This window comes from Acidovorax sp. BL-A-41-H1, from assembly GCF_051942715.1.
Genome location: NZ_JBPVJQ010000003.1, coordinates 1,424,942 through 1,539,434, shown reverse-complemented (window position 1 = coordinate 1,539,434; position 114,493 = coordinate 1,424,942). Strand labels below are relative to the sequence as shown.

Genomic DNA, 114,493 nt, shown 5'->3' with positions numbered 1-114,493 from the left:
CCGCCCGGGTGCATGTCCTGCACGACACTGCCATCGATGCACCGGTGCAGTACCGCCGCACCAACGACGAAGGTACGCTGCGGCTGGCGGAACAGGCTTCGGCGGCGGGGGTCAAACGTCTGGTTTTTCTGAGCACCATCGGCATCCATGGCTTGGGCCAAGACCTTCCGTACCAGGAAACCGACACTCCAGCCCCAAACGGTCCCTACGCCCAGTCCAAGCTGGACGCCGAGCGCGGACTTCAGGCACTGGCGGTGCGCACAGGGCTGGAGGTGGTGGTGATTCGCCCACCACTGGTGTACGGCCCGGATGCGCCCGGCAACTTCGCTCGGCTGGCGGCCGTCGTACGCAGAGGCATTCCTTTGCCGCTGGGCAGCGTGCGCAATCTGCGTAGTTTGGTAGGCGTGTCCAACCTGGTCAGCCTCATTGACACCTGCATGACCCACCCCGCTGCTGCTCAGCAGACGTTTTTGGTGAGCGATGGGCAAGATCTTTCCACCCCCGACCTGATCCGGCGCATGGGGGTGGCTCTGCACCGGCCTGCGCGGCTGCTACCTATGCCTTTGCCACTGCTGCGCTGGGGCGCGGCCTGCGTAGGCAAACAATCTACGCTGCAGCAACTGACCAGCACGCTCCGAGCCGACATCCGTAAGGCGCGCGCCGTGCTGAACTGGACGCCACCGCTGACAGTCGATGCCGCCCTGGCCGAAGCGCTCTCACCTCAGCGAAGGCCATGAAGCGATTGATCGACCTGTCGCTTGCCTTGTTGGCTAGCCTTTTGTTGGCCTTGCCCCTCGTGCTGATTGCACTCTGGGTCAAAGTCACATCACCCGGTCCGGTGCTCTACTGGTCAGACCGCGTTGGGCGTAACAATGCCCTCTTTCGCATGCCCAAGTTCCGAAGCATGCGCATCGATACGCCCGAGGTTGCCACCCATTTGCTGGAGCACCCCGAACAATGGCTTACCCCCATAGGCAGCTTTTTACGCCGCAGCAGTCTGGATGAACTGCCTCAGCTATGGAACGTTCTGCGTGGCGATATGAGCCTGGTGGGGCCTCGCCCGGCGCTGCACAACCAGCATGACCTGATCGCACTCCGTACTCGCGCAGGAGTTCACGTCCTGCGCCCAGGCCTTACGGGCTGGGCCCAAATCAATGGCCGGGACGAGCTGCCAGTCGAGCAGAAAGTCGCCCTGGATACGTGGTACCTGCACCACCGCTCGCTTAAGCGAGATGCAATGATTCTGCTGAGCACTGTTTCGGCTGTGCTGCGACGCGATGGAGTAAGCCATTGAGCCTCAACCAGGCCGATCCTTCAAACAGCCACCCAACACATGCACATCGCGAGCCAAGACGGGGTACGCAGCCCGGACAACTTCAACCACAGCACTTTGAGCCACCACGTTTTCGATCGACAAGGGATTAAGACCCTCTTGTTGTGCGCAGGGTTGGATGCGCGCGAAACCACAGAGACACATATCGATTTTTCGGATTTGCAATAAAACCGACGTAACCCAGTGGGCGGCAATTCACACCCATCCGCCCGCGCTACACGCGAAAACTTAAAATTGCCGATTTTGGTTCAAACCACTGCCCCCTTACGGGCGGCCTCCCATGTCTGACAACAATACATCCCCCACCACAGCCCCTCCCCAAGACGACAACCAGCTCATCGCCGAGCGCCGCGAGAAGCTGCGCGCCCTGCGCGAAGCACAGGCTGGCGGAGGCGCCGTGGCGTTTCCCAACAACTTCAAGCCCGCGCACAAGGCGGCGCAGCTGCACCTGGAACACGCGCAGGCCGACAGCGAGTCATTAGAAACCACGCCGGTCACAGTCTCGGTGGCCGGCCGCATGATGCTCAAGCGCGTGATGGGCAAGGCCAGCTTTGCCACGGTGCAAGACGGGTCCCTGGGTGACGTGGGCGGGCGCATCCAGCTCTACGTGACGCGTGATGCGCTGGGCGAAGACCTGTACGCGGCCTTCAAGCACTGGGATCTGGGTGACATCGTGGGCGCCGAGGGCACCTTGATGAAGACCAAGACGGGCGAGCTGTCCATCAAGGTCACCAGCCTGCGCCTCTTGACCAAGAGCCTGCGCCCCCTGCCCGACAAGTTCCACGGCATGGCCGACCAGGAGCAGAAATACCGCCAGCGCTATGTGGACTTGATCACTGACGAGCACGCGCGCAAACGGTTCATGGCGCGCAGCAAGGCCGTGAGCAGCCTGCGCGAGTTCATGGTGAGCCATGGGTTCCTGGAGGTCGAGACGCCCATGCTGCACCCCATCCCGGGCGGTGCCAATGCCAAGCCGTTCGTCACGCACCACAACGCGCTCGAGCAGGAGATGTTCCTGCGCATCGCGCCAGAGCTGTACCTGAAGCGCCTGATCGTGGGCGGGTTCGAGCGCGTGTTCGAGATCAACCGCAGCTACCGCAACGAAGGTATCTCGGTGCGCCACAACCCCGAGTTCACCATGATGGAGTTCTACGCGGCGTACTGGAACTACCTGGACCTGATGGACTTTACCGAGACGCTGATCCGCGAGGTGGCGCTGAAGGCCACAGGCTCGCTGCAGATGACCTACCAGGGCCGTGCGGTGGACCTGACACAGCCATTTGCCCGCCTGACCATCCGCGAAGCCATCTTCCAGTACACCGAGGCCGGTGCCCATGTGGACGATGCGGCCTGGCTCATCAGTGCCCTCAAGAAGCTGGGCATGACGGAAGAGAAAGACAAGCTCTCCACCCGGTCGCTCGCCAGCCTGCAGGTGTTCTACTTTGAAGAAACGGTGGAAGACAAGCTGTGGCAGCCCACCTTCATCATGGAGCACCCGACCGAAATCAGCCCGCTGGCCCGCGCCAACGACACGCGCCCCGAGGTGACCGAGCGCTTTGAGCTGTACATCACGGGCCGCGAATTCGGCAATGGTTTCAGCGAGCTCAACGACGCCGAAGACCAGGCCGCGCGCTTCCACGCCCAAGTCGCCGCAAAAGACAGCGGCGACGACGAAGCGATGTTCTACGACCACGACTTTGTGCGTGCACTGGAATACGGAATGCCGCCCACCGGCGGCTGCGGCATCGGCATTGACCGCCTGATGATGCTGCTGACCGACAGCCCCAGCATCCGCGATGTGATCCTGTTCCCGGCCCTGCGCCGCGAGAGCTGATCCGAACCCGCTCTGGCCTACCCTACCCTGCCCCACGTTACCCCGTAACGTGGCGGCGGCGCGGCATGCCCCCGCTTCAACACCATGACGACCTCAAAAGTGCAGATGCTGACCACCCGGCTGCCCGCCTGGATGCAGGAGTGGCTAGAAGTCATCGTGCCCGGCACGCAGATCCTGCTGATCGTGCTGGGAGCCTGGCTCATCCAGCGCACGCTGCGGCGTCTGATGCGCCGTGCGGCAGCGCACTACCAGTTGCCCGACGAACTGGTCGTGCCCATCAACGGGCTGATCCGCTGGCTGACCATTGCTACGGCGGCGCTCATGGTGCTCGAACGCATGGGGGTCTCAGCCACCGTGCTCTGGACCGCGTTCACCGGCTTTGCCACGGTGGGCGCGGTGGCGTTCTTTGCGGCGTGGAGCGTGCTGTCGAACCTGTTTTGCGCGCTGCTGATCTTCACGGTGCGACCATTTAGGGTGGGCGACTACATCGAGGTGCTCGATACGGCCGAAAAACCCGGGGCCAAGGGTCGTGTGGTGGACATCAACCTGCTGTACGTCACGCTGGAAGACCAAACACCGGGCCAGGGCGAGGCGTGGCTGCAGATTCCGAACGCGCTGATCTTCCAGCGCGTGGTACGGCGGTTCCAGGGCGTTCCGCCAACGCCCGCAACGCCACCCGCAGGCGCGCCGGACGCAAGCCCGGCGGCACCCGCGCCCGTGGTGCCCAGCCCCTTCAACAATCCCTGAACGCGCCTGCAGGGCGCAGGACCTGAAGCCGTTGGACTGGCCAGCGCATCGGCTCTCAAGCGCCCGGCTGCGTCACGGATGCGGCATCAGGGCAGCACGTCCAGCGCCTGCAGGTACGCGGGCTGGTACATCAGCTCATCCCACGGCTGGGGCAAGGTTTCAGGCAGCAGTGCAAGGCGGCGCGCCTCGCTGTCCACACTGGGCTGCCATGCGCCCTTGTCGCGGGCAGCCAGCAGACCGTCCAGCAGCTCGTCGACGGGCTCGCCAGTGCCCACGCTCTGGTTGCACAGCAGCACCAGGTCGCAACCAGCATCCAGGGCGGCCACGGCGGCGTCGGTGTAGCTGACCAGCTGGCCGTCGAGGCGGCGCGCGCCTTCCATGCTCAGGTCGTCGCTAAAGATCGCGCCGTCAAAGCGCATCTGGCGGCGCAGGATGTCCTGCAGCCAGCGTTTTGAAAAGCCTGCGGGGCGGCTGTCCACTTTCGGGTAGATGACATGCGCGGGCATCACGCTGGTGAGCGTGCTGCTCAGCCACGGGTACGGCGCTGCGTCGTCGGCGAGGATGGCCTTGAGGCTGCGCTTGTCCACCGGCACTTCGGTGTGCGAATCGGCCTTGACGAAACCATGCCCCGGAAAGTGCTTGCCGCAGTTGGCCATGCCCGCCTGCAGCAGGCCATGCATCAGGCTCTTGGCCAGCATCGCCACCACGCGCGCGTCGCGGTGGAAGGCGCGGTCGCCGATCACGCCGCTCTCGCCATGATCCAGGTCCAGCACGGGGGTAAAGGAGAAATCCACACCGCAGGCCCGCAGCTCGGCGCCCAGCACATAGCCCGCCGCAGTGGCGGCATTGGTGGCGCGCATCGCACCACTGCCAGGCAAGGCGGTGGCGCCCTTGCCGTCGTCCATCCACATCTCGCCCAGTGCGCGCATGGGCGGCAGGTGGGTGAAGCCGTCCGTGCGAAAGCGCTGCACGCGACCGCCTTCGTGGTCCACGCAGATCAGCAGGTCGTCCCGTACGGCCTTGATGGCGCTGGTGAGCTCCAGCAGCTGTGCGCGGTTGTCCCAGTTGCGGGCAAACAGGATGACGCCGCCGGTGAGGGGGTGCGCCAGGCGGCGGCGGTCGTCTGCAGAGAGCGACGTGCCTGCCACGTCGAGGATGATGGGTGCGTGTTCGGTCATGGTCATGCAGCGAAAATGCTATATTTAGAATAGCTGTCAGCGCTTATAAAACAAGCGCTACAGGCCGATTTCGTTCAAATTTTTTCGACCACGCAGAAGCTGGCGGCGTAGTCGGTTTCGTCGGTGACGCTCAGGTGCGCTTTCAGGCCCCTGGCGTCAAACCATTCCTTGAGCGCGCCGTGCAACACCACCACCGGCTGGCCCGAGGGCAGCTTGGCGATCTCGCAGTGGCGCCAGGTCATGGGCATGCGCATGCCCAAGCCAATGGCCTTGCTGAACGCCTCCTTGGCAGAGAACCGCGTGGCGAGGTAGCGCAGGCCGCGGTCGGGCCAGCGGGCGCTGCGCTCGCGCCAGGTGCGCAGCTCGCCTTCGGCAAGCACCTTGGTCGCAAAGCGCTCGCCATGGCGGTCCAGGCTGGCCTGGATGCGGCGGACATCGCAGATGTCCGTTCCTATGCCGTAGATCATGGATTCAGACTCAAACCGGGTTGTAGCGCTTGATTTATGTGCCTTGAAAGCTATTAAATCAGGAGCATTACGCTGGACGGCCAGGCTGGCTGCCTTCGGCAATGCAAGCCAGGTACGCCTGCACGGTGGCGGCGTAGCCCATCTCCAGCGCGTCGGCGATGAGTGCGTGGCCGATCGACACTTCGTGCAGCCCCGGCACCTCGCGCACAAAGGCTGCCAGGTTGTCTCGGTTCAGGTCGTGGCCCGCATTGACGAGCAACCCGGCATCGAGCGCAGCCTGGGCGGCTGCACGGTAGCGGGCCAGCTCGGCGTTCTGTTGTGGCGTGCCCCAGGCCGCAGCATAGGGCTCGGTGTACAGCTCGACGCGGTCCGCGCCCACCGCGCGTGCGGCCGCCATCTGGGCGGGCGCCGGGTCCATGAAGAGGCTGACGCGCACGCCCAAGGCCTTGCACTCGGCAACGAGCGGGCGCAGGCGCTCGGCATCCTGCGGAAAGCTCCAGCCGTGGTCACTGGTGAACTGGTCCTCGCTGTCGGGCACGAAGGTGACCTGGTGCGGTGGCATGCCCTGCGCCGCCAGCTGGCGGATGAAGTCCATCAGGTTCTGCGACGGGTTGCCTTCGATGTTGTATTCACGGCCCGGCCAGGCTTTCATCAACATGGCGAGGTCGAACACGTCCTGGGGGCGGATGTGGCGCTGATCGGGCCGGGGGTGCACGGTGATGCCCTGGGCACCCGCTTGCAGACACAGCTCGGCCGCACGCGTGACGCTGGGTATGCCCAGATGGCGCGTGTTGCGCACCAGTGCGACCTTGTTGACGTTGACGGACAGGGCTGTGGCGCGCGCGGGCTGCGAAGAAAGGCTGGAGGGCTGGGTCATAGGGCCTGGAGATCGATCATCAGCTGGCGGGTGCGCAGCGTGGGGCTGCCGCAATGGTATTGCAGCAGCGTGCGCAACTGCGGCTTGAGTTCGGCGGCAAAGGGCGCGCAGGCGCGCAGCGTGGCGGTGTAGCTGGCAACATCGTCCAGGCCACGCTGCAGCGCCATCCACTGGCTGCCTTGCAGGCCGGCCCGGTCGCTTGGCGACGCGGCACGCAGCCCGCCTTCGGGCACGAGGGTGTAGCGCGTATCGGGCTGAAGGGGCGCGAAGGTCATGGTCTGCACATCGAGCGCTGGCAACAGGCCGATCTCGCGCAGCAGCAGCAGCTCGAAGCTGCGCAGCACGGGCTCCAGCGCGTCGCCATGCTCGCTGGCAAGCACGCGCACCACGCCGGCATAGGCATCAAAAAGCGCTGCGTGCGGGTCAGCACGGGCCAGCAGACGGAGCAACAGTTCGTTGAGGTACAGGCCCGACATCAAGGCGTCGCCCGTGGGCATCACATGCCCGCCCACCCATTCGGCGCCCTTGAGGGTGTGGATGTCGCCTTCGCCATTGCCCGCGAGGCTGTAGGTCAGCGCCAGGGGCTGCAGAGGCAGCAGCACGGGCCGGAAGTTGGAGCTGGGCTTCTTAGCGCCCTTGGCGACCAGTGCCACGCGGCCATGGTGGCGGCAGAACACTTCGAGAATCAAACTGGATTCGCTCCAGTCATAGCTATGGAGGACGAAAGCGGGTTCGTCTGAAATGCGCTTGGCGGCGGCCACGTGAAGTCAGCAGTGGGCGTGCGGGTCAGGCAGCAGGCGCAGGGCAACGCATCACTCGTAGCCGAATGAGCGCACGCGGGCTTCGTCGTCCGCCCAGCCGGAACGCACCTTCACCCACAGCTCCAGGAACACCTTGGCGTCCATGAGCTTTTCCAGCTCCTGGCGGGCTTCGGTGCCGATGCGCTTCAAGCGCTCGCCCTTGTCGCCGATGACCATCATCTTGTGGTTGTCGCGCTCGACCACGATGGTCGCGGCGATCTTCACCATGCGCTTGTGCTGCTTGCTGGTTTCTTCGTCGAACTTGTCGATCACCACGGTGGAGGTGTAGGGCAGTTCGTCACCGGTGAAGCGGAATAGTTTTTCGCGCACGGTTTCGGACGCGAGAAACTTCTCGCTGCGGTCGGTCAGCTCGTCCTCGGCATACCACCAGCCCTGCTCGGGCAGGTACTTGGCGCAGATACCGAACAGGCGCTCGATGTCGCCCTTGTTCTTGGCCGACATGGGCACGAACTCGGCAAACGGGTGGCGCTCCTGCATGCTCTTGAGCCAGGGGGCCAGCTCGGCACGGCGGTGGACCATGTCAAGCTTGTTGGCCACCAGCAGGGTCGGGATGCCGGGCTTGAACAGCGACAGCACCTTGGCATCGGCCAGCGTGAAGTTGCCGGCCTCGACCACAAAGAGGATCAGGTCCACGTCGCCAATCGCGCCCATCACGGTCTTGTTGAGCGACTTGTTGAGGGCGGTGGCGTGGCGCGTCTGGAAGCCTGGCGTGTCCACAAAGATGAACTGCGTCTGCTCCCGGGTGCGGATGCCGGTGATGCGGTGGCGCGTGGTCTGAGCCTTGCGCGAGGTGATGCTGATCTTTTGCCCCACCAGTGCATTGAGCAGGGTGGACTTGCCCACGTTGGGCTTGCCGACGATGGCGATCACGCCGCAGCGCTGGCCCGGCACCGCAGCCGGCGCACCGGCCGCAGCCAGCATGCTTTCGAGGTCATTTTGCACGCTAGCGCCCGTATCATCTGCACCGCCAGCTACATTTTTAGTAGCATCATTCATAGTTTCCTTGTTTTCAAAGTGGCCAGCATGGCCGCGGCCGCCGCCTGTTCGCCCGCACGGCGCGAGCCGCCGATGCCGCGCTCGGTCAGGCCGAGTTCCGGGATGTCGCACTCCACGTCAAATGTCTGGCGGTGTGCGGCGCCGGTGGTGCCCACCACCTGGTACTGTGGCAGTTTCATTTTGCGGCCCTGCAGCCACTCCTGCAACGCGGTCTTTGCGTCCTTGGACGCTGCCTGCATCTGCGGGTTGATCTCGACGCCCTCAAACAACCGGTGCACCAGCGCCTCGGCGGGCGCATAGCCCGCGTCAAGGTACACGGCGCCGATCAGGGCTTCCAGCGCATCCGCCAGGATCGATGGCCGTTGCTGCCCGCCTGATTTGGCCTCGCCTTCACCCAGGCGAAGCACTTCAGAAACCTTGAGCCGAAGAGCGAGCTGGTGCAGCGTGTCCTGCTTGACCAGGTTGGCCCGCACCCGGGACAGGTCGCCCTCGGGCAGGTCTGCCAGGCGGCGGTACAGAAGGCTGGCGACCGCCAGGTTCAGCACCGAATCGCCCAGGAACTCAAGCCGCTCGTTGTGGTCGGCGGAAAAGCTGCGGTGGGTGGTGGCCCGCTGCAGCAGGGAAGCGTCTGCAAATACATGCTGCAGGCGGGCCTGCAGCGCTTGGAGTCCGGGTTGCACTAGTTGGTCTGCGCTTCGAAACGGTACACGAGGTAGGCAGGGCCTGCCAGGGCGATCTCGCGCGAGTACTTGAAGCTGACCACGACCTTATCGCCGCGCTTGGTGACTTCGAGGTCCTTGCCCTGGATGGACCGGATGTCGTCGATGGAGGCAGCCCGGTCGAAAGCAGCGCGCACGCCAGGCACGGTTCCCTCAACTCTGGCTTTCTCTATGGCTTTTTTCGCGGCGAAGTATTCGATGAACATCGGCAGCGACTGCCCGCCGATTGCGAACACCGACACGGCAAACACCCCAGCGATGACCAGCCCGAAGAAAGACAACCCGCGTTGACGCGAACGCAGTGCTGCCCGGTGCGATGTACTCATTGCCGCTCCCTCGATGATTGTTGATACAGGGCCATGTCAGTTGAATGGGCCGATGCGCTTGAAATTGCCAAAGTTCATCCAGACGAAGAACGCCTTGCCAACGACATTGCGCTCGGGCACAAAACCCCAATAGCGCGAATCGAGGGAGTTGTCGCGGTTGTCGCCCATCATGAAGTAATGCCCCTCAGGCACCTTGCACACCACCCCTTCCACACTGTAGCGGCAGTTTTCGCGGTAAGCAAAGTTGCTTGCACCTTGCACAAATGCCGGTACATCGGCGTTGTTGAGCAGGCGATGGCGGTGCTCGCCCAGCTGTTCCTCAAACTGCTTGAAGTAGCGCATTGAGTCTTCTTCAAGGAAGTCTGGCAAAGCCGCCGTGTCCACCGGTTGGCCGTTGATGCTCAGACGCTTGTTGATGTAGGCGACCTCATCGCCCGGTACGCCCACCACGCGCTTGATGTAGTCAAGGCTGGGCTGGGGGGGATAGCGGAACACCATGACATCACCCCGCGCAGGGCGGTTGCCTTCAGTGATCCGGGTGTGGATCACAGGCAGCCGGATTCCATAGGTGAATTTGTTCACCAGGATCAGGTCGCCCACCAGCAGCGTGGGAATCATCGAACCGGAAGGAATCTTGAACGGTTCGAACAGGAAGGATCGAAGTACGAACACCGCAGCAATCACGGGGAACAACCCGGCGGTCCAGTCCAGCCACCATGGCTGCATGAGGATGCGCCCCTTGGCCTCGGTGGTGTCCACATCCACCTTCTGAATGCCCATGCGGTCAAGCTCAGCCCGGCGCGCAATCGCAGCATCTTCGATGGCTTGCGCAGCTTGGCGGCGGCGCGGGAGAAAATAAAACCGCTCAGCGAGCCAGTACACGCCTGTCACGAACGTGGCCAGAAAAAGGAGCAACGCGAAGTTGCCCTCGATGGCCCCGAGGTACCACGCGCCCACGTAGCCTGCCGCCGCGGCAAGGATCGCGGCCGTAAGGATCTGCATGAACTGCATCAGTCTTCCACCTGCAAGATGGCCAGGAACGCCTCCTGTGGCACTTCGACGGAGCCAATCTGTTTCATGCGCTTCTTGCCTGCTTTCTGCTTCTCGAGAAGCTTGCGTTTGCGGGATATGTCGCCCCCGTAGCATTTTGCCAGCACGTTCTTGCGCAGGGCCTTGATGGTCTCGCGCGCAATGATGTTGGCGCCAATCGCAGCCTGAATGGCCACGTCGTACATCTGTCGGCTGATGATCTCGCGCATCTTTGCGACCACCGCACGGCCGCGGTACTGCGATTGAGACCGGTGCACGATGATGGACAGTGCATCGACCTTCTCGCCGTTGAGCAGGATGTCTACCTTGACCACGTCGGAGGCCCGGTATTCCTTGAACTCATAGTCCATTGACGCATAGCCGCGCGACACGGACTTGAGCTTGTCAAAGAAGTCCAGCACGATCTCGCCGAGCGGCATCTCGTAGGTCAGCATGACCTGGCGCCCGTGGTAGGCCATGTTGATCTGCACGCCGCGCTTCTGGTTGGCCAGTGTCATCACCGGGCCAACGTAGTCCTGCGGCATGTACAGATGCACGGTCACGATGGGCTCGCGGATTTCCTCCAGACGGCCCTGGTCGGGCATCTTGGAGGGGTTCTCGACCATGACCACTTCGCCATCGGCCTTGACCACCTGATAGACCACGCTCGGCGCTGTCGTGATGAGGTCCTGGTCGAACTCGCGCTCGAGACGCTCCTGAACGATTTCCATGTGCAAAAGCCCAAGGAAACCGCATCGGAAACCAAAGCCCAGCGCCTGGCTGACTTCGGGCTCGTAATGCAACGAGGCGTCGTTGAGCTTGAGCTTTTCCAGCGCATCGCGCAGCGAGTCGTACTCGCTGGCTTCCGTGGGGTACAGGCCCGCAAACACCTGCGGCTGGATTTCCTTGAAACCTGGCAGGGCTTCAGTAGCAGGCCCGGCATTGTTCGGTAGCTTTTTTTCCAGTGTGATGGTGTCACCCACCTTGGCCGCCTGCAGTTCCTTGATGCCTGCAATGATGTAGCCCACCTGCCCGGCATCTAGCGAATTGCGCGGTTCGTTGGCAGGCGTAAAAACACCGAGGTTGTCGGCGTTGTACACAGCCTCGCTGGCCATCATCTTGATGCGCTCACCCTTGAGCAGGCGCCCGTCTACCACGCGCACCAGCATGACCACGCCCACGTAGCTGTCGAACCAGCTGTCGATGATCATCGCGCGAAGCGGGCCGTCTGCCTTGCCACGCGGCGCAGGCACCTTGGCCACGATGGCTTCAAGGATTTCGTCGATCCCCATGCCGGTCTTGGCAGAACACGGAATGGCGTCGGTGGCGTCAATGCCAATCACGTCCTCGATTTCAGACTTGGCGTTCTCCGGGTCTGCGTTGGGCAGGTCCATCTTGTTGAGGACGGGCACCACCTCCACACCCAGGTCAAGAGCCGTATAGCAGTTGGCTACGGTCTGGGCCTCAACCCCCTGCGATGCATCCACCACCAGGAGCGCACCTTCGCATGCAGACAGCGAGCGGCTCACCTCGTACGAGAAGTCGACATGCCCTGGTGTATCGATGAGGTTGAGGTTGTAGACCTGTCCATCCAGGGCCTTGTACTGCAGCGCAGCGGTCTGCGCCTTGATGGTTATCCCACGCTCCTTTTCGATGTCCATCGAATCGAGGACCTGGGCTTCCATCTCACGGTCTGCAAGCCCGCCACAACGCTGTATCAGGCGGTCGGCCAGTGTCGACTTGCCATGGTCGATGTGCGCAATGATGGAAAAATTTCTGATGTGGTTCATCAACGGGACACGTCAAGTGATTGAATTGAAATGGGGCGCACAAGAAAAAAGGGCGCGTCGAATGGCGACGCGCCCTGAACCAACAATCATTGGCAACTGCGAAAGTTGGAGCTTCATTGTAGGCAAAAAGGGCGAAAGCGGCAGCCAGTCGAGGACCATTTCAGCGAAGTTGCCGCACTGCAACAGCGATTTTATGCACAGGTTATACACAGTCTGCAAACTTGCAACGCTGGACAACTTGTGGGTGAGCACCGAAATCGCCGAAGATCGCGGCACGAATCCCGTATGGTGAAGACCGCCGCACTCGATATACCAAGGCGCGCTAACGAAGGCCTCCATTCTATCGAAACTCATCCATGGGGCTTCTAGACCCGCGAACGCCGGGTGCCTTGTCAAAGGCACGTCAGCGCGCGCAGGATCGCCATGGCACGCGCCGGACGGATTCAGCCCCGGCTACTTTGCTGGACGAATGAGCGCGTACTGAGCCCACTCCCCACGGCGGTAGAGCACATTGATGGGCTTGCTTTTATCTGCCTTGGCCAACACGGCCTCGAACTCCTTCACGCCAGCAACTTCCGTATTGGCAATCGCCAGGATCACGTCGCCTTCGCGCAAGCCTGCCCGTGCCGCCGCGTCCGTGGCAGCAGCAACGACCACACCGCCCTGCAGCTTGAGCTCCTTCTTTTGCGCATCCGGCAACTCTGCAACGGCCAGCCCAATCTGTTGCGCAGCAGGAGATGCCTTTGGCTTTTCCTCGCGCTCCGGCGCACGCGCCACCACTGGCTTTTCAGCCTCGATCTCGGCGACCGTCACCGCGAGGTCACGCGAAGAGCCGCGCCGAAACACCGTGACGGTGGCCTTGCTGCCTGGCTTGGTGTTGCCCACAAAGCGCGGCAAGTCCGCCACTTTCTCGATCGGCTTGCCATCGAAGCGCGTGATGATATCGCCCGCCTCGACGCCCGCCTTGTCCGCTGGCGAACCTGGCTCTACGCCGGTCACCAGCGCACCTGTGGCCTTGCCGAGGCCGATGGATTCCGCCACGTCACGGCTGACCTGCCCAATCTGCACGCCAATGCGCCCGCGCGTCACGCGGCCTGTTGCCTTGAGCTGGTCGCTCACCCGGATCGCCTCATCCATGGGGATGGCAAAGGAGATTCCCATGAATCCACCCGAGCGCGAATAGATCTGGCTGTTGATGCCAACCACCTCGCCGCGCATGTTGATCAGCGGCCCACCCGAGTTTCCAGGGTTGATGGCAACGTCGGTCTGGATGAAGGGGAGGTAATCACCGGTGTCACGCTGCTTGGCGCTCACGATGCCCGCAGTGACCGTGTTCTCCAGTCCGAAGGGAGAGCCGATCGCCATCACCCACTCTCCCACACGCAGGCGGCTCAGATCACCGACCTTCACGGCAGGAAGCCCGGTGGCTTCAATTTTTACCAGCGCGACATCCGTGCGCTTGTCGGCGCCCACGATCTTGGCCCGGAACTCACGTTTGTCCGTCAACGTCACGATGACCTGATCAGCTCCATCGACCACATGGGCGTTGGTCATCACGAATCCGTCTGATGTGAGGATGAAGCCGGAGCCAACACCGCGAGGCTGATTTTCTTCTTCCTGCTGGGGTCGCTGGGGCCTCTCTTGGCGCGGCACATTCGGAATCGGAACCCCGAACCGTTTGAAAAACTCGAGCATCTCTTCATTCATGCCGTTGGCGCCACCCGCGCGGCTGGATGCCTTTTCAACGGTTCGGATATTGACCACCGAAGGTCCCACCTGGTCCACGAGTTCGGTGAAGTCTGGCAGACCTCGCACCGCAGCAGCAGGCTGGGCAACGGCCAATTGCGGCGCAACCATTGCACCCGCCAGCCCGGTGAACATGCAAGCCAACGCCACAGAGCGGAGGGTATCGAGTTTGGGCATCGTCAACCTTTCGTAGAAGAAAACACAGCAGTCCAACAACTTATGTAACTCAGAAGGCTCCGGATACGATTGGTTCCCGTCGGCCTGTACCACGCGCCACCGTTCGGATCACCTGGCCTCGTAGCATTGACAGCCTCGCGATCGCACAAGGCTTCTACGGACGCAGCCTTCGACCGTATGCGGAAAATCGAGGTATGCGGGTGGAGCGCTGGGCCCTACCAGAGCGACCCTCAGCGAATGCGCTGGAACTGCGTGGTGAAAACCTTCAAGGTTTGCAAAGGTACTTCCCCCACGGCCGTGACCCAGGTATCCGCATTCAGGCGCTGTGCCAGAAGATGCGTGGCTCCCATGCTGGTCGCCTGCGGCTGGGCCGGGTGGCGCGTGGCATCGAAGGGCTCCAGAAACAGCGAAACGGACGCAAGCCCGTCCGAGTAGAGGCACTGCAGCACCTGACCGGCCCCATCGGCGGCCGCCATGGAGCGCTGGTGACAACTCACGGGAACAAACCCTGGCACCGGCTGGCGCATCGCCCACCCCTCGGCCTGGGCCGAGGTTCTGGTGGCAGGAGCCGAGACCTCCTTGAAGCCTGCAGTGGTATCCATCAAGCGGGAGATCTGTTCGGGCTGGAGGGAGGCTCGCAAGTCCAGTTCAGAAAAGGCAGCGTTCTCGAGAACCTTGCCGTCGGCAGTAATGGTCTGGAGCTTGATCACCAGACCGGTATCGCGCTCGCTCCACAAACGGTACCCAAACCGCAATGTGTCCTGCGGCTTGAACCAGACGACATCAGCCAGATAACCGGCTACCCGGTCCTGGCCCAGACGGGTTGCAGCGTAAAACTGGGAGATGGCTGTGCCAGGCACGACCGCAACACGGGGGAACGTGGTACCGGTGTCGCGGCGGTCTGTGCGCACGGTACGACTCTCAGGCGAAAAGGTGCGCACCTCATCGTTGCGCCGAAACACCGTGCGAGGGTTGCCACTCAGGGATTCCACCCGCTCAAGCCGGTTACGCTCGTCACACGCGTGCCAGATGCGGGAGGTGGACATGGCACCAGATGCCGACAGGACAACAAAAGTGCCGGTGTACGAGCGCTGACACGGCGCAGCATGCATGCGCTCGACCCATTGCAACACGCTGCGGTCCGCCGTGGGGACTCCCTCAGCGGAAGCCGATGAGGCGGCGCCGGCAATCAGCCCAGATCCTGACAGAGCACCGGGCTGAGCAAGCCCGTCGCTGGAGGCTCCAAAGACGCAAAGCAAAAGGGTTGCTGCAGCCAACATCCCACTCCGCATCGCGCCCTCCGCAGTGCCCGCGTCTTCCCGTGTTCGGCTGTTCATAGGGGCACAGTTACAGAACCAGAAACCACGCCCACCACGTTATCGACCGGGCGACTCGAAGGTGGCGTTGCGCAGAAAACCGGCAGGCATCTGCAGGGCCGAAGTGCTGCCAAACTGCTTGTGGGCGGCCAAGAGCTCATCGAGACGAGGATCGCGGATCATGACCTGCTGGCCGTCGGCATCAGCCACAGCGACAACAGCCGGATTGGCGGTCGTTGCGACTACTGCGGGTGCGGCAGCCAGCTGCTGGCTCATGCTGGCCGGTCCCCGGGTGCCCGCCTGGATGCCCGCCAGCGATGTCCAACCGACTGCTGCCACTGCGGCAAGCGAAGCAAAGCCAGCCACCATCTTCCATCGAAACACAGAGGCATTCGAAGCCTCATCCACCCTACCTACACGCACGATGGAAGGCTGTTCGACCTCCATTTGGACGTTTGCAGGGGATGGCTCCTGACCCAGTTGTTCGCGCAACCGGGACATGAACGCGCTGTTGACCGGCCGCGCAAGATCAGGAGAGCGAAGCACATCGCCAGCGAGGTGGTACAGCTCCCAAGTGGCCTGGCTCTGATCGCGCCCGCACAGATCCAGCGCCGCCTGGAGTTCGTCGCCTTGCAGTTCGCCGTCCGCCAGCGCAGAAAGAAGCTCGCGCTCGCTTTGCCCACAATCAACCGCCGAACTGTCCTTGCCTGCAAATGCACTGTTGTTCATTCCGTTACCTACCATCTTTTGCCTGTCTGGTTTTCCAGCAAAGGGCGCACCTTGGCCGAAATGGCCTCGCGCGCCCTGAAAATCCGGGACCTGACCGTTCCGATGGGGCATTCCATGGCGGTCGCGATTTCCTCGTAACTCAACCCCTCGATTTCACGCAACGTGACCGCCTGCTTCAGATCATCCGGCAAAGCTTCCATGGCGGCGTTCACAGCCTCAGCGATCTCGCGCGCTGCGAGTACCGTTTCGGGGGTTTCGTCGGTGGTTAGTTCCTGTCCGATGCGGGAAGTTTCATCGTCGTCATCATTGCCGCGAAGCGCATTCTCGGAAATGACAGGATTGCGCTTCATGTCCATCAGCGCCTTCTTGGCGGTATTGACGGCGATACGGTAGAGCCAGGTGTAGAACTGCGCCTCTCCGCGAAACTGATGGAGCGCACGGTAGGCACGGATGAATGTTTCCTGGGCAATGTCCTGGACCAGGTCGGTGTCGCGCACCATGCGGCCGATGAGCCGTTCTATGCGCCGCTGGTACTTGATCACCAGCAGCTCGTAAGCGCGCTGGTCGCCCGCAACAGTGCGCTCCACAAGCTGGAGGTCGCTGTCGTCTGGGCGTAAGGGAGGAATTGCGGTCATGGGTACTCAGGAATCGCGGTCCACGGCAGCCGGCCGGGACAGGTTGTCTGCCGGGCCAGCACCCGAGGGGGCGCGCGAATATACCGCACGGCGCAAGTCGAGCCATCGCTGTGGGTGATGCGCACGCTCCAACCAGAGCCACACGCGCCTGCCGTCAGCAGCCCTGAGGACCAGCCAGAGGTGCGTCTGCAAGTCGAGCAGCGCCTGAGGGCGCTCTTTCAGGGCTCCGCTGCGCGAGTCGGCTTGACCAGCTTCGCCGACACTCAGCAGCCAGCCAGAGCCGTCCCAACGAAGCTCGCCACGGGGCTGGGTGAACCAGAAGTGCCCCGCTCCCAGTGCTGCCAGCATCCACGCCACTATTGCAGCGCACAACCAGACCCACGGGCGGGGATGTGCCGTACCGCCGGTACCGGCCCAGGCCGCGATGGCGCCCACGGCAACAACAAGGATGGTACCTATGACCCAAGCCAAAGCAGCGCTTCGCTTCACCGGGAACACGACGGGAGGTGCGCTCTTGCGGGAGGATGCTTTCACAGGGGAACGGCCGGAGCGAACAACGGACCAGCGCTGCGGTTGTTGTTACTGGATCCGTATCGTCCATGCTGCCAAACGCAGCTTGGACTTTTCGTCTCGCACCCTGCCAGACCGCCCCGCCACCTGTATCAGACGCGTTTGAAAACGAGCGTACCGTTGGTGCCGCCGAAACCAAAGTTGTTCTTCACAGCCACGTCCATCTTCATATCGCGGGCCGTGTTGGCGCAATAGTCCAGGTCGCACTCCGGGTCCTGATTGAACAGGTTGATGGTGGGAGGCACCTTTTGCTCGTGCAAGGCCAGGATGGTGAACACGCTCTCGATACCGCCGGCACCGCCAAGCAGGTGGCCCGTCATCGATTTGGTAGAGCTGACCACGGTCTTGTACGCGTGATCGCCCAAAGCCGCCTTGATGGCATTGGTTTCGTTCAGGTCACCCAGGGGGGTGGAGGTGCCGTGGGCGTTCAGGTAATCGACCTGATCGACGTTGACGCCCGCATTGCGCAGCGCGCTCAGCATGGCGCGACGCGGTCCGTCCATGTTGGGTGCCGTCATATGGCCAGCGTCCGCGCTCATGCCAAAACCGGCAAGCTCCGCATAAATCTTGGCGCCGCGCGCCTTGGCGTGCTCGTACTCTTCAAGCACTACCACACCAGCGCCCTCGCCCAACACAAAGCCGTCGCGGTCCTTGTCCCAAGGGCGCGAAGCGGTCTTGGGATCATCGTTACGCGTGGACAGCGCGCGCATGGCCGCAAAGCCTCCAATGCCCAGAGGCGACACCGTGGATTCCGTACCGCCCGCGATGACCACATCTGCGTCGCCGTACTCGATCATGCGACCGCCTTCGCCAATGCAGTGCAAACCTGTGGTACAGGCTGTCACGACCGACAGGTTGGGGCCTTTGAAGCCAAACCGCATCGACACGTGGCCGGCCACCATGTTGATGATGGAGGCAGGTACAAAAAATGGGGTGATGCGGCGAGGGCCACGGCTGACCAGTTCCGCATGGGTGTTTTCAATCAGCGGAAGACCGCCGATTCCAGAGCCGATCACGCAGGCTATGCGGGTCGCGAACTCATCGTCCAGGGCTTCGCCTGTAGGCAGCCCTGCGTCCTGTACGGCCTGGGCCGCCGCTGCAATGCCAAAGTGGATGAAGCTGTCCATCGCACGCGCGTCCTTGGCGCTGATGTACGACTCAAGATCCAGCCCTTTGACCTCTCCTGCAATCCTGCAGGCGAAGTTGGTCGCATCGAACTTGGTGATGAGATCAATGCCGGACTCGCCGGCGAGGATATTGGCCCAGGCGTCGGTCACCGTGTTACCCACGGGGCTGACGCAACCCAGGCCGGTCACGACAACGCGACGACGGCTCATGCGTGAAAACCTTCTGCTGATCGGCTTGAGTCAGGCGCAGAACGCCTATCAGGCCTTCTGGTGGGTGTTGGCGTAGTCGATCGCGTTTTGCACCGTGGTGATCTTTTCCGCGTCTTCGTCGGGGATCTCGATGCCGAACTCGTCTTCCAGAGCCATCACCAGTTCCACCGTGTCAAGGGAGTCTGCGCCGAGGTCAGCAACAAAAGCCTTTTCGTTCGTGACCTGGGACTCTTCCACGCCGAGTTGTTCGGCAATGATTTTTTTGACGCGTGCTTCGATATCGCTCATGGTTTCCCTCTGGGGGTTGTGAATGAATCCGCGATTCTAGCTGGTTAAGGAGCGCACCCTAAACAGCCCGCCGTCCGGATGAACCGGCGTTATCTTTCAACAATTACATATACATGCCGCCATTGACATGCAACTCCTGACCGGTCACGTAACCTGCTTCGCGCGAAGCGAGGTATGCAACGGCATGCGCGATGTCTTGCGGCTTGCCCATGTGTCCCAGGGGGATCTGGGCATTGAGCGCTTTTTGCTGTTCTTCGGGCAGCGCCGAGGTCATGTCGGTCTCAATAAAGCCGGGTGCCACGCAATTGACGGTGATGCTGCGACTGCCCAGCTCGCGGGCCAGGGCGCGCGTCATGCCAGCCACGCCGGCCTTCGCGGCCGCGTAGTTGGCCTGCCCCGGATTACCGGATGCACCGACCACGCTGGTGATGCTGATGATGCGGCCAAAGCGCTGCTTCATCATGGGACGAATGGCGGCGCGGCTGGCGCGGAACACGGCCTTGAGGTTCGTGTCGATGACGGCATCCCAGTCGTCGTCCTTCATGCGCATGGCCAGGGTGTCACGCGTGATGCCTGCGTTGTTGACCAGAACATGCAGGCCGCCCTGGTGCTTGACAATGGCGTCGATCAGCGCTTCGAGGGCGGCACCATCGTTGACGTTGAGGTTCGCACCGCGACATCCGGGGTACGAGGCAAGCGCCTCGGTAATGCGCTGCGCGCCATCGTCCGTGGTGGCGGTACCGATGACCTGGTAGCCGCGCGAGGCCAGCTCCAGCGCGATGGCCGCACCAATGCCGCGCGAAGCGCCCGTGACCAGCGCAACCTGCGTTGAAGATGAAGTTTCGGTCATGCCAGCAGCTCCCGGGTTTCGGCCAGCGTGGCCGTGTCGTACAGGGCTACGCCCACCAGTTCAGGATCAATGCGCTTCGTGAGGCCGGCAAGCACCTTGCCCGGACCACTCTCCACGATGTGTGTCACGCCGCGGGCCTTGAGTGCGTGCACGCATTCCACCCAGCGCACGGCACCAAAGGCCTGCCGGTAGAGCGCATCACGAATGGCAGCTGCATCAGACACCACGGCCACATCCACGTTGTTCACCACCGGAATCTGGGGGGCCGCCAGGGCGACATCCGCCAGTGCGGCACGCAGCTTCTCGGCCGCCGGCTTCATCAGGCTGGAATGGAAAGGAGCCGACACGGGCAACGGCAACGCGCGCTTGGCCCCCGCGGCTTTCAGCACCTCGCAGGCCTTTTCAATACCCGCCTTGGTTCCGGCGATCACTGTCTGGGAAGGATCGTTGAAATTGACAGCTTCGGCCACCTCGGACGAGCCCTCGCCGAACGAGGCCACAGCCTGAGCGCATCCGGCGATCACGCCCGCGGCATCCATGCCCAGGATGGCGGCCATCGCACCAGCACCCACGGGCACGGCTTCCTGCATGGCTGCGGCACGGAGCCGAACCAGCGGCGCAGCCTGCGACAGGCTCAGCACGCCAGCGGCGACCAACGCCGAATACTCGCCCAACGAATGACCAGCCACTGCCGCGGGGACAGCCCCGCCTTCAGCACGCCACACCCGCCAGGCAGCCACACCTGCCACCAACATCACCGGCTGGGTGTTGGTGGTCATCGCCAGGGACTCCTTAGGCCCCTGGGCGATCAACGCGCCGATGTCTTCGCCCAGCGCGTCAGACGCTTCGCGAACGGTATCCAGAACCGCAGGATGACCCGCCCAGCCATCCAGCATGCCGACGGACTGCGAGCCCTGGCCCGGAAAGACAAATGCAAATGACTTCATGTGAATGAAAAAAAATGATCAAAACAGCGTCGAGTCCAGGCATTCACTGCCCGGGCAGCTACATTTTCAGTAGCACAGCACCCCAGGTGAAACCGCCGCCCACCCCTTCGAGCAATACGGTGTCACCCTTCTTGACCTGGCCAGAGCGGACGGCATGGTCCAGCGCGAGGGGGATGGAGGCCGCAGACGTGTTGCCGTGCTGGTCCACCGTGACCACAACCTTGTCCATCGACATCTTCAGCTTGCGGGCCGTGCCCTGCATGATGCGGATGTTGGCCTGGTGCGGAATGAGCCAGTCGATATCTGCCTCGGTGAGGCCTGCCTTGGCAAGTGCCGCATGGGCCGCTTTTTCCAGCACGCCGACCGCCAGCTTGAACACCGCCTGACCATCCATCTTGAGCACCGGATCACCCAGCACAGAGCCGCCCGACACATTTCCGGGGACACACAGAATGTCTACATATTTGCCGTCGGCATGGAGGTCACTGGAAAGAATGCCTGGCGTCTCGGAAGCCTCGAGCACCACAGCCCCGGCACCGTCGCCAAACAGCACACAGGTGGTGCGGTCGTTGAAGTCCAGGATGCGACTGAACACCTCGGCACCCACGACGAGCGCACGGTTGGCGGCGCCCGTCTGGATCATCGAATCAGCCACCGCGAGCGCATAGACGAAGCCACTGCAGACCGCCTGCACATCGAACGCAGGGCAGCCGTTAGCCCCCAGCTTGTGCTGGAGAATGCACGCGGCCGAGGGGAAGACCATGTCCGGCGTTGACGTGGCCACGATGATGAGATCGATGTCCGATGGCTGAAGGCCTGCGGCTGCAATGGCGTTGCGCGCAGCCTCCAGGCCCAGATCACTGCTGGCCACATCGGGGGCCGCAAAGTGGCGCGCACGGATACCGGTGCGCTCCACGATCCATTCATCAGAGGTTTCGACGCCGCGTTCGGCCAGCTCGGCCACGAGATCGGCGTTGGTCAGGCGGCGCGGCGGCAGGTAGCTGCCGGTGCCGGTAATGCGGGAGTAACGTCTCATCAATGTGTCGCCGCCGCAAGGCCAGGCTGGGGCTGGGCATCGGCGGGAGCCAGGAGGGGCGCCGCATGCGCAATCCGGGTCCGGACACGGTCGAGCAGGTTGTTGCGGGCTGCATCATACGCCCGGTTCAAAGCTTGCTCGAAGGCCATCGCGTCCGCCGAACCGTGGCTCTTGAAGACCAGCCCGCGCAGCCCCAGCAGGGCCGCGCCGTTGTAACGGCGGTAGTCCATGCGCTTCATTAGCGCTTTTAGGATGGGATACGCGGCAATAGCAGCGATTTTGGTGAAGATATTGCGCGAGAACTCCGCTTTCAGGCCACCGATGATCATGGTGGCCACGCCCTCGCTGGCCTTGAGCGCCACATTACCCACAAAACCGTCACAGACGACGATATCGACCACGCCCTTGAAAATGTCGTTGCCTTCAACGTTGCCAACAAAGTTCAAATCTCCGGCGTTACCGGCAGATCGAAGCAGTTCGCCCGCTTTTTTGATGACTTCGCTGCCCTTGATGGCTTCTTCGCCAATATTGAGCAGCCCCACGGTAGGCTCGCCACCGTCATTGAGTACCGATACCAGCGCCGAGCCCATCACGGCAAACTGGAGCAAGTGTTCGGCGGAACAATCCACGTTGGCACCCAGATCAAGCACGGTGGTGGCCCCGCCCTTGGCATTGGGCATCTGCGTGGCGATGGCCGGGCGGTCAATGCCGTCCAGCGTCTTGAGGATGTAGCGCGCAATTGCCATGAGCGCACCGGTGTTGCCGGCAGAAACGGCAGCAGCAGCCGTGCCGTCCTTGACCTGCTGGATGGCGACCCGCATGGAAGAATCCTTCTTCTTGCGGAGGGCGACTTCCACCGGATCGTCCATGGCCACGACCTCGGAGGCCGCAACCAGTGTGGCCCGGTCGTGGGAGAACGCTTTAAGACTGTCCGTCAGACCGACCAGCAGCAGGTGGGCATCAGGATGGTGGTCTAGGAACTGGCGGCACGCCGCGAGCGTGACGCGGGGGCCATGGTCGCCCCCCATGCAGTCAACAGCCAGTGTGATCATGGGCGACTTGTCCGGCTGGCCGTGGTGGCCAGGAGATGAATGCAACGGTCAAAACAAAGGCCCGCGCTACCTTTGAAGTAGCCACGGGCCTCTGGATGGGGCGAAAGTCAGGCTTCAGACTTGTTCTTCAGCACTTGGCGGCCACGGTAGAAACCGTTGGGGCTGATGTGGTGACGCAGGTGCGTTTCGCCAGTGGTAGGTTCCACAGCAATGCCGGGCACATTCAGGGCGTTGTGCGAACGGTGCATGCCGCGCTTGGAAGGGGACTTTTTGTTTTGCTGAACGGCCATGATGGCTCCTGGTCTTGAATAGGTTGGTAAAAACGCGATCAGCCCATTAAGACACGAGGGGATTCGCGCGAAGCCCTCGATTATAACCCAAATGATTTTGGGCCCGATCAGACCGGAAAGGCTTCAGGACTTACCGTCCTTGCGCAGGCTTGCCAATGCGGCAAAGGGGTTGGGTTTGACCGCGCTGGCTTCCTCGAAATCGTCATCCGACGACGCCAGCGGGACCGCTGTGGGGCACTCGTCATGCTTGGGCACTACGGGCAGCGCCATCAGCAACTCATCTTCAATCAACTCGCGCAGGTCAAACTCACGACTCATGGCCAAGAGGTCTTCCTCGCTCTCGTCATCGAGCGCCTCTGCCGTCGCTTCGTCGGCAACGAAGCGGAACGCGCGGTCCACCTCCAGCGGGATGTCCACGGGCGTCAGGCAGCGCTGGCATTCCATGGGAAAACTGGCCCGCACCTTCAGGTGCAACCAGACTTGGCTCATCCCGCCCAATGCGGTGCGCAGTTCGCCTTCCGCCTGCCAGTCGACCAGCAGATCGGGGTGCAGGCCTTTGGCTTCCAGCGCCAGACGCTCGTACTTCAGCAAGGAGTCGTGCCCAGCCAGCTTGGCGCCCGCCTGTGCGAAGGCCTTGACATCGAGTCGCTGTGCGGAGAATTCCTTGGTCATGGTTGCAGTGTAAGAGAATCGGCGCATGCATCCATCCTCCCCCCTGCAACGATCCCTGGTATTGGGCTCCACCTCCCGTTACAGGCGCGAATTGCTCCAGCGGCTTGACGTCCCGTTCTCGGTGGCAGCCCCTGATGTCGATGAGACCCCGGCCCCCGGCGAGGCCCCGGGCGCCCTGGCCCTGCGACTTGCACTGGCGAAGGCCCGCGCCGTGTCGGCCCAGCATCCCGAGGCAGTCGTCATCGGGTCGGATCAGGTCGCTGACCTGCATGGTGCCCCGCTGGGCAAGCCCGGCCACCACGAGCGCGCTGTGGAACAGCTGCGGCAGATGCGCGGGCAGACCGTGGTGTTCCATACCGCGCTCGCCGTGGTGTGCACTGCCACGGGTTTCGAGCAGGTCGATACGGCCCCTGTACGCGTCAAGTTCCGCGACCTGAATGATGACGAGATAGAGCGCTACCTGCGCGCCGAGCAGCCCTACGACTGCGCAGGAAGCGCCAAGAGCGAGGGGCTTGGCATCGCACTGCTCGATGCCATCGAGAGCGACGACCCGACCGCGCTCATCGGCCTGCCCCTGATCCGCACCTGCAGAATGCTCCGAGCCGCGGGGCTCGTGCTGCCATGAACAGCAGCCCGACGCGATTGGGCACGCTGTACCTGGTGCCCGCACCGCTGGATTTTGGCTGTGACACGCAGGCCCCTCTGGAAGACGCCCTGCCCTCGGGCACGCTGCAGGCTGCCTCGCGCCTGACCCACTGGATCTGCGAGAACGCCAAAAGCACACGCGCCTACCTCAAGCGCATTGATGCCGTGCATCCGCTGGCCGCACCGCTGCAGCAGCAGGTGATCACCGAACTGCCGCGTGAGGTCCACAAGAAAGGTGACCACGGCGACAAAGGGTCTGCCCCGTTCGACGCCCGCCCGCTGCTGGCGGCTGCGCTGGGTGGTCAGGACATGGGACTGGTGAGCGAGGCCGGCATGCCCGCCGTGGCCGATCCCGGGTCATCGGTGGTGCGCGCCGCCCATGACCTGGGCATTGCCGTGGTGCCCCTGGTGGGCCCGGTTTCGTTGCTGCTGGCCCTGGCCGCCAGCGGGCTCAACGGTCAGAATTTTGCGTTTGTGGGCTACCTGCCGCAAGACAGCCAGGATCGGCAGCACCGCATCAAGGAACTCGAAGCCCTGGCTCACAAGACGGGCCAGACGCAGCTGTTCATCGAAACTCCCTACCGGAACGCTGCCATTTGGCAAGCGCTGGTGCAGGGGTTGCAGCCCCACACCCGTCTGGCGCTGGCCAGTGGGCTCACCCTTGCGCAGGCCCGGGTCCAGAGCCAGCCGGTTCACCAGTGGCGCCAGCAGTCTTTCACACCCGACAACCGGACCCCGGTAGTGTTCGCGCTGGGCCGCTAGTCATCAGATACGGTAAAGCGCCACGCCGACAGGCGGTGTCGAGCGCCGCTCAAAAGATAAACCCCGGTAGCGCAAGCCATCGGGGTTTTTGTTGGGCCGCTTGCCCGACGCAGGCAACGCAGGCAGTCGGCGCACCTCGCTTTAAAACCCGCTTACCGGAGCTGAGGCCCCGACAGTGCCAGCGATTTCGCTACGCCCACGCCCATCGCGGCGCCAAAGCGCTTGACCAGGCGCTCGGCCACGTTGTCGCGGCGGGTGTAGTCGATGATGTCCTCGGCCTTCACCACCTCGCGCGCCACGTAGTCCAGGTTGCCCAGCTTGTCCGCCAGGCCCATCTCCACGGCCTGCTGACCGGTCCAGAACAGGCCGCTGAAGGTTTCGGGCGTGGGCTTGAGGCGGTCGCCACGGCCGGCCTTGACCACGGCGATGAACTGCTGGTGGATCTGGTCGAGCATGGTCTGTGCATAGGCACGCTGCTTTTCAGTCTGCGGGCTGAATGGGTCCAGAAAACCCTTGTTTTCACCCGCGGTCAGCAAGCGGCGCTCCACGCCGAGCTTCTCCATGGTGCCGGTAAATCCAAAACCATCCATCAGCACGCCAATACTGCCCACGATGCTGGCCTTGTCCACAAAGATGTCGTCCGCGGCGGCCGCAATGTAGTACGCAGCCGAGGCGCAGGTCTCTTCCACCACGGCATAGATTGGCTTGTTGTGCTTGGCTTTCAGGCGCACGATCTCATCGTTGATGATGCCCGCCTGCACCGGGCTGCCGCCCGGCGAATTGATCAGCAGCACCAGTGCCATGGAGCCTTCGTCCTCCAGGGCGCTGCGCATGGCAGCCACCACAAACTCGGCACTGGCCTCGGCCCCCGAGGCGATTTCACCCTTGATGTCGACAACCGCCGTGTGCGGGCCTGTCTTGGCAGCGCTCGGGGCCGTCTGTCGCAGCGCGGCGAACAGCACTGCGGCAATCACGGCAAGCCACGCCAGCCGAAAGAAAATCTTCCAGCGACGCGCGCTGCGCTGCTCGTTCAGGGCGGCGAAGGCCAGCTTTTCCAGCGTAGCACGTTCCCAGCCGGGTTCACGCGATGATTCGCTCACAGGTGCTCCTGATTGTGTAGCTGCAGGCGCCCACAGGTCGGGCGCTGGATTGGTTTTTGGATCAAAACCGGACGAACTGGGGTTTTGGGGATCGGTCATATCAGTGAGCTTCGGACTTGCCGCTGCAAATGGCTGCCGTCCATGCCAGTGGCGTCCACTGCTGCAAGCGCTTGCGCATCAGGGTTAATCATCTGGCGTTTACTGGAACTCGACAGGCTGCAACGGGTGGTCAGTATGCCAGTGCACCACACCATCACTTTCCGTCAGGGCAATTTTCACCAGCCCACCCCGGCACGGTCCGCCTGCACACGCGCCTGTGGCTGGCTGGTAGGCCGCTCCGTGGGTGGCGCACAGCAGCCAGTTGCCGGTGTCGTCAAAAAACCGGTTGGGTTGGTAGTCCATTTCCATGGCAACGTGCGTGCAGCGGTTCAGATACGCATGCGGCACCCCGCGAAAGCGGATGGCAAAAGCCCGGCAGGTTTGCCCCGCGTAGACCACATCGAAGGGCACCGCATCGCCACCATCCTGCAGATCGGCGCTGTTGCACAGGGCGACTTTCAGTCCGTTTGAAGTCATGTCACAACCCTGGTAGTTTGAAAACGCGAGAAGACTCAGGCGTTTTCCAGAAGCCAGTCATGCATCTCGCGCACCGAATGCGCGATAAACAACGGCTGGAGTGCATGGAAAGCATCAGGCTCATGTGCACCGTAGCTCACACCCAGGCTCGCACAACCGGCATTCACGGCCATCTGCAGATCATGGGTGGTGTCGCCGATCATCAAAACGCGGTCGGGTGGCACGTCAAACTCGGCCATCAGTTCCTTGAGCATCAGTGGATGTGGCTTGCCCGCCGTCTGGTCGGCCGTGCGCGAGCCATCGAAAACACCGCGCAGGTCGACCGAATGCAGGGCCTCGTCGAGCCCGCGGCGGCTTTTGCCGGTGGCTACAGCCAGCAGATGTCCACGGTCACGCAGGTCGGCCAGCAGCGGAAGCACCCCATCAAACAGGCTCAGGTCATCCTGGTGCTGGATGTAGTGGAAACGGTAGCGGTTGCCCAGCTCGGTGTACTTCTCGGGTGGCACGTCGGGCGCGGCGTAGGCCAGTGCCTGCATCAGGCCCATGCCGATCACATACGAGGCTTCCTTGTCGGTGGGCACCGTTCCGCCCACATCCCGTACCGCTGACTGGATGCAGCGCACGATGATGGCGGTGGAGTCGAACAGGGTGCCATCCCAGTCGAAGGCAATCAGGTCAAAACGGCGCGAACGGGATTGGGTGGCTGGCATGGCAGAGCGGGTTACGCCTTGTCAGGCGGGGGCAGAAAATCGGACAGTTCGGGCGGAAGTTCGGCATTGAGCGCCACGCGTTCGCCGGTGGCAGGGTGGTTGAACTGTAACCGCCAGGCATGCAGGAACATGCGCTTCATCCCCAGCTTCTGCAGGCGCTTGTTGAGGTCGAAATCGCCATATTTGTCGTCGCCCACGATGCCGTGGCCCTGGCTGGCCAAATGCACCCGGATCTGGTGCGTGCGGCCTGTCTTGATCGTGACTTCAAGCAACGACATGGCTGGCAACCCCTGCGCCTGGCGAGCGGCTATCGTGCTGCGCATCTTGACCAAGGTGATCGAGCGCATCCCGTCGGGATCGTCGGCCGTGGTGACACGCACGCGGCGCTCCCCGTCGGCCTGCAGGTACTTGTGCAGCGGCAGGTCGACCACCTTCTTGTTGGCCGGCCAGGTCCCGGTCACCAGCGCGAGATACGTCTTGCCGGTCTCGCGCTCGCGGAACTGGTCCTGCAGGTGCGTGAGGGCCGAGCGCTTCTTGGCCACCAGCAGGATGCCGGACGTTTCGCGGTCCAGCCGATGCACCAGTTCCAAAAACCGCGCCGCCGGGCGCGCCTGGCGCAGCTGCTCGATCACGCCAAAGCTCACCCCGCTGCCGCCATGCACGGCCACGCCCGCAGGTTTGTCCAGCGCGATCAGGTGCTCGTCTTCCAGCAGGATCGGGAACTCGCGCGCAGGCGCCGGGCGCTCGGCCTTCTCGGCCACCTTGTCGGAGATGCGCACGGGCGGCAGACGCACCACGTCACCGAGCTCCACCCGGGTGTCGGCGCTGGCGCGGCCCTTGTTGATGCGCACCTCGCCACTGCGGATGATGCGATAGACGTGGGTCTTGGGCACGCCCTTGAGGTGCCGTATCAGAAAGTTGTCCAGCCGCTGCCCGGCCGAGTCTTCATCCACCTCGACCATCCGTGCCGCCGGCGCCGGGGCTGCCCCGGTACGGTCCGATGGGGGTTTGGCCCCTATAATGTGTTTCACCTGCGCGTTGCTTTGTAAGTGGTTGATTTGTCTGGAGTTTAGTCCACGCAACCCTTGCACTGGCGCAGGAAGGTCGATGCCAGCGGGCGTCGTGCTCGCAGATTGCAGGCCAGATGCCTGCGGTGGCCAGCGCGTCGTGCGGCGGGCTGACAGATTGAAACACTGATACGGAATCCCCCAAGCTGGCAGATGCGCCCTACCCGGATGCAGCCTGTCAGCGGATCAAAGCGAGCATGTGGCTGTTGATGAGCTGGATGGTGACCTTGTGGCGTTGGCTGATGCCACCGGCTGCACGCCCATATCTGGCTCCAGCGCCTGCACACCAAGCACAGTGCGCTACGTTTTTCGTAGCAAAACTGCGCCTCTCCCACTCGCCCCCATCCACGCGCCCCTGCCTTTCCCTGCTGCGCTAGTGCGCCGCAGGGTTCTGGCATTCCCGGCAATTCCCTTCGTTTCGATGCGTCAGTCCAGGCATTCACAGCTCCGGTAGAGCTTGTTGTATTGGTTTGGAACTGTGGGCGGCAGCCCGCGCAGCCTTTCCCCATGCTTGGGGTGGCCGCACCGCTGCTGTCCGCGAAACACTGAAGGAATCGCATCATGAAGCGGATGCTCATCAACGCCACGCAGCCCGAAGAACGGCGCCTGGCCATCGTCGACGGACAAAAGCTCCTCGACTACGAGATCGAGATTGAAGGGCGCGAACAGCGCAAGGGCAATATCTACAAGGCCGTCGTCACGCGCGTCGAGCCTTCGCTGGAAGCCTGCTTTGTCGATTATGGCGAAGACCGCCACGGTTTCCTGCCGTTCAAGGAAATCTCGCGCCAGTACTTTGCCCCGGGCGTGTCGCCCAGCCAGGCGCGCATCAACGAAGTGATCAAGGAAGGCCAGGAACTGCTGGTCCAGGTCGAAAAGGAAGAGCGCGGCAACAAGGGCGCTGCCCTGACCACGTTCGTCTCGCTGGCCGGCCGCTACGTGGTGCTGATGCCCAACAACCCCCGTGGTGGTGGCGTGTCCCGCCGTATCGAGGGCGAGGACCGTGCCGAGCTCAAGGAGGCGATGGACCAGCTGGAATACCCCAACGGCATGTCCATCATCGCGCGCACTGCCGGCATCGGCCGCAGCGCGCCCGAGTTGCAGTGGGACCTCAACTACCTGCTCAAGCTCTGGAACGCCATTGATGGCGCCGCCAAGGGCGGCAAGGGCGCTTTCCTGATCTATCAGGAATCCTCGCTGGTGATCCGCGCGATCCGCGACTATTTCAACAACGACATCGGTGACATCCTCATCGATACCGACGACATCTACGAACAGGCGCAGCAGTTCATGGCGCACGTCATGCCCGAGCATGCCGCCCGCGTGAAGCGCTACCGCGACGACGCCGCCCTGTTCAGCCGCTTCCAGATCGAGCACCAGATCGAGTCGGCCTACGCCCGTACCGTGCAGCTGCCCTCGGGCGGCGCCATCGTGATCGACCACACCGAAGCGCTGGTCAGCGTGGACGTGAACTCGGCCCGCGCCATCAAGGGCGGCGACATCGAGGAAACCGCCACCCGCACCAACCTGGAAGCTGCCGACGAAGTGGCGCGCCAGATGCGCCTGCGCGACCTGGGCGGCCTGATCGTGATCGACTTCATCGACATGGAGGAGAGCAAGAACCGCCGCGAAGTGGAAAACCGCCTGCGCGACGCGCTGCGCCAGGACCGCGCACGCGTGCAGTTCGGCACCATCAGCAAGTTCGGCCTGATGGAAATGAGCCGCCAGCGCCTCAAGCCCGCTTTGAGCGAAGGCTCGTCCATCCCCTGCCCCCGCTGCGGCGGCGCAGGCCATATCCGCGACACGGAATCGTCGGCCCTGCAGATCCTGCGGATCATCCAGGAAGAGTCGATGAAGGACAACACGGCCGCCGTGCACTGCCAGGTGCCGGTGGAAGTGGCTTCGTTCCTGCTCAACGAAAAGCGCACCGAGATCGCCAAGATCGAACTCAAGCAGCGCGTGGCCGTGCTGATGGTTCCCAACAAGACGCTGGAAACCCCCAACTACCGCCTGGAACGCCTGAAGCACGACGACCCGCGCCTGGACCACATTGAAGCCAGCTACAAGCTCGCCGAAGACGTGGAAGACCCCACCGCCGTGACACGCCGCTCGCAGGAGCCCACCAACAAGCAGACGCCCGTGATCAAGGGCGTGCTGCCGGACGCACCGGCCCCCGTGGCAGAGCCCCGCCCCGAAGGCGCGGCCCGCCCACCGCGTGCTGGCCAGCGCCCTGCGCCAGCCGCCGCAGCACCTGCACCCGTGGCAGCACCCGCACCGACTCCGGTGGCTGCGCCACAAGAGCAAGGCTTCTTCGGCTGGATCAAGAGCCTGTTCGGTGGCGGCAGCGCACCCGCTGCGGCACCGGCACCGGTGGCTGCACCCGCACCCGCCGCCACACCCGAAACCACCGGCCGGGGCGAACCCCGCCGTGATGGCCGTAGCAGCGAAGGCCGCGGCCGCCGCGGTGGCCGTGATGGCACCCGTGATGGCGCCCCACGCGATGGCCAGCGCGAAGGTGGCCGTGAAGGCGGCGCACCGTCTGAAGGCCGCGGCCGCCGTGGCGAACGCTCGGCCGAAGGCCGCGCACCCCGCGATGGCGAACGCCGCCCCGAGGGCAGCGAAGCGCGCGAACCCCGCGAGCCGCGTGAACCCCGCGAAGGCCGCAATGGCCGCGAGGGCGGCCGCGAAGGTGGCCGTGGTCGCCGGGATTCCGAGCCCCGCAGCAACCAGGCTGCATCGCTGAACGGCGAAACCGGCACGCAGGGCCAGGTCGAAATGCCCGGCGGCAACGGCGCTGCCACCGATGCTGGCGCTCCACAGCAGCCCCGCGGCGAGCGCGGCCCCCGCCGTGAACGCGGCGAACGCGGCGGCCGTGGCGAGCGCACAGAGCGCGGCGACCGGGCACCCCGCTCGGCCGAAGGCCAGGACGCCGCCAATGCGGCACCCGCCAACGGCGCCGCCGACTTTGTGGACACCGCCCCGCTGGCCAGCCTGCCCGACCTGGACCTCTCCGGCAACGAAGTGACCACCGGGAGCGCCGCCACCGAAGAGCAGCGCCGCGAGCGCCGCTCACGCGACCGCTACGGCCGCGACCGCCGCGAACGTGGTCCGCGCGATACCGCTGGCTCGGCTGCACCTGCAATGATGGACTTTGACCCGACCGTGGCCGCCAGCGCAGACAGCGCAGCGGAACCGGCGCAGGAAGAAGCCCCACGCCGGAGCTACTTCAACACTGCTGCGGCTGCGCAGGGTGATGCGGCTGATGCGCCTGTTCAGCCTCCTGTACAGGCGCCATCGGCCGCCCATGCGCCCTTGGCTGCGCCAGCTCAGGTGGCATCTGCCGCCGCAGCGGCAGCGCCTGTGGCGGCGGCCCCCGCTCCGGTAGCACCCGTGCAGGCTCCTGTGCAGGCGCCCGCACAGGCTGCTGCCCCGGTGGCAGCGCGTGCGCCCGCACCGGTCGCTCCCCCGGCAACGCCAGCCACTTCGGCAACTGCAAGCGCAGCCAGCAACGGCATGCCCAAGGTCCAGGGCTTTGAACTGCCCCTCGATGCGCTGCACCAGGTGGCATCGTCGTCGGGCCTGCAGTGGGTGAACTCTGACGCGGCCAAGGTGGCAGCGGTGCAGGCCTCCATCGCCGCCGAGCCACAGCCCGTGCGCGTGCCCCGCGAGCGTCCTCCCGCGGTCGTCATCGACGAAGGCCCGCTGGTGCTGGTGGAAACCCGCCGCGACCTGTCGGCCATGAAGCTGCCGTTCGAGCAGCCACCGGCCGCCTGATCGAGGCAGCCTCGCGCCCTGGTGCTCTGGCACCGTGCGCAGCGCAAAAAGGCGGCTTCGGCCGCCTTTTTGCTTGTACAACCAAGGCACCCATAACCCCGCGGTCCGGTCGCCATACTGCAGCCGGTACCATTTCGGCGGCCCGCAACCAGGCACTCGGCCTGGCGCACTGCAATGCGGTGATCGGCCACCCAGGCCCTTTGCCTGACCGGTTGCCGGTTTGTCCGTTTCCCCTTTCTCACGCGTCGTCATCGCCATGCTTTTCCTGCTGTCTCCCGCCAAGTCGCTCGACTACGACACGCCGCTGCCCGATGACCTGCCGCACACCACGCCGCAGTTCGTGCCGCAGTCCAAGGCGCTGATTGAAGTGCTGCGCCAGAAGTCGCCCCAGGAAATTGCCTCGCTGATGGATCTGAGCGACAAGCTCGCTGCCCTGAACGTGGCACGTTATGCCGCCTGGACGCCGCGGTTCACGGTTCGCAATTCGCGGCAAGCCCTGCTGGCGTTCGATGGCGATGTGTACGACGGCCTGCAGGCGCGGTCGCTGGATGTACAGGACCTAGCCTGGGCCCAGCAGCATGTCGCGGTGCTCAGCGGGCTTTATGGCGTGCTGCGGCCACTTGACCGCATGCAACCCTACCGGCTTGAAATGGGCACGCGACTGGGCACCGATGCGGGCAGCAACCTCTACCAGTTCTGGGGTCGCCAGATTGCCGACCACCTCAATGCGCGGCTGCGGGCCGACACCACGCCGGTCGTGGTCAACCTTGCGTCGCAGGAATACTTCAAGGCGGTCGATCTGTCGGTGCTCAAGGCGCGGGTGATCGAATGCGTGTTTGAGGACTGGAAGGGCGGCACGTACAAGATCATCAGCTTTTACGCGAAGCGGGCCCGCGGGCTGATGGCGCGCTACGCCATCACCCACCGCGTGGCCACGCCGCACCAGCTGGAGGCGTTTGGCCTGGACGGCTATGGTTTTGCACCGGGCGTCTCCACCGCAGAACGGCTCGTGTTTCGCCGCAAGACACCGTAGACGACCCGAGGTCATCATGGCAGACGCGGCGCATGCCTACGGCTGCACCGGGCCGTCTATTGCAGGCTCGGCAGCGTCCGGCACCGCGAAACCCTCACAATGCGCCCCTGATACTTTTCTGCCTGGAACCGCACACACACTGCCATGTCTTCAAGCATCCAAGCCAACCGCACCACCGCCCAGTCCGTCACGCCCGAGTTGCGGCGCTGGATCATCGAACAGGCCCAGGCCGGCTTTGCCGCGCCGGTGGTGCTGCAATCGATGCGCGATGCCGGGTGGGACGAGGACGTGGCCGCGCAGGCGCTGGAAGTCACGCTGCAGGACCACCTCAACGAGCTGGCGGTGCAGCAGGGGCTGCCCGCCGCCGTGCCGGTGCCGGAGCCTGCTCTGGACGAATCCCCTGCCCTGCTCGATGCGGACGATCGCCAGGTGAGCGTGCTGCTGGCCATGGCGCAGCCGCGCATCGTGGTGCTGGGCAACCTGCTGTCTGACGAGGAATGCGAGGCGCTGATCGCCGCGGCCGAGCCCCGCATGGCGCGCTCGCTCACGGTGGCGACCAAGACCGGCGGCGAGGAGGTCAACGACGACCGCACCAGCGACGGCATGTTCTTCCAGCGGGGCGAGTCACCGCTGCTGCAGCGCATAGAGCAGCGCATTGCGCAACTGCTGCAGTGGCCCGTCGAAAATGGCGAAGGCCTGCAGGTGCTGCACTACCGCCCCGGCGCCGAGTACAAGCCGCACTACGACTATTTCGACCCCGCCGAGCCGGGCACGCCCACCATCGTCAAGCGCGGCGGGCAGCGCGTGGGCACCCTGGTGATGTACCTGAACACGCCTGAAAAGGGCGGCGGCACCGTCTTTCCCGATGTGCATCTGGAGGTGGCTCCGCAGCGGGGCAACGCGGTGTTCTTCAGCTACGAACGCGCCCACCCCAGCACACGCACGCTGCATGGCGGTGCTCCGGTGATCGCCGGGCACAAGTGGATCGCCACCAAGTGGCTGCGCGAACGCGAATTCGTCTGATTCGGCATGATTTCAAGCCAAATCGGGCTATAGCCCAGGCAAATCAATGGCCAATAGCTATACTTTTAATAGCAAATCAAGAGATAGACAATGAACACGCCAGAACAATCACAACTGGGCAAGGCGTCGGCATACGTCGACCAGTACGACGCATCCCTGCTGTTTCCCATTCCGCGCGCCGGCAAGCGTGCCGAGATCGGCATCACCGGCGCGGCGCCCTTTTTCGGGGCCGACCTGTGGACGGCGTTCGAGCTCTCGTGGCTGAACCTGCGCGGCAAGCCGCAGGTGGCGCTGGCCCACATCACCGTGCCCTGCGAAACACCGAACATTGTCGAGAGCAAGTCGTTCAAGCTGTACCTCAACAGTTTCAATAACACCCGCTTTGCCGACGCGGCCGAGGTGCAGGCCCGAATCCGTGCCGACATCAGCGAAGCCGTGTGGCGCGGTGCCGAGCACCCGGCCACGGTGGGCGTCAAGCTCATCGGTGCTGACCTGTTTGACCAGGAGCCCGTGCACGAACTCGACGGCCTGAGCCTGGACCGGCTGGACGTGGAATGCACACGCTACGAGCCTGCGCCTGACCTGCTGACCGCCGAGTTCAACGAGACACCGGTGACGGAAGTGCTGACCAGCAACCTGCTCAAGAGCAATTGCCTCGTGACAGGTCAGCCTGACTGGGGCAGCGTACAGATCAGCTACAGCGGCCCGCAGATCAACCAGGAAGGCCTGCTGCAGTACCTGGTGAGCTTTCGCAACCACAACGAATTCCACGAGCAGTGCGTCGAGCGCATCTTCATGGACGTGTGGACGCGATGCCGCCCCATCAAGCTCACGGTATATGCCCGCTATACGCGCCGCGGCGGGCTCGACATCAACCCGCTGCGCACCAGCCACCCGCAGGGTCTGCCGCGCAACGTGCGCACGGCACGCCAGTGAAAGGCGGCAGGACGCGGGGAACTGCCCGGTCCGCGGCAGGGCCTCTGCAGGCGCTTCAGAAAAGCTCGCCGTTTTCCATGGCTTCGATCTGCTTGCGCTGGCGGCGAGCCGCCGTGCCGGTGGTTGCCCGCAGAGGCAGACCCTCGGACCCGGCCGCAACCTTTGGGGCGGACTCGTCGCCCACACGCACCAGCCCGCTGGCCCGCACGCCCAGCAACCGCAAGCGCCTGTCCAGCGGCACGCGCTTGAGGCACTGCCCCGCCAGCTGCCGGATGGTGGCCGCGTCTGCGGTGTACGCCTCGGCCGTCTGGTCGCGCGTGGCAATTTTGAAGTCGTCGTAGCGCAGCTTGATGCCGATGGTGCGCGCCACATAGCCCTTGCGCTCCAGGTCCTGGGCCACGCGCACGCACAGGTCGGTGAAGATGCGGGACAGCTCGGCCCGGTCGCGTACGGCGTGCAGGTCGCGGTCAAACGTGGTCTCGCGGCTCATGCTCACCGGCTCGCTTTCGGTCACCACCGGGCTGTCGTCCTGGCCCCAGGCCACGCGGTGCATCCACGCGCCGGTCGATTTGCCGAACTTTGCGATCAGCCACTGCGGGTCTTGCGAGGCCAGCTCGCCGATGGTGTGGATGGCCAGCCCCGCCAGCTTCTCGCCCGCCTTGGGGCCGATGCCATTGATCTTGCGCACATGCAGCGGCCAGATGCGGGTCTGCAGGTCCTCCTCATACACGATGGAGATGCCATTGGGCTTGTTGAACTCGCTGGCCATCTTGGCCAGCAGGCGGTTGGGCGCCACGCCGATCGAGCAGGTCAGCCCCGTCTTCTCGAAGATGCTTTTCTGGATGAGCCGCGCCAGCACGCGCCCGCCCTCGCGCTGGCCGCCGGGCACGTCGGTGAAGTCGATGTAGACCTCGTCCACACCCCGGTCCTGCATCACCGGCGCGATGTCCAGGATGGCGGCCTTGAAGGCGCGCGAATACTTGCGCACCTCGTCAAAATCCACCGGCAGCACGATGGCCTGCGGGCACAGCTTGGCCGCCTTCATCATGCCCATGGCCGAGCCCACGCCAAACTGCCGCGCAGGGTAGGTGGCAGTGGTGATCACGCCGCGGCCGACGTAGTCCTTGAGCAGCGGAAAGTCCTCGACCGGGATGAAGCACGGCTCACGCGGCCCCGTTCCGTCGGGGCCTTGCAGCAGCAGGTCATCCACCTTGCGGCGGCCCCCGCCAATCACCACCGGCAGTCCTTTGAGCTGCGGGTAGCGCAGCAGCTCGACGGAGGCGAAAAACGCATCCATGTCGAGGTGCGCGATGCGGCGCAACCGGCCGCCTGCGGCAGAGGCCTGCTGGGCGCGGGGGTCGTCCTTGTCGATAGCGGGTTCGGTCACGCCCACCATTTTGCGCGGCAGCCAGACAGGCTGCTGACAGGCCAGCAGTTCATTGCCGCGCCATGGCCGCGCTGCGAATGCCCTGCAGCGTGCCCGTGGGCGTGATGGCCTCGGGATCGATCAGGCAGTGCAGCACAGAGGGCAGGCCACTGGCGCGCGCGCGGGTCAGGGCCGGCGCGAAGTCTTCGGTGCATTCGACCCGCTCGCCATGGCCGCCAAAGGCCTGGGCGTAGGCCTTGAAGTCGGGGTTCTTCAGCTGCGTGGCGCTGATGCGGCCGGGGTACTCGCGCTCCTGGTGCATGCGGATGGTGCCGTACATGGCGTTGTCCAGCAGCACCACGATGAGGGGCAAGCCGTACTGCACGGCGGTGGCAAATTCCTGCCCGTGCATCAGAAAGTCGCCATCGCCGGCAAACACCACCACCTCGCGCTCGGGCCACAGGCGCTTGGCACCTACACCCGCCGGCAGGCCGTAGCCCATGGAACCACTGGTGGGTGCCAGCTGGCTGGCGTAGGTGGTAAAGGGCCAGAAGCGGTGCACCCAGGTGGCAAAGTTGCCCGCACCGTTGCAGAAGATGGTGTTGGCCGGCAGCGTGGACTTGAGGTGCTGCATGACCTGGCCCATCTGCAGGTTGCCGGGGATCTGGATGGGGGTGGGGTCACTCCACAGCACGTATTCAGACCGTGCCATCTCGGCGTGGGCGTGCCACGCCACGGGCTCCTCGGGCCGGACCTGCGCCAGCGCTGCTGTAAATGCTTGTGGGGTAGCGTGGATGGCCTGTGCGGGCCGGTACAGCTTGCCCAGTTCATCCGCATCGGCATGCACATGCACCAGCGGCTGGGCGGGGTTCGGAATGGCAAACAGCTCGTAGCCCTGCGACGGGATTTCGGACAGCCGCCCGCCCACCACCAGCACCAGGTCCGACTCGCGGATGCGCGCCAGCAGGCGCGGGTTCACGCCCAGGCCGAGGTCGCCGCTGTAGCACGCATGGTTGGCCGGGAACAGCATCTGCCGCCGGAACGAGCAGTACACCGGCAGAGACCACGCTTCGGCAAAGGCTACGAACTCGCGCACGGCCTGCTTGGACCAGCGGCTGCCGCCCAGGATGGCCACCGGCTGGTGCGCGGCTTTGAGGCGCTGGGCCAGCTCAGCCATTTGCGCGCCACCGGCGTGCGTTTCCGTCACCTGGTAGGGCAACGCATCGGCCACGGTGGCGGCTTCGGTCAGCATGTCTTCGGGCAGCGCCACCACCACGGGGCCGGGGCGGCCCGAGGTGGCCACATGGAAGGCGCGGGAAATCAGCTCGGGCACCCGGGCCGCATCGTCAATCTGCACCACCCACTTGGCCATGGTGCCAAACACGGCGCTGTAGTCCAGCTCCTGGAACGCCTCGCGCCCCATGGCGCCACGCGCTACCTGGCCCACGAAGAGGATCATGGGAGTCGAGTCCTGGTGGGCGATGTGCACACCGGCCGACGCGTTGGTGGCACCCGGGCCACGCGTCACAAAGCAGATGCCGGGCTGGCCGGTGAGCTTGCCCTGCGCCTCGGCCATCATGGCGGCGCCACCTTCCTGGCGGCACACCGTCACGGCAATGCTGGCGTCGTGCAGGGCATCGAGCACGGCCAGATAGCTCTCGCCCGGCACGCAAAAGAGTTGCTTCACGCCGTGGGTGATGAGCTGCTGCACCAGAATCTGGCCGCCGGTACGAGGTGCATTGCTGTCAGGCAGGGAGGGCTTGGTCATGTCAGGCGTCCACAACAGATAAACAGAAAAACAAGGGCTCAAAGGTGGGGTGAAGTATGCGTCCGCCTGCGCCTTGCACGGTACCCCAGCACAGGCAAAGCGCAGGTCCGCTGGCCGTTCGGCAGCGGCACTCCCACATCGTCGCCCGGAGTGCGAGTCCGTCGATCAGATCACGTTCTTTTCACGCAGCGGCGCATTGCGGCCAATGCGCTCAATGGACAGCGGCGACAGGTCCAGCGTCTGGTACTGCCCGGTCAGCATCAGCTCTGCCAGCCCGCGCCCCACGGCCGGGCATTGCTGCAGGCCATGGCCCGAAAAGCCGTTGGCAAACACCAGGTTGTCGCACGCCGAATGCAGGCCCACGATGGCGTTGTGGTCAAAGGTGTTCATCTCGTAGTAGCCCGCCCAAGCGCCCTGCATGCGCAGCGCCTCGAAGCCCGGGATGCGCTCGGCGAGCGTGGGCCAGATGCGTTCCTCGAAGGCCGCGTATTCGGGTTCCAGCGGTGCAAAGTCGGCATCGTTACCGGCATCGGGCGCAAACCCGCAGATGAAGCCCCGCCCTTCGGGCCGCAGCCAGATACCGCTGGTGTCGATCAGCAGCGGGCAACCGGGCAGCGTTGCCGGGCTGGCCAGGTGGAACACCGTACGCCGCTTGCCGACCACGGGCAGGCCAATGCCCGCCCAGGCCGCGACGGTAGCAGCCCAGGGCCCGCCGGCGTTCACGGCGTAGCGGCAGGGCAGCACAGCACCGCTTTGCAAGCGCACCGCATTCACATGCTGCACGCCATCGCTGGCGACCATGTCAAACCCCACGGCCTCGTCGGCCACGTAGCGCACGCCCTGGCTCTGCGCCTTCTTGCGCAGGGCCGTGAGCAACAGGTAGCCGTCAAACCAGCCCTCGCCCGACAGGCCCAGCGAGCCCAGGGCCACGTCCTGCAGCGCCAGCCAGGGAAACCGCTCGGCCAGTTGCGCCGGGCCCAGCAGCGCCACATCGGCGCCGTGCTGCCTTTGCAGCGCGTGGTTCTCGCACAGCGTGGCTTCGCCTGTGGGCGTGGCCAGGTACAGGTAGCCGCCTTCGTGCAGGCCGATGTCGGGCACATCACCGTCGCAGGCCAGCAGCGTGCCCACGTTGCGTAAGAAGCCGATGCCGTAGGCCGAAATCTCGATATTGATATCCGTCGAAAACTGCTGCCGGATCGAGCTGGCCGACAGCGCCGACGAAGCGCGCGCATAGCTCGGGTCACGCTCAACCACGGTCACGTTGGAGCCGGGCTGCTGCATCGTGAGGAAGTAGGCAATGGCGCTGCCGATGACGCCACCGCCGATGATGACGATGGATTGGTAGGGAGAACTCATCCAGACATTTTCCACACGAAACCGGCGCTCTGCGTCGGGCATGACGGCCACGCACGCTGCGAGGGAGAGCATCATCACCGTACGACCGGCCTGGCCCACAGCCTCGCTGGAGCCACGCCCCCTCCGGCATCGCTATCCACTGACTGTCAGATCAGCCGTGTCGGCCGTGCGTCGCGGGCAGGCACGCATCCACCAACGCCGCAGCGCGGGCGAATTCCAGCGAATCAAGGTAACCTTGCAGCTCGGCCACGCGGGCCGGGCCCCACCAGCGTTCCACGGGGCCCGACAGCTCGGTCCAGGCATCCAGTGCGGCGAGATCGCGGCCTGCCAGTGCCTGGCGAAACCGCCCGATCCGCGCTGCCAATGCCGGGTCTTCAACCACCTGCTCAACGGCGGGACCGTCTGGTATCACGGCCCCGGGGGCCGGTGCGGCCAATGCCGCGCTGAGCACTGCCCTCCATTCCTTCACCGCGTGGCGCAGACGGGGCAGCAGCGACGCAACCGTGGCGCCGTCGCCCTCCCGGGCTGCTTTTTCGGCACTCGTCACCATGTCGTACAGTTCCAGGGCTCCCATCGATCCGGCCATGCCCTTGAGATCATGCAGCGCGGGCACAAGGGCTGTCAGGTCGTCGGCCAGGAACACCCCCGTTGATTCGGGCAACGCATCTACAAGGCCAAGGATCCGCCGCGCCAACTGGAAGAACAGCGGCGGGTGGACCTTAAGCCGGGCGTGAGAGACAGCCGCAGATACGCCCGCAAGGCGCGGCCAGTCATCGGGGACCACCTGCGCCGGCATCTGCGCTTGCGAAACAGGCGCGGCCAGCCCGCCGGGCGACGCCACATCGGCATCGGCGTTGGCATCGGCATCGGCATCGGCATCGGCGTTGGCGTTGGCGTTGGCGTTGGCGTTGGCGTTGGCGTTGGCGTTGGCGTTGGCGTTGGCGTTGGCGTTGGCTTCAGCTGCGGCTGACAGACAGCGCCGGATCGTGCGCACCAGTGCGGGGGGATCGAATGGCTTGCCCACCACCGCATTCATGCCGGCTGCCAGCGCTTGTGCCTGCTCGGAGAACGACACTCCCGCGGTAAGGCCGATCACAGGCAGGTGCGCAATCGCAGGGGTGGCGCGCATCTGGTGGGTTGCATCCAGCCCGTTGAGTACCGGCATGTGCACATCCATCAGCACTGCGTCATAGGCGCCGGAACGGGCCTGCAGCTTTTCCAGCGCGGCCTTGCCGTTTTCGGCCACATCGACCACCGCACCTTCGGCCTGGAGCACCCGCGTTGCGACTTCCTGATTGATGTCGTTGTCATCCACCACCAGCAGCCGCACCCCCGCCAGGCCCTGTGCACCCTGCAGCAAGAGGTCCGCATCCGTGGCCACCGGCATGGCGCTCCTGCGCATGGGCAGCGTCACGACAAACTGACTGCCTTCGCCCGGAGTGCTGTGTACTTGCACAGACCCACGCATCATCTCGGCCAGCTGCTTGACGATGGACAGGCCCAGCCCGGTACCACCATAGCGACGCGTGGTAGACAGATCTGCCTGCACGAAGGGCGAAAAGAGGCGCTTGCAGGACTCTTGGTCTATGCCGATACCGGTATCTGCCACGCTGATGCGCACATCCACAAGATCGGCATCACCCGTTTCGTCCGCTGCATTGCCCGAAAGGCGTTCGACCGCCAGGCGCACCTCGCCCTGCTCGGTGAACTTGATGGCGTTGCTCAGCAGGTTGATCAGGATCTGATGCAGACGGGTACTGTCGCCCTCCAGTGGCGCCGGCAGGCCTTCATCGAGCTGCACGACGAGCGACAGCCCCTTGGCGGTGGCCTGCAGCTCGACAACGGCAGCGGCTTCGCGCGCGATCTGGTTCAGGTTCAGCGGCATCTGCTCCAAGGCCATCTCGCCTGCCTCGATCTTGGACAGGTCCAGGATATCGTTGATCACCGCGAGCAGTGCCTTTCCAGCCACCTGCAACCGCGTGAGCATGCCCTGCTGCTCACGATTGAGCGCGGTGCGGGCCAGCAGGTAAGACAGGCCCAGCACCGCATTCATGGGCGTGCGGATTTCATGGCTCATGTTGGCCAGGAACCGGCTCTTGGCCTCGCTGGCCGCGTTCGCCTGCTGCATGGCGACGCGCAGCGACTGCTCCTGGACCAGCTGCTGCCGAATGTCGGAGGCAATCGCCAGGTAACCCGTGAACTGCCCTTCCACGTCCTCCATGCGCGTGACCGCGAGCGACACGGGAATCCTCTTGCCATCCGAGCGCACCAGGTACCACTGGCCTTGCGCCTGCCGGGTAGCGCGCTGCACCCATTCGGCAGAGGATGGCCCGCCGGGCTGGGGCACGCTGCCAGTGTCATGCGCTTCAGCATCCGATTCGGCTGGCTCCTGTTCGAGCAATATCCCGGCGTCCAAGCTCCCGATGGCGGCCTCGGCCTTTATGCCCAGGAGTAGTTCCGCTCCGCGGTTGAGCAGCGACACCACGCCACGGGCATCGGTCGCCACGATGGCGACCTGGGTGGAAGCCTCCAGCACCGCGCGCAGCAAGGACAGGGTGCGCTGAAGCTCTATTTCCGTGCGCTTGCGGTCCGTGATGTCAGCGCGTATGGACACGAACTTCTCGACCTGACCCTTTGCGTCGATGAAGGGCGCCACCACGCTGTCCACCCAGTAAAGGGAGCCGTCCTTGGCACGGTTGCACACCTCCTTGCGCCAGCTCTCGCCGCCGCGCACGGTCTGCCACATCTGCCCCCAGAACTCCGGGCCATGCACGCCCGAGTTCACGATGCGGTGATCCTGGCCCAGCAGTTCATCGCGGGTGTAGCCCGAAAGACGGCAGAAGGCCGCGTTCACATCCACGATGCGCCCCAGCGGGTCCGCCACCGACACCACCATGTGGTGGTTCAGCGTTTCCAGCATGGCCGCGTTGTCCCGCTGGGCTGCAGCCAGCTGCATGCGACTCTCCGTCAGCTCGGTGACATCGTGCACAAACGCGTAGAACCCCATCACGGCACCATCCTGCAAGTCAGGCAGGTAATGCACCAGGGTGTGGCGGGCGGCGCCGGTTCCTGAAGCCGGATGTGTCTGCTCGAACCTGCGGGCCTCGCCAGCCAGCGCCGCCTGCGCGTGGTGCAGCGAGGCGTCGAACAACTGTGGCCCGATCAGGTCGCGCATGTGCATTCCGTCAACCTGGCGGGGGTCGATATGGAACCAGTCCCCGTAGGCCCGGTTGGCCACTCGGTTGCGAAGGTCGGGGCCCCAGTAGCCGATCTGGGACGGCATGGCATCCAGCACGGTCTGGAGCGCATGGCGTGCCAGTTCCAGGTCAGCCGTGCGTTCACGCACCTGGTCTTCGAGGGTGGCATTGAGCTCGGCCACCTGGCGTGCAGCGGCACGAACCTCCCGCACGTCACGCACGGTCTTCGCCAGCCCTACTACCCGCCCCCCGCTGTCCGTAATGGGGCCTGCCGATATGGAGACCTCGATCAGGCTCCCGTCGCGGTGGCTGCGCACGGTGTCGTAGGCCTTCACGCGACTGCCCGCCGACACCAGTGCCAGCATCGATGCATCTTCCTTCTGCAGATCCGGGGGCACCAGCAGTTCCTGGGCCGTGAATCCCAGGACCTCGTCCGCGCTGTAGCCGAACAGCCGGCGGGCGCCATCGTTCCAGTCGGTGATAACGCCCTGCAGCGTCTGGACGATGATGGCGTCTTCGGAGCCCTCCACGATGGCGGCGCGGCGGGCCCGCTCCAGCCGCTGTACGCGCCCGCGGTGCACAAGATGAAGCATGGCAACCACCAGTGCCATCATCAGCAGTCCAACGACTCCCACTTCGGCAGCCTTGCGCTCTGGCGTGGTCTGTCGCAACGAATCCACAAACTCGCGCGTGGGCTGGAGGTCGGCTTCCCACTGGCGCCCGACCATGTACAGGGACACCGTGCGTTCGCGCGCTCCGGGCAGCGCAGGGGCGGGCGCAGGGCCGTACAGCCAGACACCTGGCGGCGACGCCTGGTCGCGCAAGGCCATCGTGAAGTGGTCGAATTCTTCGTCGATGTCGCGAAGCACCTCGGCAACGTCAAGTGGCGTGTAAACCCAGCCCACCAGGGCCCGTTCGCGCGATGTCGGGGTATTGGTGGGCATGCCGTGGCGATAGACGGGCAGCAGAAGCAGCAATCCGGAGGTGCTCCCCCTGTCGCTTTGCAGCAGCGAGATCGGGCCTGTCAACGCGGGTTCGCCAGTCTGCATGGACGCCATGGCCGCGGCGTAACGCGCTGGCTCCGACGCAATATCCAGCCCAAGCGCCTTCAGGTTGCGCTGCAGCGGCTCTATGTACTGGATCACGAAGCTATCCCCGTCGTTGGGCTGAATCCGGCGTACCTCAAAGCCGGCCCCAGCTTCCTCGCGGGCCTTTGCCAGAAAGGCGGGCATGGCGTCGGGTGTCACCCTGCGAATCCAGCCAAACCCGAGAGCTCCCGGAAACTCCGACTTGAAGTCACGGCTTTCTGCATAGCGTGCAAAGGCAGACCAGTTCAGCCCATCGCCCACTGCGGCTACTGCGCCTCGTGTGCCACGCAATCCGTATTCGTACTGCTGCATGCGCAGCACCACCTCGCTGAGCACCCGGGTTCTGACGACCTCAAAACGCTCGGTGATCTCTGTCAGGTTCTGATGCCGCTGCACAACAAACGCTGTGCCCATGGCCACCAGCGTGATCAGCCCCGCAAGCGCCGCAACAACGCGCGGCCTGGCGATCCACTGCAAGCGCGCGTCGCTGCCGGGCCGGGCACGCGGCTCCATGGCTCAACCTTCATCCAGCGTGCACCAGCGGTTCCTGCCTGCGGTTTTTGCGGCGTAGAGGGCTTCGTCGGCCGCACGCATCAGGGTGGCCGTTGCGCTGCCCTCAAACCCGGCGGCGGAACACGCCGACACCCCAATGCTGGCCGTCACATGCGGGGCGGTGGGCGAATCGTCATGCGGTACCGCCAGCGCGTGGACGGCTTCGATGGCCTCCTGGGCCACCCTGCGGGCGCCTGCCAGGTCGGTGGCTGGCAGCAGCACCGCAAACTCCTCTCCGCCCACGCGTCCCACCAGGTCCGCCGGGCGCCTGGCCACGGAAGCGAGCGCGCGGGCCACAGCCTGAAGGCAAACATCCCCCGCCGGATGCCCGTGACAATCGTTGAAGCGCTTGAAGTGATCGACATCGACCATGAGCAGCGCCAGCGGGGTTCCCTCACGCGCGTTGCGCTCCCATTCGAGCCTGAGCATGTCGTCGAAATGCCGGCGATTGGCCACACCGGTCAGCCCGTCCGTGCACGCCATCAGGCGCAGATCGTCCGAGAGCGTCTTGATGCGCAGCTGGGTACGCACGCGCGCCAGCAGCAGCGCCTCGTTCACCGGTTTGGTGATGAAGTCCACCGCACCGGCTTCGAGCCCGCGCACTTCGGCAGCCGTGTCACCATTTCCCGTGAGGAAGACTACGGGCACCGTGTTGAGCGACGCATCAGCCCGAATGGTTTCGCACACCTCATAGCCACTCATCCCCGGCATTTCCGCATCCAGCAGGACAAGATCCGGACGCTCCTCGCGCATCAGCTGCAAGGCCTCAGCCCCGCCGGTGGCGAAGCGCAGCCGGGCAACGCCCTTGAGCATCCGGGCCACGAGCTGAATCAGGGTGGCGTTGTCGTCAACGATAAGAATGTTTGTCTTCATGGGAGACAGCGGCATAAAGACGCTCAGCTAAATATATTTATCATCTTAATTTCGTGTTTTTATCACATTTTATGAAATGGCGCGCAGAGACCGTCGTCGCGCGGAAAAATCGACGCCGCGTTGTGGACTTTTACGGACTGGCTTGAAACGCCTTGCGGCGCGGCCGAAGGCCACCCCGCTCACGGACGGGGCTGGCCCTGCCAGAGGCAGCTAGTGGAGGTGCACGGCAGCAGCGGGCGCCTGGCTGTACGAGCCCATGGGCCCGCCAGCTGGCGCGGCCGGCGGGGCACGGCGCACGCGGGGCACCACGCTCAGCTGCACGGTGTCGAGCACCGGGCCGGGCACGACCGCAAGTGACTTGCGGGGCAGGTCGACCAATTGCTCGGCGTGCCACACGCGCACCTGGGCCGTGCCATCTGGTACGGCGGGGAAACGTGCGATGCCGTCGTTGTCGGTCTTGAGGGTCCAGGCCGAGTCGGTCACAAAGATGTGACCGCGCATGGAGCCGTGCAGGTGGCAGCCCAGCAGCACGACGCCTGCGCTGTCGAGCTTCACGTCGGCATGGTTAGCGGGTTTTCCATCGGCCTTGCCAGACAGACGCAGCTCGAAGTTGGGGATCGCGGCTGCACCGCCGACAGCGGCCTGCGCGCCGCCCGCCGGGGTGCTGGCTGAGCCGCCCGAGGGATTGCCGCGCACATGGTGGTCCCAGCGGTCCTGGTTGGTAAAGCGCACGGTCGAGCCCGGCGCCACTACCGTTACGGCCGGGACAAAGCGCATTTTTTCCTGGTCGATGGTGGGGCTTGCCTGCAGCAGGCTGGGCGGGCTGCCTGCTGCACTGCCGGGGTACAGCACCACCACGGCGTCCGGTACGGGCTTGCCGTCGCGGTCCAGCACCTGAATTTGCACATTTCCGGCGCTGGCGCTTGCAACATAAGCCGCAGCAGCTACTAAAAAGATAGCGTTTTTCATGATGTGCTGCGTTACCGTACGGTGATCACGTCACGGTGCATGGGGGCCAGCAACGCCAGCAGGCGGTTTTGCTGCGCAAACGGAATGCCCTGGGCGTCCATCGAGACCTGCAGCACCTCGACCAGCGCGTTGAAGTGTCCCTTGTTGATGTCCATGTCGGCATGGGCCGATTTCATGTCGGCGCCTTCGTACTTGCAGGGGCCGCCGCTGAGCTGGCAGACCTGGTCGGTCAGGCTTTCCTTGAGCGCTGCGGGCTTGGTGTCCTTGAAGTGGTTGCCGATGCGCGGGTCTTTCACCACGCGGTTGACGAAGTCGTCCATCAGGCGGGTGATGCCAGCCTTTTCGCCCAGCGCCTGGTACAGGCCGGCAGGGGCAGCGGTGGCGGCCGCTGCCGCCGCAGCAGGCTCTGAAAACGCGGGGGCGGCCAGCAAGCTGCTCAGGGCCACGGCAAGAGCTACGAATGTTTTGGGGTGCGTCATGAAATGTTCCTCAGAAGGCGACTTGGGCCGACAGGTAGTAGCCGGTCTGCCGGCGGTCGTTGGTGATGCCGGGCACGATGCGGCCCAGGTCCACATACGCCAGCGTGAACGACAGGTTCTTGCTGGGCGCCCAGGCGATGAAAATGTCTTTCCAGTCGTCTTCGCGCAGCGCCGTACCCAGGCCGGCCGCGGCACCCAAGGCCTGCAGGTTGTTGGGCTTGAAGCGGTATTCGGCGCCCACGGCCAGGTTCTTGTTGATGAGATAGGCCACCGAAAACTCAGGCTGCAGGCTGCGGCTGTTCTTGCCGGGCGCGGCCGAGCCAAACCCCAGCAGCCCGTTCTGGTTGGCGTTGGTGTAGCGCAGCGTGCCGTTGAGCAGCAGGCTCTTGTCGAGCAGCAGCTTGGTGGCGCTCACATACACGTCGGTGCCACTCCTTTTGGTGCCGAGAAAGTCCAGCACCGATCCGATGCTGCCCGGACGGGTGCGTTTGTGCTCGATGCCCACGGCCACCTGCGGCACCCAGGTGTCGGCGTCCAGCACGGCATCGCCCAGCACCTTCACCTTGATACCTACCACGTCCATCTTGATGTGCTGGCCGGGCGTGACGCCGAACGGCGCAATGCCGTTGAGCGCAATGGCGGGGGATGCATCGAAATCCTGGCGGGCCAGCGAGAGCTCCACCCGGTCGTACAGGCCCACGGCCACACCGTAGCCGTTCAGGCTGTAGTCCTGCGTGGCGGCACGGGTGGCGTAGCCGCTGAAGCCCACCTCGCCTTCGGTGGCGTTGGTGCCGATGACGGCCCAGGGAGTCAGCCCGCCACCGGCAGATCCGGCAATGGTGTTCACCCCGCCGGTGAGCAGTAGTTTGCCGGTATCGGCCTGAACAGTGCTGGCAGCCAGTGCGAGGCATGCCACCCATGCCAGTGACGGGATCGTTTTCATCTTCATAGGGGCTCCTGTATTTGTTAGCAATTGCTTCAGCCGTACAGACTACGATGACCGGCACTGGCTGGATTCAACAATTTCAAAAGCCGGAGCGCAACCGAAGGTTTTTGGCGTGGGCCCTGCCCCATCAGCCCGCAAACGCCACGCGCTGTACGGTCCAGTACAACGACAGCGCCACCAGCGCGGCCGAGCCGCCGCGAACCACCACGGTGTTGTATAGGCGCCAGCGCATCAGCACCATCGACACCACGCACCACAGCGCCACCAGTGCCAGCTGCCCGGCCTCGACCCCCAAGTTGAATCCGGCCAGCGCCCATAGCAGCAGGCCGCCGGACACCCCCGCCTCGACCAGCACGCCTGAAAACCCGAGCCCGTGCACCAGGCCGAAGCCCAGTGCCAGCCAGCTGCCGCGCAGCCCGCGCACGGGGTACAGGTTGAGCAAGGCCGAGATGCCGATGCTGACCGCAATGGCGGGCTCCACCCAGTTGCCAGACACCTGCACGATGCCCAGGCCGGCAAGCGCCAGCGTGACGGAATGCCCCAGGGTAAAGCAGGTGACCGTGACAAACAGTGCCCGCAGGCCTGCCCAGCGCCCGCTGTTGGCGTGGCCGTCAGGCACCTGCTGCCAGCCCCATGGCGCCGATGCTGCGCCTTGCCCTGCCTGGCGCTGCCAGAGGGTGATGGGGAGCAGCAGTGCCAGCAGAAAGGCCAGGTGGTCATAGCCTTCCAGAATGTGGTGCACGCCTTCGCCCACAAAGTGCAGCAGCGTGGCAAGGCCGCCGCGCGGCGCTGCCGATTCGTCGCCAGTGGCCAGGCCCTGTGCTTCGCCAATGTCACCGGCAGCCGACCGCAGGTCTGTGGTGGAACGGCCGTCGGGCACCAGCACGGCAGCCAGCGGCCGGCCATCCAGGCTGCCGGCCACCAGCAGGCGGTGCGTGGGGTCCACACCCTGCATCAGGCTGTAGCCTAGCGCCAGAGGCTGGCCCGGGGCGCAGTCCAGCGTGGCCTGCAGGCGGGCGTAGCGACCATCGCTGCGCTGCTCTAAAGCCGCCAGGCGCCAGGCAGGTGGGGCCACGGCGGCACCCGCGCACGTCCACCGCACGCCCGAGCCCACCCACTGAGCGATGACCCCAGCAGCCTGGCGCACTTCGCCCCAGGTGAGCAGGCGGTCGGCATCGGCATCGAGCTGGTCTACGGCCGCGTCCACGTCCTTGAGCGCAATGGAAAGGGACAGCGACAGTGCACCGGCTGCCGATGCAGAAGCTGTGCCGGGTGATGCTGTGGCGGTGGACAGTTCGTTGCCACCAAGGCCGGCACCCGCGTCCGTTGCCACAGCGTTATCGGAAATACGCAGGTAGGCGTCGCTGGCCTTGTGGGCGTGGGCCGGTATAGCCAGGGCCAGGCCAAGGGCAGTCAGCGCGGCCAGGCGCGTGAATGGGAAGCTGGGGAACATCATTGGCCTCCCTGCACGTTGGTCCTCGCAACCCCCTGCGGCTGCCAGCGGGCCAGGCGCGCGTCCTGCAGGCCCGTCTGGGCCAGCGCCTGGACCACGGCGCGGTGGGCAGCCGTATCGCGCGCCTGCTCGGATGCCTGCAGTGCCAGCCACCAGTCGAGCGGCTCTTTTTGCAGGCTGAGGTTGGTGCGGGCGGCCTGCCAGGCAGCGCCCGGCTGGGCATCAAGCCACAGGGCCAGCAGCGCGCGCTCGCGGGCATGGGCGTCCAGCCCTTCGCCGCGCTGCGCAATGGCGGCAAACCGGGCCTTCACCTCGGCGGCCAGCGGCTTCCACCCATCGTCACCCAGCAGCCGCAGGGCGTAGGCCCGGCGCAGCAGCACGGCATCGCTGGCGGGCTGCGCGCGCAGCACGTCCAGCACGGCGCTCGCGCGCCCGCGGCGCAGCAGCTGGTCGGCAAACGCCAGTGCGGTGTAGCCATCGGCCATATCGGCCAGACTGCGGCGGTAGGCGGCCTCGGCGGCGTCATCGCGGCCGGCGCGCTCCTCACTTTCGGCCAGCAGCGACAGCACCCAGGCGCGCTGCGCGGGCGCGGCAGCGAGCTGCTGGGCCAGGGCGGTGAATCCGCTGCGTGCGGCATCGTGCTCACCTTGCAGGGACCGGGTTTCCAGCGTACAGGCGGCCGCATACAGCGCAGCACCGTGGCGGGCCACGTTGCGGCAGGCGGTTTCGGCAGCGGCGTAGCGGGCCGCCACGCGCTCCAGCGTGGCCAGCGTGAGCCAGCCCTGCACCTGGGCCGGGTTGGCCTGCAAGGCGCGCTCCAGCGTGGCGCGGGCGGCGGCGAATTCGTGACGGGCCTGCTCCACCGTAGCCTGCAGCACCAGCTGGTCCGCGGGTGCATCGGGCCGGCCCCACCATGGCGCCAGGGCTGCCTGGGCACGGCCCAGGTAGCGCGGGTCGGCCGTGTCGCGCGACAGCGTGATCCACCGGCGCGCAGCAATGGCCGCGGCCTGCGGTGTGACGGGGGCCACGCTCACGCGCTCGGGCAGGCGCTCCACCACTTCGGCATCAGCGCCAGCGCGCAGGTCCTGCGGGGCGGCAGCATGTGCGGCCAACGCCGCAGCAGTCAGTCCGAATGCAGCCAGCACAAGCTGTGCGCGGCGGGCAAGCGTGGCGGGGCGTGCGAGGTGGGAAAAGGGGTACACGGCGACTCCGGCGTGAGCATCAGGGAATGCATGTTCAAGGAGGCGGAACGCTGCGCGCCATGCAGCGCAGCGTTGCCGCGGGCCCGGACTGGCGCGATCGTGGCGCGTCCACCCGGGCCTTCGAAGCGCGTCAGCGCAGGGTCAAAGCCTTGTATCGGGCTCTTCAGTCTCGGTGGTCGACAGCACGATGCGGCTCACGTCCTGCGGCTCCGCCATGTCTGCCATGCCAGTGGCCACGATGGGGGCAACGTAGCCAAACGCATCGACCATCACCGGACCGGTCTCAGGGCCAGGGCCGGCAACGCCGTCGCTGCCACCGCCACCGCACCCTGCCAGGCTCAGCAGCGCAGCGCAGGCCAGCACCACCGGCACGCGGACAAAAGAAACGTGTTTTTTCATGTTCATCTCCCCGGTCAGAAGTTGCGGGCGCCGGGCAGTGGCGGGTTCACGTACGGGAAGGCCGTGCGGTAGTCGGTGGCCTTGGTACGCGAGCCGTCCACAAAGGGCACGGTGCCTGCAGGCGCGTCCGACGGCTTGCAGCCGACCTTGAGCGCATCGGTGGTGCCGGTAACGCTGCACAGCGCACCCATGGCCACGCGCAGCGACACATCCACCACGTCGTCGCCCAGGCGGCGGCCGTTGGGGAAGCCGGCGGCATCGCCACCCACCACACCCAGCGAGCTTTGTGCGCTGGCGGCCGTAGCGGCAATTCCGGTGTTCAGCCGCAGCATTTCGGCCAGCGGGCCGCCTGCGCCCAGGCCGGTGATGTTGCCAGGGCGGTTCACCGTGGGCAGGCCCGTGAGGAACGCTGTCATCAGGTCGGTGCGCGGGAAGTTGGTGGGCGCCTTGGCGCCGAACAGCACCTCGATGAGTGCGGGCAGCGTGGGGTGCGTCACGTAGTCGGCAAAATTGGCTGCGTCGTCCTTGGGCCTGGAAGCGTTGAACTTGTCCTTGTCCTTGAGGCCGATGACGACTTCATTGACCAGGGGCATGCCCAGGCGCGAGACCTGAGTCCATGCGCCGCCGGCCTTTTCGCTGGCCTGCAGGCCTGAATCGGGCTTGCCGTTCAGCACCCGCGCCTGGCGCAGGCTGGCCGTGGTCCAGCCGCCAATCACCTTCTCGCCCGAGGCTGCCGTCAAGCAGTTGGTGGGCACCTCGACCGCCAGCGAGGTCACGTTTTTATCGGCAATCTGCCCGGCGCCAAACGCGGCTGCATTGGCTTCACTGGTAATGACGGCAGCAGGCGCGTTGACCAGGTCGAAGATGGTGCCCAGCGACACAGGGAACGGGTCCTGCCGCTGGCCCACAAACACCTTGCCCGGCGTGCTGCAACCCGGGATGTTGATGCCGTAGACGTAGCGACCGGCATAGGCGTCGTACGCGGCGGCGTTGCCCAGCGATTTTTCGCCGATGTAGTCGATGGGCTTGGTGAACGTGGTGCCACCGCTGGTCAGCGTGACCTGCTCACGCTTGCCGGTGCGGCGATCACCGCGCACGATGAACATTTCATATTCTTCACGGTAGGCCAGCGGGTCGGCCGCCGCGCCGGTGATGCCGCCGGCGTTGCGCAGCGGGATCGCCACCTTCTTGCGCGCGCCATCGGGACCGATGTCCAGCGTGATCCCGGCGCCGCCGTTGTTCAGGGTGTTCTTGAAGCGGAACTGGAAGGTGATGTCTTCGGCCGCGTCACCGTTGTTGTCGATGTGGATCTCGTAGAGCGCGTTGGGGTCCAGGCTGAAGTAGTTGGGGCCGCCATATGCGTCCTGCAGCGGCAGGTAGTTGGCGATCATGGTGACAAAACCCGAGCGGCCCGCCTCGTAGCTGTTGAACATATAGAAGTCTGCGCCATCCACTTTGGGCTGCGTCGTGATGAACGGCGCTTCGCGGTGGCTGGACGCCAGGCTGACGCCAGCAGTGCCGGCAGCCAGCAGGGCCAGAACGGCCAGGCTGAGTTTCTTCAGTTGCATGGAAATCTCCTCGTAGTTGGACAGCAGGGAGCCAAGCGCCCCTTCCTGAATACGCCGAGGCGGCGCCACTGGATTCAACCCCCCGGAAATCATTTTTACGCAGCAAAAATAGAAGTGCAATAGCATTTGCATCATAAATATTATTTTTTGCCACCCGTTAGCGGACGAGCACCCCCGGGTGTGCCAGCAGCAGCGTCGAACATGGGTCCATGGAGCAGGACGTGGAGGGCGCGCAAATGTCGGCAGACCGTGAAAGCCCTGTACGCCAACGCAGCCCGGTCAGAGCGCCACCCTCGGCGCACGCCCTGCCAGCTCCAAAAGGGCAGCACCATCAAAAAAAAAGCCCCGTACGGCCAGCGAACGGCACGGGGCATGGGACACGGCGCAGCGCAGCGCTGCAACAGCGCAGGCGATCAGGTCGCCTTGCGAATGAGTGCACCCTTAAACAGCACAGGGCCTGTGGGGCCGGTGGCACTGGGCACGCCGCCGCGCGGCTCCAGGCTGATGGCCAGAGTGGGCACCTCTTTTACGTCGCCCTCCTGCGCGGTCAGCTTGAGCAGCTTGTCGCCGCCCAGCACGCCCAGCGAACGCGGGCCACCGGCGGGCGGCAGCGCCCAGAGCTGCAGGGATTTGTCGTCGCCCTCCTGGAAGCCACCCACCCGCTGCAGTACCAGCTGGTTGTTCTTGGGGTCGAAGGTGACGAGCATCGACGCGTCGGCCTTGGCATCGGCCAGCACCGCCACGTACTGGATCTGCGGCGTAGCCTGCAGCTGCTGCTGCAGCGACGCGATCTGTGCGCCCGTGGTGGCCTTGAGGCCACCGTTGACCTGCACGCCTACCACCACTGCAGCCAGCGTGGCCACTGCACCGGCGGCCGCCGCACCACGCCACACCAGCAGGTTGCGCCACCAGCCGCCTGCAGATGGCTCGCGGGCTGCAGCCTCGGCCGCATCGGCGCGGGCGGCCTGCATGGCGGCCTGCGATTTGCCGGCCTGCACCAGGTTGTCGATGCGCGTCCATACGGCGGGCGCGGGCTCCACTGCGGGCTGCAACTCGGTCAGGCCTGACCAGCGGGTCTGCCACACGAGGGCGGCTGCACGCACGGTGGCGTGTTCGCGGGCCAGGGTTTCAAAGCGGCGGCGTGCGCCACCGCGCAGGGTGCCCAAGGCATAGCTCGCCGCCAGGCGGTCGAGCAGTTCGGGGTGTTGGGTGATGTTCATGATGGCGTGTTCCTCGGGCCTTGTTCAGGCATAACGCGCCATGCAGGTGCGCAGCTGTTCCAGACCCCTTCGGATCCATGTCTTGACGGTGCCCAGCGGCAGCTTGAGCTGCTCGGCCAGTTCGCCATGACTCATGTCGCGCAGGTAGGCCAGGCTGACCACCTCGCGCTGCTTGTTCTCGAGCCGGCCCAGGCAATGGTGCAGCGCAAACGCCTGCTCGCTGGCATCGGCCGTGTCCATGGGGTTGGGCGAATCGCCCTCCAGCACCTGCGCCATGTCGTCGTCCAGCTCGTTCATCAGATCGGCCCGGTCAGATGTGCGCTTGCGCAGCGCGTCCAGCGCCCGGCTGCGCACGATCAGGCCCAGCCAGGCCATCGGGGGGCTCAGCGCACCCCGGTAGCTGCCTGCGCCGCGCCATACGCTTAAAAAAGCTTCCTGCAGCACATCCTCGGCCGTATCGCGGTGCCGCACGATGCGCAGCGCCAGGCCAAAGAGCTGTGCAGACGTCCGTCTGTACAGTTCCTTGAGCGCGGAATCATCCTGCTCGGCGATGCGGTCAATGAGGTTCATCAGTTCGCTGTCGGGGTGAAGGGTGCTGCTCATGCACCGATTGTCTGGGATACATCCACTCACGTGAAAGTGAGGGACTTGCTGTAGTGGAATACGCCACAAACACTGTGATGGATGCAAAACCTATACAAACAGCTCCCGAAAGATGCCGGCAGGATGGACGGACCAGCCCAGGTGCCCTGCCGAGCGGGCAAGGACACACCCAAAGAATCAGCCACGTTGCGCAATCAGCCCTTGGCATCCGCGGGCCCCACTGCCAGACTGCGTGCAACGACTTGAATCCGGCGGGCAGTTTGGCGCGTACCCTTGAGCGACAACCCCGGCCGACTGATCGCATCGCCGCATTGGCCTCCCGCTCACTGCCCTTGTCTGCCCTTGTCTGCCTTTTATTCGCGCATGTACCGCCCCGCACTACCCGCTACTTCGCCCAACCCTGCTCTGGCAACGCTGACCCGGGGCCCTGCACAGCGCCGTACCGGCATCGCGGGCACCGCGCGTGTTGCAGCTGTGGCCATGACCGTGGCTTTGCTGGCAGCCTGCACACCGGGCACCACTGCCGCGCAGTCGGTGGAGCGTGGGCGCGCGGTGTACCAGGCGCATTGCGCCAGCTGTCACAGCCCTGATGTGCACGGCGACGGCCCCGCGCACCGCGGCGTGGTGGGCCGCCGTGCCGGGGCGCTGGCCGACTTCGACTATTCACCCGCACTGCGCCGAAGCAAGATCCTGTGGACGCGCGCCACGCTCAAGGCATGGCTGACCGACCCCGAGGCGCTGATCCCCGGGCAGGGTATGGACTACATGCTGGAAGACGAACGCGAACGCGAAGACGTGGTGGCGTATCTCGCCACGCTCAAACGCATGCGCTGAGAGAGCGCACGGCCCACATCCATCGGCGGCACATCACATTTGATAGCTGCTGCCGCTTTATGGACAAGCGCCGAGGGCCAGTTACTCCGTGCAGAGCAAAAAAAACGGTCCCGGCATATGCTCGCAAGCTCTCTCTCTGGTCTAAAGGAATCCACCGATGTTCGAAACCTCCATCGCCGGCAGCTTGCCCAAGCCCGCCTGGCTGGCTGAAACCAACAAGCTCTGGCCCCAGTGGATGGCCGAAGGCGATGCGCTGCGCCAGGCCAAGGCCGACGCAACGCTGCTGTGGATCAAGGCCCAGGAAGACGCAGGCCTGGACATCGTGGGTGACGGCGAGCAATCGCGACAGCACTTCGTGCACGGCTTCCTGGAGCAGGTCGAGGGCATTGACTTCGAGCACAAGGTCAAGATGGGCATCCGCGACAACCGCTACGACGCCATGGTCCCGCAGGTGGTTTCTGCCCTGCGCCTGAAAGGCCGGGTCCACGCCTTCGAGGCGCAGCTGGCGCGCGCGCATACCAAGAAAAAGCTGAAGTTCACCCTGCCCGGCCCCATGACCATCGTCGACACCGTGGCCGACCGCTTCTACGGCGACAAGATCAAGATGGCCTTCGCGTTTGCGGAGCTGCTCAACCAGGAAGCGCTCGCGCTGCAGGCCGACGGCGTGGACATCATCCAGTTCGACGAACCCGCCTTCAACGTCTACATGAAGGATGCCGCCGACTGGGGCGTGCAGGCGCTGGAGCGTGCGGCCCAGGGCCTTACGTGCACGACGGCCGTGCACATTTGCTACGGCTACGGCATCAAGGCCAACACCGACTGGAAGAGCACCCTGGGCGACGAATGGCGCCAGTACGAAGCGGTGTTCCCGGCCCTGGCCAAGAGCAGCATCGACCAGGTGAGCCTGGAATGCATCCACTCCCACGTGCCGCCCGACCTGATGAAGCTGCTGGCCGGCAAAGACGTGATGGTCGGCGTGATCGATGTGGCCAGCGACGTGATCGAGACACCCGAGGAAGTGGCCGACACGATTGGCCGGGCACTGGAGTTTGTGCCGAAGGACCGGCTGTTCCCGTGCACGAACTGCGGCCTGGCGCCCATGGGTCGGGACGTGGCCTGGGGCAAGCTGAAGGCCTTGGCAGAGGGCACGAGGCTGGCGAAGGAGCGGTACGCTACGGCGTGACGTCGAGCGGGCGCCGCGCCATCGGTGGCGCTGCATTGGTGACAGGCTGCGAGCAGCCAGAAGCTGCCGTTCACCTACATGGTCTAGAGTCAGCATCATGACGAGCCAACCAGATTCAAACCGTCCACTATCCGCCGCTGAATATCCACTGGCTCAATGGATGCTTGCAAACGGGACACATGAGGCGACGCCATACCTTGAGCAACTCGAAAGTGCTGAAGTGACGCCTTGGCGCTGTCCATGTGGCTGCGGCAGCATCAATTTCCAAATCAAGGGTCATCTCCCTGCACCACCCGGCGTGCACATACTTGGCGACTTCTTGTGTGGCCAACCTGAAGCACCTTTCGGAGTTTTTATCTTCGAAAGCGGCGGTCTTCTCAGCGGAATCGAGGTCTACTCGCTTGCGAGCGAGGCCCCTTCTAAGTTACCCGCGCCGCCATTGCGTGTGTTCGAGTAGGTTATGACTGTCGCTATGTTGGGGCGCTGAGAGTCTGCAAAGGGCCCAAAACAGTCGGTCACGAGTCACATCGACAACCCTGCACAAACCGGAACCAGATCGAGTCTCGCAATTCAATCTGGCTCCTCGAATCACACCGGATAGGTCCCAGGCAACAGGATCGACGCATCCACCGTGTTGATGTTGGTGTGCCCGCAGAACGCCATGGTGATGTCCAGCTCCTTCTGGATGATCTGCAGCGCACGCGTCACCCCTGCCTCGCCATAGGCACCGAGCCCGTACAGAAAACTGCGGCCGATCAGTGTGCCTTGCGCACCGAGCGCGCGGGCCTTGAGCACGTCTTGCCCGCTGCGGATGCCGCCGTCCATCCACACCTCGATGCCGCCGCCCATCTGGTCCACCGCCTGCCGGATGCCGGGCAGCGCCGCGATGGACGACGGTGCGCCATCGAGCTGCCGGCCGCCGTGGTTGCTGACGATGAGTGCGTCGGCCCCGCTGTTGACGGCGAGGCGCGCGTCTTCGGCGTCCATGATGCCCTTCAGGATCAGCTTGCCGCCCCAGCGCTTCTTGATCCACTCCACATCGCCCCAGTTGAGCTGCGGGTCAAACTGCTCGGCCGTCCACGATGACAGTGAAGACAGATCGCCCACACCTTTGGCATGGCCCACGATGTTGCCGAAGCTGCGGCGTGGTGTGCCGAGCATGCCCAGGCACCAGCGCGGCTTGGTGGCCAGGTTGATGAGGTTGGCGATGGTGGGCTTGGGTGGCGCCGACAGGCCGTTCTTGATGTCCTTGTGACGCTGGCCCAGGATCTGCAGGTCCAGCGTGAGCTGCAGCGCCGAGCAGTTGGCGGCCTTGGCGCGGTCGATCAGGCGTTCGATGAAGTCGCGGTCGCGCATCACGTAAACCTGGAACCAGAACGGGTGGTTGCCCGTGTGCTCGGCCACGTCTTCGATGGAGCAGATGCTCATGGTCGAGAGCGTGAACGGGATGCCAAACGCCTTGGCGGCCTTCGCGCCCAGGATCTCGCCGTCGGCGTGCTGCATGCCGGTAAGGCCAGTGGGCGCAATGGCCACGGGCATGGCCACGTCCTGACCGACCATGGTGGTGCGGGTGGTGCGGCCTTCCATGTTGACGGCCACGCGCTGGCGCAGCTTGATGGACTGGAAGTCCTGCGTGTTGGCGCGGTACGTGCCTTCGGTGTACGAACCCGAGTCGGCATAGTCGTAGAACATGCGCGGCACGCGGCGCTTGGCGATGACACGCAGGTCTTCGATGCAGGTGATTTTGGACAGGTTGGGCACGCGAGGCTCCGAAATTGAAATCAACACACGGGCGCTGCAGGCCAGGAGCCGGCGCTGCAAGAGCAAGTCAGAGTGATGGTAGGCGCTGGTCGCTGCGAGGGCCATCAAATTTATTTGCGCGGTGCTGCAACAAATTTCCAGCCTGCACCACCCTGCTGACAGCGCCGCTGCAGCGCGGCACATGCCTACCATGGCGGGCAGCAGGCGCACGTTACGCCAAAGGTGTGCACACCCCACCACATGCACAGGCAATGCCGGAGCCCACTACCGGCTCTTCAAGGCCTTCAGAAGCAAAAATCACGCGAAAACCGCGTCAAGCCTTTGTTTTGATTTGCCTGATAGCTATACATTTAATAGCAATCCGCCTTCACGCGCTATCGGCTCTCCGCCGGTGTGCGTCTGCGGCTTCGTTCACGGGCAGCACCGTTTGCGGTTCGGCGCCAGGCCCTGTGTACAGCATGAAGCGCCAGCGGCCGCCGCGCTTGGCCGCGTACATGGCCTCGTCGGCGTGGCGCGAAAGCACATCAAACGTGTCGCCATGCTGCGGGTATAGCGCGATACCGCCACTGAGGCACACGCGCGATGTCTCGGTGCCCAGGTCAAACGGCGCGTCGCACGCCGCCAGGATCTTGCGCGCCACGGCGCAGGCTGCGTCGGCGCCATCAAGCCCCGGCAGCAGCACCACAAACTCGTCGCCACCCTGTCGGCACACGGTGTCGGTGGCGCGTACGGCGGCCTTCAGGCGCTGTGCAAACTGCACCAGCAGCGCGTCGCCGGTATCGTGGCCAAGGCGGTCGTTCACCTGCTTGAAGCCGTCCAGGTCCACATACATCACGGCCAGGGTACGGCCGTCGCGGCGGGCCTGGGCAATGCCCAGCTCGGCCCGGTCGTGCAGCAGCACGCGGTTGGGCAGGTCGGTCAGCGCGTCGTACTGGGCCAGGTGCGCCATGCGCTCGGCCATGGCCACGGCGTCGGTCACATCGCGCAGCACGGCCACGGCGCCGGTGATGCGGCCATGCCGGTCGGTGATGGGGTTGACCGTCTTGGCCACCTGAAAACGCTGCCCGGAGGTACGGTGCACGACCACACCGCTCACCGGCTCCGCACCGGTGCTGGTGCCGTCGCGTATGGCGGCCAGCAGGGCACTGGCCATGGGGCTGTCGTTGTGGGGGCTGCGCAGGCACAGCACTTCGTCGATGGCGTGGCCGGCGGCATCAAACGCCTGCCAGCCCGTCAGGCGCTCGGCAACCGGGTTGAGGTACGTGACGGTGCCCTGCGCGTCAGAGCACACCACCGCATCGCCAATGGACTGCAGCGTCAGGCGCACACGCTCCTTCTCGTCAAAAAGCTCGTCTTCCATGCGCTTGCGCTCGGAGATGTCGGTAGCCTGCGCAAAGATACCCCGCACCACGCCCGTGGCATCGTCGCGGTCGGGGTGGTAGGAGATCATGGTGTGGCGCGTATGCCCCTGCGTGTCGACGATGGCGCGCTCGAACAGCTGGGGCTCGCCCTGCAGCGCGCGTTCCAGGAACGGGCGGTTGCGCTCGTACAGCTCGGGGCCCAGCAGCTCGCTCACATGCAGGCCACGCAGGCGCTCTGGCGTCATGCCGAACCATTCCACATAGGCCTGATTGGCAAAGCGGTTGCGCAGGTCGGCATCCCAGTAGCCAATCATGGATGGCATGTTGTTGAGGATGGTGCGCACGTCGTGCTCAGCCGCGTGCAGCCGGGCCGACACCTGCTGGCGTAACGTGAGTTCACGCACGAACAGCAGGGCCAGGCCCACACAGGAGGCCATCAGCACGCCGGCAAAGATGCCCAGCAGCCACGCGCTGCGGTACCACTGCGCCAGGATGGTGTGCGTGGACTGCGCCACGTTGATGATCAGCGGGTAGTTACCCACCGGGCGAAACGAGTACAGGCGCTCCACCCCGTCGATGGCGGCCCTGCCCACAAAGGTGCCGGAGCCTTCCTTTTGCAGCCGGTCAAAGCTGGGCGTGCCGGCAATGCTCTTGCCGACATCGGCATCGCCATACGGAAAGCGCGAGACGATGACGCCGTCTTGCCGCAGCAGGTTGACGCCGCTTTGCTCGCCCAGGTTGAGCGAGCCGAAAACCTCGTTGAAGAAACTCAGCCGGATGGCTGCTACCACCACGCCTGCAAACTTGCCATCGAGCGTGTAATAGCCGCGCGCCAGCGGCAGCACCTTGAGACCAGAGGGAGCAAAGACCACCGGCGCACCAATGAACAGTTCCTTGTGGCCGCCCTCGGCAAATGCCCGGAAGTAATCCCGGTCCGCAAAGTTGCCCCGGCCCTGCTGCGCAATCTGGGGGTTGCCGGAATCCAGTACGACGTTGCCTTTGGCGTCCAGCACGAACACGTCGCCCGTGACGCCTGCCCGCAGGGAGTTGTCGAAGATGAGGCGGTTTCGCAGGTCTGGGGCAAGGTTCCACACCTCGCTGAGCGCTGCCTCGCGCGCCACGCCCTCCAGCGACTTGTCGATGGAGCCCAGAGACCAGCTCAGGCCCTGCTCCAGCGTGCGCGCCAGATTGTTGTTGTTCTGGACGGCATAGTTCCACTCGTCGTTGCGGATGGTCCAGATGGCACGGGCGAAGAGCGCGCCGATGCCCAGGGAAACCAGCAGCGCCAGCCAGATCAGGCGGTGTGAGAAGAACTGGCGCAAAGACGGCATACGGTGGAGATGATTTGTAACGATTTTATGCGCCCCCCTTCGCCTGGACGGCACGGCGCCACCCCGGGGTTTACGCCACTTTCAGGACCGTCCGGGCTTTTGTATGGGCACCGCAATCCCCGCCCCCCGCACCTCGATACGGATTTCGTCCAGCACCCGTCCCCGACCATCGGTAAGCAGCACCACATGCCGCCCCGGCCACGGCAGCCAGGCCACCCGCGCGCCCCGGCCCAGCGGCTTGCCGCCGATACGCCAGCGCAGGTCTGCACCGGCAGCAGCAGGCCCCGCCACAAACTGCAGGCGCTGGCTGGCCGGCGGGATGTCCGGGTCAAGGGCGATCACGCTGCCCGGCGCAGGGGCGGTGATGCGCGCGCCGGACGCATCCGGGGCGGCAGAGGTGGCCGTGGCAACCTTTTTAAGGCGTTTTGGGGCTGTAGCGCTTGTTGAATCTTCCCTTGCAGCTATTGAATCAATAGCAAAAAGTGCCTGCTGCGTGCCAGGCACAAACCATTCGTCCCGCGCCGCCTCCAGCGGCTGGGGGCTGTCGGCCCCGCTGCCAAAGCGCACCGGTGCGCGCACCAGCCCGGCGGGCGGCCGCGGCGCGAGGCTGGGCTCACGGGCATGCAGGAAACCCATCACCGCCGCCCAGATGGGCGCCGCACCGCTGGTGCCGCTCACATCGTGCATGGCGGCGCCGCTGGCATTGCCTACCCACACGCCCACCGTGTAGCGGGCCGACCAGCCCACCGCCCAGTTGTCGCGCATGTCCTTGCTGGTGCCAGTCTTCACGGCAGACCAGAAGCGCGTGGCCAGCACGCTGTCGGTACCAAAGGTGCGGGCGCGGGCGTTGCCGTCGGCCAGGATGTCGCCCACGATGAACGCCGCATGAGCGCCAAGCGCCCGGTTGAATGGGGGCGCTTTGGTAGCGGTGGCATCTGCGCGCGCAACCTTGGACGCAGTGGGTAACACGGCCACCGGACTGGCACGCCCGCCGTTGGCGAGCGTGCGGTAGGCATTGGTCAGGTGCAGCAGCGGCACCTCGGGGCTGCCCAGCGCCAGGCTGTAGCCAAAGTAGTCACCCGTTTCGCGCAGCGGCATGCCCGCGGCAGCCAGCTGGCGGTGGAACGCGTCGGGCGTGACCATGACCAGCGTGCGCACCGCCGGCACATTGAGCGACGCCGCAAGCGCCGTGCGCACCGACACCCAGCCCTTGAACTGGCGGTCGTAGTTCTGCGGGATGTAAAGCCCGCTGGCCGTGCTGATCTGCGCGGGCGAATCATCGACCAGTGATGCAGCAGTGAGGCGCCGCTCGGCAATGGCCTGCGCATACAAAAATGGCTTGAGCGTGGAGCCCGGCTGGCGCGCAGCCAGCACGCCGTCAACTTCGCTGGCCTGGCTGAGCTGGCCGGACGACCCCACCCAGGCCAGCACCTCCCCGGTGGCGTTGTCGAGCACCAGCACCGCACCGTCCTCCACATTGCGGCCGCGCAGCTCGCGCAGGTGCTGCTGCAGGCTTTGCACGGCAAAGCGCTGCAACGGGGCGCGCACCGTGGTGCTCACGCGCTCCGGCACTGGCGCGGTGGCCTGGCCCGCAGCGATGCTGGCACTGCCAGCACGCTGGCGCAGTGCGTAGCGCGCCAGGTGTGGCGCCACGCCCTCGCTGGCATCGAACGCGCGGCGCTGCAGGGCGGCAGTGGCAAACACATCCAGTGCATCGCAGTCCACCCGCGCAGTCGGCATGCCCGGCTGCGCCTGCATGTCGCGCAACACCCCGCAGGCACGCTGCGCCACCAGCGCCGGGCGTGCATTGGGCGCGCGCACCAGGGCGGCGGCCACGGCGGCCTCGCGGTCATCCAGCGCATGGGCGGCCTTGCCAAACAGTGTGCGGGCCAGCGCATCAATGCCCACCAGCTCGCCGCGAAACGGCACCAGGTTGAGGTACGCCTCCAGGATCTGGTCCTTGCGCCAGCGCCGGTCCAGCACCTGCGCGGCCACCGTCTGCCCCAGCTTTTGCGGCACGGTGCGCCCCCCGGGGCCCTGGCGCCAGTCGCCATCGAGCAGACCGGCCAACTGCATGGTGATGGTGCTGGCACCGCGCGTACGCTGGTTCCACAGGTTGCCCCACGCGGCGGCCGTGGCCGCGCGCCAGTCCACACCGCTGTGCTCAAAAAACCGCTTGTCCTCGCTGAGCACCAGCGCCTGGCGCAGCGCGGGCGACACGTCTGCCAGCGGCACCCATTGGCCGCGGCGCACGGTGGCATCGGTGCGCAGGCGCTGCAGCACCTCGCCTTCGCGCGAGAGGATGAGGGTGTCGGACGGACGGAAGTCCGCGCGCACTTCGTCGAAGGCGGGTAGCGCTGCTGCGGGTGTCGCACAGACAGCTATCCACATCGCAGCAAACCAGTGGCACGCAGGCCACGGCGCACGCAAGCCCTTGCCACCACGCGCAGTGCGTTCCATCAGCGTGCCGCGTCCACCTTCACCCGCGCATTGGGCACCTCGCCAAACATCTCGGGCGCGTACATGGCCTCCACCCGGCTGGGCGGCAATGCGAAGTCGCCCACGTTGTTCAGCCGCACGGTGTACTCCATCTTCACGGTGCCCTTGGGCAGGTATTCGTAGTAGCTGCGGAACGACTCGAAACTGCGCTCCTCGAACGCGGGCCAGCCGGCGCCGCTGCGCTTTTCGCCCTGCGTGGCAATCTCTGAATCGCGGCCCAGGCCGCTGCCCAGGATGGTGGCGCCGCCCGGGATCGGGTCGGTGATGGCCACCCAGGTCATGTCGGCACTGGCGTTGACCTCCAGGGTGATGCGCAGCACATCGCCGCGGGTGTACTGGCCAGCGGGCAGGCTTTTGTTGGCCTGCTCCACGGGCGTGATGGTCTTCTTGATGGCGTAACCCGCTGCAAACGGCGCCTTGAGCTGGACGGCGGCCACCGACTGCAGCGTGAGCCACGGCTTGCCCGGGCCCTGGTGAGTGACGGCCAGCGACTCTTTGCCGCCCGCCTTGCCCGTGCCGGAACCCCAGGGCAGGAACATGGTGTTGTTCCTGAAATTGCCGGGTGATGCCGGTGCGCCAAACCACGAGGTCTGGTGTGCGACGCCCGCCAGGTCGCTCGCCTTGATGCGCTCGACCTTGCTCCAGTCCACGCTGGCGGTGTTGCCGGACATTGCTGCGCGCGTGGTGCCCGCGACGGGCGTGGCCTCAAATTTGGCGCTGAACTTCTCCAGCGCCAGCGCGCCCCACAGGTTGGCGGTGGTGGTGTGCCAGGCGCCGCCCTGCTGGCGGGCAATGAAGCCGTTGGCCAGGCGACCCATGTCGTCCTTCCAGGTGGGGTCGTCCATCACGGCCAGCATCAGGCGCGCGGTGTTCACGTCGCCGCTTTGCATCAGCCACCACCAGTAGTCGTCCTGCTCGGTGCTGAAGATGAGCTTGGTGCCCTGGTACGACAGGCGCGCCCGCAGGATCTGCAGGGCCTCGGCCAGGCGCTGCTCGCGCTGCGGCACATCGGCCACGCGCTTCAGTACGTTGAGCCAGTCGATCACCGTGTGCGTGGGCCACTGGTTGGGCGCGATGGTGATGCTGCTGACCATGCGGCCCTGGGCCTTGCCGTAGCGCGACAGCGCTTCCAGCGCGGCCACCTTGCGCATGTCCAGATCCTTGCGGGGGCTCCAGAAGCTGCGCTCGATGCGGCCTTCCACAAACCCGATCAGCCCGCGCTCCATGGCGGCGCGGGCCGCGTCGGGCACCGCAAAGGCAGGGTTGAGGCCCGATGCCTCGTGCGCCACCGCCAGCAGGTAGGCCGTCAGCGTGTCGCTGCCCCGGTTGGCATCGCCATCGCGCGGCGGGAAGTAGCTGGCAAGCCCGTCTGCATCCAGGTAGGTAGGCAGCTGCGCCATCACGGTCTGCCATAGCGCGGGGTCGCGCAGGCCGATGGCCTTGCTCGATTGCTGCTCCAGGCAGGCAAACGGGTAGCGCGCCCACCAGTCACGCACGCCTGGCAGGCCCTCGGCCAGCTTGGGCTGCAGCGACAGCTTGAGGCCGCCACGGCCTGGCAAGGCGTCGGCCGGCGGGTTCACGTCGAGGCTGTAGCTGCCATCCACCTGCACCAGCGTGGCCTGCTGCACCGTCAGCGGCACGGCCGGGATCAGCCGCTGGCTGGCCTTGAGCGCATCGCGCGCGCCGCTCACCGTGTCCTTGGCTTCAATCTCCCACAGGATGGCCTGGGCGCGGGTCTGCGCCAGCTGGGCCGGTGCGGTCACGTTCCACGCCACCTCGCGCGATTCGCCCGTAGGTATGTCGATCGTCTGCGGTTTCAGGTCCAGCAGCGTTGCGCGCGGAGCCACCTCGACCTTCATCGCCGCCTTGGTGGTGTTGCGCAGCGTGATCTGGGCGCGGAACTGGTCGTCCTCGCGCACCAGGGGCGGCAGGCCGCTGATGATCTGCAGATCCTGCGTCGCGCGGATGCTGGCGCTGCCGGTGCCAAACAGCCCGGTCGATGCATCGGCCACCGCCACGATCTTGAACGTGGTCAGCGCATCGTTCAGGGGCACCGTCACCTTGGCCTGGCCATTGGCATCGAGCTTGAGCGCCGGCTCCCACAGCAGCAGCGTGTCGAGCAGTTCGCGCGTCTGCGCCCGGCCCCCGCCGCCGCCCGCAGGCACGGCCTTTTTACCGTAGTGCCGGCGGCCGATGATCTCCATCTGCGCAGTCGATGTCTCCACGCCCCAGCTGCGGCGCTGCAGCATGGCATCGAGCAGGTTCCAGCTGGTATTAGGCATCAGCTCCAGCAGGGCCTGGTCTACTGCGGCCACGGCCACCTCGGCGTTGGCAGCGGGCTTGCCGCCGGGCAGGGTGGCGGTGATGGTGACCTGCGCCTTGCCGCGCACTGCGTAGCTTTCCTTGTCGGTGGCCACCTTCACGTCGATGCGGTGGGCCTCGGTACCCACGCGGATCTCGGCCACGCCCAGGCGGAAGGCGGGCTTGGACAAATCCACCAGCGCAGTGGGCGCCTTGTATTCCCTGCCCTCGTACCAGAACGAGGTCCACCACTCGCGCGGGGCCTTGAAGCCCCAGGTGAAGAAGCTGTACCACGGCACCTCGCGCAGGCGGCCGCGCAAGGCCAGCACACTCACGTACACGTTGGGGCCCCAGTCGGGCTGCACTTTCAGGCTCACGGTCGGGTCTTGCCCGTTGAGCTGTACCACCTGCGTGTCAATGATGCCTTCGCGCTCCACCGCCACCAGGGCCGTGGCGTAGCGAAACGGCATGCGCACCTGAAACTTGGCAGTTTCGCCAGCCTGGTAGCTCTTCTTTTCAGCCAGCAGATCCATGCGGTCGTGGTCTTCGCCACCAAACCACAGCTCGCCCTGGCGCGTGACCCACACCGACGACGCCGCCACGCTGGTGTTGCCGTCCTTGTCGGTAGCGGTCACCACCAGTTCCACCTCGCCGGGCTGGTCGAGTTTGGCCTCGCACAGCAGAAGGCCGCGCGCGTCGCTCTTGCCGGTGCACAGCGTGCCCAGGTCCTTGGTTTCGGTCTGGTTGTCGTAGCTGTAGAAGCCGCCCACCATGCGCTTGCGCGTGCTGGTGGTGGTGCGGGCGACGGCCTGCACCTGCAGTGATGTGTCGGCCGCGGGCTTGCCGCTGTGCTGTAGCGCCAGCGCCTGGAAACGGATCTTCTGCCGCGCCGATACCCAGCCCTCGGTCTTGATGCCTGCCACCACGCCGGCCGGCCACAGCGTCTGCGTGCTGCGGATGGTTTGCACCTCGCCGTTGGGGTCGGCGTAGGTGGCCTCCAGCAGCAGCTCCTGGGGCTGGCGGGCCGATGGCACGTTGTCGATGGTGACCTTGCCTGCACCTTCCTTGTTCAGCGTCAGCGGCAGCTTGTCGGCGATCACGCGCGCATCCTGGCTGGCGGTGGCTTCTTCATCGTCGCTGCCGTTGCTTGCCTGGTCGCGATTGCGGGGCGGGTTGAAGCTGAAGGTCTCGTAGTCGCCGTACTGCAGGTATTTGCCCCGCACCAGCGCCGACACGCGCACCGGCAGGTTGGCCGCGCCGCCGCCCGACACGTAGTTGATCTGCACATCGGTCGGCACCGAGCGCACCTTTACCAGCGCCTTCTTGTCGGCGGGCGCAATACGCCCTTCCAGCACCGGCAGGCGGAACTCCTCCACGCGGAACATGCCCGACGAGAAGCTGCCGTTCACCGTGCCATTGCCCGCCAGTTCGACCTGGTACACCCCCAGCTTGGCAGCGGGCGGAATGGCAAACGTGCTCTGCGCGCTGAGCCCGCCTGTGGCCGTGCCGCGCCAGGCCAGCGGCTGCGTGAACTGCTGGCCGCTGCCCAGATGGGTGATGACCAGCTGATCCGGGCGCGAGCGCGGCAGTGCAAAGCCCTGGCGCGTTTCGGCGCGCAGCAGGTGCTTCATCGACACAGTTTCGCCCGCGCGAAACAGCGTGCGGTCAAAGATGGTGTGGGCGCGTTCATCCGGTACGGGCATGCGGCTGGTGGGCACGTTGAAGCGCCAGGGCTCGATGCCGCGCTGCCAGTCGCTCCAGGTGAAGGCCATGTCCTCCACGCCATCCATGCCCTTGTGGCGGGCACTCACAAAATAGGCCTGGCCGCCATCCTCGGCGGTGGTGTTGTTGCAGCCGGGCGGCTCGGGCGAGAGGCCTTCCACCCGGGCCACGCCCTGTGCATCCGTCAGCGCCTGGGCCAGTTCCTTGCCGCGGCAGTCTGATACCCGCACCATGGCGCCCTGCACGGGCAGGCCCTTGTCGAGCGAGGTCACCCACACCAGCGCGTTCTCGCGGCCCAGCTTGAAATGCACGCCCAGGTTGGTCACCAGGGCCGAGGTGCGCACGACCATCGTGCGGGCATCGCCATGGCGCTCGTCCAGCAGCGACTGGCCCAACCGCTGCGAGGCAATCTCCACCACATGGAAGCCGGGCGACAGCGGAATGCCCACCACCTCGAAAGGCCGCGGATCGTTACTGGCAGGCTTGGGCAGGTCCAGCGTGCTGACGCCAGGCTTGCCGGCCAGCAGCGAGACCATGCGCGTCTGCACATGGTCCCGGTGGGTGTCCAGGGGCTTGGGCAGCGGGCCCGTTACGTCCCGGCGCGCCTGGCCGCGGTCCACCAGATAGTTGTCATAGCGCTGCACCTTGCGAAACCACGCAATGATGTCCGCGTCGGACTGCGGCTTGAGGGTGCTCACCTTCCCCTGCTGGGCGGCGGCGGCAGAGGGCACTCCGGCCTGCAGGCCCTGCACGCGGAGGGCGGCTTCCACATTGCGCAGGGTCACGGGCAGCAGCGCGGGCGGGTTGTCGGTGGCAGGCCCCTCGGCAAAACGCTCGACGATGCCAAACGGCGCGGCGGCAAACTTGGCCAGCGGCGGCATACCCCCGGTAGCCACCTTGAGCGGGAAGCTGCCGGCGTTGCGCAAGGTGCGGCCTGCGGCGTCTTTCAGGTCACGCGGCAGCTCCAGCGTGAAGGCGGTGTTCTCATCCAGCGGTGCAGCAAACTGCACGCTGCTGACCAGCGCATCGGCTTGCGCGCCATCGGCGCCGCCCGCGATCACGGGTTTGATGGTTTCCTTGGCCGACTTCAGCCGGATGCCCGCCGCCAGCTTGCGCGGCACCGGTGCGTTGAAGCTCAGCTGCATGGGGCGGATGGGCAGGCACGCGGCCTGCGCATTTTCCCGCTCGCAGCTGAACTCGGCCGCAAACGGCTCGCGGACGGTGAAGTCAAAGCGCCGCTCTATGGCATTCGGCACCCCACTGGGCGTGGCCACGCCCTTGCCAAAGACCAGCTGCATGCGCGAACCCGAGGCCAGGCGGCGGTTGCAGGCCAGCGTAGCGAACTGCAAAGGCGCCTGCGCCGCGCGCTTGTCCAAGCCTTGCGATTTGAGGATGTCTGCGCGCTGCGCGCCCTCGATCAGGCGCACGGGCACGCGCTCACCCAGGCCGTCGGCCACGCACCACACGTTGGCGCGCACACTCTCCAGCGTGGCCGGCCCGTTGAGCTCCAGCACAAAGAACTGCTCTTCGTCGATACGCTCGTACGTGCCCGGACGGAGGTTCTGTACAAAGGGGCCACCGCTGTTGAACTGAAAGCTTTTGGCCCCGGCCACATCTGCCCCTGCAGGCGACTTGAACCCGGGCCTCGGCACCGCGGTGCACCGCACGCCCGGTGGCAGATCGTTTTCAAAGTCGAACACCCATTCGCGCTCGCTGGTCCAGCGGCCCGTGCCCTTGCTGGCGCTGGCATCGCTGCAGCTCACCGAAAGCGGCGCTGGCGCTTTGGGGTCGCCAAAGTTGACCGCTGCGGTATCGAATTTGGCCACTACCTGCCGCACCCGTGCAACTTCGCCCTGCGGCGAAAAGCCCGTGATCTGCAGCGCGTGTGCCCCCGTCGCCAGCAACACCAGGGCGCTGGTCCACATCCATTTTTTTATGTTCACGGCTTCCCCTCCACAGGAAGCGGCAAGCGTAACAAAACGCCCCATAGCCGGGGCATGCGTTGCACGCGCTTACGTCTGCCCCCGCCGCGAATCCATCCGGAGCGCAGACGAAGCCATTGCCGCGCGGCGACGACGGCGCATTGCGCCAGCGTCCTACCCGTGTACCGGCCACCGCGCTCAACCATGGAGGCTTCGTCGATTTCACGGCCGCACCCGGCCGGACTGCCAGGACCGCGACCCCCATGCCACGCTCCCCCGCCCCGCGCAACCCCGCCCACCGGTCTACAGGGGCCGGTGCCTCCCTCGTTCCATCCGACACCTACCGCGGCTACGCGGGCGAGCTGCAGCAGCAGGCCGGCGGCAAGCACCCCGTGCTGACCACGGCACAGGGCATTCCCGTGGCGGACAACCAGAACTCCCTGCGCGGCCCGGGCGCGCCGGGGCCGACGTTGCTCGAAGACTTTGTGCTGCGCGAAAAGCTCGCGCACTTCAACCGGGAGCGCATTGCAGAACGCGCGGTGTTTGCCCGCGGCTCGGGTGCCCACGGCTTTTTTGAGCTGACACGCTCGCTGCGCGAGCACACCACGGCGCGGGTACTGACCGAATCCGGCGCGCAAACGCCGGTGTTCGCGCGCTTTTCCACCATGGCAGGCGGCGCAGGCTCGGTGGACACCCCGCGCGACACGCGCGGCTTTGCGGTGAAGTTCTATACCCGCGAGGGCAACTGGGACCTGGTGGGCAGCAATGTTCCCGTGGCGCTGGTGCAGGACGCCATGAAGTTCCCTGACCTGGCCCATGCGCTCAAGATGGAGCCCGACCGCGGCTTTCCGCAGGCGGCCAGCGCCCACGACACCTTCTGGGATTTCGTGTCGCTGATGCCCGAGGCCCTGCACGGGGTGATGTGGCTCATGAGCGACCGCGCCCTGCCCCGCAGCCTGCGCATGATGGAAGGCTTTGGCGTGCATAGCTTTCGGCTGGTGAACGCGCAGGGCGAAAGCACGTTTGCACGCTTTCACTGGCGGCCCCGGCTGGGCCTGCAATGCACGCTGTGGGACGAAGCCCTGAAGCTGCAGGCCGCAGACAACGACTTCCACCGCCGCGACCTGTTCGAGGCGATCGAGGCCGGTGACTTCCCCGAATGGACGCTTTCCGTGCAGCTTTTTTCGCAAGAGCAAGCTGCCGGGTTTCCGTTCGATCACCTCGATGCAACCAAGCTCATCCCGGAAGAGCTCGTGCCCCTGCAGCCCATCGGCCGCATGGTGCTCAACCGCTGGCCCGACAACTTCTTTGCCGACACCGAACAGGTTGCCTTCAGCCCCGCCAACGTCCCGCCAGGCATCGACTTCAGCAACGACCCGCTGCTGCAGGGCCGCCTGTTTGCCTACATGGACGCGCACCTGGCCCGGCTGGGCGGGCCCAACCATGTACAGCTGCCCATCAACGCGCCGCAATGCCCGTACCACCATGCGTTGCAAGGCGGATCGATGCTGGTGAACGCACCCCGGGGCCGCGTGAGCTACGAGCCCAGCAGCCTGCAGCCGGATTCGCCGCGCGCCGCACGGTCTGCCGGCACGCGTCCAGCACGCCCTGCAGCGGAAGCTGCAACGGAACAGGCCGGCGGCCGTACGCGCCCCGAGAGCTTTGCCGACCACTACAGCCAGGCGCGCATGTTCTACCGCAGTCAGAGCACTACCGAGCAGGCGCATACCGTGCAGGCGCTGGTGCACCAACTGTCGTGCGTGGGCAGCCCGCATGTGCGCGACGCGGTGGTGGCCCACCTGCAACTGGTGGATGAAGGACTGGCAACGCAGGTGGCCGAAGGCCTTGGACTGCCTGGGCTGCCCGAACCTCCGGTACCGGCCGTGCCGGTGCAGGACTTGGCGCTATCGCCCGCGCTGCGCACCATCGACCGCATGCTGCCCACGCTGCAGGGTCGGTGCGTGGCCATTCTGGTGGCAGACGGCAGCAATGGCGTGGCGGTGGCTAACCTGCGCAAGGCGCTGGACAAGGCCGGTGCGGCGGTGAAGGTGCTGGCACCCCGCGTGTCGGGCGCGGTGCTGCGCGACGGCAGCCGCTTGGCGGCAGACGGCACCTGCCGCACCATGCCATCCGTGCTGTTTGATGCTGTGGCAGCAGTGATGACCACCGAGATGGGCGAAGCGCTGGCACGCGACAGCACCGTGGTGGACTGGTTTCGCGATGCCTTCCTGCACCTGAAGGCGATTGCCGCCAGTCGCGGCTCGCACGCGATCCTCAAGGCGGGAGGCATCGAGCCGGATGCAGGGGTGCTCGACCCGGCCGATACCCTGGGGTTTGTGGCCGCGGCGCAAACGCGGCAGTGGGAGCGCGAGGCTGCGCTGCGGCCCGCGCCCTGATCCCGTTCAGGACCCGCTGTTTACTGCGCGACGAAGCCGCTGGTCTTGATGATGCGCGACCAGGCCTCGGTGTAGGCAGCCTGGCGCGTGCCCAGCTGCTCGGGCGTCATGTAGCCCACCGTGAGGCCCATGCCGGTGAGCTGGTCGCGCACTTCAGGGATGGCCACCACGCGGGAAAGCGCTGCAGAGAAGTCCGTCACGAACTTCTGCGGCGTTCCGGCAGGTGCGTAGATGCCGTAGTAAGGCAAGTCGTCAAACCCCTTGAGGCCCAACTCGTCGAACGTGGGCACATCGGGCATGGCGCCCTGGCGCTTGTTGCCCAGCACGGCCACCACGCGCACCTTGCCGGCCTTGTGGTTCTCGATGAAGTCGGGCACAGAACCCACGCCCGCCGCAATCTGGTTGCCCAGCATGTCGGCCATCATGGGCGCGCTGCCGCGGTACGGGGCCGCCACCAGGTCCAGCTGGTACTTCTGACCCACCAGCTTGACCAGGAACTCCGGGGTAGAGGCCGGTGCCGGCACACCCACTGCGCCCTTGCCGCTGCCCGACGTGCGCACCCAGCCCACGTATTCATTGAAGGACTTGGCCGGCGTGCCGCCCGACACGGCAAACGCATTCACAAAGGTGGCAAAGCCGCCCACGGGCACGAAGTCGTGCGCCGGATCAAAGCCCGGGTTCTTCACCACCTGGGGCAGGATGGAAATGGTGTGGTCGTGCGACAGGAACAGCGTGGTGCCATCGGGCGCTGCAACCTTCAGGGCCTGGGCTGCAATCTGGCCGCCGGCACCAGGGCGGTTTTCCACCACCACCGACACGCCCAGTTCGTTCTTGAGCTTTTCAGACAGCACGCGCGCAATCGCGTCGGTGCCGCCACCGGGCGGAAAGCCCACCAGCACGCGAATGGGCTTGCCGGACTGCGCAAAGGCAGTGCCCAGGGTGAGCGCGGTGGCCAGCACGGCCGTGCTGCGCAACAGGGTGGACAAAAGACTGCGGCGAGAATTTTTCATGGGTGGGCTCCGGGGCGTTGGGACAGGGACACGTGGTGATCAGGCAAGGCGGGCACGGTGGCGCGCCAGCTGCACACGCACCTGGGCCGGCGCAGTGCCGCCCAGCGTGTTGCGGGCGTTGAGCGAGCCGCGCAGGCTCAGGCATTCGTACACGTCTTTTTCGATCTGCGGGTGAAAGCCTTGCAGCACGGCCAGCGGCAGCTCGGACAGGTCGCACGCGTGCGTGGTGGCGGCCTTCACGGCATGGGCCACGGTTTCGTGGGCATCGCGGAACGGCAGGCCCTTTTTCACCAGGTAGTCGGCCAGGTCGGTGGCGGTGGCGTAGCCCTTGAGTGCGGCCTGCTCCATGGCAGGCGCATTCACGGTGATGCCGCCTTCCTTATTGCCGGTAGCGGGGTTCAGCTGGCCGCCCACCATCTCGGCAAAGATGCGCAGCGTGTCCTTGAGCGTATCGACCGTGTCGAACAGCGGCTCCTTGTCTTCCTGGTTGTCCTTGTTGTAGGCCAGGGGCTGGCCCTTCATCAGGGTGATCAGGCCCATCAGGTGGCCGACCACGCGGCCGGTCTTGCCGCGCGCGAGTTCAGGCACGTCGGGGTTCTTCTTCTGCGGCATGATCGACGAGCCCGTGGTGAAGCGGTCGGCAATCTTGATGAAGCCGAAGTTCTGGCTCATCCAGATGATGAGTTCTTCAGAGAGGCGGCTCACATGCACCATGCACAGGCTGGCGGCTGCGGTGAATTCGATGGCAAAGTCGCGGTCGCTCACGGCGTCCAGGCTGTTCTGGCACACGCCGTCCATGCCCAGCGTGCGCGCCACGCGCTCGCGGTCCAGCGGGTAGGTGGTGCCGGCCAGCGCCGCGCTGCCCAGAGGCAGCACGTTCACGCGGCGGCGCACATCCGCCATGCGCTCGGCATCGCGGGCAAACATTTCCACATAGGCCAGCATGTGGTGCGCAAAGCTCACCGGCTGCGCAACCTGCAGGTGGGTAAAGCCGGGCAGGATGACTTCGACGTTCTGCTCGGCCACATCCACCAGCGAACCCTGCAGCTCCTTGAGCAGGTCGGCAATCAGGTCGATCTCGCCGCGCAGCCACAGGCGCACGTCGGTGGCAACCTGGTCATTGCGGCTGCGGCCGGTGTGCAGGCGCTTGCCGGCATCGCCGACCAGCTGGGTCAGGCGCGCCTCGATGTTCAGGTGCACGTCTTCCAGGTCCAGCTTCCATTCAAAGCTGCCGGCTTCGATCTCGGACGTGATCTGCGCCATGCCGCGCTGGATGGAGGCGTGGTCTTCGGTGCTGATGATGCCCTGCGCGGCCAGCATGTCGGCGTGGGCCAGGCTGCCGGCAATGTCGGCCTGCCAAAGGCGCTTGTCGAAAAACACGCTGGAGGTATAGCGCTTGACCAGGTCGCTCATGGGCTCGGAGAACAGCGCCGACCAGGCCTGGGCCTTGGTGTCGAGCTGGTTGTGGGACGGCGCAGGCGCGTTGCCGGTGGCTTGGGCTTTGGACATAAGGAGGGCAATAATCCGGAGGTTCAGACACCCGGACTGCCCGGATGCCGCAATGCATAACAGCCAAATTTTATCGACCCAACCCCTGCCGCCCGATTTGCCCCCCCCGGGCAGGCCATACCGACACGTCGGCCCGCCCCGTGGCCAGGCCCTGGTGTTCGATGCCTGCCATGTGGGCGTGGTGCTGCGGGCCGTGCTTTTTGTCGAGGCCGTCCTGGGGGTGGGTGCCTTGTATGTGTCGCCCAGCCCGATGGAATGGCTGTCGACGCTGGCGCTGCTGACGGGCGGTGCGCTGCCTGCCACGCTGGTCTGGCTGATCACGGCCTGCAGCCTCAAGACCTGGCTGCAGCGCCTGGGCACGGCGCAGCAGTACGCCGCGGGCGTGGTGCTGGGCGCACTGGCCGGGGCGTACGCCTGCGGCATGCTGGCCTTGGTGGGCGCCACCACATCACCGCCATGGGTGGCCAGCGGGGCCACGGGCGCCCTGCTGGCGGCCCTGCTGGTGGCCGCACTCGTGCTGCGCGCCCGCGGGCGCACGCCAGCGGCCACCACCGCGCGGCTGACCGAGCTGCAGTCGCGCATCCGCCCGCACTTTTTGTTCAACACCCTCAACAGCGCCATTGCCCTGGTGCGCGAAGAGCCAGCCAAGGCCGAGTCGCTGCTGGAAGACCTGTCGGACCTGTTTCGCCACGCGCTGGTGGAGCAGGGCGAATACGTCACGCTGGCCGAAGAGATCACGCTGGCGCGGCGCTACCTGGCCATTGAGGAAGTGCGCTTTGGCAAGCGCCTGCAGGTGCAGTGGAACCTGGACGCCCGCACCGACAACGCCCGCCTGCCCCCGCTGCTGCTGCAGCCCCTGGTGGAAAACGCCGTGAAGCACGGCGTGGAGCCCAGCGATCGCGGCGGGCGGCTGCGCGTGCTGACCGAGCTGCGCGGCAGCCGCGTGGTGGTGCGCATCACCAACACGCTGCCCACGCGCGATGGCAAGCCGGGCGCGGGTGATGATGCGGCCCCGCGTGGCCACGGCATTGCGCTGGCCAACGTGCGTGCGCGGCTGGCGCTGCTGCACGACGTGCAGGGCGAGTTCAGCGCGGGCGTGCGCGACGGCCTGTACGAAGTGCGCATCACCCTGCCAGCACCCGAGACCCGGGCCGCCGGGCGCGAGCCCCGCAGCCGCCCCGCCGGCCAGCGTGACAGCACCGCCATGGGCAACCGCCGCAAGGCCTTGCGCCCCGACACACAAGCACCCGCCGAAGATCAACCATGAACATCCTGATCGTTGACGACGAGGCCCTGGCCCGCAGCCGCCTGCGCACCCTGCTGGCCGACTGCCGTGATGCACTCCCCGCGCCGCAACAGCGCACCACCGTGGCCGAGGCCTCGAACGCAGCCGAAGCCCTGGCGCTGCTCGGTACCACCGGGGGCAAGGGGTTCGATCTGGTGCTGCTCGACATCCACATGCCCGGCCAGGACGGCCTGGCGATGGCCCATGCATTGCAGGCGCTGCCCCAGCCCCCCGCCATCGTGTTCGTCACGGCCCACGCAGACCACGCCGTGAGCGCATTCGAGCTGGACGCGGTGGATTACCTCACCAAGCCCGTGCGCCGCGAGCGGCTGCTGCAAGCCATTGCCAAGGTGCAGCGCACAACACGCACCCCGGCCCCTGCGCCCGGCATTGATCTGCCCGAGGGCGAAACTCTGCTGATCCAGGACCGCGGCCGCACCGAGCGCCTGCCCGTGGCCGAGATCCTGTACTTCAAGGCCGAGCAGAAGTACGTGACCGTGCGCACCGCCACGCGCAGCTACATCGTCGATGGTGCGCTGAGCGACCTGGAGGCGCGTTTTGCGCCGCGCTTTCTGCGCATTCACCGTAACGCACTGGTGGCCCGCCGGGCCGTGCGGGCGCTGGAAAAGCACTACGACGCCGAAGAAGGCGAAGGCTGGGCCGTGCGGCTACAGGGCTCGACCGAGCTGCTGGCCGTTTCGCGCCGGCAGGTGGCAGCCGTGCGGGAAGAGCTGGCACGCTGAACGGCGGCGCCCCCCACCTCACCCGTTTCGGGGCGCGCCAGGGGCTGTTGGGCGGCGATTTAAAGCATTTTTGGCCTCAAGCCCAGGTATCAATTGCCCCTATAGCTATCAAAAACATAGCAATCAGGCTATGGATCGCCCGCCATCACCCGGCGACTCCGCCACCAGCCGCCCCAGCGCATCCACCCCCACAGGCGGCGTCGCCAGCCACGGCAGCACGTAGGTGCGCTGCGCGAGGCCATTGGCAATGCGCGCCGCCTGCTGGTGCTCGCCCGCCAGGCGGGCCTGCAGCAGCGGGTCGGTGGTGCCGGTAGCGGCCACGCTCTTGTTGATGACCCACGCCCAGGGCTCGATGCGGGCGCGGCGCAGGTCGTCCTGCAGCGCGGCGGCCTGACTGACGGGCGTGACCTCGGGCAGCGTGACGATGACGACGTGCGTCATGTCGGCATCCTGCAGGCGCATCAGCGGGGTGATGATGTGTCTGGCGTTGGCGTTGCCTTCGTATTGCTGCGTCATCTGCCGGTGGTAGGCGCCGGTAGCGTCCATCAGCAGCAGGCTGTGGCCGGTTGGCGCGGTGTCCAGCACCACAAAGGCGCTGCGGGCCTCGTTCACCACGCGGCTGAAGGCGTGGAACACGGCCACCTCTTCGGTGCAGGGCGACTGCAGGTCTTCCAGCAGCAGGGCGCGGCCCGCGTCGTCCAGCGCCTTGCCGCGCGTGGCCATGATCTTGTCGATGTACGCCCGGGTTTCGGCCTGTGGGTCGATGCGGCCGACCTTCAGGCCGGGCAGGCTGCCGCCCAGCTGGCTTTGCACATGGGCGGCCGGGTCGGTGGTGGTGAGGTGCACGCTGTGCCCGCGCTGCACCAGGCCCACGGCCAGCGCGGCGGCCACGGTGGTCTTGCCCACGCCGCCCTTGCCCATCACCATGATCAGGCCGTGGCCCTTGGCGGCCAGGGCGTCGGCCAGGGCTGCGAGGGGATCTGCCTGCAAAGACACAGCCGCCGCGGCAGCGGGCGCTTGCAACGGCACAGCGCCGCCGCCTAGTAGCGCACGCAGCGCGGGCAGGCCCACCGTGTCAAACGCGCGCAGCGGAACCTCGTCGCGCGGGAGCTGTGCCAGCGCGTCGGGCATGGAACCCAGTGCCTCGCGGCCCAGGGCTTCGATGGCGTCCGCCACGGCATCGTGCCCCGGCTGGCTGGCGTGGAACACGCCATTGATGGCCAGGCGCTGGTTGGCCAGGCCCAGGGCGCGCAGCTCCAGCGCCGTGCGCGCGGCCTCCTGCATGGGGCGTGGGTCGGGGCGGGTGACCAGCACCACGGTGGTCAGTGCCGGGTCGCTGAGCGCGGCCAGCGCCGCATTGAAACGGGCCTCTTGCATCTTGAGCCCCGAGTGCGGGCCCAGGCACGAGGCTCCGCGGTCGTTACCCGCCAGAAACCCCGTCCAGGCCTTGGGCAGGCTCAGCAGCCGCAGGGTGTGGCCGGTGGGCGCGGTGTCAAACACCACATGGTCAAACGCGTGTCCCTGTGCATCGCCCTCGCTGGCGAGCAGCGCGGCAAATTCGTCAAACGCCGCGATTTCGGTGGTGCATGCGCCCGAAAGCTGCTCGCGCACGTTGTTGCGCTCGGCCGGCGTGGCGCTGGCTTCCAGCTGCGCAATCACCCGCTGGCGGTACGCCTCTGCGGCGGTGTCGGGGTCGATGTTGAGCATGTTCAGCCCGGGCACGCCCGGCACGGCCACCGGGTGGTTGGACAGCGGCACGCCCAGCATTTCATCGAGGTTGGACGCCGCATCGGTGCTGACCAGCAGCACCTTGCGCCCGGTATCGGCCAGCGCAATGGCGGCGGCGGTGGACAGCGAGGTCTTGCCCACGCCGCCCTTGCCGGTAAAAAAGAGAAAGCGCGTGGGGTGGGCCAGCAGGCCCAGCGATGCGGGGGCGGTGCGCAGGGTGTTCATGCCTCCAGCATGGCACGCTGCCGCCGCGCCGCCTTGAGCCACGTCAAGCCTGGGCGATCAGTGCGCGTGGGCCACTCCGCTCACCATGGTGACCACGGCCATGCCGGCAATGAGCCAGGCAATCTGCGCCACCGTATCGCGCGCCGTGAGGCGCTTTTGCAGCTGCGGAATCAGGTCGGCCAGCGCTACGTACACAAAGCTGCTGGATGCCACCACCAGGAAGTACGGCAGGAAGTCCTGCAGCTGGCCCACCAGGTAGTAGCCCGCCACACCGCCCAGCGCGGTCACGGCACCGGCCAGCGACACCTTGATGAGCGCCATGCGCCGGTTGGGACTGGTTTGGCGCAGCACCACCAGGTCGCCCATGTGGTGCGGCACCTCGTGCGCCAGCACCGATACGGCGGCGATCACGCCCAGCCGCATGTCGGCCAGAAAGGCCGAGGCGATGAGGATGCCGTCGCCAAAGCAGTGCACGCTGTCGCCGGTCAGCACCGACCAGCCACCACCGCGCGGGGCATGGGAATGGCCGTGCGAATGGCCGTGACTGTGGTCGTGGCCGTGGTCATGTCCATGCGCATGGGGCTCCGGCACCGGGTAGCTGTGCTCATGCCCGTGGTGCCACAGCTCGGCCTTGTCGAGCAGGAAGAAAAACACCACTCCCACCAGCAGGGTGGCAAACAGGTCATGCGCCCCCGCCGCGCTCTCGAATGCCTCGGGCAGCAGGTGCATGAAGGCCGTGGCCAGCAGCGCCCCGGCCGCCAGGCTCAGCAGGTGCTGCGGGCCCACGGCACTGTCGTCGCGCCCTCCCAGCCCCAGGCGCATAAGCAGTGCCGCCAGCCACACGCTGCCAATGCCCGCGGCCAGCGTGGCCAAAATAATTGCTACTAAAGTCATAGCTATAAGCGCTTATAGATAGTGCGGCAGAGGCCGTTTTTATTGTTGATCTTGTATCTCGGCTTGCGGGTGTGTTCCATGGTGGCTGGCGCGCCACCTGGCCTTCACCGCACCGCACCTGGCCAGAGGGCCCCTACGGCCCAAAGCCCATGCCAGCAACCCGCAGCGCCTGCCGCCGGGCCGCGCTGCGTCAGGCCACGCCGTGCGTCTTGAACCAGGCCAGCGCGCGCTTCCAGCCGTCTTCTGCGGCTTCTTTGCGGAAGCTGGCGCGGTAGTCGGCATGGAACGCATGGGGCGCATCCGGGTACACCACAAACTCCGAAATCTTGGCCTGCGGCGAACCGCTGGCCAAGGCTGTTTTCATCTTATCAACCGTGTCAAGGGGGATGCCGGTGTCTTTTTCACCGTACAGGCCCAGCACCGGCGCCTTCAGGATCAGGGGAATGTCCACAGGGTGCTTGGGTGTGAGGTCAGTGGACTGGCCGACCAGGCGGCCGTACCAGGCCACCCCCGCCTTCACCGGCCCGTGGGCGGCGTACAGCCAGGTGATGCGGCCGCCCCAGCAAAAGCCGGTCACGCCCACGCGGGCAGCGTCACCACCGTTGGCCACGGCCCACTGCACGGTGGCGTCCAGGTCGGCCATCACCTGCGCATCGGGCACCTTCGAGACGATCTCGGCCATGAGCTTGGCCACCTCGGTGTACTGGGCGGGGTCGCCCTGGCGGGCGTACAGCTGCGGCGCGATGGCCAGGTAGCCGGCCTTGGCAAAACGGCGGCAGGTGTCGGCAATGTATTCGTGAACGCCAAAGATTTCCTGGATGACCAGCACCACGGGCAGGCCCGTCTTGCCCGCAGGCGCGGCGCGGTAGGCCGGCACCTTGAAGCCGTTGACCATGAAATTCACCTCGCCCGCCGTCAGGCCGTCGGCCGGCGTGGCAATGGCGGTTTGCGCCATCACGGGTGCGGCCGCTGCCGCGTAGCCCACCCCCAGCGCCACCTGCAGCGCGGTGCGCCGCGTGGGGCCCGCTTCGGTGGTGCTGCCCGGCAGGAGCGCGCGGGCGTCGGAATGAAGATCGTGGTCGAGCATGGCAGTTCTCCGAAAGAGTGGGTGGGCAGGCAGGGGAAGCATCCGGCGGGCGCGGGGCAGGCGTGTGCGCACGCCGCCCCGCCCGGCATTCTCGCGCAGCTGCGGCCACATCGCAGGCTACACAGGCTGCACAGGCCACACAGGTCACGCGGGCCCACTAGCCACGGTGCCCGGCTGCGTCACGCGGCACTGCGGGGGTATTGCAACTTGCGCAACGCTGCGGCGGCAGCGCTCTGGCACACTGATTTGCACTGCGCGTACCGGCGCACCACCGCCCGTGCGGGCACGCGGCCGCCCCACTGGGCCGGTACCAAACCGCCCTGCCGCGGCACACTGAACGAGGCTTTTCACATGCGTGTATTTCTTACTGGCCCCGCCGGCTTCATCGGCAAGACCGTCACCCAGGCACTGGAGCAGGCCGGGCATACCGTGGTGGCAGGGGTGTCGCCCCGCCATGGCGCGAGTGGCAACCGCGTGCCGGTGGACTTTGCCCGCGATACCACCGCCGCCGTCTGGCTGCCCCGGCTGCACGGCATTGACGCAGTGGTCAACACCGTGGGCGTGCTGCGCGACACGCGCGCCCGCCCCATCGACGCGGTGCACCGGCACACGCCCATTGCCCTGTTTGACGCCTGCGTGCAGGCCGGCGTGCGCCGCGTGGTGCATGTGTCGGCCCTGGGCATTGTGGGCAGCGGCACGCGCTACGCCCGCACCAAGCTCGCGGCCGACGAGCACCTGCTGGCGCTGCGCCAGCAGGGCGCAGCCATCAGCCCGGCCGTGCTGCGCCCCAGCGTTGTGTTTGGCAAGGGCGGGGACAGCAGCGCGCTGTTCATGAACCTGGCGCGCCTGCCGCTGGCGCTGTTCCCCGGGCCCATGCTCACGGCCCGCGTGCAGCCCGTGTCGGTGCACGACCTGGCGGCCGCCATCGCCGCCCTGCTGGGCCCCCACCTGGCGACCGAAGGTGTCATCGAATGCACGGGGCCTGAGGCACTGCCCATGGGCGCCTTCATTGCCAGCCTGCGCCAGCAACAGGGCAGCAGCCCGGCCACCGTGTTCCGCCTGCCCGACCCGCTGACCCAGCTGAGTGCCCGCATGGGCGACCTGGTTCCCAGCGTGCCCTGGTGCACCGAGACGCTGACCATGCTGGGCAGCGACAACGTGGGCAACCCGGCCGCGTTCGAGCAACTGCTGGGGCGCAAGGGCGTGCACTACAGCCAGTTGGTGGCCACGGCCTGGCGGTGAACTGGAGCGTTGCCCTGCGCGGCGCTTAACCCGCCCGGGGGCTTGAAGACACAACCCCAACCTGTCCAGCTGTACTTGTCGAGGTAATCGCTGCAGTCACTAGTAATTTCTTTGTTGACAGAAACTACAGAATTGGCAATACTCCCGTCCATGCAACTTACTCCCATTTCCCAACAATTCGTCGTCCACTGGGGTGAGATGGGAAGCGCATGGGGCGTCAACCGCACCGTCGCGCAAATCCATGCGCTGCTGTTCTTTCATGGGCGCCCGCTCAACGCCGAAGAGATTGCCGATACCCTTGTGGTGGCACGGTCGAACGTGAGCAACAGTCTCAAGGAATTGATGAACTGGCAGCTGATCCGCGTGACCCACGTGCTGGGCGACCGGCGCGATTATTACGAGACCAGCAGCGACGTATGGGAGCTCTTTCGCACCGTGGTGCGCGAGCGCAAGACACGCGAATTTGACCCCACCACCCGCATGCTCAGGGAGCTGGTGCGCAAACCCGAATTTGCCCAGGAGAGCCCCGACGCCCAAGACCGCGTGCGCGAGACCCTGCACCTGATGGAGTCGCTGGGCACCTGGGCGGACGAGATGCTGCGCCTGTCACCCAGCACGCTGGAGAAAGTGCTGCGCATGGGCGCCACGGTGCAAAAGTTTGTGCGCGGGGGCGACGCACCGGCACCAGCGCCTGCGCCGGCCCTTCGGGCGGCGCCTGCCTCTACACCTGGCACCGCGCAGTCTGAGCACACTCCCCCTGTGCCCTGACTTTTTTTACCCATAAATTTCTCTTTTGACAGAAATTTCAGAAAGGAACACGACCATGAGCACCGGTACCTACCCCGTGACCCTGTATTACGACAGTGCCTGCCCCTTGTGCGACACCGAGATGCACAACCTGATGCTGCGCAACCAGGCCGTACAGCTGCACTTTGAAGACGTGCAGGCCCCCGGCTTCACCTGCCCCGAGGGGGTGACGCGCGAGGCGCTACTAACCCTGATGCACGCCCGCACCGCAAGCGGGCAGTGGCTCAGCGGCGTGGCCGCCTTTGAAGTGGCCTACACCGCCGCGGGCCTGGGCTGGGTGATGGCCCCCGCCCGCATTCCGCTGCTGCGCAAGGGCATGAACGCGCTGTACCCCGTGATCGCACGCAACCGCTACCGCGCACCGGCCTGGGTGATACGCATGTTTTTTGGCAAGACCTTGCGCCGCGCGGCAGAGCGGGCTGCGGCCCAGCAATGCACGGACCAGTGCATGCTGGACAGACTGCAAGAAGGGCACGAAGGGCAACACGGGCGCGACGGTGGAGCCAGCACAGCCCCTGCAAACCCCGTTCAGGCTGAGCGTGTCGAAGCCTCGCGCCGCGCTTCGACAGGCTCAGCGTGAACGGTTCTGTGAGGTCACCATCACTCCCCATCGGAGCCCCGCCATGCACATGCCCTCCACGACATCGCCCGCCACATCCCTCTCTTTTGACCCCCTGCAGGTGCTGCTGACCGGGGCCACCGGTTTCATCGGCCAGGCCATTGCAGCCGCGCTGCGCCGGGCCGGGCACACCGTGCACATGGGCCATTCGCCAAATTCACCACGGCAGCAACACGCTGGCGGCGTGCCCATGGACTTTGCCCGTGACACCGACGCCGCCACCTGGCTGCCGCGCCTGCAGGGCATCGACGCCGTGGTCAACGCCGTGGGTGTGCTGCGCAACACCGCCACCCGTCCCATCGACGCCGTGCACCACCGCACGCCCGTGGCGCTGTTTGACGCCTGCCTGCAGGCCGGTGTGCGCCATGTGGTGCAAATATCGGCCCTGGGCGTGCAGACTGGCACCACCCGCTACGCCCGCACCAAGCGCGCGGCTGACGACCACCTGCTGGGCATGACCGCCGCCCCTGGCTGCCCCCTGCGCAGCGTGGTGCTGCGCCCCAGCGTGGTGTTTGGCCACGGCGGCGCCAGCGCTGCCTTGTTCATGCAATTGGCACGGCTGCCCGTGCTGGTGCTGCCCGGCCCGGTGCTGACCGCCCGGGTACAACCCGTGGCCGTGCACGACCTGGCCGATGCCGTGGTGGCGCTGCTGGGCCCGCACCAGCAACAGCGCGGCGTGGTGCCCTGCGTGGGGCCCGAGGCACTGCCCATGGCCGAGCTGATTGCCAGCCTGCGCGCGCAGTGCGGTCGCCCCGCAGCCCAGGTGCTGCGCCTGCCCCTGCCGCTGACCCAGCTCTCGGCCCGCATGGGCGACTGGATCGCCGTGTCGCCCTGGTGCAGCGAAACCCTTGCCATGCTGGCCACCGACAACGTGGCCGACCCAGCCCCGCTGCGCGCCCTGCTGGGGCACGACGCCACCCACTACAGCCAACTGGTGGCACGCGCCTGGAGCGCCCCCGCCAGCGCCCCCCAACGCACTGGAGCCCCCACATGACTCAGCAGAGCCTTACCCCCCTGCCCGCCCGCACCACAGCCCTGCTGCGCGCCAGCCTGGTGGCCGTGTGGCTGGGCACCGCCGCAGTCAGCGCCATCACCCACCGCACCCAGGGCGACGCGCTGCTGCGCCAAGCCGGGCTGAGCGATGACTGGTGGATTCAAGCCCTGATCTGGGGCGGCGCTGCCGCCGACCTGGCGATGGGCCTGGCACTGTGGCGCTGGCCCGGCCGCCACAGCGCTTGGGCCGCCCTGGCGCTGATGGGCGTGATGACCGCCACCGCCACCGTGCTGCTGCCCCACCTGTGGCTGGACCCGCTGGGCTCGCTGCTCAAGAACCTGCCCATCGCCGCCATCCTGGTGGTTTTAGGAACCAGCTCGGCGCATACCGAGGAAACCGCACCATGAACACCTACCTCCTCCTCAAGACCATCCACATCATCTCCAGCGTGCTGCTGGTGGGCACCGGGCTAGGCTCGGCCTTTTACCTGTTCTTTGCCAACCGCAGCGGCACCGTGGCCGCCCAGGCCGTGGTGGGCCGCCTGGTGGTGCGGGCAGACTGGTGGTTTACCACCCCCGCCGTGGTGGTGCAGCCGCTCAGCGGCATTGCCATGGCGCACATGGCGGGCTGGCCGCTGACCACACCGTGGCTAGCCCTGTCCATCGCCCTTTACCTGCTGGCCGGTACCTGCTGGCTGCCCGTGGTGGCGCTGCAGATCCGCATGTCCCGCATGGCACAGGCCGCGCATGCGGCAGGCACCCCCTTGCCCGCCCAGTACGCACGCATGCAGCGCTGGTGGGAAGGCCTGGGCTACCCCGCCTTCATCGCCATGGCCGTGGTTTTTGCCCTGATGGTGAACAAGCCCGCGCTGTGGGGTGGATGAACGCAGCATGCGCGCGTGTCCGTGTTGGACGTTGAGCGCGGCCTCGGCCAGTCACGCCCCAGCTCTAACTGAGGCTGCCGTCGGCGCTGAGCACCTGCTGAGACTACCCGGGGGCGGCGCCAAGATGTCCACTACAGCCGATCGCTGGTGCATAAGGTGGCCGTGACAGAGCCTCCCCCAAAAAAGCCGCCACAGAGGCAGCAGCGCTTGCCGTGGCTATTGCGGCACGTAGTCCGACGGGTACTTGAGCGAATCCACCAGCAGGTGCGGCATGCGCATGCTCAGGTTGATGCCCCGCGGCGGGATCGGCTGCGTAAACCACTTGTCATACAGGCGATGCAGCTCGCGCGTCTGGATCAGGCGGCGCAGCTCGGCATCCACCACTGCCTTCAGCTCCGCATTGTTGCGCTCGAACGCCACCGCGTAGGGCTCGATGGTCATGGGCTTGCCGATGACCTTCAGGTCCTCAGGCCGCGAATGGCTGGCGCGCAGGCCGAACAGCAGCACATCGTCCATCGCAAAGCCGTCCACCTTGCCGCTTACCACCCAGCCAAAGCCTTCGGCATGGTCCTTGGCGGGTTCGATGCGCACCCGCACCGACTTGTTGGTGGCCTCGCGCGCCAGCGAATCGATGTTCGTGGTGCCGGTGGTGGACGCCAGCACCTTTCCCTCCAGGTCTTCGATGCGGTCATACGGCTTGGCGCTAAGCACCACAATGCGTGATGACGCAATGAAGTGCGGGATGGTGAACGCCACGCGCTGGCGGCGCGCCGCCGTGTTGGTGGTGGAGCCGCACTCTAGGTCCACCTCGCCTTTTTCAATAGCGTCGAAGCGAGTGCTGGACGTGACCATGCGGTAGGTGGTGCGCACTTCGCGCAGCTTGAGGTGCCGGCCCAGAGCCTGGGCGATGTGCTGGCACACGTCCACGCTGTAGCCCATCGGCGTGCCATTGGCCACATACGACATGGGCAGCGATGATTCGCGGTGGCCGATGACCACGACGCCGCTGGACTGGATGCGCTGCAGTGTGGTGCCCCCGCCCGCAGGCGATGGCGTTACAGGCGGCGCGCTCTGGCCCCAGGCGGGGGGCAGAGCGCTGCCCAGGGCACACAACAACAGCCCGACCGCCCATGCGCCCGCGCGCAACTCCATCCGGTTCACTGCGAATGTCATGGTTTTCACCTTCATTGAAACGTCGCCATCCGGGCTACCCGGGTGTTCAGGGCTACCTGCGGTCTACCTGCACTGCAGGCCTCAGCCAGCCGGCACCGTGCTCCGGTAGGCGTGGCGCGCCAGGGCCGATGCCAGCACCACCGACGGGTTCACCAGCGCCAGGCCCTGCAGCCGTGGCTGCGCTGACAGGGCCAGCGGGATCTCGGTGCAGCCCATGATCAGCGTGGTCACGCCATAGCGCTCCCTGAGCGCAACCGCCACCGCCTCGAAGCGCTCCCGTGCCAGCGGGTAGTTGCCCGCCTTCACCCCGTCGTAGATGCCCTGCATCAGCTGCTCCTGCTCGTGGTCCTGCGGGACAAAGCAGTCGATGCGCGCGTGCTCCAGCTCGCGCTGGTACAGGCCTGCGTCGTACGCGCCGCGTGTGGCCAGCAGGCCCACACCGCGCACCTGGCGGGCTGCCAGATCCGCCACCACCTCCTGCACGCCGTGCAGCACCAGCATCTGCGGAAACCGCTGCTGCAGGATGCCGTGCCAGGCGTGCGCCGTGTTGCACGCAATGGCCACCACACGTGCGCCCAACGCTGCCAGCCGGCCCGTGGCCTGCAGCATGGGGTCTGCGGGCTGGTGCGCGCCGGGGCGCGTATCGTGCAGCGCGGCGGTGCGGTCGGGTATGGGCACCTGGGCCAGCCAGTGCTCGGGGTAGGCCTGGTCGTGCACCGGAATGCCCAGCGACTCCATGCGCGCCGTGCAGGCCTGCACGAACAGCCGTACAAAGTCAGCCCCGGCTGCCGGGCCCATGCCGCCCAGGATTCCCACCACCTGCGGGGTGGGCAGATGGCTTGCGGTCGCAACAGACATGTGTTGCCCGGCCTACTGTGCAGGCTTGTCGCTCTGCGCCACCAGGTTCTCGCGAAGCTCCTTGCTCATGGCCAGGTTCAGGTTCTGGCCGCGCGGCGCAATCGGCGACATGAACCACTTGTTGTAAAGCTTCTCGAAGTCGCCCGACTTCATCATCCCGCCGATCACGCCATTGACCAGCGCCTGGAACTGCTGGTCGTCCTTGCGCATCATGCAGGCGTAGGGCTCCACCTGCAGCGAATCGCCCACCACCACCCAGTCAGCCGGGTTGCGGGCGTTGCCCATCAGGCCAAACAGCAGGATGTCGTCCATCGCAAACGCCTCGGCGCGGCCGCTGTCCACCAGCAGCAGGGAGTCGTCGTGGTCCTTGCCCAGGATGATGTCCATGTCCAGGTTGTTGTCGCGGTTGTACTTGCGGATCACCTGCGCGTTGGTGGTGCCCGTGGTGCTGGCCACCTTCTTCTTGGCCAGGTCGGCGTAGTTCTTTACGCCCGAGGACTTCTTGGTGAGCAGACGCGTGCCGGTGTAGAAGTGGTTGATGGCGAACTGCACGTCTTTGCCGCGCACGCTGTTGTTGGTGGTGGAGCCGCACTCCAGATCAATGGTGCCGTTGGTCAGCAGGGGGATGCGGTTTGCCGACGTGACGGCCTGCAGCTCGACCTTGAGGGCCGGATTGTTCAGGCGCTTTTTCACGGCATCCACCACCGCGTTGGAGATATCGACTGAAAAGCCCACCGGCGCACCGGGGCCCGACAGATAACTGAACGGCACCGAAGACTCGCGGTAGGCCAGCGTGATCTTGCCGGACTCAGCAATCTTCTTGAGGGTGTCGGCACTGGCCAGGGTGCTGGCAAGCAGGCCGGTGGCAACGATGGCGGCGGAGGTGATGGCGGAGAGCTTCATGCGAATCCCTTTGCGAAAAAATGCAGGTGGATGATCTGAAAAACCGGAACGCAAGGGCACTGTAGGAATTCGCGCCGCACTTGAACAATTCATTTGCACAGGGTGTCCATGACGAAAAGTTATGCCGCCAATCTGGTGCACACCGTCGCACCAGCAGGGTGCTCTTTTTCCAATGTCCGGCCGCACAGCCTTTAGCTTCCCGCACACCTCGCCCACATTGCCATGGCTCGGCGCCCGGGCATAACCTGGCGGCATGGGTGCGCACTGCATTGGCATTGTTCAAGGCCCTGCCCGCACCCTACATTGGGTGTCACCCCAACCACAACACACCATCACAACATGCAGGTATGTGTCCTCGGCGCAGGCATCGTGGGCCTGGCCACCGCGTATGCCCTGGCGCAGCGCGGCATGCAGGTCACCGTGATCGACCAGGCCCAGCCCGGCGCTGGCGCCAGCGGCGGCAACGGCGCACAGCTGAGCTACAGCTACGTGCAGCCCCTGGCGGATGCCAGCATTTGGCGGCAGCTGCCCAAGCTGCTGCTGTCGCCCAGCTCGCCCCTCAAGCTGCGCCCGCAGTGGGACACCCACCAGTGGCGCTGGGGCATGGAGTTTCTGCAGGCCTGCAACCAGAGCACGTCGGAGCACAGCACCCAGCGCCTGCTGGCACTGGCAGCGCTCAGCCGCCACGGCTTTGAGGCCATGCTGCAGGCCGAGCAGATCGACTGCGACTTCTCGCGCACCGGCAAGCTGGTGCTGTACGACACACGCGCGGGCCTGGATGCCGCCCGCCGGCAGATGGAGCTGCAGCGGCCCTGGGGCAGCGCGCAAGAGGCGGTTTCGGCCCAGCAGTGCGCAGACATCGAACCGGCACTCGCCCACTACCAGCCGCAGATTGCAGGCGCGATCTACACCCCGAGCGAGTGCGCAGCCGACTGCCTGGCGGTATGCCAGGGCCTGCAAAAGCTGCTGGCGGCGCGCGGTGTGCGCTTTGTGCTGGGCGCGCGCGTGCTGGGCTTTGCACAGGGCTTGGTGGGCACAGCGCAGCGGATCACCGCCGTCAAAACCACGGCGGGCGACATCGAGGCGCAGCAGTTTGTGCTCGCCCTGGGCAGCGCCAGCCATGCGGTGGCGCAGACGCTGGGCTTCCGGCTGCCGATCTACCCGCTCAAGGGCTACAGCATCACGCTGGACACCACCGGCGCGCGCGGCGCAGTGCCGCGCGTCAACGTGACCGATGCCGCGCGCAAGGTGGTGTTTGCACGCATCGGCCAGCGGCTGCGCGTGGCGGGCATGGCCGAGCTGGTGGGGCACGACGATCGCATTCCGCCCGCACGCATCCACAGCTTGCGCGAGGCCACCGAAGCGCTGTTTCCGGGCTGCAGCACGTTCACCGAGCTGCACCCCTGGACGGGTATGCGCCCCGCCACACCCACGGGCGTGCCGCTGGTGGGGAGGCACCCTGGTGCACCAGCCAACCTGCTGCTGAACACCGGCCACGGCGCGCTGGGCTTTACGCTGGCCTTCGGCACGGCCGCGCAGGTGGCGGAGCTGCTGGCACCCGACGCCTGAGCTCTCGCAACGGCTGCACGGGCTGCAAAACCAGACAGTTCTCCAGCCGGCGGCATTGCACACAACGCGCTACTCGGCGTCGCGCAGGCCTACCGATTCCATCGTCTCCACCACTGCGCGGCGCATGCACTGCGTCATGGCGCTGGCCAGCAGCGAGCTGGGGCGGTTGACGGTGCGCAAGGACTTGATGGGCACCGCAATGTGCGGCGCCAGGGCCAGCACATCGACCTTGCTGCGGTCGGCCGACGCAGCCGTGCAGGTATCCACCACGGCCACCGCATGGCCGTGGTGCGCCAGCGCCAGCGCGGCGTGGTACGTCTGCACGGTGATGGCCGTCTGCAGGCCAACGCCAGCCTCGCGGCAGGCGTGGCTGACCACCGTGCCGATGGGGTCGCGCACATCCAGGTGCACCACCGGGGTATCGCCAAGGTCCGCCAGGTGCAGCACGCCCGCGTTGACCAGCGCCGCAGCCAGCATGCCCTTGGGCGCCACGCACACCATGCGGCCATCGGCCAGGTGCTCCTGCGTGAGCGCGGGGTGCGCAATGGCACTGAACACAAAGCCCACGTCGGCCTCCTGCAGCACCAGGGCCGACACGATCTGCGGCGAATGTAATGCGTCGATGGTGATCTTCACATCGGGATGATTCTGGCGAAAGAAGCGCAGCGCGCGCGGCAGTACCTCATAGCTCAGTGCCAGCACGCTCAGGATGTGCAGCTCGCCCTCGCGCTGGTCGCCCTTGAGGCTTTTGGCCAGGCGCTGCACGTCGTCAAGCTGGGTGAACAGGCGCTCGATGTGCGGGTACAGGGTTTGCGCCTCGGTGGTGGGCACGAGCTTGCCCTTGAGCCGGTGGAACAGCGGGAACCCCAGCTGCAGCTCGGCATGCGCCAGGATGCGGCTGACCGCCGGCTGCGTGACGTTGATGAGGCGGGCCGCCGCGCTCACGCTGCCGGTGAGCATGACGGCGTTGAAAACTTCTATGTGGCGAAGACGCATGGGCTAAGAACCTGTTCAATGTCTTTTTTGGGTCGCACAAGTGCCTTGCCGGGATGGGATGCTAGGCGCGGCGCGCGGCCAATAGCTCGGCTATTGGCAAGCGCCGCAACGCCGCAGACCGCCCGACAAGGCACTTGCCCGAAGGGTTGGAGTGAAATCGGGTGATTGAACGCCCCGGCTGCTTGCATGGGCACGAGCCCATGCGGCGCATCCGAAGCATCCACTCCTCCCGATTGCACTCCAATGCGATCCCCAAAAAGACATTGAACAGGTTCTAAAGATGCAAGGAATGGGCCGACGGCGCAATTGCTGAATCTGCCCATTGCATCGCCGGGCCGTGTCGACCCTGCGCAGGCTCAGCCCGGACAAGTCTTTGGTGCGCGCATCAGTGCACCGGGCCGCTGGACCACGGCAGACAGCCCAAACAGCCCCGAAATGCACGATTTTGAGCAAAACAGGCCGCAAGCCCAAGTGAAATAATGCCTGATAGCTATTATTTTAATAGCAAACCATCAGCCATCAGCCATCAGCCATCAGTCTGCACTCTCAACGCTACAACGCCATCGACGGCCGCTGTGCCATGGCCGCGCGCCAGCGCCGCAGGTGCGGGTGCTGCTCACCCGGCTTGTGCTTGACCACGCGGGCAAAGTCCACCGCCACCACCGCCGTGATATCGGCCACGCTGAAGCGGTTGGCGGCAATGAAGTCGCGCCCCGCCAGGCGCTCGTTGAGCAGGTGGAAGAACTGCCCCACGCGCACCAGCCCACGCTCGGCCAGGGCCGGAATCTGCGGGTAGTCCACGGCACCCGGCAGCGCCCGGTTGGCCATGGCGGGCGCGCTGTTGCGCAGCGCCTCGGCAATGGCCTGCAGCCCCTCGAACTCCATGCGCCAGTTCCAGCTGGCGATCTCGGCCTTTTCGGCGGGCGTCTCGCCCAGCAACGGTGGCTGCGGCCAGCGCGCCTCTACATAGGCGGTGATGGCGGCGTTGTCGGTCAGCAGCGCACCATCGTCTTGTGCGCGCAGTGCAGGCACCGTGCACTGGGGGTTGATCTGCCGGTAGGCATCGCCCAGCTGTTCGCCACTGCGCAGGTCCACCTGCACGGTATCGTGGGCGATGCCCTTTTCTGCCAGCAGGATGCGCGCGCGGCGCGGGCTGGGGGCCGTGGCGCAGTCATACAAAGTGATCATGGTGGGGCCTTGCAACAACACTCAACGTGCGGGGGAAGAAGCTGCGGCCGCCGCCTCGATCTTGTCCTGCGTTTTGGTGTCAAAGTCGCTGGCCTCATGCCGCTCGCGCAACTGGCTGGCCAGCTCGCCCTGCACCCGGTTCACCTTGCGCCCACGCTGCACTGCCGGGCGCTTGGCCACCTGTTCGGCCCAGCGCACCACATGCGCGTATTCGTGCACCTGCAAGAACTCGCCCGCGTTGTAGGCCTGCCCTTTCACCAGGAGGCCGTACCAGGGCCAGATCGCAATGTCGGCCACGGTGTACTCATCGCCCGCCACGTATTCGGTCACGGCCAGGCGCTGGTTCAGCACATCGAGCTGGCGCTTGGCCTCCATGGCGTAGCGATCAATCGCGTACTCGATCTTGACCGGCGCGTAGGCATAAAAATGCCCAAACCCGCCCCCCACAAACGGCGCACTGCCCATCTGCCAGAACAGCCACGACAGGCACTCCGCCCGCGCCGCGCCGTCCTTGGGCAAGAAGGCGCTACCGAACTTCTCGGCCAGGTACATCAGGATGGCGCCAGACTCGAACACCCGCACCGGGTTGGCGGGGTCGGTACGGTCCAGCAGTGCGGGGATCTTGGAGTTGGGGTTCACAGACACGAACCCGCTGCCAAACTGCTCGCCCTCGTTGATGCGGATCAGCCACGCGTCGTACTCCGCCCCGCTGTGGCCTCGGGCCAGCAGCTCTTCCAACATGACCGTCACCTTCACGCCATTGGGCGTGCCCAGCGAATACAGCTGCAGCGGGTGGCGGCCTACCGGCAGTTCCCTATCGTGCGTCGCACCGGCTATCGGCCGGTTGATGCTGGCGAACTGGCCGCCGTTTTCCTTGTTCCATTGCCAGATGGCGGGGGGGGTGTAGGGCACTGAATCGGGCATGCGGGAGCTCCAGACAAAAAGTGGAAACGTGGTCTTGCGGACACCGGTTATCCGGCCAGTTTAGCGACGCAGTGGCAGGGCGGCGCCAGGCGTGTCAGCGGTGCGCGGCAGCGGGTTCGCTGCGACGGTCGGCAGTGCCTGCTGTGGGCTCGGCAATGGGCGCTGCGCGATGGCTCATGGTGTTGCGAATGAACTGCTTTTCGTAGTGGCGGTTGCGTCGGTTCTTCTTGGCTGCAGAACGCTGGCCCAGCCGCTTGTCCTCCACCAGCTCATCCAGATGGCTGAGGTCGTCCAGGTCCGCGATGAGGTGGGGTGAATTGCGTCTCGTCATGGCGCCACCGGGACGCTGGCTCAGGCCAGGGAGACCAGCACCCAGCCGCTGGCGCCGATATGCCCCAGCGTGACCAGCACCGACAAGCCATGCAGCCACTGAAAACGCCGGCGCTGCCCTGCATCGGTCGCCCGGTTGATGGCAGGCATCAGCAACTGGCGCACCGGCACGGTGGTGGCGCTGATGGCTGCCATCACGGCAGTCATCGTCGTGTTGTGCGGCCACCAGAACAACGCCGCCATACCCGCCACCGCAATCACGAAGCTGTAGAACCATGGGAAGGCGCGGCGCAGGACCGCACCTGCCTGCGCAGCAGGCAGGGCGCTGAACAGGAACGCGGCAAAGCCAAACGAGTACAGGGTCATGCCGCCAAAAAGCAGGGCAGTACTGAGCACAGCGAGAGCAAGGGTCATGGTGCAACGGCTCGGTGGTGGATGTGGGGTGCCAGGGATGCGTCGCGTGCAGGGGCAGGCCGTGCACAGCGGTGGCGGTGGTCAGGTCAAAGGCCAGCCTTCTGCCAACGCCACGCGTTCCAGCGCGGTTTCGAACAGGGCGCGCGCCATGCCGGCGGTGTGGTGGAGGTGGGCATGCAGCTCGGCGTCGGCAGGACTGCGACTGGCGCACTCGGCGCTGTAGGTCTCGAAACTGGCCAGTTGCAGCAGCAGCTCGGCCAGGTGCCCGGGGCAGTCGCATGCCACACCGGACGACAGGCCCGCAAATTCCGTCAGGGTGGCATCGTCAAAACGGCGCGGCGGCGGGCTCGCCATGGCCCGCCCGCTTGTGGCCAGGTCAATCTGCGCACCAGCACCCTGGCCGCTGCTCCCTTGGCCCAAACCAGCCTGGCCTGCGCGGTCCGCCCGGGATGCCTCCAGTGTGGCCAGCCACGCCCCCAGCGAGGGGTCGTCCAGCGGTTCACGCACCACCAGAGCCCCGGTTGACGCGAAACGGTCGCACGCCGACGGGCCGGCAAACCGGTAGGCAATGGCAACCCGACAGCCCGGCCAGGCTGCACGGGCAGCCGTCAAATCGGCGCTGGGGCCGTCCTGCAAACCCGTGGTCTGCCACAGCAGCAGGTCCACGGAGCCTGGATGCGAACCCGCCCGGGCCGCAGCATCTGCGAGCGACTCGAACACCGCCACCACTTGTGCCGGCCGCACGCAGGCACGCTGCACGGCAGGACGACGCAGCCTGCGTGCCATGCCCTGCCCCACCACCACGATCCGCATCGGCGCCCGCAGCCCGCGCGAAGGATGCGCGATGAGGCCGACCTCCGGGCTGCTGTTGCCGAGTTCGGTGCCTACCCCCGTCATCGCGTCTGCAGAGGCGTGGGTGCGGGCCACATCGCGCAGTTGCTCCAGGCCCAGCACGGCCAGCGATCCGATGGAATGCCCCTGGGTAGTGAGCTGACGCAACAGGACGACCCGCTCGACCTCGGCAGCCGTGTAGAACCGGTGCCCCGAGGCCGCCGTGCTCGGCCCCACCGCCTGGTAGCGCTGCTCCCACACCCGCAAGGTAGAGACAGGCATGCCCGCCATGCGCGCCACAGCTCCGCTGCGGAATACGGGCTGATCCGGCTGCGCCGTGGAAGAGGTGGCATCCATCGACCCGGGGCCCGAAGCCGGCGGTTGAATGTTGCGTTTGTTTTGAGTTGGAATATCAGATCGCATCACACTAGTTTAGCCATTCTCGCGGCCAATGAGTTGGACAAGCCTATCATCAATGCATGTCAAAACAAACTCAAACCACCCCCATCGTCTATTTCGACGGTGAATGCCCCGTGTGTTCCCGCGAAGTGGCGATGTATCAGCGCCAGCCGGGCGCTGATGGGGTTTGCTGGGTAGATATCACCCGTTGCGCCCCCCAGGATCTCGGTACTGATCTGACACGCGAAGCCGCAATGGCCCGCCTTCATCTCCGTCAGCCGGACGGCACCCTGGTCAGTGGCGCCCAGGCCTTCACGACCCTGTGGCGCGCACTGCCTCGCTGGTCCTGGCTGGGACGTTTGCTGGGGAGCTGGCCCACGCTGTGGGCGCTGGAAGGCGGGTACCGGATGTTTCTGGGAATCCGCCGGCTCTGGCGGCCGAAGTCGCCTTCCATCCACGGAGCACCGACCGAGAAGCCAAGCCCTCGGCAGTGAACACCACCCTCAGGCTTGCAAACCCCACCACAAAAGGCACACGATGAAAAACACACGACGCGTCTTCATGATGACGCTGGCTGCGGCCGGCACTTCCTTGTCGGCCATGGCCCAGGGCCAACCGAAACTCAGTGAAAAGGACCCCCAGGCCGTGGGGCTCGGCTACGTCGAAGACGCCACCAAAACCGACACCAAGAAGTTCCCCAAGTACGCCAGCGGACAGCTGTGCAACAACTGTGTGCTGTACCAGGGCAAGGCCAGCGACGCACTGGCAGGCTGCGCGATTTTTGCCGGCAAGCAGGTCGTGGGCAAAGGCTGGTGCAACGCGTGGGCCAAGAAGGCAGGCTGAGCCCTGGGCCCGTGGTGCTCCAGGCGGACTCACCCGGGCCCGAAGCCACGCAGCCACTTGCGACACCGGGCCAGGCGCTGCCCCCGGGGATAGCGTCCCGCTTGCGCAAGGATCACGCAGGCGAAGTGGGCGCAGTACACATCTACCGCGGTGTGCTCAGGGTCACGCGCAACCCGGCGCTAAGGCGCTTCGCGCACAGCCACCTTGCCACTGAAGAAAAGCACCTGGCGCGCATCGACGCATGGCTGCCTGCCCGTGAACGCAGCCATCTGCTGCCACTGTGGCGCGCAGCCGGGTGGCTCACGGGCGCCTTGCCCGCGCTGGCAGGCCCCCGTGCGGTCTACATCACCGTCGAAGCCGTGGAGACGTTTGTGGAGCAGCATTACGCCGAACAGGTTGCCTACCTGGGCGTCCGTCCCCGGTGGGCGCTGCTGTGCGAGACGCTGCGGGAATGCATGCACGATGAAGTGCAGCACCGTGAGGAAGCCGCTGCTGCAGGCGGCGGTGGGCAACGAGGGCACATCGCGCGGGTCTGGTGCGCCCTCGTCCATGCAGGCTCACTTGTCGCCGTGCGCATCTGCCGCCATCTCTGACACTGTCCGGCGCGGCGGCCAGCGTGTGCCCAGCCGCGGGCGCGAGCGCGGGCAAGCAGATGCTCAGCACACGGCAAGCGGGTGAACACCAGTCAGGGGGCCACCGTCCCCTTCAAGCGCCTTAGAGCTCAGTGCGCCTTGTCCCAGTTGCGCCCCACGCCCACCTCGGCCAGCAGCGGCACCTTGAGGGCCGCCACCTCTGCCATCAGCCGCGGGATGTGGCTCTTGAGCCAGTCCACCTCGCCCTCGGGCAGTTCAAACACCAGTTCGTCGTGCACCTGCATGATCATCCTGATGTCCGGCCTGTGCGCGTCCAGCTCTTTCTGCACGGCCACCATGGCCAGCTTGATCAGGTCGGCTGCCGTGCCCTGCATGGGCGCGTTGATGGCAGCGCGCTCGGCCCCGGCGCGGCGGGGGCCGTTGGGGGAGTTGATTTCGGGCAGGTACAGGCGCCGGCCAAACACGGTCTCGACATAGCCCATGGATTTAGCCGCGGCCTTGGTTTCGTCCATGTACTGCTTAACGCCCGGGTAGCGCTGGAAGTATTTGTCGATGTAGGCGGCGGCGGCCTTGGTTTCGATGCCAAGGTTCTTGGCCAGGCCAAAGCTGCTCATGCCGTAGATGAGGCCAAAGTTGATGACCTTGGCGTAGCGGCGCTGCTCGCTGGTGACCTGGTCTACCTCTACCCCAAACACTTCGGCAGCGGTCGCGCGGTGTACGTCCAGCCCGGCGTGGAAGGCGTGCAGCAGCGAGTGGTCGCCGCTCAGGTGGGCCATGATGCGCAGCTCGATCTGGGAGTAGTCGGCACTCGCAATCACACGGCCTGCGGGCGCCACAAAGGCTTCGCGCACGCGGCGGCCTTCGGGCGTCTTGACGGGAATGTTCTGCAGGTTGGGGTCGTTGCTGGACAGGCGGCCCGTCACAGCCACGGCCTGCGCATAGTGCGTGTGCACGCGGCCTGTGCGTGGCAGCGCCAGCTGGGCCAGCTTGTCGGTGTAGGTGCCTTTGAGCTTGACCAGGCTGCGGTGCTCCAGCAGCTTGGCGGGCAGGGGGTAGTCCTCGGCCAGCTTTTCCAGCACTTCTTCGTCGGTGCTGCGGGCGCCGGTGGCGGTCTTCTTGACCACGGGCATGCCCAGCTTGTCGAAGAAGATTTCGCCCAGCTGCTTGGGGCTGCTCAGGTTGAAGGGCTGGCCTGCAATCTCGTAAGCCTCGGTTTCGAGCTGCAAGATGCGCTGGCCCAGCTCGTGGCTTTGGGCGGCCAGCGTGGGCGCGTCGATGAGCACGCCGTTGCGTTCGATGCGGTACAGCGCTTCGCTGCTGGCGATTTCCAGGTCGTAGATGAAGCGCAGTTTGTCGTCCGCCTGCAGCAGGGGCCACAGGGCGTTGTGCACGTCCAGGGTCTGGTCGGAGTCTTCGCACGAATAGGCGGCGGCCTTGTCCACCGGCACTTGCGCAAACGGAATCTGGTGCGCGCCTTTGCCGCACAGGTCTTCGTAGGTGATGCCTTTGCGGCCCGTGTGGCGCTCGGCCAGGCTGGTCAGGTTGTGGGGCTTGTGCACTTCGAGCACGTAGCTTTGCAGCATGGTGTCGTGTGCATAGCCCTGCACCTCGATGCCGTGGTTGGCAAACACATGCTTGTCATATTTGATGTGCTGGCCTAGCTTGGGGTGCTTGGGGTCTTCCAGCCAGGGCTTGAGGCGGGCAAGCACTTCATCCAGCGGCAACTGCGCGGGGGCGTCGGGCCCTTCGTGGCGCAGCGGGATGTAGGCGGCCTCGCCGGGCTGCACGCTAAACGAGATGCCGACGATTTGCGCACGCATTTCGTCGAGGGAATCAGTTTCGGTGTCGATGGCCGCCAGCGGGGCCTTGTGCAGGCGCTCCAGCCACTGGTCAAAGTCGGCCCAGTTCAGGATGGTGTCATACACCACCGTGCGGTGCTGGGCTTCTTCGGCGACGGTGCTGGCGGAGTGGTCGGCAAACAGGTCGCCGCTTTGGCCGGGCATGGCGACGGTGGGGGCCGTGGCGGCGGGGGCCGCTGCGCCCTTGATCGCGGCAGCCAGGCCCTTGAAGCCATACTTTTCGTAAAACGGCAGCAGGCCAGCACTGTCCGGCGCGTCCAGCGTGATGTCATCAAACGCAGGCAGCCCGGGGATGTGGTCGGTCAGCGCGCAGTCGGTCTTCATCGTGACCAGCTGACGGCTCAAGGCAAGCTGGCCGCTGGCAATGGCTTCGCGCAGGTTGTTGCCGGCCACGCCCTTGATGGCATCGGCGTTGGCCATCAGGTTGTCAAGCGAGCCATATTCTTCCAGCCACTTGGCGGCCGTCTTGGGGCCTACCTTGGTCACGCCGGGCACGTTGTCCACGGTGTCGCCCACCAGGGCCTGGTAGTCCACCATCAGCGCGGGGGGCACTCCAAATTCGGCCGTCACGCCCGCCACATCGCGGCGCTTGCCGCTCATGGTGTCGATGATGGTGATGTGCTCGTTGACCAGCTGGCTCAAGTCTTTGTCGCCGCTGGACACAATGACCTCAATGCCCTGCGCGGCCGCCACATTGGCCAGAGTGGCGATCACGTCGTCGGCCTCCACGCCGGGCACGGCCACCACCTTCCAGCCCAGCAGGTCCACCACTTGGTGGATTGGCTCGATCTGGCTGCGCAGGTCGTCGGGCATGGGCGAGCGCGTGGCCTTGTATTCGGTGTACAGGGCGTCGCGGAAGGTGGGGCCGCTGGCGTCGAACACGCAGACGGCGTAGTCGGCCACCACCTCTTTGCGCAGGGCCTGCATCATGTTGATCATGCCGCGGATGGCACCGGTAGCCGGGCTTGCAGGGTCGCCCGGCACGGCCCGCAGGTCGGGCATGGCATGGAAGGCGCGGTACAGGTAGCTGGAGCCGTCCACCAGCACCAGGGTCTTTTTGTCAGTCATGCACGGATTGTGCACAGAGACCGAAGCCTTCCAGCCCGGCAGGCCTGGCGTACCTGAGAGCCCGCGACCCTGGTCTGCTGGCCGACCACGCAGCCCGGGTTTGCCCGCTGCGCCCCCCGGGCTGCGTTGGAGTTCAATCGCTGCCTGCTTTGCTTTGCCGATGGAGTGACACATTGAAGCCTATCCCGAAAATTGCACTGGGTACGTTGCTGGCGCTGGCCGTAGCGGGCACCTTGGGCTGGTTCAGTCTGGACAAGGAAACTCGCGGTTTGCTCAAGACCGTGCCCACCAACCGCGACCTGTTGTTCTGGACCGTGCCGCAGCGCGACGCGGCCTTTCGCGCGCTGGACCGCATATCGCTGCTGGCCAAATGGCGTGTGGTGGAGGCCAGCGGCACGCCGCGCCCCCTGCCCGCCGGCGCGCCAATCAAGACCTTGCCCGACATTGACGCCTACATGGCCGACCAGCGGAGCAGCGCATTGCTGATCGTGCACGACGGCAAGCTGCGCCTGGAGCGCTACGGCCTGGGCTTTGACGCCGACGGCCGGTGGACCAGCTTTTCGGTGGCCAAGTCGTTCACGTCCACGCTGGTGGGCGCGGCCATTGCAGACGGACACATCAAGAGCATGGACGACAAGGTCAGCACCTACATCCCGCAAATGAAGGGCTCGGCCTATGACGACGTGAGCGTGCGCCAGCTGCTCACCATGACATCGGGCGTGCGCTGGAACGAAAACTACAGCGATCCGAACTCCGACGTGGCGCAGTTCAACAACCACAAGCCCGAGGAACCCGGCGTCGACGCGCTGGTGAGCTACCTGCGCAAGCTGCCGCGCGAAGCGCCCGCTGGTGAGCGCTGGCTTTACAGCACGGGCGAGACCAACCTGGTCGGCATCCTGCTGAGCCAGGCCACGGGCAAGCCGCTGTCGCAGTACCTGGAGGAAAAGATCTGGAAACCCGCCGGCATGGAGCAAAAGGCGACCTGGATCCTGAACAAGACGGGCCAGGAGATCAGCGGCTGCTGCATACAGGCGGCCACACGCGACTACGCCCGCTTCGGGATGTTCATCCTGGACGGGGCGGCGGCCGGCGGCAAGCCCACCGTGCCCGAAGGCTGGCTAAAGCAGGCCACCAGCAAGCGTGCCGACATCGGCCAGCCGGGCCGCGGGTACGGCTACCAGTGGTGGACGTATGACGACGGCAGCTTTGCCGCGCGCGGCATCTTTGGCCAGGGCATCTTCATCGACCCGGCGCGCAAGCTGGTGATTGCATCCAATGCCAACTGGGCGGGTGGCGCCAGCGACCCCAAGACCAGCCAGGCGCGCGAGGTTTTCTACAAGGCTGTGCAAAAGGCCCTGGACGACGAGGCCAGGCAGCGCAAGTAGGGCCCGGCTGCGTGTGCGGGCCGCCCGACCCGGTCGGGCGCGCCGCCTACAATCGCCCCCATGCGCGCAGCTCACACCCTTTTGCTGCTGGCCCTGGCCAGCGCCCCCGTTTTTGCCCAGACCAATGCCCAAAATGCCCCCCAGGGCAACAACAGCGGGCGCGAACAGCTATCAAATAGTGAGCAACAGGAACCCGGCCGCCTGAACCAGCGCACGCAGCGCATCCAGGTAGAAGACGCCGGCAGCCGTGTGGACGAAGTGCGCGTGGGCGGCCAGACGCAAAGCATCTCGGTGCAACCGAAGGCCGGCAACATGCCCAGCTATGAAGTGCAGTCGCCCGATGGCGCCCGCAGCCGCGCAGGCGCCAACAGCGGCGCAGAAACCGGCACCGCACCCCGCGTCTGGAACGTGCTCAAGTTCTGACCGGTAGCGCACCCACGCACCCGCGCGGTGCCCATGCGGCGCAGCCGCGTGCAGGCGCCCTGCAGTTCATCGGCTCCTGAGCCCAGCCTTTCTTTCATTTCACGTTTCCGTAAGCGATGGCCGTCTTTACCGAAGTCTCCAACGAAGAAGCGCGCGAACTGCTGCGCCGTTTGCAACTGGGCGAGCTGGTGGCGCTGCGCGGCATCGAGGGCGGCATCGAGAACACCAACTACTTCCTCACCAGCGAGCAGGGCGAATTCGTGCTGACGCTGTTTGAGCGGCTCACGGCCGAACAGCTGCCGTTCTACCTGCACCTGATGAAGCACCTGGCGCATGGCGGCATCCCCGTGCCCGACCCGCGTGCCGACACCAGCGGCGACATCCTGCACAGCGTGTGCGGCAAGCCCGCCGCCGTGGTCAACAAGCTGCGCGGCAAAAGCCAGCTGGCCCCGCAAGCCGTGCACTGCGCCGCGGTGGGCGGCATGCTGGCCCGCATGCACCTGGCCGGGCGCGACTTTGAACGCCGCCAGCCCAACCTGCGCGGCCTGCCCTGGTGGAACGAAACCGTGCCCGTGGTGCTGCCCCACATCGGCACCGCGCAAGCCGCACTGCTGCGCAGCGAGCTGGCCTACCAGAACCATGTGGCTGCCGGCGCCGCCTATGCCGCACTGCCCCGCGGTCCGGTACATGCCGACCTGTTCCGGGACAACGTGATGTTTGACGGCGAGGAGCTGACCGGCTTCTTTGACTTCTACTTTGCGGGCGTGGACACCTTCCTCTTCGACCTGGCCGTATGCCTGAACGACTGGTGCATCGACCTGCCCACCGGCCGCCACGACGCCGAACGCGCCACGCAGATGCTGCAGGCCTACCAGGCCGTGCGCCCGCTGACGGCGGCCGAACGCGAGCTGTTGCCCGCCATGCTGCGCGCAGGCGCCCTGCGCTTCTGGATTTCGCGCCTGTGGGACTTTTACCTGCCGCGCGAGGCATCGATGCTCAAGCCGCACGACCCCACGCATTTCGAGCGCGTGCTGCAAGGCCGCATCGCGCAGCCGGTGCACGCCGGCTGACGCCTGCATCCGCACTGGCCTCGGATGGCTGCGGCCGCCTGGCGCTGGGATTCTGCCCGCGGGCGCGTGCAATACCGGGGGCTCATGGCAGCACCGCTTTTCCCTTTTGCGGGACGGTTGAGGGCACTGGAGTAAATTCCCGGGGTATTGCGCCCTTTGCGACGGCGAAGACCGCACCATTCCGGGCCACCCCGCACGCACGCCGCAACCCGCTTCCTTCTTCGATCGCATTCCACAATGAAACTCCAAATCGTCCCCGCACGCACCGGCCTGGCCTGGGTCAAGCTTGGCATCCGGGCGTTCTGGCGGCAGCCGCTGGCGCTGGCGGCGATGTTCTTCATGACCATGGCCGCCATGTCGCTGGCCACCATGATTCCCTTGGTGGGACCTGCCATCGCGCTGGCGCTGCTGCCCTCAGCCACGCTGGCCATGATGGTCGCGGCCGCCGAGGCCACGCAGGGCCGGTTTCCAACGCCTGCCGTGCTGCTGGTGGCGTTTCGTACTGGCAAGCAACGGCTGCACGACATGCTGGTGCTGGGCGCCCTGTATGCGGTCGGGTTTCTCGCAGTGATGGGCCTGTCCGCATTGCTGGATGGCGGGCAGTTCGCGCAGGTGTACCTGGCCGGTGCACCGCTGACCAAGGAGATTGCGGAAGACCCCGCCTTTCAGCGCGCGATGTACCTGGCCATGGCGCTGTACCTGCCGCTGTCGCTGCTGTTCTGGCATGCGCCGGGCCTTGTGCACTGGCACAGCGTGCCCCCCGTCAAGGCGCTGTTCTTCAGCATCGTGGCGTGCTGGCGCAACATGGGCGCCTTCACCGTGTACGGTCTGGGCTGGCTGGGCGTGTTTCTGGTGGGCGGTATTGCGGTAGCGCTGGTGTCCACGTTTCTCACGCTGGCCGGGCTGGGCGCCAACGCAGCGGGCGGCATCATGGTGGGCGCAGCGCTCATGCTGGCCGCCATGTTCTTCACGTCGGTGGTGTTCACGTTCCGCGACTGCTTTGATGCGCCCCCGGCCCCGGCCGCAGAGGTCGACGCGGAAGCCGGCGACGAGCCGCCCGCTCCGCCATCCGGTCCGAACTGACCGCAACCGACCTTTAGGCTCCATGCAAACAAGCTGCCCGGCTGACCTTATGTAGAGGTCTTCCGGGCAGCTTGCCTGAACGCGGGGCATGACAGCCCCCGCGTGTCACCAGTCTTTTCGATACGTCTTAGCTGCCGATCACGCCGCCATCGTTCTTGGTGATGACGATCGTGGCCGAGCGGGGACGCTGGCCCGCACCGTAACCGGCATTGGCAGGCCACTGGCTCTGGTACTTGGTCGCGTCGCCCACGTTGGCCATCGCGGTGGCTTCGCCGGGATGCTGGATGTTCACGAAGATGGCTTTGCCATCAGGCGTTTCGGCCAGGCCCGTGATTTCACTGCCCTTGGGGCCCACCAGAAAGCGCTTGAGCGTGCTGTCCGTCGCGGCCTTGCCCACGGGCGTTACCACGTCCATCTTGCTGCCGTCGGCCTTGGTGTAGGTCAGCGTCTTCCTGGCGCCATCGCCCACCTGGCCGGGAACGGCCGCCAGCATCATGCAGTTGGTCACGTCGGTGTAGGCACCGTCGTCGGTCTGGATCCAGCAGATGCCCGTGGCCTTGCTGAACACCAGGCCGTCGGGGCTTGAGAAATCCTGGTCGGCCGTCAGCGCCGAGATGTTGACCATGGCTTTGTCGGCACCGGCTTCGGCGCCAAACAGGTACACGTCCCAGGTGAAGCTGCCGACCGAAGCGTCTTCCTTCATGCGCACCAGGTGACCGTTGGGGTTGCCGTTCTGGGCGCTGGTGCCCTTCATGTCGGTGTAGGCGCGCGGGTTGGCGGCATCGGGCAGGTACTGGCTGCCCGTGGGGTTCACGGCGCGGTTGCTGTTGTTGGTGAGCGTGAAGTAGATCTCGCCGTTTGCGGGGTTCACGGCGTTCCACTCGGGGCGGTCCATCTTGGTGGCGCCCACGGCGTCGGCGGCCAGGCGCGTGTTGATGCAGATATCGGCTGCGTCAGCAAACTTGTAGCTGGCGTAGTTGGCAATCGCGGTGTTGGTGGTGCTCAGCTCCACCCAGGTACCCGTGCCGTCGGCATTGAACTTGGCCACGTACAGCTTGCCGCTGTCCAGGTACTTGTCGCCGATAGCCATGCGGTCGTTCGCATTGGCGTCTGCCGCATTCCACGTTGCTGTGGACACGAACTTGTAGATGTACTCGCCGCGCGAATCGTCGCCCATGTACACCGAGAGGGGCTTGCCCGCCTCGACCTTGCCGAAGGCCGCGCTTTCGTGCGCGAAGCGGCCCAGCCCCGTGCGCTTCTTGGCCATGCGGGTCTTGTCGTAGGCGTCAATCTCGACGATGTAGCCCATGCCGTTCATCTCGTTGCGGTAGTCGTCGCTGCCGTCGGCCGAGGTGCCCGTCTTGCTGTTGTTCCAGCGCTGGTACTTGTCGCCGGCGCCGCCGGTTTCCCAGCCGTGGCGCGATGCCGCGCCCTGGTTGCGGCCATAGCGCTTGAGGGCCGCCACGCTCTTGTCGTTGCCGCGTGCAGCGTCGTCGGCAGCGCCGCGTGTGAAGTAGCCAAACCAGTTTTCTTCGCCGGTCAGGAAGGTGCCCCATGGCGTCTTGCCGGTGCCGCAATTGTTCAGCGTGCCGCGCGTCATGACGCCGGTGGGCGAGAACTTGGTGACGAGCTGTGCATTGCCACGGGCTGGGCCGGCAATCTCGATGGGGGTCAGCGAGGTCAGGCGGAAGTTCTGCGCCGAGCTGGGTACATAGGCCCATTTGCCACCCGACTTGGCGACTTCGATCACGGCAATGCCGTGCACGTCGGTTTCCTTGTCCACTTCGGCAGCGGGCCGGGGCAGCGTGGAAGTGCCGCCATTGGCGTGCAGGAAGAAGGACGACAGCTTTTCGTCGGCGGTCGCCTCGTGGTTGATGGCCAGCAGGCCGCGCTCGGTGGCATTGTCATTGCGCTTGCCGTCGGCACCCAGGCCGAACCATTCCATGCCGTCGTGGTGGTCGCCAGCGCGCTTGTCAAAGTCGCCGTCGGTGCCGTCGTTCTTGTACGCAGCCACGCCTGCAGCCATCGGGTCGCCCAGGGCAAACAGCACGCTGGCGGTGTAGCCCGCGGGCACCAGCACGGTGTCGGCCAGGCTTTTGGGCACGGCGCCAAAGCCCAGGAGCTTGGGGCCTGCGGGGGGCGGGGTCACCGCAGGGTCATCGCTGCCGCCACAGGCGGTAACGCCAAAGCCGGCCAGCACAGCAGTGCCCACCGACCCCACGCCTCCGCGCAGCAGCCCGCGGCGCGACAAACGCGCGCCCAGCACGGCGTCAAACGTGGGGTTGGCAGAAGTGTTGGCGTTTTCGTTGTTGAAGTCGATGGCCTGCACGGCCGTGTCGATGCGCTGGGTCATGGGGGTTCCTGTGTTGTGGTCGTAAAACCTGTGCAGCGTAGGAACCGCCCGTGACGCCAACGTGAAGCTTTTGCGTCGGATTGATGACACGGCACCCCGCGGGGGCGAAACGCCGCCTGCTGTTGCAGGCCCCGCTCAGTCCACCACCGTGAGCTTGGCCACGCTCAGCGCCAGCCACTTGGTGCCGTGGCGCGGGAAGTTGACCTGCGCCCGCGCGTCGTCGCCGGTGCCTTCTATCGCCAGCACCTTGCCTTCGCCGAACTTGGTGTGGAACACGTTGATGCCTGCACGCAGGCCGTGCGCTGGGGCAGCTTTTTGCACAGGCAACGGCGGGCTGGCAAAAGTCTCGGTTTTGAAGCCAAATTGGCCTCTAGCGCTGGATCCATAAGCACCGCCTGCTCCTGAATTAGGAGCAAATGAACCAAAGCCCTGCTGCTTGGGCGTGATCCATTTGAGCGCCGCCTCGGGCAGTTCGTCAAAGAAACGGCTCTTGATGTTGTAGCGCGTCTGGCCATGCAGCATGCGCGTTTGCGAATGGCTCAGGTACAGGCGCTTGCGGGCGCGGGTGATGGCCACGTACATCAGGCGGCGCTCTTCCTCCAGGCCGTCGCGGTCGCTGGCGGAGTTCTCGTGCGGGAACAGGCCCTCTTCCATGCCGCCGATGAACACGGCGTCAAACTCAAGCCCCTTGCTGGCGTGCACAGTCATCAGCTGTACGGCGTCCTGCCCAGCCTGGGCCTGGTTGTCGCCGGCTTCGAGCGCGGCGTGCGTCAAAAAGGCGACCAGGGGCGACAGGGTTTCGCCGGTGTCGGCGTCCACGATGCCGGGCATGGCGGACCTCAAAGCCTCATCGAGCAGCGGTGCGTTGGGGTCCAGCCCCTGGCTGACGGCGCTCTGCATGAGCGGCGTGCCATGCTCATCCAGCGGCAGCGCCACCGCGTCGCGGCCAAAGCCTTCCTGGGTGACAAAGCTTTCGGCGGCGTTGACGAGTTCTTCGAGGTTCTCGATGCGGTCCGCGCCTTCCTTCTCCAGCCGGAAGTGCTCAATGAGGCCGCTCGATTCGAGCATCTGCTCGATGATGCCGCGCAGGTTCAGGCCCTCGGTCTGCTCGCGCAGCACGTCGATCATGGCTACGAAGGCCTTGAAGTTGGTGCCCGCCTTGCCGGGCACGGCGCTCACGGCATCGTGCAGCGAGCAGCCGGCTGCGCGGGCGGCGTCTTGCAGCGTTTCGATGCTGCGCGCACCAATGCCGCGCGGCGGGAAGTTGACCACCCGCATGAAGCTCGTATCGTCCTGCGGGTTCTCCAGCAGGCGCAAGTACGCCAGCGCGTGCTTGATTTCAGCGCGCTCGAAAAACCGCAGGCCGCCGTACACCCGGTAGGGCACGCTGGCGTTGAACAGCGCCGATTCGATCACCCGGCTTTGCGCATTGCTGCGGTAGAGCACGGCGATTTCCTTGCGGTCAAAGCCGTCGTTGCGCACCAATTGCTTGATCTCGTCGACCATCCACTGCGCCTCGGCCAGGTCGGTGCTGGCCTCGTACACGCGCACGGGCTCGCCCGCGCCCTGCGTGGTGCGCAGGTTCTTGCCCAGGCGGCGGCTGTTGTTGCTGATGAGCGCGTTGGCGGAATCGAGGATGTTGCTGTAGCTGCGGTAGTTTTGTTCGAGCTTGATCTGGCGCTGCACATCAAACTCGCGCACAAAGTCGGCCATGTTGCCCACGCGCGCACCGCGAAAGGCGTAGATGCTCTGGTCGTCGTCACCCACCGCAATCACGCTGCCGCGGGCTTCAAAGCGCCCGCCCACATCATTGCCGGCCAGCTGCTTGAGCCACGCGTACTGCAGCTTGTTGGTGTCCTGGAACTCATCGACCAGGATGTGCGCAAAGCGGCGCTGGTAGTGCTCGCGGATGGGGTCGTTGTCGCGCAGCAGTTCGTAGCTGCGCAGCATCAGCTCGCCAAAGTCCACCACGCCTTCGCGCTGGCACTGCTCTTCGTACAGCTGGTAGATCTCGACCTTCTTGCGGCTGTCGCTGTCGTGCGTGGGCACATCGCCGGGGCGCATGCCTTCTTCCTTGCAGCTGGCGATGAAGTACGACAGCTGCTTGGGCGGAAACCGCTCGTCGTCCACGTTGTGCTGCTTGCACAGGCGCTTGACGGCCGAGAGCTGGTCTTGCGTATCAAGGATCTGGAACGACTGCGGCAGCCCCGCCGCCTTGTGGTGCGCGCGCAGCAGGCGGTTGCACAGGCCGTGGAAGGTGCCGATCCACATGCCGCGCACATTTACGGGCAGCATGGCCGACAGCCGAGCCACCATTTCCTTGGCGGCCTTGTTGGTGAAGGTAACGGCCAGGATGCCACCGGGCGTGGCGTAGCCGTTTTGCAGCAGCCAGGCGATGCGGGTGGTGAGAACGCGCGTCTTGCCTGATCCCGCGCCCGCCAGGATGAGCGCGTGCCCTGCGGGTAGCGTGACGGCGGCAAGCTGTTCGGGGTTGAGGTGGGCCAGGAGGGGCGATGCGGCCGATGGCGCAGCACCGGAAGGGGGCACCGGGGCATCCGGCGCACCCGTAAACGGGTCTTGTGGGAACATGCGCCATTGTAGAAAGCACCCCGGCAACGCCCCGCCCTGTCATGAAAAACATTGCAATTGCCCTGACTGCCACCCTTGCGCTGGCCCCTGCCTCTCATGTGCTTGCGCAGGCCGGATGCAGTAGCGACGGCGCTGCCCGCCCGGTGGTACTGTTTGAACGCTTCATCAACGCCGACTGCGCCGACTGCTGGACCGACCCGGCCACGCCAGCGCCCTCTGGCGGCACACGTACGGTAGCGCTCGACTGGATTGTTCCGGGCGCCAGCGGCGACGACGCACCCTTGTCGGCAGCCGCGACGCGGGATGGCCTGATCCGCTTGGCGGACCTGGGCCGGCAGCCCCCCAAGAACACCGATATGCACATCCTCGAGGTGGGCGTCCCGCCTGCGGGCACTGTGCGTGTCGCCAGCGGGCCGCCGTTCAACGAGTACCTGGGCACCTCAATTTCATGGCAGCCTCCAGGGAAAGGTGCCAAGGCACGCGGTCCATGGCACTACCACCTGCTCCTGGTGGAAGCGATACCGGCAGGCACCGAAGGGTCCAAGGTGGCGCGCAACATCGTCAGGAACATGCTCCAGGGCACCTGGGACGTGGCAGTTCCGCCATCCACAACGAAGCGTGTGGTCTTCACGGAACCACGCCCCATGCGCATCCCCGAAAGCGCCAAGCCGGAACGCCTGTTCATGGTGGGCTGGGTGCAGGATGCGCAAGGGCAAACTGTCGCGGTAGCGCAGTCCGTATGCCGCTGATACCGCAGGGCTTATGACGCCGGTCGCGCAGGTCGGTAGAATCAAGCACCGGGCCCAAGTTTCTTGAAGCCCGGTTTTTTGTGCCTGCGCTCAGCAGGGTCCGGAGTCACTGCCACGTTGCCTCCCGCAAAGCCGGTCTGACAGCCAAGCGCCCACCGCTACCGAAATTGTTCGGCAGCGTCCTTTTATGGAGCTTGGAAATCTCATGGAAATCTTCGACTACGACAACGTTCTGCTGCTGCCCCGCAAGTGCCGCGTGGAAAGCCGCTCGGAATGCGACGCCAGCGTAGAGCTGGGCGGCCGCTCGTTCCGGATCCCGGTGGTGCCTGCCAACATGAAAACGGTGGTGGACGAATCCATCTGCGTGTGGATGGCGCAAAACGGCTACTTTTACGTGATGCACCGGTTCGATCTGGACAACGTGCGCTTTGTGCAGGACATGCACGCCAAGGGCTGCTATGCATCGATCTCGCTGGGGGTGAAGAAGCCCGACTACGACACGGTGGACCAGCTGGTGGCGCTGGGCCTCACGCCCGAATACATCACCATCGACATCGCCCACGGCCATGCCGACAGCGTGAAGAACATGATCGGCTACCTCAAGCAGCACTTGCCCAAGGCATTCGTGATTGCCGGCAATGTGGCCACGCCAGAAGCCATCATCGATCTGGAAAACTGGGGCGCCGATGCCACCAAGGTAGGCGTCGGCCCGGGCAAGGTCTGCATCACCAAGCTCAAGACCGGCTTTGGCACCGGCGGCTGGCAGCTGTCGGCGCTCAAGTGGTGCGCCCGCGTGGCGACCAAGCCCATCATTGCCGACGGTGGCATCCGCAGCCATGGCGACATTGCCAAGAGCATCCGCTTCGGCGCGACCATGGTGATGATCGGCTCGCTGTTTGCCGGCCATGAAGAGTCGCCCGGCCAGACGGTGGAGGTCGACGGCGAGCTGTTCAAGGAGTACTACGGCTCGGCCAGCGATTTCAACAAGGGCGAGTACAAGCACGTCGAAGGCAAGCGCATCCTGGAGCCCATCAAGGGCAAGCTGGCCAACACGCTGGTGGAAATGGAGCAGGACGTGCAAAGCTCGATCAGCTATGCGGGCGGCAAGAAGCTGATGGACATCCGCAAGGTCAACTACGTGATCCTGGGCGGGGACAACGCGGGTGAACACCTGCTGATGTGATGGGTGCTGTGGCAGGGCATACGCCGCGGCGAACCGCTGCGCACCCTTGCCACCCGATCCGAGCCGAAGCCTAACTGCGCAGCAGGTTCAGCGCCATGTGGTGCAGGTCGTGCCCCGGCCGCACCAGCGCATCGAGGATGCTGAAGTGGTTCAACCTCGGCAGGACCACGCTGCGCGGCACGTAATGGCTGCCCCAGGCATCCTGCATGAGCTGGTTCTGGCGCTGGAATTCCGGGCTTTCATCGCCGCCCACGGCACAGAACAGGCAGCCCGACGGCGGCTCGAGCAGACGCGCCGGGCTGCACTGCAGCACCTGCTGCTCAGTCAGGTGCAGTGCCTGCTGCAGAAACGGCGTGTGCATCAGCGGCTCCAGGTCATGCACCCCCGATATGGACAGCGCATTGCGTACCAGGCCATCGGGCAGGCCTGCCCCGATCAACGGCCACACGCTGGTCAGCAGCATCGCTGCCAGTTGCCCCCCCGCAGAATGCCCGGCGACGGTGATGCGCCGCGGGTCGCCGCCATGGCTTTCGGCGTTGCGCCACACCCAGGCCAGCGCTTTCTCCATCTGCCGGCCGATGTGGGCCACAGTGACCGGCGCCTCGGGCGTGCCCGGGCACAGCGCATAGTTGACCACCACCACGCAAAAGCCGGCCTGCGTGAATGCAGGCGCGATGAATGAGTGGTCGGATTTGTCGAGCGACCGCCAGTACCCACCGTGGATGAACACCAGCACCGGCGCCCCGCCCGCAGCAGAGTGGATGGGCGCAAATACATCCAGCGTTTCGCCCGGGCCCGTGCCGTAGGCCACATCCAGCATGCAGGGCTGGATAGCCCGTACCGCCGCAGACTCGCGCGCCCAGCGGTCGAAGTAGTCAGCGTGGTCAGGCACCAGTGCACGGTTGTTGTACATGCGTTCCAGCCAGGCTGGGTCGTGCTGGGGCAGTGTCATGGCGGTCTCCTGTGGCTGCGGCATCATCTTTGCATTCTGCGCAGCCTGCAAGCTCGGTGACAGACTGCCAAGGCAAAAATGTCCATCATGGACAAAGCACCGAATACACGCACCGCAAAACAGATGACAACTACACCGCTTCGCATCGCCGTCCTCGGCATTGGCCTGATGGGCCGCCCCATGGCGCTCCGGCTGCAGGAGGCAGGCCACGAGGTACATGCCTGGAACCGCACCCTGGCCAAGGCCGAGCCGCTGGCCGCCTTCGGCATCACCGTTCACTCCACCGTGACGGATGCCGTGCGCAAGGCCGACATCGTTGTAAGCCTGCTCGAGAGCGGCCCCGTGGTGGGCCATGTGCTGTTCGAACTGGGCGCGGCCCAGGCCATGCAGCGCGGCGCATTGTTCATCGACATGGCGTCCATCCAGCCGCGCGAGGCACGCGACCATGCGGCGCGCCTTGGCGAAATGGGTTTGTTCCATCTGGATGCACCCGTGTCGGGCGGCACGGTCGGGGCCGAAAACGGGACCCTGGCCATCCTGGTGGGCGGCCGGCCTGAAGACTTTGCCCGGGCACAGCCCGTGTTCGCAGCCCTGGGCCGCGCCACGCTGGTCGGGCCACACGGGGCTGGCCAGCTCACCAAGCTGGCCAACCAGATGATCGTGGGGATCACCATCGGCGCCGTGGCAGAGGCACTGCTGTTTGCCGCCAAAGGCGGCGCCGACATGGCCAAGGTGCGCGAGGCCATCAGCGGAGGCTTTGCCGACAGCCGGATCCTGCAGCTGCACGGCCAGCGTATGGTGCAGCGCGATTTCGCGCCACGCGGCCGCATGACTGTGCAGCTCAAGGACATGCGCAACGCGTTGGCCACCGCCAGCGAGATCGGCTTTGATGCGCCAATCACGGCGCTCTTCGAAGGCCTCTACGCCGAAGGCGTAGAACACGGCCTGGGCGAACTGGACCACAGCGGCCTGTTCGTGGAGTTGGCCAGCCGCAATGCGATGCAATAATTTTCGCGGCGCTTGCCAAGCAGCCAAAAATTGCGGCATAATTCGAGGCCCAGCAGCAATGCAGTACAAATAAAAAGTTTGGGTTCTTAGCTCAGTTGGTAGAGCAGCGGACTCTTAATCCGTAGGTCGAGTGTTCGAGTCACTCAGGACCCACCAAACGTAAAACCCCGGCATCTTCCAGATGCCGGGGTTTTGTACTTGGGGCGGCGATCACCGCCGTAGCAGGGCAACTGGCTAGCAAGCTGGGTTACGTTGGCCGCGACGCGAAGCGCACGGTAGCCTTACGGCGAAGGCAAGGTCTCCGCGCTGCGCAAACACAGCGCCGCCTTGTCCCCGGTCCTACACGGCCAAGGCGGCTCAGCCATTAGCATCACCGGCGCGCAGCCACACAGCCGCTTTGCCGCCCTCGCCTTCTCCTGCACCGCCTGACGCGACTCCTTGAACATGAACCCACACGCCCAGACGTTATGGCGCGCCCCCCAGTGGGCCCTGGCTGCCCTGCTTGCGGTGCTGGGCATGCTGGGTCCGTTTTCCATCGATACCTACATCCCTGCATTCACCGGGATTGCCACGGCACTGGGCGCTACGCCGGTCGAGATGCAGCAGACCCTGTCGGCCTACCTGTTCGGTTTTGCATTCATGAATCTGTTTCATGGCGCTTTGGCCGACAGTTTTGGGCGCAGGCCCGTCGTGCTCTGCGGTATCGCCATGTTCACGCTGGCATCGGCCGGGTGCGCAATGTCGGAAACCATCGGGCAGCTCATCGCATTCCGCGCCCTGCAGGGACTGTCCACCGGCGCTGGCATCGTGGTGTCCCGGGCTGTGATCCGCGACATGTTTCCGCCCGCTCGTGCACAGCAGGTGATGAGCCAGGTCACCATCTACTTTGGCGTGGCCCCGGCCATCGCGCCGATTGTGGGAGGCTGGCTGTTCGTCCATGCAGGCTGGCACAGCATCTTCTGGTTTCTCACCGCCATCGGCGTGGCCCTATGGATTGCCAATTTCCGCCTGTTGCCCGAGACCTTGCAACCCGAGCTTCGCCAGCCTTTCAATGTGCCCCACCTGATGCGTGGCTATTGGCAGCTGGGTTCCAGCCCCCGGTTTGTACTGCTGGCGCTGGCCAGCGGGGTGCCGTTCAACGGGATGTTCCTCTACGTGCTGGCTGCCCCCGCTTTTCTGGGCGACCACCTGGGGCTGGGGCCTACCCAGTTCTTCTGGTTCTTTGTGCTGACCATCTCGGGCATCATGGGCGGTGCCTGGCTGAGCGGACGTCTTGCGGGCAAGATTGCGCCCAAGCGGCAGATACGCCACGGGTTCGTCATCATGGCTACCGTGGCCGTCTGCAACCTTGCGGCCAACCTGCTGCTGCCAGTGCACGCCGTCTGGGCGCTGGCGCCCATCGCCGTGTTTGCATTCGGGTGGGCACTCATGGTGCCCGTTGTGACCCTGCTGGTGCTGGATCTTCACCCCGAGCGGCGTGGAATGGCGTCATCCATGCAAGCGTTCGTGGGTTCCACTGCCAATGGGCTGGTAGCTGGCGTGCTGGTGCCGCTGGTCATGCATTCCACGGTATTGCTCGCGCTTTCTTCATTGCTGATGATGTGCGTGGGCATGTTTGCCTGGATCTACCTGCACCACCGCTGGCCCGACGTGGGGCGCAATGCAACCGCGGCGGACTAGTGCAGCGCTGAAAAACCCGCAACCCGCACAAGCACAGGAAAAATCGATGCGCCGCGCCTTGGCGCTTTGCATCTGGTGCAACGATCCGGTCAACCGGATTTGCGCCGGTCGATGCCTTTGTCTTGGTAGTAGCGCTCTTTCTCGGCATACATGGCCCTGTCGGCGCGGTGGATGGTGGCTTCGACCTGCTCCCCTGAGGCGCACGAAGCCACTCCCATCGCCAGGCTGATGGGCTGCCCAGGATAGAACTGGTTGTTCAGCTCCAGCATTGACAGGATGCGCTCCTGCAGCGTGTACGCGCCGCGCTCGTCCATACCGGGCAACAGCACACAGAACTCGTCGCCGCCAACGCGCGCTGCACAGGCGGGCGCATCCACCGACTTCCCCAGCACCTCGCCCACCCGGCGCAGGAGCGCATCGCCAGCCGCGTGCCCGCGATCATCGTTGACGGCTTTCAGGCCGTTCAGGTCTATGGCGATCACCGTCAGGGGCCACGGGCCCTTGCGCGTGATGCGGTTGAGTTCCTCCACATAGAAAGCACGGTTGCGCAACTGTGTCAGCACGTCGTGCTTGCCCAGGTACTCCAGATACGCTTCCGCCTTCTTGCGGGCCGTGATGTCCACCAGCGACAAAAGGACGAGGCTCCAGTCGGCGAGATGGTCCGCCGGTATCGAGAACTGCATGTGGATATGGACCGGGTCTCCCGATAGCGCGTAGTTGACCACCTCCCGCTGCTGGAAGGTCTTGCCCTCCCACAAGTCGATCAACTGCTCTGCAAAGGACTCGTGCATCTCCCCGCGAAACACCCGGCCAATATTGTTGAGCAGCGCCTCCTTGCTGACTGCGCCGAACATCCGCAGCGTCTGCTGGTTCACGTCGATCACCCTGATCTCGCTCATGCAGCGGGTCACAAACTCGGGGTGCACCGTGATGAAAGTCTTGAAATCGTCAATGCCCTGAGCGCGCACACCGTCGAGCAGTGCTTTCACGGAGCTGAAGTCCTCAACCCAGAGCGAAACCGGGGAATGCTCGAACAGGTCCCGCGCATGCTGCTCACTTCGCCGAAGCTGATGCGCAGCACGCACTTGGCCCGTGATGTCTTCCAGGGATACCAGCACGCGATCCCATGAGTTTTCGTGTCCGGGAAGGATGCGGGCGCGAATCTGTACGTCCAGGCGTCGGCCGTCCAGTGTGTAGTTGGCGCTCTGGTTGGAGAACTCCAGCTGCCCCGACCACAGCGCCTGCAGTTCATGGACCACTGCGTCGTGCATATCGTCACGAAACACCTTGTCGAGGTTGGCGACCAGCGC

The 114,493-nt window shown here is 65.6% G+C and carries 96 protein-coding genes and 1 tRNA gene (2 of these 97 cut by a window edge); 35 read left to right on the top strand and 62 right to left on the bottom strand.

The genetic code is table 11. From position 1 onward, the window contains the following. The 4 genes from ACTPOI_RS07840 to ACTPOI_RS07825 form a co-directional block, all read left to right on the top strand. Nucleotides 1-737, top strand: the 3' portion of a protein-coding gene (locus tag ACTPOI_RS07840) for an NAD-dependent epimerase/dehydratase family protein (protein WP_440108034.1). It extends 220 nt beyond the left edge of the window; the window shows 737 of its 957 coding nt (coding positions 221-957); its start codon lies off the left edge, out of view; the stop codon is at nt 735-737. Next, nucleotides 734-1,294, top strand: coding sequence for a sugar transferase (locus tag ACTPOI_RS07835; RefSeq protein WP_440108033.1), 561 nt, complete (start codon nt 734-736; stop codon nt 1,292-1,294). The genes ACTPOI_RS07840 and ACTPOI_RS07835 overlap by 4 nt, the downstream gene beginning before the upstream one ends. 319 nt (nt 1,295-1,613) lie before the next feature. Beyond that, on the top strand, nt 1,614-3,167 hold the full coding sequence (lysS, locus tag ACTPOI_RS07830) for a lysine--tRNA ligase (RefSeq protein WP_440108032.1): 1,554 nt from the start codon (nt 1,614-1,616) through the stop codon (nt 3,165-3,167). A gap of 84 nt (nt 3,168-3,251) precedes the next feature. Then, on the top strand, nt 3,252-3,914 hold the full coding sequence (locus tag ACTPOI_RS07825) for a mechanosensitive ion channel family protein (RefSeq protein ID WP_440108030.1): 663 nt from the start codon (nt 3,252-3,254) through the stop codon (nt 3,912-3,914). 86 nt (nt 3,915-4,000) lie between these two features. Here ACTPOI_RS07825 and nagZ read toward each other — a convergent pair whose 3' ends face one another. The 9 genes from nagZ to lepA all read right to left on the bottom strand — a co-directional run bounded on the left by nagZ (nt 4,001) and on the right by lepA (nt 12,117). Further along, complete coding sequence (nagZ, locus tag ACTPOI_RS07820; RefSeq protein ID WP_440108028.1) at nt 4,001-5,092, bottom strand: beta-N-acetylhexosaminidase; 1,092 nt, start codon at nt 5,090-5,092, stop codon at nt 4,001-4,003. 74 nt (nt 5,093-5,166) lie between these two features. After that, nucleotides 5,167-5,559, bottom strand: a complete 393-nt coding sequence (gene acpS / locus ACTPOI_RS07815) for a holo-ACP synthase (RefSeq protein ID WP_440108026.1) — start codon at nt 5,557-5,559, stop codon at nt 5,167-5,169. Nucleotides 5,560-5,626: 67 nt separating this feature from the next. After that, entirely contained in the window at nt 5,627-6,436 is an 810-nt protein-coding gene (locus tag ACTPOI_RS07810; protein ID WP_440108024.1) for a pyridoxine 5'-phosphate synthase, read from the bottom strand. Next, the gene (recO, locus tag ACTPOI_RS07805) at nt 6,433-7,197 is read right to left on the bottom strand and encodes a DNA repair protein RecO (RefSeq protein WP_440108022.1); all 765 of its coding nucleotides are present in this window, start codon (nt 7,195-7,197) and stop codon (nt 6,433-6,435) included. The genes ACTPOI_RS07810 and recO overlap by 4 nt, the downstream gene beginning before the upstream one ends. 51 nt (nt 7,198-7,248) lie before the next feature. Then, nucleotides 7,249-8,253, bottom strand: coding sequence for a GTPase Era (era, locus tag ACTPOI_RS07800; protein ID WP_440108020.1), 1,005 nt, complete (start codon nt 8,251-8,253; stop codon nt 7,249-7,251). Next, nucleotides 8,250-8,933, bottom strand: coding sequence for a ribonuclease III (gene rnc, locus ACTPOI_RS07795; RefSeq protein ID WP_440108018.1), 684 nt, complete (start codon nt 8,931-8,933; stop codon nt 8,250-8,252). Before rnc ends, era begins: the two co-directional genes overlap by 4 nt. Then, nucleotides 8,933-9,298: a DUF4845 domain-containing protein gene (locus tag ACTPOI_RS07790; RefSeq protein WP_440108016.1), complete on the bottom strand. Its 366-nt coding sequence runs from the start codon at nt 9,296-9,298 to the stop codon at nt 8,933-8,935. The genes rnc and ACTPOI_RS07790 overlap by 1 nt, the downstream gene beginning before the upstream one ends. 36 nt (nt 9,299-9,334) lie before the next feature. Next, a complete protein-coding gene (gene lepB, locus ACTPOI_RS07785) occupies nt 9,335-10,309 on the bottom strand; it encodes a signal peptidase I (RefSeq protein ID WP_440108014.1) in 975 nt (324 codons plus the stop codon). Continuing rightward, nucleotides 10,309-12,117: a translation elongation factor 4 gene (lepA, locus tag ACTPOI_RS07780; protein WP_440108012.1), complete on the bottom strand. Its 1,809-nt coding sequence runs from the start codon at nt 12,115-12,117 to the stop codon at nt 10,309-10,311. Before lepA ends, lepB begins: the two co-directional genes overlap by 1 nt. Here lepA and ACTPOI_RS07775 point away from each other — a divergent pair. Further along, nucleotides 12,107-12,409, top strand: coding sequence for a hypothetical protein (locus tag ACTPOI_RS07775; RefSeq protein ID WP_440108010.1), 303 nt, complete (start codon nt 12,107-12,109; stop codon nt 12,407-12,409). The genes lepA and ACTPOI_RS07775 overlap by 11 nt on opposite strands. Nucleotides 12,410-12,570: 161 nt before the next feature. On the opposite strand, the gene ACTPOI_RS07770 is transcribed toward ACTPOI_RS07775, so the two are convergent. From ACTPOI_RS07770 to ACTPOI_RS07715, 12 genes are all read right to left on the bottom strand, one after another. Further along, nucleotides 12,571-14,040: a Do family serine endopeptidase gene (locus tag ACTPOI_RS07770; protein WP_440108007.1), complete on the bottom strand. Its 1,470-nt coding sequence runs from the start codon at nt 14,038-14,040 to the stop codon at nt 12,571-12,573. Between the two features lie 230 nt (nt 14,041-14,270). Then, complete coding sequence (locus tag ACTPOI_RS07765; protein WP_440108292.1) at nt 14,271-15,320, bottom strand: MucB/RseB C-terminal domain-containing protein; 1,050 nt, start codon at nt 15,318-15,320, stop codon at nt 14,271-14,273. Between the two features lie 96 nt (nt 15,321-15,416). Beyond that, nucleotides 15,417-16,085 carry a sigma-E factor negative regulatory protein gene (locus ACTPOI_RS07760; RefSeq protein ID WP_440108291.1) on the bottom strand — a complete coding sequence of 223 codons (669 nt, stop codon included), beginning with the start codon at nt 16,083-16,085 and terminating at the stop codon, nt 15,417-15,419. An 8-nt stretch (nt 16,086-16,093) separates the two neighbouring features. Continuing rightward, entirely contained in the window at nt 16,094-16,720 is a 627-nt protein-coding gene (gene rpoE / locus ACTPOI_RS07755; protein WP_440108005.1) for an RNA polymerase sigma factor RpoE, read from the bottom strand. Nucleotides 16,721-17,382: 662 nt separating this feature from the next. Continuing rightward, entirely contained in the window at nt 17,383-18,627 is a 1,245-nt protein-coding gene (gene fabF / locus ACTPOI_RS07750) for a beta-ketoacyl-ACP synthase II (protein WP_440108002.1), read from the bottom strand. 48 nt (nt 18,628-18,675) lie between these two features. Continuing rightward, nucleotides 18,676-18,915, bottom strand: coding sequence for an acyl carrier protein (gene acpP / locus ACTPOI_RS07745; RefSeq protein ID WP_003058049.1), 240 nt, complete (start codon nt 18,913-18,915; stop codon nt 18,676-18,678). 103 nt (nt 18,916-19,018) lie between these two features. Then, complete coding sequence (gene fabG / locus ACTPOI_RS07740) at nt 19,019-19,765, bottom strand: 3-oxoacyl-ACP reductase FabG (protein ID WP_440107995.1); 747 nt, start codon at nt 19,763-19,765, stop codon at nt 19,019-19,021. Continuing rightward, nucleotides 19,762-20,712, bottom strand: coding sequence for an ACP S-malonyltransferase (gene fabD / locus ACTPOI_RS07735; protein WP_440107993.1), 951 nt, complete (start codon nt 20,710-20,712; stop codon nt 19,762-19,764). Before fabD ends, fabG begins: the two co-directional genes overlap by 4 nt. 58 nt (nt 20,713-20,770) lie before the next feature. Continuing rightward, nucleotides 20,771-21,748, bottom strand: a complete 978-nt coding sequence (locus tag ACTPOI_RS07730) for a beta-ketoacyl-ACP synthase III (protein WP_440107991.1) — start codon at nt 21,746-21,748, stop codon at nt 20,771-20,773. After that, entirely contained in the window at nt 21,748-22,800 is a 1,053-nt protein-coding gene (gene plsX / locus ACTPOI_RS07725) for a phosphate acyltransferase PlsX (RefSeq protein WP_291516698.1), read from the bottom strand. Before plsX ends, ACTPOI_RS07730 begins: the two co-directional genes overlap by 1 nt. Nucleotides 22,801-22,907: 107 nt before the next feature. Next, the gene (rpmF, locus tag ACTPOI_RS07720; RefSeq protein WP_005794249.1) at nt 22,908-23,090 is read right to left on the bottom strand and encodes a 50S ribosomal protein L32; all 183 of its coding nucleotides are present in this window, start codon (nt 23,088-23,090) and stop codon (nt 22,908-22,910) included. Between the two features lie 123 nt (nt 23,091-23,213). Further along, nucleotides 23,214-23,762 carry a YceD family protein gene (locus ACTPOI_RS07715; RefSeq protein WP_440107985.1) on the bottom strand — a complete coding sequence of 183 codons (549 nt, stop codon included), beginning with the start codon at nt 23,760-23,762 and terminating at the stop codon, nt 23,214-23,216. A gap of 25 nt (nt 23,763-23,787) precedes the next feature. Between ACTPOI_RS07715 and ACTPOI_RS07710 the strand changes: the two genes are divergently transcribed. Next, entirely contained in the window at nt 23,788-24,387 is a 600-nt protein-coding gene (locus tag ACTPOI_RS07710) for a Maf family nucleotide pyrophosphatase (RefSeq protein ID WP_440107983.1), read from the top strand. After that, complete coding sequence (locus ACTPOI_RS07705; protein ID WP_440107981.1) at nt 24,384-25,169, top strand: SAM-dependent methyltransferase; 786 nt, start codon at nt 24,384-24,386, stop codon at nt 25,167-25,169. The genes ACTPOI_RS07710 and ACTPOI_RS07705 overlap by 4 nt, the downstream gene beginning before the upstream one ends. A 152-nt stretch (nt 25,170-25,321) precedes the next feature. On the opposite strand, the gene ACTPOI_RS07700 is transcribed toward ACTPOI_RS07705, so the two are convergent. From ACTPOI_RS07700 to ACTPOI_RS07685, 4 genes are all read right to left on the bottom strand, one after another. After that, nucleotides 25,322-26,368 carry a S49 family peptidase gene (locus ACTPOI_RS07700; RefSeq protein ID WP_440107979.1) on the bottom strand — a complete coding sequence of 349 codons (1,047 nt, stop codon included), beginning with the start codon at nt 26,366-26,368 and terminating at the stop codon, nt 25,322-25,324. Between the two features lie 99 nt (nt 26,369-26,467). Continuing rightward, complete coding sequence (locus ACTPOI_RS07695; protein WP_440107977.1) at nt 26,468-26,845, bottom strand: Rieske (2Fe-2S) protein; 378 nt, start codon at nt 26,843-26,845, stop codon at nt 26,468-26,470. 35 nt (nt 26,846-26,880) lie between these two features. Next, nucleotides 26,881-27,555 carry an HAD family hydrolase gene (locus ACTPOI_RS07690; protein WP_440107975.1) on the bottom strand — a complete coding sequence of 225 codons (675 nt, stop codon included), beginning with the start codon at nt 27,553-27,555 and terminating at the stop codon, nt 26,881-26,883. Between the two features lie 11 nt (nt 27,556-27,566). Then, a complete protein-coding gene (locus ACTPOI_RS07685; RefSeq protein ID WP_440107973.1) occupies nt 27,567-28,586 on the bottom strand; it encodes an RluA family pseudouridine synthase in 1,020 nt (339 codons plus the stop codon). Between the two features lie 597 nt (nt 28,587-29,183). Between ACTPOI_RS07685 and ACTPOI_RS07680 the strand changes: the two genes are divergently transcribed. The 4 genes from ACTPOI_RS07680 (at nt 29,184) to queF (ending at nt 35,385) form a co-directional block, all read left to right on the top strand. After that, on the top strand, nt 29,184-32,393 hold the full coding sequence (locus ACTPOI_RS07680) for an Rne/Rng family ribonuclease (protein ID WP_440107971.1): 3,210 nt from the start codon (nt 29,184-29,186) through the stop codon (nt 32,391-32,393). A 256-nt stretch (nt 32,394-32,649) separates the two neighbouring features. Then, nucleotides 32,650-33,426, top strand: coding sequence for a peroxide stress protein YaaA (gene yaaA / locus ACTPOI_RS07675; protein WP_440108290.1), 777 nt, complete (start codon nt 32,650-32,652; stop codon nt 33,424-33,426). Between the two features lie 144 nt (nt 33,427-33,570). After that, on the top strand, nt 33,571-34,449 hold the full coding sequence (locus tag ACTPOI_RS07670; RefSeq protein ID WP_440107969.1) for a 2OG-Fe(II) oxygenase: 879 nt from the start codon (nt 33,571-33,573) through the stop codon (nt 34,447-34,449). A 90-nt stretch (nt 34,450-34,539) separates the two neighbouring features. After that, on the top strand, nt 34,540-35,385 hold the full coding sequence (gene queF / locus ACTPOI_RS07665; RefSeq protein WP_440107967.1) for an NADPH-dependent 7-cyano-7-deazaguanine reductase QueF: 846 nt from the start codon (nt 34,540-34,542) through the stop codon (nt 35,383-35,385). A 55-nt stretch (nt 35,386-35,440) separates the two neighbouring features. Here queF and ACTPOI_RS07660 read toward each other — a convergent pair whose 3' ends face one another. The 14 genes from ACTPOI_RS07660 to ACTPOI_RS07595 all read right to left on the bottom strand — a co-directional run bounded on the left by ACTPOI_RS07660 (nt 35,441) and on the right by ACTPOI_RS07595 (nt 54,424). Then, nucleotides 35,441-36,682, bottom strand: coding sequence for a Y-family DNA polymerase (locus ACTPOI_RS07660; protein WP_440108289.1), 1,242 nt, complete (start codon nt 36,680-36,682; stop codon nt 35,441-35,443). Between the two features lie 139 nt (nt 36,683-36,821). After that, the gene (locus ACTPOI_RS07655; protein WP_440107965.1) at nt 36,822-38,519 is read right to left on the bottom strand and encodes a thiamine pyrophosphate-binding protein; all 1,698 of its coding nucleotides are present in this window, start codon (nt 38,517-38,519) and stop codon (nt 36,822-36,824) included. Nucleotides 38,520-38,684: 165 nt separating this feature from the next. Beyond that, complete coding sequence (locus ACTPOI_RS07650; RefSeq protein ID WP_440108288.1) at nt 38,685-39,875, bottom strand: NAD(P)/FAD-dependent oxidoreductase; 1,191 nt, start codon at nt 39,873-39,875, stop codon at nt 38,685-38,687. 151 nt (nt 39,876-40,026) lie between these two features. Further along, nucleotides 40,027-44,673 carry a PAS domain S-box protein gene (locus tag ACTPOI_RS07645; RefSeq protein WP_440107962.1) on the bottom strand — a complete coding sequence of 1,549 codons (4,647 nt, stop codon included), beginning with the start codon at nt 44,671-44,673 and terminating at the stop codon, nt 40,027-40,029. A gap of 3 nt (nt 44,674-44,676) precedes the next feature. After that, a complete protein-coding gene (locus ACTPOI_RS07640; RefSeq protein ID WP_440107960.1) occupies nt 44,677-45,585 on the bottom strand; it encodes a diguanylate cyclase domain-containing protein in 909 nt (302 codons plus the stop codon). Nucleotides 45,586-45,795: 210 nt separating this feature from the next. Further along, on the bottom strand, nt 45,796-46,554 hold the full coding sequence (locus ACTPOI_RS07635; protein WP_440107958.1) for a cupredoxin domain-containing protein: 759 nt from the start codon (nt 46,552-46,554) through the stop codon (nt 45,796-45,798). Between the two features lie 11 nt (nt 46,555-46,565). Beyond that, the gene (locus ACTPOI_RS07630) at nt 46,566-47,033 is read right to left on the bottom strand and encodes a group I truncated hemoglobin (protein ID WP_440107956.1); all 468 of its coding nucleotides are present in this window, start codon (nt 47,031-47,033) and stop codon (nt 46,566-46,568) included. Between the two features lie 10 nt (nt 47,034-47,043). Beyond that, the gene (locus ACTPOI_RS07625; protein ID WP_440107954.1) at nt 47,044-47,982 is read right to left on the bottom strand and encodes a DUF3034 family protein; all 939 of its coding nucleotides are present in this window, start codon (nt 47,980-47,982) and stop codon (nt 47,044-47,046) included. Nucleotides 47,983-48,106: 124 nt separating this feature from the next. After that, nucleotides 48,107-49,432, bottom strand: coding sequence for a HupE/UreJ family protein (locus ACTPOI_RS07620; RefSeq protein WP_440107952.1), 1,326 nt, complete (start codon nt 49,430-49,432; stop codon nt 48,107-48,109). Beyond that, the gene (locus ACTPOI_RS07615) at nt 49,432-50,634 is read right to left on the bottom strand and encodes a hypothetical protein (protein ID WP_440107950.1); all 1,203 of its coding nucleotides are present in this window, start codon (nt 50,632-50,634) and stop codon (nt 49,432-49,434) included. Before ACTPOI_RS07615 ends, ACTPOI_RS07620 begins: the two co-directional genes overlap by 1 nt. 141 nt (nt 50,635-50,775) lie before the next feature. Beyond that, on the bottom strand, nt 50,776-51,033 hold the full coding sequence (locus ACTPOI_RS07610; RefSeq protein WP_440107948.1) for a hypothetical protein: 258 nt from the start codon (nt 51,031-51,033) through the stop codon (nt 50,776-50,778). A gap of 14 nt (nt 51,034-51,047) precedes the next feature. Next, nucleotides 51,048-52,601 (bottom strand): DUF4331 domain-containing protein, encoded by a 1,554-nt coding sequence (locus tag ACTPOI_RS07605; RefSeq protein WP_440107946.1) that lies wholly within the window; start codon nt 52,599-52,601, stop codon nt 51,048-51,050. A 413-nt stretch (nt 52,602-53,014) separates the two neighbouring features. After that, entirely contained in the window at nt 53,015-53,821 is an 807-nt protein-coding gene (locus tag ACTPOI_RS07600) for an anti-sigma factor (RefSeq protein WP_440107944.1), read from the bottom strand. Between the two features lie 24 nt (nt 53,822-53,845). Further along, nucleotides 53,846-54,424, bottom strand: coding sequence for an RNA polymerase sigma factor (locus ACTPOI_RS07595; RefSeq protein ID WP_440107942.1), 579 nt, complete (start codon nt 54,422-54,424; stop codon nt 53,846-53,848). 342 nt (nt 54,425-54,766) lie between these two features. On the opposite strand from ACTPOI_RS07595, the gene ACTPOI_RS07590 reads away from it, so the two are divergent. Beyond that, on the top strand, nt 54,767-55,258 hold the full coding sequence (locus tag ACTPOI_RS07590; RefSeq protein ID WP_440107940.1) for a c-type cytochrome: 492 nt from the start codon (nt 54,767-54,769) through the stop codon (nt 55,256-55,258). A gap of 157 nt (nt 55,259-55,415) precedes the next feature. Then, on the top strand, nt 55,416-56,441 hold the full coding sequence (locus tag ACTPOI_RS07585) for a methionine synthase (RefSeq protein WP_440107938.1): 1,026 nt from the start codon (nt 55,416-55,418) through the stop codon (nt 56,439-56,441). A 588-nt stretch (nt 56,442-57,029) separates the two neighbouring features. On the opposite strand, the gene ACTPOI_RS07580 is transcribed toward ACTPOI_RS07585, so the two are convergent. The 4 genes from ACTPOI_RS07580 to ACTPOI_RS07565 form a co-directional block, all read right to left on the bottom strand. Continuing rightward, entirely contained in the window at nt 57,030-58,202 is a 1,173-nt protein-coding gene (locus ACTPOI_RS07580; RefSeq protein ID WP_440107936.1) for an alpha-hydroxy acid oxidase, read from the bottom strand. 367 nt (nt 58,203-58,569) lie between these two features. After that, complete coding sequence (locus ACTPOI_RS07575; RefSeq protein ID WP_440107934.1) at nt 58,570-60,894, bottom strand: diguanylate cyclase domain-containing protein; 2,325 nt, start codon at nt 60,892-60,894, stop codon at nt 58,570-58,572. 81 nt (nt 60,895-60,975) lie between these two features. Further along, nucleotides 60,976-63,285, bottom strand: a complete 2,310-nt coding sequence (gene pbpC / locus ACTPOI_RS07570) for a penicillin-binding protein 1C (RefSeq protein WP_440108287.1) — start codon at nt 63,283-63,285, stop codon at nt 60,976-60,978. Nucleotides 63,286-63,353: 68 nt separating this feature from the next. Beyond that, nucleotides 63,354-69,341 carry an alpha-2-macroglobulin family protein gene (locus ACTPOI_RS07565; protein ID WP_440108286.1) on the bottom strand — a complete coding sequence of 1,996 codons (5,988 nt, stop codon included), beginning with the start codon at nt 69,339-69,341 and terminating at the stop codon, nt 63,354-63,356. Between the two features lie 260 nt (nt 69,342-69,601). Between ACTPOI_RS07565 and ACTPOI_RS07560 the strand changes: the two genes are divergently transcribed. Further along, nucleotides 69,602-71,734: a catalase gene (locus ACTPOI_RS07560; RefSeq protein ID WP_440107932.1), complete on the top strand. Its 2,133-nt coding sequence runs from the start codon at nt 69,602-69,604 to the stop codon at nt 71,732-71,734. 20 nt (nt 71,735-71,754) lie between these two features. On the opposite strand, the gene ACTPOI_RS07555 is transcribed toward ACTPOI_RS07560, so the two are convergent. Together ACTPOI_RS07555 and argH are read right to left on the bottom strand one after the other, a co-directional pair. Continuing rightward, nucleotides 71,755-72,744 (bottom strand): Bug family tripartite tricarboxylate transporter substrate binding protein, encoded by a 990-nt coding sequence (locus tag ACTPOI_RS07555; protein WP_440107930.1) that lies wholly within the window; start codon nt 72,742-72,744, stop codon nt 71,755-71,757. A 39-nt stretch (nt 72,745-72,783) separates the two neighbouring features. Continuing rightward, a complete protein-coding gene (gene argH / locus ACTPOI_RS07550) occupies nt 72,784-74,253 on the bottom strand; it encodes an argininosuccinate lyase (protein WP_440107928.1) in 1,470 nt (489 codons plus the stop codon). A 52-nt stretch (nt 74,254-74,305) separates the two neighbouring features. On the opposite strand from argH, the gene ACTPOI_RS07545 reads away from it, so the two are divergent. Both ACTPOI_RS07545 and ACTPOI_RS07540 read left to right on the top strand, forming a co-directional pair. Next, a complete protein-coding gene (locus tag ACTPOI_RS07545; protein WP_440107926.1) occupies nt 74,306-75,520 on the top strand; it encodes a sensor histidine kinase in 1,215 nt (404 codons plus the stop codon). After that, nucleotides 75,517-76,281 (top strand): LytR/AlgR family response regulator transcription factor, encoded by a 765-nt coding sequence (locus ACTPOI_RS07540; protein WP_440107924.1) that lies wholly within the window; start codon nt 75,517-75,519, stop codon nt 76,279-76,281. The genes ACTPOI_RS07545 and ACTPOI_RS07540 overlap by 4 nt, the downstream gene beginning before the upstream one ends. A gap of 123 nt (nt 76,282-76,404) precedes the next feature. Here the strand turns inward: ACTPOI_RS07540 and arsA are convergent, their stop codons facing one another. From arsA to ACTPOI_RS07525, 3 genes are all read right to left on the bottom strand, one after another. Further along, a complete protein-coding gene (arsA, locus tag ACTPOI_RS07535) occupies nt 76,405-78,234 on the bottom strand; it encodes an arsenical pump-driving ATPase (protein ID WP_440107922.1) in 1,830 nt (609 codons plus the stop codon). 57 nt (nt 78,235-78,291) lie between these two features. Beyond that, nucleotides 78,292-79,128, bottom strand: coding sequence for a ZIP family metal transporter (locus ACTPOI_RS07530; RefSeq protein ID WP_440107920.1), 837 nt, complete (start codon nt 79,126-79,128; stop codon nt 78,292-78,294). Nucleotides 79,129-79,318: 190 nt separating this feature from the next. Beyond that, nucleotides 79,319-80,215 carry a dienelactone hydrolase family protein gene (locus ACTPOI_RS07525; protein ID WP_440107918.1) on the bottom strand — a complete coding sequence of 299 codons (897 nt, stop codon included), beginning with the start codon at nt 80,213-80,215 and terminating at the stop codon, nt 79,319-79,321. 351 nt (nt 80,216-80,566) lie between these two features. On the opposite strand from ACTPOI_RS07525, the gene ACTPOI_RS07520 reads away from it, so the two are divergent. From ACTPOI_RS07520 to ACTPOI_RS07495, 6 genes are all read left to right on the top strand, one after another. Then, nucleotides 80,567-81,457 (top strand): NAD-dependent epimerase/dehydratase family protein, encoded by an 891-nt coding sequence (locus ACTPOI_RS07520; RefSeq protein ID WP_440107916.1) that lies wholly within the window; start codon nt 80,567-80,569, stop codon nt 81,455-81,457. Nucleotides 81,458-81,607: 150 nt separating this feature from the next. Continuing rightward, nucleotides 81,608-82,225, top strand: a complete 618-nt coding sequence (locus ACTPOI_RS07515) for a GbsR/MarR family transcriptional regulator (protein WP_440107914.1) — start codon at nt 81,608-81,610, stop codon at nt 82,223-82,225. 55 nt (nt 82,226-82,280) lie between these two features. Then, complete coding sequence (locus ACTPOI_RS07510; protein WP_440107912.1) at nt 82,281-82,844, top strand: thiol-disulfide oxidoreductase DCC family protein; 564 nt, start codon at nt 82,281-82,283, stop codon at nt 82,842-82,844. Nucleotides 82,845-82,938: 94 nt separating this feature from the next. Then, the gene (locus tag ACTPOI_RS07505) at nt 82,939-83,877 is read left to right on the top strand and encodes an NAD-dependent epimerase/dehydratase family protein (RefSeq protein ID WP_440108285.1); all 939 of its coding nucleotides are present in this window, start codon (nt 82,939-82,941) and stop codon (nt 83,875-83,877) included. Next, nucleotides 83,874-84,284 (top strand): DoxX-like family protein, encoded by a 411-nt coding sequence (locus ACTPOI_RS07500; RefSeq protein ID WP_440107910.1) that lies wholly within the window; start codon nt 83,874-83,876, stop codon nt 84,282-84,284. Before ACTPOI_RS07505 ends, ACTPOI_RS07500 begins: the two co-directional genes overlap by 4 nt. After that, nucleotides 84,281-84,760 carry a DUF2269 family protein gene (locus ACTPOI_RS07495; protein WP_440107908.1) on the top strand — a complete coding sequence of 160 codons (480 nt, stop codon included), beginning with the start codon at nt 84,281-84,283 and terminating at the stop codon, nt 84,758-84,760. The genes ACTPOI_RS07500 and ACTPOI_RS07495 overlap by 4 nt, the downstream gene beginning before the upstream one ends. 216 nt (nt 84,761-84,976) lie before the next feature. On the opposite strand, the gene ACTPOI_RS07490 is transcribed toward ACTPOI_RS07495, so the two are convergent. From ACTPOI_RS07490 to ACTPOI_RS07480, 3 genes are all read right to left on the bottom strand, one after another. Next, on the bottom strand, nt 84,977-85,933 hold the full coding sequence (locus tag ACTPOI_RS07490; protein ID WP_440107906.1) for an amino acid ABC transporter substrate-binding protein: 957 nt from the start codon (nt 85,931-85,933) through the stop codon (nt 84,977-84,979). A gap of 81 nt (nt 85,934-86,014) precedes the next feature. After that, nucleotides 86,015-86,791 (bottom strand): aspartate/glutamate racemase family protein, encoded by a 777-nt coding sequence (locus tag ACTPOI_RS07485; protein WP_440107904.1) that lies wholly within the window; start codon nt 86,789-86,791, stop codon nt 86,015-86,017. Nucleotides 86,792-86,803: 12 nt separating this feature from the next. Beyond that, nucleotides 86,804-87,694, bottom strand: a complete 891-nt coding sequence (locus tag ACTPOI_RS07480; protein ID WP_440107902.1) for an amino acid ABC transporter substrate-binding protein — start codon at nt 87,692-87,694, stop codon at nt 86,804-86,806. A gap of 339 nt (nt 87,695-88,033) precedes the next feature. Here ACTPOI_RS07480 and ACTPOI_RS07475 point away from each other — a divergent pair, with 339 nt between their 5' ends. Continuing rightward, nucleotides 88,034-89,263 carry a D-amino acid dehydrogenase gene (locus ACTPOI_RS07475; RefSeq protein WP_440107900.1) on the top strand — a complete coding sequence of 410 codons (1,230 nt, stop codon included), beginning with the start codon at nt 88,034-88,036 and terminating at the stop codon, nt 89,261-89,263. A gap of 69 nt (nt 89,264-89,332) precedes the next feature. Here the strand turns inward: ACTPOI_RS07475 and ACTPOI_RS07470 are convergent, their stop codons facing one another. The 6 genes from ACTPOI_RS07470 to ACTPOI_RS07445 all read right to left on the bottom strand — a co-directional run bounded on the left by ACTPOI_RS07470 (nt 89,333) and on the right by ACTPOI_RS07445 (nt 94,303). Next, nucleotides 89,333-90,259 (bottom strand): LysR family transcriptional regulator, encoded by a 927-nt coding sequence (locus ACTPOI_RS07470; RefSeq protein WP_440107898.1) that lies wholly within the window; start codon nt 90,257-90,259, stop codon nt 89,333-89,335. Nucleotides 90,260-90,811: 552 nt separating this feature from the next. Then, nucleotides 90,812-91,447, bottom strand: coding sequence for a glutathione S-transferase family protein (locus ACTPOI_RS07465; RefSeq protein WP_440107895.1), 636 nt, complete (start codon nt 91,445-91,447; stop codon nt 90,812-90,814). A 21-nt stretch (nt 91,448-91,468) separates the two neighbouring features. Then, nucleotides 91,469-92,371 carry a glutathione-dependent disulfide-bond oxidoreductase gene (yghU, locus tag ACTPOI_RS07460; RefSeq protein WP_440107893.1) on the bottom strand — a complete coding sequence of 301 codons (903 nt, stop codon included), beginning with the start codon at nt 92,369-92,371 and terminating at the stop codon, nt 91,469-91,471. A 94-nt stretch (nt 92,372-92,465) separates the two neighbouring features. Continuing rightward, on the bottom strand, nt 92,466-92,702 hold the full coding sequence (locus ACTPOI_RS07455; protein ID WP_440107891.1) for a hypothetical protein: 237 nt from the start codon (nt 92,700-92,702) through the stop codon (nt 92,466-92,468). A gap of 20 nt (nt 92,703-92,722) precedes the next feature. Continuing rightward, nucleotides 92,723-93,115: a DUF4149 domain-containing protein gene (locus ACTPOI_RS07450; protein WP_440107889.1), complete on the bottom strand. Its 393-nt coding sequence runs from the start codon at nt 93,113-93,115 to the stop codon at nt 92,723-92,725. 81 nt (nt 93,116-93,196) lie between these two features. Beyond that, a complete protein-coding gene (locus tag ACTPOI_RS07445; protein WP_440107887.1) occupies nt 93,197-94,303 on the bottom strand; it encodes a MerR family transcriptional regulator in 1,107 nt (368 codons plus the stop codon). A 122-nt stretch (nt 94,304-94,425) separates the two neighbouring features. On the opposite strand from ACTPOI_RS07445, the gene ACTPOI_RS07440 reads away from it, so the two are divergent. The 3 genes from ACTPOI_RS07440 to ACTPOI_RS07430 all read left to right on the top strand — a co-directional run bounded on the left by ACTPOI_RS07440 (nt 94,426) and on the right by ACTPOI_RS07430 (nt 95,781). Beyond that, nucleotides 94,426-94,839: a thiol-disulfide oxidoreductase DCC family protein gene (locus ACTPOI_RS07440; RefSeq protein WP_440107885.1), complete on the top strand. Its 414-nt coding sequence runs from the start codon at nt 94,426-94,428 to the stop codon at nt 94,837-94,839. A gap of 43 nt (nt 94,840-94,882) precedes the next feature. Next, complete coding sequence (locus ACTPOI_RS07435) at nt 94,883-95,188, top strand: high-potential iron-sulfur protein (protein ID WP_440107883.1); 306 nt, start codon at nt 94,883-94,885, stop codon at nt 95,186-95,188. Nucleotides 95,189-95,289: 101 nt separating this feature from the next. Then, a complete protein-coding gene (locus ACTPOI_RS07430; RefSeq protein ID WP_440107881.1) occupies nt 95,290-95,781 on the top strand; it encodes a demethoxyubiquinone hydroxylase family protein in 492 nt (163 codons plus the stop codon). Nucleotides 95,782-95,909: 128 nt separating this feature from the next. Here the strand turns inward: ACTPOI_RS07430 and polA are convergent, their stop codons facing one another. After that, entirely contained in the window at nt 95,910-98,708 is a 2,799-nt protein-coding gene (gene polA, locus ACTPOI_RS07425) for a DNA polymerase I (protein WP_440107879.1), read from the bottom strand. Nucleotides 98,709-98,881: 173 nt separating this feature from the next. Between polA and ACTPOI_RS07420 the strand changes: the two genes are divergently transcribed. The 4 genes from ACTPOI_RS07420 to ACTPOI_RS07405 all read left to right on the top strand — a co-directional run bounded on the left by ACTPOI_RS07420 (nt 98,882) and on the right by ACTPOI_RS07405 (nt 102,669). Then, the gene (locus tag ACTPOI_RS07420) at nt 98,882-100,093 is read left to right on the top strand and encodes a serine hydrolase domain-containing protein (protein ID WP_440107877.1); all 1,212 of its coding nucleotides are present in this window, start codon (nt 98,882-98,884) and stop codon (nt 100,091-100,093) included. Between the two features lie 60 nt (nt 100,094-100,153). Continuing rightward, entirely contained in the window at nt 100,154-100,516 is a 363-nt protein-coding gene (locus ACTPOI_RS07415) for a hypothetical protein (RefSeq protein ID WP_440107876.1), read from the top strand. 116 nt (nt 100,517-100,632) lie between these two features. After that, the gene (locus ACTPOI_RS07410) at nt 100,633-101,586 is read left to right on the top strand and encodes a homoserine kinase (RefSeq protein ID WP_440107874.1); all 954 of its coding nucleotides are present in this window, start codon (nt 100,633-100,635) and stop codon (nt 101,584-101,586) included. 237 nt (nt 101,587-101,823) lie between these two features. Beyond that, nucleotides 101,824-102,669, top strand: coding sequence for a BPSS1780 family membrane protein (locus tag ACTPOI_RS07405; protein ID WP_440107872.1), 846 nt, complete (start codon nt 101,824-101,826; stop codon nt 102,667-102,669). 127 nt (nt 102,670-102,796) lie between these two features. On the opposite strand, the gene ACTPOI_RS07400 is transcribed toward ACTPOI_RS07405, so the two are convergent. Together ACTPOI_RS07400 and ACTPOI_RS07395 are read right to left on the bottom strand one after the other, a co-directional pair. Next, nucleotides 102,797-105,022, bottom strand: a complete 2,226-nt coding sequence (locus ACTPOI_RS07400) for a PhoX family protein (RefSeq protein WP_440107870.1) — start codon at nt 105,020-105,022, stop codon at nt 102,797-102,799. A 135-nt stretch (nt 105,023-105,157) separates the two neighbouring features. Beyond that, the gene (locus ACTPOI_RS07395; RefSeq protein WP_440107868.1) at nt 105,158-107,611 is read right to left on the bottom strand and encodes a UvrD-helicase domain-containing protein; all 2,454 of its coding nucleotides are present in this window, start codon (nt 107,609-107,611) and stop codon (nt 105,158-105,160) included. 41 nt (nt 107,612-107,652) lie between these two features. On the opposite strand from ACTPOI_RS07395, the gene ACTPOI_RS07390 reads away from it, so the two are divergent. Both ACTPOI_RS07390 and ACTPOI_RS07385 read left to right on the top strand, forming a co-directional pair. After that, nucleotides 107,653-108,360: a hypothetical protein gene (locus tag ACTPOI_RS07390; protein ID WP_440107866.1), complete on the top strand. Its 708-nt coding sequence runs from the start codon at nt 107,653-107,655 to the stop codon at nt 108,358-108,360. Between the two features lie 205 nt (nt 108,361-108,565). Continuing rightward, entirely contained in the window at nt 108,566-109,543 is a 978-nt protein-coding gene (locus ACTPOI_RS07385) for a GMP reductase (RefSeq protein ID WP_440107864.1), read from the top strand. Between the two features lie 70 nt (nt 109,544-109,613). Here the strand turns inward: ACTPOI_RS07385 and ACTPOI_RS07380 are convergent, their stop codons facing one another. Beyond that, nucleotides 109,614-110,495, bottom strand: coding sequence for an alpha/beta hydrolase (locus ACTPOI_RS07380; protein ID WP_440107862.1), 882 nt, complete (start codon nt 110,493-110,495; stop codon nt 109,614-109,616). Between the two features lie 123 nt (nt 110,496-110,618). Between ACTPOI_RS07380 and ACTPOI_RS07375 the strand changes: the two genes are divergently transcribed. The 3 genes from ACTPOI_RS07375 (at nt 110,619) to ACTPOI_RS07365 (ending at nt 113,183) form a co-directional block, all read left to right on the top strand. Beyond that, complete coding sequence (locus ACTPOI_RS07375; protein ID WP_440107860.1) at nt 110,619-111,503, top strand: NAD(P)-dependent oxidoreductase; 885 nt, start codon at nt 110,619-110,621, stop codon at nt 111,501-111,503. Between the two features lie 80 nt (nt 111,504-111,583). After that, a tRNA-Lys gene (locus ACTPOI_RS07370) sits at nt 111,584-111,659 on the top strand. 288 nt (nt 111,660-111,947) lie between these two features. Next, nucleotides 111,948-113,183 (top strand): multidrug effflux MFS transporter, encoded by a 1,236-nt coding sequence (locus tag ACTPOI_RS07365; protein ID WP_440107858.1) that lies wholly within the window; start codon nt 111,948-111,950, stop codon nt 113,181-113,183. 89 nt (nt 113,184-113,272) lie between these two features. On the opposite strand, the gene ACTPOI_RS07360 is transcribed toward ACTPOI_RS07365, so the two are convergent. Next, nucleotides 113,273-114,493, bottom strand: partial view of a sensor domain-containing diguanylate cyclase gene (locus ACTPOI_RS07360; RefSeq protein WP_440107856.1) — the 3' portion only. 246 nt of this gene lie beyond the right edge of the window; 1,221 of the gene's 1,467 nt are visible here — the last part of the coding sequence; its start codon lies beyond the right edge, outside the window; its stop codon occupies nt 113,273-113,275.

What these genes read in the sequence shown, in the direction of transcription:
- ACTPOI_RS07595 (WP_440107942.1), bottom strand. Translation starts at nt 54,424, where the DNA reads ATGAGCAGCACCCTTCACCCCGACAGCGAACTGATGAACCTCATTGAC.
- ACTPOI_RS07620 (WP_440107952.1), bottom strand. Translation starts at nt 49,432, where the DNA reads ATGTTCCCCAGCTTCCCATTCACGCGCCTGGCCGCGCTGACTGCCCTT.
- ACTPOI_RS07500 (WP_440107910.1), top strand. Translation starts at nt 83,874, where the DNA reads ATGACTCAGCAGAGCCTTACCCCCCTGCCCGCCCGCACCACAGCCCTG.
- rpoE (WP_440108005.1), bottom strand. Translation starts at nt 16,720, where the DNA reads ATGACCGCAATTCCTCCCTTACGCCCAGACGACAGCGACCTCCAGCTT.
- ACTPOI_RS07405 (WP_440107872.1), top strand. Translation starts at nt 101,824, where the DNA reads ATGAAACTCCAAATCGTCCCCGCACGCACCGGCCTGGCCTGGGTCAAG.
- ACTPOI_RS07645 (WP_440107962.1), bottom strand. Translation starts at nt 44,673, where the DNA reads ATGGAGCCGCGTGCCCGGCCCGGCAGCGACGCGCGCTTGCAGTGGATC.
- polA (WP_440107879.1), bottom strand. Translation starts at nt 98,708, where the DNA reads ATGACTGACAAAAAGACCCTGGTGCTGGTGGACGGCTCCAGCTACCTG.
- plsX (WP_291516698.1), bottom strand. Translation starts at nt 22,800, where the DNA reads ATGATCACACTGGCTGTTGACTGCATGGGGGGCGACCATGGCCCCCGC.
- ACTPOI_RS07760 (WP_440108291.1), bottom strand. Translation starts at nt 16,085, where the DNA reads ATGAACAACAGTGCATTTGCAGGCAAGGACAGTTCGGCGGTTGATTGT.
- ACTPOI_RS07560 (WP_440107932.1), top strand. Translation starts at nt 69,602, where the DNA reads ATGCCACGCTCCCCCGCCCCGCGCAACCCCGCCCACCGGTCTACAGGG.
- yaaA (WP_440108290.1), top strand. Translation starts at nt 32,650, where the DNA reads ATGCTTTTCCTGCTGTCTCCCGCCAAGTCGCTCGACTACGACACGCCG.
- acpP (WP_003058049.1), bottom strand. Translation starts at nt 18,915, where the DNA reads ATGAGCGATATCGAAGCACGCGTCAAAAAAATCATTGCCGAACAACTC.
- ACTPOI_RS07540 (WP_440107924.1), top strand. Translation starts at nt 75,517, where the DNA reads ATGAACATCCTGATCGTTGACGACGAGGCCCTGGCCCGCAGCCGCCTG.
- ACTPOI_RS07555 (WP_440107930.1), bottom strand. Translation starts at nt 72,744, where the DNA reads ATGAAAAATTCTCGCCGCAGTCTTTTGTCCACCCTGTTGCGCAGCACG.
- ACTPOI_RS07440 (WP_440107885.1), top strand. Translation starts at nt 94,426, where the DNA reads ATGTCAAAACAAACTCAAACCACCCCCATCGTCTATTTCGACGGTGAA.
- ACTPOI_RS07770 (WP_440108007.1), bottom strand. Translation starts at nt 14,040, where the DNA reads ATGCCCAAACTCGATACCCTCCGCTCTGTGGCGTTGGCTTGCATGTTC.
- fabD (WP_440107993.1), bottom strand. Translation starts at nt 20,712, where the DNA reads ATGAAGTCATTTGCATTTGTCTTTCCGGGCCAGGGCTCGCAGTCCGTC.
- rpmF (WP_005794249.1), bottom strand. Translation starts at nt 23,090, where the DNA reads ATGGCCGTTCAGCAAAACAAAAAGTCCCCTTCCAAGCGCGGCATGCAC.
- ACTPOI_RS07525 (WP_440107918.1), bottom strand. Translation starts at nt 80,215, where the DNA reads ATGCTCGACCACGATCTTCATTCCGACGCCCGCGCGCTCCTGCCGGGC.
- ACTPOI_RS07485 (WP_440107904.1), bottom strand. Translation starts at nt 86,791, where the DNA reads ATGTCTGTTGCGACCGCAAGCCATCTGCCCACCCCGCAGGTGGTGGGA.
- ACTPOI_RS07715 (WP_440107985.1), bottom strand. Translation starts at nt 23,762, where the DNA reads ATGACCAAGGAATTCTCCGCACAGCGACTCGATGTCAAGGCCTTCGCA.
- ACTPOI_RS07650 (WP_440108288.1), bottom strand. Translation starts at nt 39,875, where the DNA reads ATGAGTTCTCCCTACCAATCCATCGTCATCATCGGCGGTGGCGTCATC.
- ACTPOI_RS07480 (WP_440107902.1), bottom strand. Translation starts at nt 87,694, where the DNA reads ATGAAGCTCTCCGCCATCACCTCCGCCGCCATCGTTGCCACCGGCCTG.
- ACTPOI_RS07445 (WP_440107887.1), bottom strand. Translation starts at nt 94,303, where the DNA reads ATGGATGCCACCTCTTCCACGGCGCAGCCGGATCAGCCCGTATTCCGC.
- ACTPOI_RS07630 (WP_440107956.1), bottom strand. Translation starts at nt 47,033, where the DNA reads ATGACGCACCCCAAAACATTCGTAGCTCTTGCCGTGGCCCTGAGCAGC.
- ACTPOI_RS07365 (WP_440107858.1), top strand. Translation starts at nt 111,948, where the DNA reads ATGAACCCACACGCCCAGACGTTATGGCGCGCCCCCCAGTGGGCCCTG.
- ACTPOI_RS07775 (WP_440108010.1), top strand. Translation starts at nt 12,107, where the DNA reads ATGTGGTTCATCAACGGGACACGTCAAGTGATTGAATTGAAATGGGGC.
- fabG (WP_440107995.1), bottom strand. Translation starts at nt 19,765, where the DNA reads ATGACCGAAACTTCATCTTCAACGCAGGTTGCGCTGGTCACGGGCGCT.
- ACTPOI_RS07455 (WP_440107891.1), bottom strand. Translation starts at nt 92,702, where the DNA reads ATGACGAGACGCAATTCACCCCACCTCATCGCGGACCTGGACGACCTC.
- ACTPOI_RS07680 (WP_440107971.1), top strand. Translation starts at nt 29,184, where the DNA reads ATGAAGCGGATGCTCATCAACGCCACGCAGCCCGAAGAACGGCGCCTG.
- ACTPOI_RS07565 (WP_440108286.1), bottom strand. Translation starts at nt 69,341, where the DNA reads ATGTGGACCAGCGCCCTGGTGTTGCTGGCGACGGGGGCACACGCGCTG.
- ACTPOI_RS07625 (WP_440107954.1), bottom strand. Translation starts at nt 47,982, where the DNA reads ATGAAGATGAAAACGATCCCGTCACTGGCATGGGTGGCATGCCTCGCA.
- ACTPOI_RS07375 (WP_440107860.1), top strand. Translation starts at nt 110,619, where the DNA reads ATGACAACTACACCGCTTCGCATCGCCGTCCTCGGCATTGGCCTGATG.
- queF (WP_440107967.1), top strand. Translation starts at nt 34,540, where the DNA reads ATGAACACGCCAGAACAATCACAACTGGGCAAGGCGTCGGCATACGTC.
- lysS (WP_440108032.1), top strand. Translation starts at nt 1,614, where the DNA reads ATGTCTGACAACAATACATCCCCCACCACAGCCCCTCCCCAAGACGAC.
- ACTPOI_RS07390 (WP_440107866.1), top strand. Translation starts at nt 107,653, where the DNA reads ATGAAAAACATTGCAATTGCCCTGACTGCCACCCTTGCGCTGGCCCCT.
- ACTPOI_RS07640 (WP_440107960.1), bottom strand. Translation starts at nt 45,585, where the DNA reads ATGAAGACAAACATTCTTATCGTTGACGACAACGCCACCCTGATTCAG.
- ACTPOI_RS07600 (WP_440107944.1), bottom strand. Translation starts at nt 53,821, where the DNA reads ATGAACATCACCCAACACCCCGAACTGCTCGACCGCCTGGCGGCGAGC.
- ACTPOI_RS07395 (WP_440107868.1), bottom strand. Translation starts at nt 107,611, where the DNA reads ATGTTCCCACAAGACCCGTTTACGGGTGCGCCGGATGCCCCGGTGCCC.
- ACTPOI_RS07415 (WP_440107876.1), top strand. Translation starts at nt 100,154, where the DNA reads ATGCGCGCAGCTCACACCCTTTTGCTGCTGGCCCTGGCCAGCGCCCCC.
- ACTPOI_RS07730 (WP_440107991.1), bottom strand. Translation starts at nt 21,748, where the DNA reads ATGAGACGTTACTCCCGCATTACCGGCACCGGCAGCTACCTGCCGCCG.
- ACTPOI_RS07435 (WP_440107883.1), top strand. Translation starts at nt 94,883, where the DNA reads ATGAAAAACACACGACGCGTCTTCATGATGACGCTGGCTGCGGCCGGC.
- ACTPOI_RS07835 (WP_440108033.1), top strand. Translation starts at nt 734, where the DNA reads ATGAAGCGATTGATCGACCTGTCGCTTGCCTTGTTGGCTAGCCTTTTG.
- ACTPOI_RS07495 (WP_440107908.1), top strand. Translation starts at nt 84,281, where the DNA reads ATGAACACCTACCTCCTCCTCAAGACCATCCACATCATCTCCAGCGTG.
- fabF (WP_440108002.1), bottom strand. Translation starts at nt 18,627, where the DNA reads ATGAGCCGTCGTCGCGTTGTCGTGACCGGCCTGGGTTGCGTCAGCCCC.
- lepB (WP_440108014.1), bottom strand. Translation starts at nt 10,309, where the DNA reads ATGCAGTTCATGCAGATCCTTACGGCCGCGATCCTTGCCGCGGCGGCA.
- ACTPOI_RS07660 (WP_440108289.1), bottom strand. Translation starts at nt 36,682, where the DNA reads ATGGATGCGTTTTTCGCCTCCGTCGAGCTGCTGCGCTACCCGCAGCTC.
- ACTPOI_RS07825 (WP_440108030.1), top strand. Translation starts at nt 3,252, where the DNA reads ATGACGACCTCAAAAGTGCAGATGCTGACCACCCGGCTGCCCGCCTGG.
- ACTPOI_RS07545 (WP_440107926.1), top strand. Translation starts at nt 74,306, where the DNA reads ATGCATAACAGCCAAATTTTATCGACCCAACCCCTGCCGCCCGATTTG.
- ACTPOI_RS07490 (WP_440107906.1), bottom strand. Translation starts at nt 85,933, where the DNA reads ATGACATTCGCAGTGAACCGGATGGAGTTGCGCGCGGGCGCATGGGCG.
- ACTPOI_RS07400 (WP_440107870.1), bottom strand. Translation starts at nt 105,022, where the DNA reads ATGACCCAGCGCATCGACACGGCCGTGCAGGCCATCGACTTCAACAAC.
- acpS (WP_440108026.1), bottom strand. Translation starts at nt 5,559, where the DNA reads ATGATCTACGGCATAGGAACGGACATCTGCGATGTCCGCCGCATCCAG.
- ACTPOI_RS07510 (WP_440107912.1), top strand. Translation starts at nt 82,281, where the DNA reads ATGAGCACCGGTACCTACCCCGTGACCCTGTATTACGACAGTGCCTGC.
- ACTPOI_RS07470 (WP_440107898.1), bottom strand. Translation starts at nt 90,259, where the DNA reads ATGCGTCTTCGCCACATAGAAGTTTTCAACGCCGTCATGCTCACCGGC.
- ACTPOI_RS07690 (WP_440107975.1), bottom strand. Translation starts at nt 27,555, where the DNA reads ATGCCAGCCACCCAATCCCGTTCGCGCCGTTTTGACCTGATTGCCTTC.
- ACTPOI_RS07705 (WP_440107981.1), top strand. Translation starts at nt 24,384, where the DNA reads ATGAACAGCAGCCCGACGCGATTGGGCACGCTGTACCTGGTGCCCGCA.
- argH (WP_440107928.1), bottom strand. Translation starts at nt 74,253, where the DNA reads ATGTCCAAAGCCCAAGCCACCGGCAACGCGCCTGCGCCGTCCCACAAC.
- ACTPOI_RS07385 (WP_440107864.1), top strand. Translation starts at nt 108,566, where the DNA reads ATGGAAATCTTCGACTACGACAACGTTCTGCTGCTGCCCCGCAAGTGC.
- era (WP_440108020.1), bottom strand. Translation starts at nt 8,253, where the DNA reads ATGAATGATGCTACTAAAAATGTAGCTGGCGGTGCAGATGATACGGGC.
- ACTPOI_RS07520 (WP_440107916.1), top strand. Translation starts at nt 80,567, where the DNA reads ATGCGTGTATTTCTTACTGGCCCCGCCGGCTTCATCGGCAAGACCGTC.
- yghU (WP_440107893.1), bottom strand. Translation starts at nt 92,371, where the DNA reads ATGCCCGATTCAGTGCCCTACACCCCCCCCGCCATCTGGCAATGGAAC.
- ACTPOI_RS07695 (WP_440107977.1), bottom strand. Translation starts at nt 26,845, where the DNA reads ATGACTTCAAACGGACTGAAAGTCGCCCTGTGCAACAGCGCCGATCTG.
- ACTPOI_RS07450 (WP_440107889.1), bottom strand. Translation starts at nt 93,115, where the DNA reads ATGACCCTTGCTCTCGCTGTGCTCAGTACTGCCCTGCTTTTTGGCGGC.
- ACTPOI_RS07700 (WP_440107979.1), bottom strand. Translation starts at nt 26,368, where the DNA reads ATGACCGATCCCCAAAACCCCAGTTCGTCCGGTTTTGATCCAAAAACC.
- ACTPOI_RS07585 (WP_440107938.1), top strand. Translation starts at nt 55,416, where the DNA reads ATGTTCGAAACCTCCATCGCCGGCAGCTTGCCCAAGCCCGCCTGGCTG.
- ACTPOI_RS07410 (WP_440107874.1), top strand. Translation starts at nt 100,633, where the DNA reads ATGGCCGTCTTTACCGAAGTCTCCAACGAAGAAGCGCGCGAACTGCTG.
- ACTPOI_RS07765 (WP_440108292.1), bottom strand. Translation starts at nt 15,320, where the DNA reads ATGTTGGCTGCAGCAACCCTTTTGCTTTGCGTCTTTGGAGCCTCCAGC.
- ACTPOI_RS07655 (WP_440107965.1), bottom strand. Translation starts at nt 38,519, where the DNA reads ATGACCAAGCCCTCCCTGCCTGACAGCAATGCACCTCGTACCGGCGGC.
- nagZ (WP_440108028.1), bottom strand. Translation starts at nt 5,092, where the DNA reads ATGACCGAACACGCACCCATCATCCTCGACGTGGCAGGCACGTCGCTC.
- ACTPOI_RS07605 (WP_440107946.1), bottom strand. Translation starts at nt 52,601, where the DNA reads ATGCAACTGAAGAAACTCAGCCTGGCCGTTCTGGCCCTGCTGGCTGCC.
- ACTPOI_RS07380 (WP_440107862.1), bottom strand. Translation starts at nt 110,495, where the DNA reads ATGACACTGCCCCAGCACGACCCAGCCTGGCTGGAACGCATGTACAAC.
- ACTPOI_RS07635 (WP_440107958.1), bottom strand. Translation starts at nt 46,554, where the DNA reads ATGAAAAACGCTATCTTTTTAGTAGCTGCTGCGGCTTATGTTGCAAGC.
- ACTPOI_RS07475 (WP_440107900.1), top strand. Translation starts at nt 88,034, where the DNA reads ATGCAGGTATGTGTCCTCGGCGCAGGCATCGTGGGCCTGGCCACCGCG.
- ACTPOI_RS07790 (WP_440108016.1), bottom strand. Translation starts at nt 9,298, where the DNA reads ATGAGTACATCGCACCGGGCAGCACTGCGTTCGCGTCAACGCGGGTTG.
- arsA (WP_440107922.1), bottom strand. Translation starts at nt 78,234, where the DNA reads ATGAACACCCTGCGCACCGCCCCCGCATCGCTGGGCCTGCTGGCCCAC.
- ACTPOI_RS07465 (WP_440107895.1), bottom strand. Translation starts at nt 91,447, where the DNA reads ATGATCACTTTGTATGACTGCGCCACGGCCCCCAGCCCGCGCCGCGCG.
- ACTPOI_RS07810 (WP_440108024.1), bottom strand. Translation starts at nt 6,436, where the DNA reads ATGACCCAGCCCTCCAGCCTTTCTTCGCAGCCCGCGCGCGCCACAGCC.
- ACTPOI_RS07710 (WP_440107983.1), top strand. Translation starts at nt 23,788, where the DNA reads ATGCATCCATCCTCCCCCCTGCAACGATCCCTGGTATTGGGCTCCACC.
- ACTPOI_RS07530 (WP_440107920.1), bottom strand. Translation starts at nt 79,128, where the DNA reads ATGACTTTAGTAGCAATTATTTTGGCCACGCTGGCCGCGGGCATTGGC.
- ACTPOI_RS07670 (WP_440107969.1), top strand. Translation starts at nt 33,571, where the DNA reads ATGTCTTCAAGCATCCAAGCCAACCGCACCACCGCCCAGTCCGTCACG.
- ACTPOI_RS07575 (WP_440107934.1), bottom strand. Translation starts at nt 60,894, where the DNA reads ATGCCGTCTTTGCGCCAGTTCTTCTCACACCGCCTGATCTGGCTGGCG.
- pbpC (WP_440108287.1), bottom strand. Translation starts at nt 63,285, where the DNA reads ATGTGGATAGCTGTCTGTGCGACACCCGCAGCAGCGCTACCCGCCTTC.
- ACTPOI_RS07610 (WP_440107948.1), bottom strand. Translation starts at nt 51,033, where the DNA reads ATGAAAAAACACGTTTCTTTTGTCCGCGTGCCGGTGGTGCTGGCCTGC.
- lepA (WP_440108012.1), bottom strand. Translation starts at nt 12,117, where the DNA reads ATGAACCACATCAGAAATTTTTCCATCATTGCGCACATCGACCATGGC.
- ACTPOI_RS07515 (WP_440107914.1), top strand. Translation starts at nt 81,608, where the DNA reads ATGCAACTTACTCCCATTTCCCAACAATTCGTCGTCCACTGGGGTGAG.